The organism is Pseudomonas sp. R45(2017) (genome assembly GCF_002112305.1).
GTDB classification, from domain to species: Bacteria; Pseudomonadota; Gammaproteobacteria; order Pseudomonadales; family Pseudomonadaceae; genus Aquipseudomonas; species Aquipseudomonas paraglycinae.
This window is the reverse complement of the sequence record NZ_NEHH01000001.1, coordinates 1-112,943: the sequence shown is the minus strand read 5'-3', so window position 1 is coordinate 112,943 and position 112,943 is coordinate 1. Positions and strand designations below refer to the sequence as shown.

Genomic DNA, 112,943 nt, shown 5'->3' with positions numbered 1-112,943 from the left:
TCCAGGCGTGCCTGTTGTTCGTTTTTGCGCAGGTTTTCTTCGTACTGTTCGAACAGGCGGTTTTGTGGCTCAGGTTCTGGCTGCGGCTGGGCGGCTACCGGAGGCTTGCTCAGTTGTTGCACCGCTTCCGCCACTGGCTGCAACTGACGGCTGAAGAGTAGTGAGGCGAGCCAGCAAGTCAGTGCAATGGCCAGGAAACCCAGCCACAGACCCAGGGCAATGCTGCCGGTCAATTGCAGCGCGCTAAGCTGAACAGGCAAGGGGCGACGCGGGTTGGGACGATAGGGCATGGCTGCCTCCTGGCGGATGAATGCGGGCGAGTGGCGATTGTCGCACGAAGATTAATTGCCGTCGGCTCTTCTGCATGGAGACATTTATGCGGACAATCGGCGCTTTTGCCAACGGGAGCCTTGAATGCCGCAACCGAAAACCCGCTGGGACATTTTTTGTACGGTCGTCGACAACTACGGCGACATCGGCGTGACCTGGCGTCTGGCCCGGCAACTGGTCAGCGAGCAGGCAATGACGGTGCGGCTGTGGGTCGATGACCTGCGCGCCTTCGAGCGCATCTGCCCCGAAATCGACATCGGCCTCGATCAGCAATGGCAGCAGGGCGTCGAAGTCCGGCACTGGCCGACCGAATGGCAGGAAGCGGAGGCGGCCGAGGTGGTGATCGCCGCGTTTGCCTGCCAGTTGCCGAGCGTCTACATGGACGCCATGGCCGCTCGGGAAAAACCGCCGTTGTGGATGAACCTCGACTATCTCAGCGCCGAAGACTGGGTGGTCGGTTGCCACGGACTGCCGTCGGTGAAATACAAGTCGGTGCAGAAGTACTTTTTCTTTCCGGGATTCCAGCCGGGCACCGGCGGCCTGTTGCGTGAAAGCGGTTTGCTGGAGCGGCGTCAGCAGTTTCAGCAGGACCCCGAGGCGCAGCGACAATTCCTGCAAGGTCTGGGGATCATTCCTGCGCCCGGTGCGCAACTGATTTCGCTGTTTGCCTACGAGAATGCGGGACTCGCCAGTTGGCTGGATGTGCTCGCCGCTGACTCGATGCCCACTCATCTGCTGGTGCCGGAAGGACGGATTCTCGGCGATGTCGCCAGTTGGCTCGGGGTCGAGTCGCTGGCGGTCGGGGCGAAGCATGTTCGTCAAGCGCTGACCGTGCAGGTGCTGCCGTTCGTCCGGCAGGATCAATACGATCAATTGCTCTGGTGCTGCGATTTCAACGCGGTGCGCGGCGAGGACTCGTTTGTCCGGGCGCAATGGGCGGGGCGGCCGATGTTGTGGCACATCTATCAGCAGGACGAAGACATCCATCTCGACAAGCTCGACGCCTTCCTTGCGCTCTACACAAAAGGTCTTTCGCCCGTTGCCGCCGAGGCGATGAACGGTCTCTGGCGTGCCTGGAGTGCCGGGCAGCCTATCGGCGACCACTGGCTTGAGGCCCGCAAACACTGGCCCGAACTGCAGGAAAATGCCCGCGCGTGGTGTCTGGAACAGGCCTTGCAGGCGGATCTTGCGACGGCGCTGGTACAGTTTTACCGAAATTGGATATGATACGCGGCCTAGATTTTTGTAAATCCCATCCAAATTCGGATATTCGCAATGAAAACTGGTAAAGAACTCAAACCCGGTACCGTGATCCGTATCGACAACGATCCTTGGCTGGTTCAGAAAGCTGAATTCACCAAATCGGGCCGTAACAGCGCGATCATGAAGACCAAGCTGAAGAACCTGCTGACCGGTTACAAGACCGAAACCGTTTACGGTGCGGACGACAAACTGGACGACGTGATCCTGGATCGCAAAGAAGCGACCCTGTCCTTCATCAGCGGTGACTCCTACACGTTCATGGACACCACCGACTACACCATGTACGAGCTGAACGCCGAAGACATCGAAAGCGTTCTGCCATTCGTGGAAGAAGGCATGACCGACGTTTGCGAAGCCGTATTCTTCGAAGGCCGTCTGGTTTCCGTAGAGCTGCCGACCACCATCGTGCGTCAGGTTGACTACACCGAAGGTTCCGCTCGCGGCGACACTTCCGGCAAGGTGATGAAGCCTGCCAAACTGAAGAACGGTACCGAGCTGTCGGTTGCTGACTTCATCGAAATCGGCGACATGATCGAGATCGATACCCGCGAAGGCGGTTCCTACAAAGGCCGTGCCAAATAAGCACTGCTTTTTGCGGAAAGAAAAAGCCCGACCATTGAGTCGGGCTTTTTTGTGCCTGATGAAAATTACTTCTTCAGGTGCTGTTTCAGCTCCTCCGAGGCCTGCAGCATCGCCGAACGCACCGCCGGCACCTGGCTGACCACGTTGAGCAAACCGTAGTCGTGGATCATGCCGTTGTAGCGCACGGAGGTCACCGGCACGCCGGCTTCGTCGAGTTTGCGGGCGTAGGCTTCACCTTCGTCACGCAGCACGTCGGCTCCGGCGGTCTGCACCAGCGCTGGCGGCAGACCCTTCAATTGCGCGGTGGTGGCCCGCAGCGGCGAGGCGTAGATCTCGTTCCGCTGGTTGGCGTCGGTGGTGTAGTTGTCCCAGAACCACTTCATCATGTTGCGAGTGAGGAAGTGCCCCTCGGCGTACTGGTTATACGAACCGGTGTCGAAATTGGCATCGGTCACCGGCCACAGCAGCACTTGGAATTTGATTGCCGGAGTGCCTTTGTCTTTGGCCATCAGGGCGACGACTGCCGCCATGTTGCCGCCAACGCTGTTGCCCGCCACCGCCAGACGCTTGCCGTCGACGTTGATCTCTTTACCGTGTTCGGCCACCCATTTGGTCGCGGCGTAAGCCTGGTTGATCGCCACCGGGTAATGCGCTTCCGGCGAAGGGGTGTAGTTGACGAACACCGCCGCCGCACCCGAGCCGACCACCAGATCCCGCACCAGACGTTCGTGGGTCGGGAAATCCCCCAGTACCCAGCCGCCGCCGTGGAAGAACATGAACACCGGCAGCTCGCCCTTGACCCCGGCCGGCCGGACGATGGTCAGGCTCAACGGTTGGCCATCGACCTGGATGGTCTTCTCGCTGACGTCCGCTTTGGGCAGCGTCAGTTTGACCCCGGACTGCGCGCCCGTCAGCACGGCGCGGGCATCCTTGGGCGTCATCTGTTCCATCGGTTTGCCGGTGCCGGCATTCAGCACATCGAGAAACGCCTGGGTGTTGTGTTCAACCTCCCCGGCAAATGCGCTGTGGATGGACAGGGCGAGAAGGGTACCGGTCAAGACTTTGCTGAAAGTGTTCATGTTCATTTCCTGTACGGGCCTGAGTGTCAGTGATTACACGGTGACGTGCAGACGCACATCAACGTTGCCGCGAGTGGCGTTGGAGTACGGGCAGACCTGGTGGGCAGCGTCGACCAGGCTTTGTGCGTCTGCCTGTTCCAGGCCTGGCAGACTGATGTGCAGGTCGATGTCCAGACCGAAACCGCCAGGAATCTGGCCGATGCCGACGTGAGCGGTGATCGAGGCGTCGTCCGGAATTTTGCGTTTGGTCTGGCTGGCGACGAATTTCAGGGCACCGATGAAGCAGGCCGAGTAGCCGGCGGCGAACAGTTGCTCAGGGTTGGTAGCTGCGCCGCCGGCACCGCCGAGTTCTTTCGGGGTGGCGAGTTTGACGTCGAGGATGTTGTCGCTGGAGATCGCACGACCGTCACGGCCGCCAGTGGAGGTTGCGATTGCGGTGTAGAGAGTTTGCATAGTGTGAGCCTCATTGAGTGTGGTTCGTTGCGCTAATTGTTTGCGCGCTAACTAGGTGCGAAGTAAATGTACTTCGCTAATATTTAGCGCGCAAGATAAATTTTTTGAAGAACGCGCGAATGGTCACTTGGATCGGGTAGGGTCGTGATCCCAAGCTTTTGATATAGAAGGTTTTTTTAGTGTGAAACGAGAGGAAAAAAATTTTCGGGGATCAGCGGGGAAGGTGCGATTAGCCTGCAGGCGCAAGGCTGCGCCCACAGGAAAGGGGGAGTTTTAAGCGAGACTGTCCTGCAAATGACCACGCAAGGCCTGCAACTCGGCTTGCAGATTTTGCAGACGTTCCAGGGTGAAGCCGCTGGCCCCCAGAATGCACTGCGGAACGGTTCGGGCCTTGTCTTTCAAGGCGTGTCCCTGGGCAGTCAGTTCAACGATCACCACGCGCTCATCTTCCCGGCTGCGGGTTCGGCTGAGCAAGCCTTCACCTTCCAGACGTTTGAGCAGCGGGGTCAGCGAACCCGGATCGGTCAGCAGGCGCGTGCTGATTTCTCCGACGGTTAAACCATCCTTCTCCCACAGCACCATCATCGCCAGGTATTGCGGATACGTCAGGCCAAGCGCTTGCAGCAGCGGCTTGTAGACCTTGGTCATCATCAGCGAAGTGGAATGCAGGGCGAAGCAGGCCTGATTGTCGAGCAGCAGCTCTTCGCAGTGATCGGAGGTGTCGCGGTCGGTGGTCATGTCAGTGCCTTGAACGGTGATGCAGTTGAATCTAGCGCTCGAATCTTTAATGCGCCAGACAATTGTGCCCGGTGGCGAATCGGTCAGTGCCGGCCCAGTTCCCGCTGCAGGGCCAGATCCCACGGCGGCACGGGGCTGAACCGGGTCTTGAGGTATTCCAGCAGCAAGCGACTGCGGGAGCTGGCCTGTTGCTCCAGCCGCAGCGCGTAGATGCCGGTGCTCTCCGGTTTTGGCAGGCCGTTTTCACAGAACAGCGGCAGCAACTCGCCGCGCAGCAGGTATTCGCTGGCCAGCCAGGTCGGCAGATGCGCGATCCCGAGTCCCGCGAGCGCACCGCAAACCAGCGCCTCGGCGTTGTTGGCGCTCATGCGCACCCGCGCCGGACGATGCAATTGCATCTGCCCGTCCTGTTCGAAGCGCCAGGCGAAGGGCGGGGCAAGACCGTCCCAATCCAGACCGTCATGTTCACTCAATTGCGCTGGCTCGCTCGGCACGCCTCGGCGCTTGAGATAATCGGGGCTGGCGCAGGCGATGCGCACCATGCTCGCCAACGGTGTGGCGACCAGCCGGGTGTCGGCCATCTGCCCGGCGCGCAATACCAGATCGACCTTGCCCAGGTTCGAACCGTCCATGTCCACGAAGCTGTCGATCAGATGCAGCTGCACGTCGAGCCCCGGATACAGCACCAGAAAATCGGCAATCACTGGCGCCAGATGCCGGCGCCCGAATGCCGCCGGCGCATCCACCCGAATCAGACCCTCCGGCGCGCTGCTCAGGGACACCGCTTCCGCCCGGGCCAGTTGCAGCTCGGCAACGATCCGTCGCGCCCGTTCGGCAAACGCCAGACCCGCCGGCGTGGCGCGCACCGCGTGAGTGCTGCGGATGAACAACTGGCTGCCGACAGCGCTTTCCAGACTGTCGATACGCCGGGCAACGGCGGACGGCGTCAGCGGATGTCGGCGTGAGGCGGCGGAGAAACTGCCACTTTCCAGCACATCGAGAAACAGCCCGAGTTGTTCGGTCAATTGATTGGGATTCATGAATCAGTTCAGTGCCTATGCGGATTTGGCACAGCCATTGTGCGTTGCTGTGCGTTTCCGTGCCAGCGTCGACTGCGTAGGATGAGTCGCCTGACGTTTGAGGAATTCTGCTGTGATCGAGTTTTTGCTGTACCTGTTGTTTGGCGCCGCCCTCGGCACGCTGGGTGGGATCTTCGGCATCGGTGGTGGCTTGATCGCCATTCCGCTGCTGGGCGTGTGGTTCGGGCTCGATCAGCAGATCGCCCAAGGCACGGCGCTGGTGATGGTGGTGCCGAACGTGATGCTGGCGCTGTGGCGTTATCATCAGCGCAATCGCATTGAGCTCCGGCATGCATTGCCGTTGGCGGTGATGGGATTCTGTTTCGCGTGGATCGGCTCGATCTGGGCCGTGGGCATCGACGCGCAAACCATGCGCATCGGGTTTGTCGCGTTCCTCGTGGCGTTGTCGGCCTACAACCTGGTGCGCATGTTTGGCGCGCGTCCGGCAGCGACTTCCGAGATGCGTTATTCATGGCCGTGGCTGGGCGTGCTCGGCGCGGCGTCGGGCACCATGGGCGGCTTGTTCGGTGTCGGTGGGGCGGTGGTGGCGACGCCGGTGCTGACCAGTCTGTTCGGCACCACTCAGGTGGTCGCTCAAGGCCTGTCGCTGGCGCTGGCGTTGCCGAGCACCGGGGTCACGCTGGTGACGTACGCGGTGCACCACGAAGTGGACTGGATGATCGGCCTGCCGCTGGCCATTGGCGGTCTGGCCAGTATCAGTTGGGGGGTGAAAGTGGCCCACGCAATGCCGGAAAAACTCCTGCGCGGGCTGTTCTGCGGGTTCCTGGTGCTGTGCGCGGTGATGCTCGCCTTTAAAGTTTGAAGCCTTCGACGATGTGCTCGGCCAGGCATTCAGTGATCGGCGACGGATTGTTGAGGTTGCGGATCAGCATGATGCTGGCCTCGGGCAACAGCGGCAGATCTTCGGCGGCGCCGAGAATCCGCAGGTCCGGGGTGATCAGGCTTTCCAGTTGCGCGGTGATCGCCAGACCCGCGCTCACCACTGCCATCAACGCCGACAGGCTGGTGCTGTTGTAGGCGATCCGGTACTCGCGGCCCATCGCGTCCAGCGCATTGCACGCCCACAGGCGGCAGAAGCAATCACTGTTGAACATCGCCAGCGGCAACGGCGTCTGTTCGTGGGCGCTGAAATTCTGCGCCTCGGCCCAGACGAAACGCTCCTTGCGCAGCAACTGGCCAATCTCGTTGCCCGGCTCGCGGGTGACGATCGAAAGATCCAGATCCGTGCGCTGCAGCAATTGTTTGGTCGACTCGCAATGCACTTCGATCTGGATCAAAGGATAGAACTGGGCGAAGCGCGACAGGATCCCCGGCAGAAACCGCATCACGTAATCGTCCGGCGTACCGATCCGCACCGTGCCGACCATGTGCGGCTCGCGCAGGGTATTGAACACTTCGCTGTGCAGTTTCAGGATGCGCCGCGCGTAGCCAAGCAACACCTGACCTTCGGCGGTCAGGCGCACCTGACGCCCGTCGCGCTCGAACAGCTGGCGCTGCAACACGTCCTCTTCCAGACGCTTCATCTGCATGCTCACCGCCGATTGAGTGCGGTTGACCATTTCGCCGGCGCGGGTGAAACCGCCCTGATCGGCAATCGCGACAAAGGTGCGCAGGACATCGGTATCGATACTGGGATATGCCGACAATTGATGAATCTCCGTGATGCATGCCATCAGAAACATTCGTTGGATTGATCGTAGCCCCGGCGCGAGACTTGAGCCATCCCTAAAGGAGGGCAATACGATGAAAGGTCAAAAAGTCTATGTGAGTGATGACAGAGTGCCGGTCCATCTGATTACCGATTTGCTGCACAAGTTTAGTCGCTGGTACGAACTTCACCGCGAACGCGAGTTGCTTGCCAGTCTGAGCGACGAAGCGTTGAAGGACATCGGGGTCAGCCGTGCCGATGTCGAACATGAGTCGGTGCGGCCGTTCTGGGACGATCCGATGCATAAATGATGAGGCCATCGCTACACAAACCCCTTTGTAGTGAGGTAGGTTGCGAGCAGACATGGAGGTACACATGCCCGCGACTCTGTCTTTTTCCCTTAAACAGGCTCGACGTCTGGCACTGGCTGCCCAAGGGTTTCACGGGCGCCAGCCGCCGGCTGTCAAGGCGATGCACGTCAACCGGCTGATCGAACGCCTCGGCCTGTTGCAGATCGACTCCGTCAACGCCGTGGTGCGCTCGCACTACCTGCCGCTGTTCTCCCGTCTTGGTTCCTATTCTGCTGACTTGCTCGACCAGGCTGCCTGGAGTTCGGGGCGACGCCGTTCGCTGTTCGAATACTGGGGCCATGAGGCGTCGTTGCTGCCGCTGTCGATGTACCCGCTGATGGGCTGGCGCATGCAGCGGGCCAGACGTGGTGAAGACATCTATCAGCAACTGGCGCGATTCGGTCGCGAGCAGCAGGACACCATTCGCCGGGTGCTGGCGTCGGTCGAAGAGCAGGGCGCACTGGGCGCCGGCAGCCTGTCGACCCGCGAGGAAAAGGCCGGGCCGTGGTGGGACTGGAGCGCGGAAAAGCACGCCTTGGAATGGCTTTTTGCCGCTGGCGAAGTCACCGTCGCCGGACGCCGTGGTTTCGAGCGTTTGTATGACTTGCCCGAGCGGGTGATTCCGGCTTCCGTGCTGCAGCGGCCATTGCCCGATGAGGCCGAGGCGCAGCGCGGTTTGTTATTGCATGCAGCGCAGGCTCTGGGTGTCGGCACGGAAAAAGACCTGCGTGATTACTTCCGCCTGAATCCCTCTGATGCCCGCCCTCGTCTGGCCGAACTGGTCGAGGACGGGCAACTGCTGACCTGCGAAGTCGCCGGTTGGCGCCAGATTGCTTATTGTCTGCCCGAGCCGAAAATCCCGCGCAAGGTCGAGGCCAGTGCATTGCTGTCGCCGTTCGACTCACTGATCTGGGAGCGCAGCCGAACTGAGCGGCTATTCGATTTCCGCTATCGGCTGGAGATCTACACGCCGCAGGACAAGCGGGTCTACGGCTATTACGTGCTGCCGTTCCTGCACAATGAACGGATTGCCGCGCGGGTCGATCTGCGTGCTGAACGGGCGGCGGGGCGGTTGGCAGTGCATGCGGTGCACGAGGAAGAAACCGGACTGGATGACGCGGGGATGCTGGCGCTGGCGCTGAATTTGCGGCGCATGGCGGACTGGTTGGGGCTTGAGCACGTGCAGCTCAATTGTCAGCGGGAAAGTGCGGGGCGATTGCGGGTGGCGTTGGCTCAAGTCGAAAACGACCGAGCCAACGTCATCGCGATTTAGCGTTTGACCTGTTTCAGCGTCTCGGCAATCAAGAACGCCAGTTCCAGCGACTGATCGGCATTCATCCGTGGGTCGCAGTGAGTGTGATAGCGATCCGACAAGCCGTCTTCAGTGATTGGCCGCGCGCCACCGATGCACTCGGTAACGTTCTGCCCGGTCATTTCGATGTGGATACCGCCGGCGTAGCTGCCCTCCGCTTCGTGAACCTGGAAGAACTGCTTCACCTCGCCAAGAATCTGCGCGAAGTCGCGGGTCTTGTAGCCGCTGCTGGCCTTGATGGTGTTGCCGTGCATCGGGTCGGAACTCCACAGCACCTGCTTGCCTTCGCGCTGCACCGCGCGGATCAGCGCCGGCAGGTGATCGCCGACCTTGTTCGCACCCATCCGTGCGATCAGGTTGAGGCGGCCCGGATCGTTGTCCGGGTTGAGCACGTCGATCAGGCGGATCAGGTCGTCGGGGTTCATGCTCGGGCCGACTTTCACCCCGATCGGGTTGTTCACCCCGCGCAGGAATTCGACGTGGGCGCCGTCGAGCTGACGGGTGCGGTCGCCGATCCACAGCATGTGCGCCGAGCAATCGTAGTAATCGTTGGTCAGGCTGTCGCGGCGCACGAAGGCTTCTTCGTAGTTCAGCAGCAGCGCTTCGTGGGCGGTGAAGAAACTGGTTTCGCGCAATTGCGGCGAGCTGTCCATGCCGCAGGCACGCATGAACGCCAAGGTCTCATCGATGCGATCGGCGAGGTGGCTGTACTTCTCGGCCAGCGCCGAGTTGGCGATGAAATCGAGGTTCCACTTGTGCACCTGATGCAGGTCGGCAAAACCGCCCTGGGCGAAGGCGCGCAGCAGGTTGAGGGTGGCGGTGGACTGGTGATAGGACTGCAGCAGACGCTCCGGATCCGGTACGCGGCTGGCCGAGTCGAAACCGATGCCGTTGACGATGTCACCCCTGTAGGCCGGCAAGGTCACGCCGTCGATGGTCTCGTCGTTGGCCGAGCGCGGCTTGGCGAACTGGCCGGCCATGCGCCCGACCTTGACCACCGGGCAGCCGGCAGCGAAGGTCATGACGATTGCCATCTGCAGCAACACTTTAAAGGTGTCGCGGATCTTCGCGGCGGAGAACTCGGCGAAGCTTTCCGCGCAGTCGCCGCCCTGCAGCAGGAACGCCCGGCCCTGGGTGACTTCGGCAAACTGACGACGCAGCTCGCGCGCTTCGCCGGCAAACACCAGCGGCGGGTAGCTGGCCAGCGTCTGCTCGACCTGGCGCAGATGTGCGGCGTCGGGGTATTGGGGTTGTTGCTGGATCGGCAGGGCGCGCCAGCTGTCAGGGCTCCAGGGTTGGCTCATCACGGTCTCTAAGGTTCTACGCACGGACGGCCATGTTAGCAGCAATTAGTGCGTGACCTGCTCCCGCCGCTTCGCCGACAATCGCCGCTTTGCCACGGCGCCAGATCGGTGCCATCGCGTCACCGCGCCCGGTGACCACCAGGAGACGAAATGACTGAGGAGCGCGTCGAGCTGTTGCTCGCCGAGGTACAGGATGAGTTCGGCGTGATTCGCGTGCTGGAAGTGGCCGACTACCGCTTTCTGGAGTTCGGCGATGCGATCGAGCAAAGCTGCGTGTTTACCGCCGACCCGAGCTGGCTGGAGTACGACTACACCCGGGCGATGCTGATCGGCGCGCTGTGCCACGAGCAACCGGAGAGCGCGCTGTTTCTCGGTTTGGGCGCGGGAACGCTGACCCAGGCCTGCCTCAAGTTCCTGCCGCTGGAAGATGTCGAAGCCATCGAGCTGCGCCCGGACGTACCGCGTCTGGCCATCGAGTACCTCGGGCTGGATGACGATCCACGGCTGTACATCCGCGTCGGCGATGCCCTCGAACTGCTGCCGACGGCTGAGCCGGCGGATCTGATCTTCGTTGATCTGTACACCGATGTCGGCCCCGGCGCCGGGCACCTTGCGTGGAATTTCCTCGGTGACTGTCAGAAGCGTCTGAATCCTGGCGGCTGGCTGGTGATCAACCAATGGGCCACTGATGACGGCAAACCGTTGGGCGCGGCGCTGCTGCGTGGCCTCTATCACCGGCATTACTGGGAACTGCCGGTGAAGGAGGGCAACGTCATTCTGATCGTGCCGGCGGATCTTGATCAGGTGCTGGACATGCAGGCGCTGACCGCCCGGGCTGAAGCGCTGGCGCCGAAGCTGGGTTACTCGTTGCAGACGTTGATCAACTGCATCCGTCCGGCGACCTGATCTTCAAAGGCCTTTGAAAACGCCGGGCCTGCGCTCCACCAGCGAGCGCACACCTTCCTTGGCGTCTTCAGTGGCCAGCAACTTCTTCACCAGCGGCGGCAAGCTCTTAGCCGCCGCAGTTTCACCTTCATAGCGCGCCTGACGCGCCGACATCAGCGTCGCCTGCACGCCCAACGGCGCCTGTCGGGCGATTCGCTCGGCCAATTCGATGGCGCGTGGCAGCAAGTCTTCGCTGGCCATGACTTCCTGCACCAGACCCAGGCGCAACGCATCATGGGCATCAAACTCGTCGCCGGTCAGCAGCCAGCGCATCGCATTGCCCCAGCCGGCGACCTGATGAAAGCGTAACGTCGCGCCGCCGAACGGAAAGATCCCGCGCTGCACTTCCATCTGGGCGAACCGAGTGTTGCTCGCGCACAGGTTGATGTCGGCGGCGAGCATCAATTCGATGCCGATGGTCAGGCAATAACCCTGCGCCGCGACGATCACCGGTTTGCTGACCCGTGGCCCGACGAACACGCCCCATGGATCGCAACCACCGGGCGGCACCTGCCAGCCCTGGGCGAGGGCGGAACTGGCGTTGACCAGATCGAGCCCGGCGGTGAAATGCTCGCCATGCCCGAACAGCACCGCCACCCGTGCGTCGCTGTCGGCCTCGAATTCACCGTAGGCCAGGGCCAGGTCGTTGAGCAGGTCGAGGTCGAAGGCATTGCGCTTGGCGGCGCGGTCCAGGCCGATCAAATGCACGTGACCGTGGCGCGCACGGCTCACGCGGCCGGGGCAGGGCTGATTCATGGGTGTTTCCTCGCAGGGGAAGAAAAGGTGCAGCGACCAGATGCCGCACGTCGGTGAATCGTTTAAGCGCCATCGCCCGCAGGGCCGGGGTCTTTGAAAAATAGACCTTTGCCCGATTATCCGCAAAACCCCGTTACACAGCGGTGACAACTGTATTTCGCCGATAAAAAAAGCTCCCTTTTTGGGCAAATTCCGGTATAGTGCGCGCCGGCCTTTAACCGGGCCGCGTTTAGGTAGCGCAATTCCCCGAAGTCAGCTTCGGCTGCACGTCCGCACTGCGGGCTCTTCCTTGACGATTCTTTTTCATTCATTCGTTTTCGCAAATCCCCGCCGACAAAGCTGCCAGGGCGACTCTTGAGTCTCAACACGGCATGTGCAGCTTTGGAGCATGGGTCTTTGCGGATGCACTTAGAGGCAGACCCATGACCCAGGAAATCGGCGGCTTCGCCGCTCTTGAACTTCATCCCAATATTGTCGCTGCAGTAGTCGCTACCGGCTATGAAGAGCCTTCGGCCATTCAGCAGCAGTCGATCCCGATCATCCTCGCCGGTCACGATATGATTGGTCAGGCGCAAACCGGTACCGGTAAAACCGCTGCCTTTGCCCTGCCTATCCTGCACCGCATCGATCCGTCCAAGCGCGAGCCGCAAGCTCTGATCCTGGCCCCAACTCGTGAGTTGGCGCTACAAGTTGCAACCGCTTTCGAAACCTACGCCAAGCAAATGCCGGGCGTGACTGTTGTGGCTGTCTACGGCGGCGCGCCGATGGGCCCACAATTGAAAGCAATCCGTAATGGCGCACAGATCGTTGTCGCCACTCCGGGCCGTCTGTGCGACCACCTGCGTCGCGACGAAAAAGTACTGCAGACCGTGAACCACCTGGTTCTCGACGAAGCAGACGAAATGCTCAAACTGGGCTTCATGGACGACCTCGAAGTCATCTTCAAGGCCATGCCGGAAACCCGTCAGACCGTATTGTTCTCGGCGACCCTGCCGCAATCGATCCGTGCCATCGCCGAGCGTCACCTGCGCGATCCAAAGCACGTGAAGATCCAGAGCAAGACCCAGACCGTTACCGCGATCGAACAGGCTCACCTGTTGGTTCACGCTGACCAGAAGACTTCTGCCGTTCTCAGCTTGCTGGAAGTGGAAGATTTCGACGCTCTGATCATGTTCGTGCGCACCAAGCAAGCGACCCTGGATCTGGCCAGCGCCCTCGACGCCAAAGGCTACAAAGCCGCCGCGTTGAACGGCGACATCGCCCAGAACCAGCGTGAGCGCGTCATCGACTCGCTGAAAGATGGCCGTCTGGACATCGTTGTAGCGACCGACGTTGCCGCCCGTGGTCTGGACGTTCCGCGCATCACCCACGTTTTCAACGTGGACATGCCGTACGATCCGGAATCCTACGTGCACCGTATCGGCCGTACCGGCCGTGCCGGTCGCGAAGGCCGCGCGCTGCTGCTGGTGACTCCGCGTGAGCGCCGCATGCTGCAAGTGATCGAGCGTGTGACCGGTCAGAAAGTTGCCGAAGTGCGTCTGCCGGACGCCCAGGCCGTTCTCGATGCCCGCATCAAGAAACTGACCAACAGCCTGTCGCCGCTGGTGGCTGACGCCGAATCGACTCACGGTGATCTGCTGGATCGCCTGACCGCCGACATCGGTTGCACCCCGCGTGCCCTGGCTGCCGCTCTGCTGCGCAAGGCCACCAATGGTCAGGCGCTGAACCTGGCAGCGATCGAGAAGGAACGTCCACTGGTGCCGAACAGCGCACCGCGTGGCGACCGTCCTGAGCGTTCCGGTGATCGTCCGGAACGTGGTGACCGCGAGCGTCGTGCGCCAATGCCTTTGGGCGAAGGCCGTGCCCGTTGCCGTACCGCGCTGGGCGCGCGTGACGGTATCGCGGCGAAAAACCTGCTGGGCGCCATCCTCAACGAAGGTGGTCTGGCACGTGAAGCCATCGGTCGCATCCAGGTGCGTGACAGCTTCAGCCTCGTCGAGCTGCCGGAAGATGGTCTGGACAAGCTCCTGACCAAACTGAAGGACACTCGCGTTGCCGGCAAGCAGCTGAAACTGCGTCGCTACCGCGAAGATTGATCCGCCTCTGGGCTGATTGATCGAACATAAAAAATCCCCGACTGGTTCGGGGATTTTTTTTGCCTGCGATTTGGGCATCAGCCGAAGCGGTAGATGTCCATGCCCAGTGCGCCCATGGTGAAACCTTGATGGGCAATGCTGAAGTCGCCGCCAGCGCCGCGGGCAAAGTACAGCGGCAGCAGATGCTCGTCACTCGGATGGCTGCGCACGGCGTTCGGTGCCTGCTGGCGGTAATCGTGCAGGGCGGCTTCGTCGTTGGCGGCGAGCTTGTCGACAATCCAGTCGCGGAAATCCCGGGCCCATGGCTCGACGCTTTCCGGGCCGGCGTGCCAGTCCAGTTCCCGCAGGTTGTGGGTGATGCTGCCGGAGCCGATCAACAGAATGCCCTGTTCGCGCAGACTGGCCAGCGCTTGACCGACGCGGTTCTGCAACGCCGGGCCGCCACGGCTGGGCAGGGAAACCTGAACCACCGGGATGTCGGCTTGCGGGTACATCAGCGAGAGCGGCACCCACACGCCGTGATCGAACGGTCGTTGCGGGTCGAGACGCGCCGGCAGGTTGTTGGCGGTCAGCAGATCGGCAACCTCGCGGGCCATTTGCGGATTGCCCGGTGCCGGATACTGCACTTCATACAGCGCGCGGGGGAAACCGCCGAAGTCGTGCCAGGTTTCCGGTTGCGCGTGGCTGCTGACCAGCAGCTCATGGCTTTCCCAATGGGCGGAAACGATGACGATGGCTTTCGGGCGTGGCAGTTCGGCTGCCAGCCGCGCCAGGGCCGGGCCACTGGCACCGGGCTCCAGCGCCAGCATGGGCGAGCCGTGAGAGATAAACAGGCTGGGAAACATGGAAGGGTTCCTGAGCGTTAAGATGACCCATCTTCAGTCAGTTCATTGATCTAATTCCAATATAAGTTTTAACGTCTTTTGATCGAATTCTTAGGAGGATGCATGCAGCCGGAGTTTTGGCACAAGAAGTGGGAATCGAACCAGATCGGCTTTCACCAGCCTGAGGTGAACCCTTATTTGCAGCGGCACTGGCCTGATCTGGCCATCCCGTCGCAGGCGCGTGTGTTGGTGCCGTTGTGCGGTAAAAGCCTGGATCTGCTGTGGCTTGCCGGCCGTGGTCATCAGGTGCTCGGCGTCGAGCTGTCGGAAAAGGCCGTGGAAGACTTCTTTCTTGAGCAGCAATTGCAGGCGCAGGTGAGCGAGCAGGGCGACTTCAAGGTTTATCGCGCCGGGTCGATCGAGTTGTGGTGCGGGGATTTCTTCTCGCTGACGGCGGCTGACGTGGCGGGCTGCACCGCGTTGTACGACCGGGCGGCAGTGATTGCCTTGCCGCAAGCGATGCGCGAGCGTTATGCGGCGCACTTGCAGGGTCTTTTGCCGACATGCCGAGGGCTGTTGGTGACGCTGGATTATGACCAGTCGCAGATGCCCGGGCCGCCATTTTCCGTAGACGATGCCGAAGTGCAGCGTTTGCTGGGCAGTGTCTGGCGTGTCGAGATGCTGGAGGAGCAGGATGTGCTGGGTGAAAGCTGGAAGTTCGTGCAGGCCGGCGTAACTCGGCTGGAAGAGCGGGTCTACCGGATTTCCGGGGCGTAATCGACAGGCAAAAAAAGGCCCGCATCACTGCGGGCCTTTTCGTTGGTGCGCCGGTTTGATCAGCCGCGACGACGCAGGGCGTCGATACGCTCTTCCAGCGGCGGGTGGCTCATGAACATGCGGGCGAACCCTTGCTTGATGCCACCGTTGATGCCAAAGGCGTTCAGGGTGTCCGGCATGTGCACCGGCAGGCCTTGTTCGGCGCGCAGGCGTTGCAAGGCGTTGATCATCGCGCCGGTACCGGCCAGGCGGGCACCTGCATCGTCGGCACGGAACTCGCGTTTACGCGAGAACCACATCACGATGGCGCTGGCCAGAATGCCCAGCACCAGCTCGGCGAAGATGGTCGCGATGTAGTAGGCCATGCCTTGGCCTTCTTCGTTCTTGAAGATCACCTTGTCGACGAAGTTGCCGATGATTCGCGCGAAGAACATCACGAAGGTGTTCACCACGCCCTGGATCAGCGCCAGGGTGACCATGTCGCCATTGGCCACGTGACCGATCTCGTGAGCCAGCACGGCCCGCACTTCATCTTCCTTGAAACGCTCAAGCAAACCCTGGCTGACTGCGACCAGTGCGTCGTTCTTGTTCCAGCCGGTGGCGAAGGCGTTGGCTTCATAGGCCGGGAAAATCCCCACCTCGGGCATCTTGATCCCGGCTTCCCGGGACAGTTGCTCGACGGTTTGCAGCAGCCATTGTTCGTGGCGGGTGCGTGGCTGGGTGATGATCTGGGTGCTGGTGCTCATCTTCGCCATCCACTTGGAGATGAACAGCGAGAACAGGGACCCGGCGAAACCAAAGACTGCACAGAAAACCAGCAGCTGACTGAGGTTGAGATCAACCCCGTTGGCCGCCATGAACCCGTTGAAGCCGAAAAGGCTCAGGGTGATGCTGGCTATCAGCACGACCGCCAGGTTAGTGGCCAAAAACAGCAGGATGCGCATCATGGTTGTAGAAATCTCCTCAAGCTAAAGATGTAGCGTACTGCGGGGTATATAAGGTGCGGCACCTGGCGATTCAACCGAGTGACTATTTCAAACTGTGTCCTACACCGGATTTGTCGGGCATAGGATATTTCCCACTGCTGAATCCGGTATGGATGACAGGCACACGGCACCCGGTCTCATTGCGTCAGGCACGCATGATTCGTATGAGTCGCAAGTGTAGAAGGTGCTGGAGGAGGGGCGGAGCAGAAGTGTTGCTGAATCAGACAGTGCGCAACGTTCGGGCCGTTGCGCACTGAGCGCCGGTTACTGGCGGTAGGACTTGAGGAAGTTGCCGATACGACCGATGGCCATGTCCAGGTCATCGACCCGCGGCAGGGTGACCACGCGGAAGTGGTCAGGCCACGGCCAGTTGAATGCCGTACCTTGCACCACCAGCAGCTTCTCGGAGAGCAGCAGATCGAGCACGAATTTCTCGTCGTTGTGGATCGGGCAGACTTTCGGGTCGATCTTCGGGAACGCGTACAGTGCGCCCATCGGCTTCACGCAGCTCACGCCGGGAATGTCGTTGAGCAATTCCCAGGTACGGTTGCGCTGTTCCAGCAGGCGACCTTGTGGCAGCACCAGATCGTTGATGCTCTGGTAGCCGCCGAGTGCGGTCTGAATTGCATGCTGGCTCGGCACGTTGGCGCACAGACGCATGTTGGCCAGCATGTCGATGCCTTCGATGTAGCTGTGAGCGTTGTGTTTCGGCCCGGAAATGGCGATCCAGCCGGAACGGAAACCCGCCACGCGATACGACTTGGACAGACCGTTGAAGGTCAGGCACAGCAGGTCCGGGGCCAGCGAAGCGGTGCAGATGTGCACGGCGTCGTCGTAGAGGATCTTGTCGTAGATTTCGTCGGAGAACACCACCAGGTTGTGCTGGCGGGCCAGCTCGAGCATGCCCAGCAGCACTTCCTTCGAATACACCGCGCCGGTCGGGTTGTTCGGGTTGATGATCACCATCGCCTTGGTGTTCGGTGTGATCTTGGCCTTGATGTCGGCCAGGTCCGGGAACCAGTCGGCACCCTCGTCGCACAGGTAATGCACCGCGTTACCGCCGGCCAGACTCACGGCTGCGGTCCACAGCGGGTAGTCCGGCGCCGGCACCAGCACTTCGTCGCCGTTGTTGAGCAGCGCCTGCAGCGACATCACGATCAGCTCGGACACGCCGTTGCCCAGGTAGATATCTTCGATGCCGACACCTTCGACCTGCTTCTGCTGGTAGTACTGCATCACCGCCTTGCGCGCGCTGAACAGGCCTTTGGAATCGCTGTAGCCCTGGGCGGTCGGCAGGTTGCGGATCACATCCTGAAGAATTTCGTCCGGCGCTTCGAAACCAAAGGGCGCCGGGTTGCCGATGTTCAGCTTGAGGATGCGATGGCCTTCCTCTTCCAGGCGTTTGGCGTGCTTGAGCACCGGGCCGCGAATGTCGTAGCAGACGTTGGCGAGCTTGTTCGATTTGCTGAACTGCATGGCGATGTGATCCCGAAAATGAACGATCCAGGCGGCGGGTGGACAACCGTGCTGGGAATCCTGCGTCTTCACACAGGCAAGTGTCTCGAGCGGCGGTTTCCAATAATCCGTTTGAATGCGCAGGAACCCGCTGCCAGACTGGCGTGTGACGAGGCGCAATCATACGTGCCGCCCGATCCGTGGAAAAGGTACAGATCGGGCTTTTTCAGCCGCTGAGGTGTGATGATGGAAAAGATTGAAAAGACCCTGGAAGAATGGCGGGCGATGCTCGACCCCGAGCAATACAACGTGTGCCGTCTCAGTGCTACCGAGCGACCGTTCTCCGGTAAATACAACGCCACCAAGACTGACGGTGTCTATCACTGCGTCTGCTGCAACGAGCCATTGTTTGATTCCAAGACCAAATTCGATTCCGGTTGCGGCTGGCCAAGCTTCTACGCGCCGATCGGCGAGAGCGCCATGACCGAAATCCGTGACACCAGCCACGGCATGATCCGCACCGAAGTGAAATGCGCCAAGTGCGATGCGCACCTGGGCCACGTATTCCCTGACGGTCCGCCGCCGACCGGCCTGCGTTACTGCATCAACTCGGTGTGCCTGGACCTGGTGCCGCGCGAGTAACCGATACGGGCGATCCATGGGTCGCCTTTCGAATAATTAAATTGCACACAATTCAATTGCTCGCTATTTTTGCCGTCTACCCATTTTTCAAGAGTGCGCACCATGAGCGATAACCTGCTGAACATTCCGTGCACCACCATCAAAGGCGAGCAGAAGACCCTCGCCGATTTCGCCGGCAAGGCAGTGCTGGTGGTCAACACCGCCAGCAAATGCGGTTTCACGCCGCAGTACAAAGGCCTTGAAGAACTGTGGCAGACCTACAAGGATCAGGGCCTGGTGGTGCTGGGCTTCCCGTGCAATCAGTTCGGCAAGCAGGAGCCGGGCAACGAGGGCGCCATCAGCGAGTTCTGCGAGCTGAACTACGGTGTCAGCTTCCCGCTGTTCAAGAAGATCGAAGTCAATGGTAACGGCGCGCATCCACTGTTCGTGCAGTTGAAGAAACGCGCGCCAGGCGTGCTGGGCTCTCAGGGCATCAAGTGGAATTTCACCAAGTTCCTGATCGGCAAGGACGGCCAGTTGGTCAAGCGCTTCGCCCCGGCCACCAAGCCGCAGGATCTGAGCCGCGAGATCGAAGCCCTGCTCAAATGAACAGCCTGTCCGCCGATTCGCTGAAGCTCGACAGTCAGCTGTGCTTCAAGTTGTATGCCGCATCGCGGGCGGTGATCCGTGCCTACAAACCGATGCTCGATCAGCTTGGCCTGACCTACCCGCAATACCTGGCGATGCTGGTGTTGTGGGAGTGGCAGCAATCCGCGCCGGAGCAGCCGACGGTCAAGGCGCTGGGTGAACGTCTGGCACTGGATTCCGGCACGCTGACGCCGCTGCTCAAACGTCTGGAGCAACTGCAACTGGTCCAGCGTCAGCGCTCGGCCCGGGACGAACGCGAGGTTCATCTGAGCCTCACGCCGCAGGGGCAGGCGCTGCGTGAACAGGTCGGGCCGTTGAAGGCGCGGCTGTTGTGCGACAGCGGGGTGGATCTGGACCGGCTCAATGACTTGCGCGACGGTCTCGATCACTTGCTGGGGCAGATCAAAGCACTGTCGTAGTCGGAATCCACTGGTCCAGCAGCGCCGCCAGTTCTTCCCGACGGAACGGCTTGGCCAGATAGTCGCTCATGCCCGCTGCCCGGCAACGTTCGCGCTCCTCGGACATGGCGTTGGCGGTCAGGGCGACAATCGGCAGATGCGGCCAGCGCCCGCTCTGACGGATCTGGCGGCTGGCTTCGTAGCCGTCCATCACCGGCATGTTGCAGTCCATCAGCACCAGATCGAATTCGTCGTGTTCCAGCTGATCCAGCGCTTCCACGCCATGGGCGGCGACTACAACGTCGCAACCGAGTTTGCCCAGCATGCCCTTGGCCACCAACTGGTTGACCGGGTTGTCCTCCACCAGCAGCACCCGACCGCGCCGCTGCGACGGCACGCTTTCGAGGCGTGCGCGGTCGATGGTGGTGAGATCCGGCAACAGCGTCCGGCGCAGATTCTGATACAGCGCGTTGCGAGCCAGCGGTCGCGCCTGCTGCTGCAACGGGGCGAGGGCGGCGGCTTCTTCACCCGGCATGAAACTGCCGTAGGCAGTCACCAGCAGAATCGGTGCCGTCATCGCCGGGCGCAGGCCGAACAGGCATTCCGGGCAGTCGGTGATGATGACGTCGGGGGACAGACCGAGCAGCGGGTCGTCGAGGGTTCGCTGCTCGTAGGTCAGTCCCCAGACCGGCAGCAGACTTTCCAGCAGTTCCGCCAGCCCGCTGACCGCGTTGGTGATTGCCAGCACCTTGCCGTGCAACGGTGGCGGAATCACCGCTCGGGTGTGGCAGGGCAGTGGCAGTTCGGCGCAGAACTGACTACCGAAACCCACTTCGGAACTGATGGTCAGGCGCCCCTGCATGGCTTCGCACAGGTTGTAGGTCAGTGCCAGGCCCAACCCGGTGCCGCCGTACTGGCGGGTGATGCCGGCACCCGCCTGGGTGAACGGCTGGAAAATCTTCACCTGCGCTTCCTGGGCGATGCCGATACCGGTGTCGCAGACTTCGATCCGGACGCCGTCTTTCCAGGTGGACAAGCGCACATCGACCCGACCGAAGCGGGTGAATTTCAGGGCGTTGGACAACAGGTTGCTGACGATCTGCCTGACCCGGGTCGGATCGCCGAGCACCAGCGCCGGAAAGTACGGATCGATCAGGCAGGTCAGTTCGACACTCGGCGCCGCGTTCTGCGACAGCAGGTTGGCGGTGTCTTCGATCAGCGAGCCAAGATCGAATGGAATGTGTTCGAGCTCCAGTTGCCCGGCATCGAATTTCGACAGGTCGAGAATATCGTTGAGCAGCTCCACCAATACCTTGCCCGAGTCGTGGGCGATCGACAGTTGTTGCTGTTGTTCGGCGTTGAGCGGGCCGTCGAGCGACAGGGCGATCATCCCCAGCAGGCCGTTGAGCGGGGTGCGGATCTCGTGGCTCATGTTGGCGAGAAACGCCGAGCGTGCCTCGGCCATGTCCAGTGCCGTGCTGCGGGCCACTTCCAGTTCCTGGTTGGACTGGCTGAGCCGCGCGTTGATCGCCTTGAGCTCGGCGGTACGCGCCGACACGATGTCTTCGAGTTGCGCGAGGTAGTCGGTGAGGCGGTTTTCCGCATTGCGCCGCTGCTGGATTTCGGTGGCGATGTTTTCGAACTGCTGGTTGGCAACCTTGACCAGCACGCCGATCTCGTCGTTGGCGTGCCCGCCCGGACATTCCAGGGTCGTCGGCTCGGCGCTGCGCGGGTCGCGGCCGCTGAGTTCGCGGATCACCCGCACCAGCGGTTTGGTCAGCATCACGTAGAACAGCGCGAGCAGAATCCCGGTGAGAATCAGGCTGCGGGCAAACCCGTTGAGCAGCGTGACCTCGGCCCGGCGCAGGAAGCGGCTGCCGAACGCGTAGGTGTCGACTTCCAGTTTCAAGGTGCCGAGGGATTCGTTGGGCAGGTGATCGAGGTAGAGGCGGTCTTCGAACTGGCGTTTGGCGCCGAACAGGAAGTCGCTGATCATCCGGTAGCCGCTTTGCAGCTCCGGGCGTTTGACGTTGGCCAGCACCGTCTGATTGTTGTCGGTCAGTTGTGCGGAAATGATCGCCGGCGAGCGCAGCAGGCCCAGGGTCAGTTCCTGCGCCAGTTCGGCATCGATGTTATAGGCGATGCGCGAGGCCGGGTTGTGGCTGATTTCCAGCAAAGACAGGATTTCACGGTTGATGGACGCGTCTTCACTGGCATAATCGATGCCGATTTGCAGCAGGCTGAGCAGCGTGCCCAGAATGAACCCGACCAGCACGGTAAGCCGGGCCTGTTTGTACGACAGCCGGTGGGTGAATTTGATATCCATGGGGTGTTGAACCACTTCCGTTTCCCTTCGCTGCTCAAGCATAGTCGATCATGCATGGATTCCGGGGTTCCCGAAGCGCCTTGTAACAAGGGCCGGGACTGGTTTCGAACGCTGTGTGTCGTCGCTGCACCGCCATCATCACTGTGAACGAGCCCGAGGAGAAGACGTGGATTCCCGATTGAATGCTTTTCTTGAGCGCGCCGAGTCGGTTCTGGCGCGGATCGAACCACTGCTGCCGGCTCCACGCCCGGTCATCGACTGGGGCACCTGCCTCGCCGCACGCTGGCAGCGTGACGGTCGCAGCGGTTATCTGCTGCCGCTGGAAGTTAGCCTCGACATGCGCTTGTCGGACCTGATCGGCGTCGACCGCCAGCTGGAGCAACTGGGCCGCAACACTCAGCAATTTCTCGACGGCATGCCGGCCAACCACGCGCTGCTGTGGGGTTCGCGCGGTACCGGTAAATCGTCGCTGGTGCGGGCGCTGTTGGCTGAACACGCCAAGGCCGGTTTGCGTTTGATCGAAATCGAGCGCGATCACCTGGCGGACCTGCCACGGGTGGTGGAGCAGATCGCCAAGCTGCCGCAACGCTTTGTGCTGTTCTGCGACGACTTGTCGTTCGAGTCCGGTGAAGGCGACTACCGCGTGCTGAAAAGCGTGCTGGACGGCTCGCTCGAACAGGCACCTGACAACGTGTTGCTGTACGCCACTTCCAACCGTCGTCATCTGGTGCCGGAAAAGGAAAGCGACAACGAAAACTGGAAGCGCGTCGATGGCGAGCTGCATCCGAGCGAGGCGGTAGAAGACAAGATCGCGCTGTCGGATCGTTTCGGCCTGTGGCTGTCGTTCTATCCGTTTACCCAGGAACATTTCCTCAACGTCGTCGAGCACTGGATCGGCCAGTTGGCCGCCAAGGCCGGCCTGAGCTGGGAGCGCGACGAACAGCTGGACATTCTCGCCGTGCGCTGGGCAACCGGCCGTGGCAACCGCAACGGACGTTGCGCGTACCAATTCGCCCGTTACTGGGTGGGACTGAAATTGTTGGAGCACAAGGCATGATTGATTTGCAACAGAGCGGCCAGGGCCTCGAAGGCTATGGCATGTTGGCCGCGCAACTGGAATCGCTGCTGGCGGACGAGCGCGATTTCATCGCCAACGCCGCGCAGTTTTCGGCGTTTCTGTTCAACCAGCTCGATGACCTGAACTGGGCCGGTTTCTACCTCAATCGCAACGAAGAGCTGGTGCTCGGTCCGTTCCAGGGCCAGATCGCCTGCGTGCGCATTCCGTTCGGACGCGGTGTGTGCGGCGCGGCGGCTGCCAGCTTGCAAACGCAACGGGTTGAAGACGTTCACGCGTTCCCCGGCCATATCGCTTGCGACAGCGCATCGAACAGCGAGCTGGTCGTGCCATTGGTCAAGGACGGTCGCCTGATCGGCGTGCTCGACCTCGACAGTCCGAAGCTCGCGCGTTTCGGTGCCGACGATCAGGCCGGGATCGAACAACTGGCGGCGATCTTCCTGCGTCTGACCGACTGCTGATCACGCTGTAAGGCCTGCCTTGAACAGCACGGCCGCTGGGTCCACGGCATCGATCTGCCGTGGATCGAGAAACCGCGTGGCGTACTGCAAGTACACGCCATCGCGGATGAACAGCCCGAACAACTCCGCATCGATGTGCGCCTCGCGGCACATGGTGGCCATGATCCCCAGCGCTTCACTGAGGGACTTGGCCTTTTTGTACGGGCGGTCGGCGGCGGTCAGGGCTTCGAAAATATCGGCAATCGCCATCATGCGCGCCGGCAGGCTCATGTCTTCGCGTTTCAGGCGCTTGGGATAACCGGTGCCGTCCATCTTTTCGTGATGCCCGCCGGCGATTTCCGCCACGCTGTTCAGATGCCCGGGGAAGGGCAGGTGGCTGAGCATCAGGATCGTCTGCACCATGTGGTGGTTGATGATGTAGCGTTCTTCGCGGGTCAGGGTGCCCCGGGGGATGCTCAGGTTGTACAGCTCGCCGCGATTGTATTTGTACGGCGGGACGTCGAGCTTGAAGCCCCACGGATTGTCCTCTGGAATGAGCTCGCCCTCGGCGCGTTTCAGCAGATGTTCGGGCTTGTCTGCCAGCAACGGTTCGGTGGCCGGCAAGGTCGGTGCCGGGGTGCGTGACTGACGCCGGTTCTCTTCCCATGACAGGCCCAGCCGATCATCCAGCGTGCGCGTCCATGGGCGTTTCGCGATGCCTTGCAGGCGTTGCAGGTCGGCCTCGGCCATCGCTTCACTGCCCAGATTGCAGTGGGCGACGAATGCAAAATCATCATCCAGTGCTGTCAGGGTTGCGTCGCGCAGCTCGGCCAGTTGCCGCTCTTCGCCGCCCATGGCCAGGGCTTGCCAGTAGCTGACCCAGGCATCGCGCTTGAGCACTTCGAAGCGGGTGCGGATTTCATGCAGGCGATCGTTCAGGGTTTCCAGTTTGGTGGCTTTGTCGACCACGTATTCCGGGGTCGTGACCTTGCCGCAATCGTGCAGCCAGGCGGCGATGTGCAGGGCCTCCCATTCGTCTTCGTTCGGCTGGTAATCGCTGAATTCCGGTGCCTGACTGGCCGCGGCGGCGTGGGCGAGCATCAGGGTCAGCTCCGGCACACGCTGGCAATGCCCGCCGGTATAAGGGCTCTTGGCATCGATGGCGCCGGCCAGCAGTTGAATGAACGCATCCAGCAGTTGCTTCTGCCGGGCTTGCAGGCGCTGGCTTTCGATACTCACCGCCGCTGCCCCGGACACCGCTTGCAGGAAGGCAATGCGGTCGGGCCGCAGCTTTTCCAGATCACTCGCCGTGCCGCTGTCATTGATCAACAGCACCAGCAGGCCGACGGTCTCGTTGTGCCGGTTATGCAGGCGGATACCGATCAGGTGCACCCTTGGCGACTTCATGGCCAGCAGCACTTTCTGCAGATCGGTGGCCTGTTCGAAGCCCAGATTGCTCACCACCGTGTTGGCGTTCGCCAGTTGCCGGAACCATTCGGGGCTTTGAGTGGCGTCAAGATTGCGCCCCTGAATATCGAACGCGGCCAGAGCTTGGGACGCGCCATCGACCACCAGCCCGTAGGGCTCCATGCGATTGCCGTCGTTTTCGCGCAGATAAATCAGGCCCGCCTGAGCCTGGGCGATCTGCACGGTCTCGAACAGCGCCCGTTGCAGCAGCGGTTCGAAGCGGGTTTCAGCAGTCAGGCTGTCGGTGATCCGAAAGAAGCTGGCCAGGGTGTCCTTCATGCGGGCCATCGACAGACTCAGCTGGTCGACCTCCAGCACCGGTGATCGACGGGTCACGGGAAAATTGAAATCGAAGCTGCGGATCGCATCGGCTTCCTTGACCAGCGCATGCAGCGGCTTGACCAGAATTCGCGAGATCAGCCACCCGAGCGGCAGGCACAACAGCAGGGTGGCCAAGGTGATCAGCGCGCCTTGCCAGCGCATGCGATAGGCATCGACCAGCAACTCGTCCTCCGGCACCAGCAACGCCATCTGCAAACCTTTCGGCCCGCCTTCCTGCAACTGGCTGCGGGCGACAATCCATTGCCGGCCGTCGGCCTTGAGCCGGTTGCCCTGGTGACCGGACAACAAGGCATGCAGGGCGGGGCTCAAGTCGGCAGCCTTGGCCAGACGCGCCGTTCGGTCATCGACGATCAGCCGGCTGCTGTCGGGATAGGCCACGGCGTTGCCGTCGGCGTCGAACAGGACGATTTCCGTGGCCGGTGTCACCACGTGTTTGATCAGGGTTGCGGAGAGCGCGTCGAGGGTCAGGTCGGCGCCGATTACCGCGTCATCACCGCTGCGCCGGGCCAGCGTCGTGCCGACGTTGTGGGTGGAGAAAAAGACGTAGGGTTCGGTGGTGATCTGTTCGGTCTGCTGCCGTGCGTTGATGTACCACGCCCGGCTGCGGGGATCATAAGGATCGTCGGGATTGTCCTGCCGGCCGACCGGGGACAGGGCCTGGTCGAAGAACAGCGACTGCGAATGCGCCTGACCGCTGGCGTCGTGTTCGATGCTCCAGACCTGAAACGCCGCGGCGTCCGGTGCCTTGAGCAGGGTTTTCAGCGCTGGCGTGCGCAAAGGACGGACCATGAAAAAATCGCCGTTGCCATAACCCAGGTACAGCGAGGCCAGGTCCGGGTTGTCCGTCAGTGACTGGCTGAACGGCTTGAGCAGCGCCAGACGCGGTTCGAGGCCGGAAGAGCGGGCGGCGGAGGTGTCCGCCAGCAAGCTCAGCAGGTGTCGAATCGGTTCATAAGTGGCCTGCAGATCAAGGCGCACATCCTGTTCGATGCGGTTGAACAGTTTTTCGCTGCTTGACAGGATGATCTGCGTGGTCTGCCGATAGTTGAACAGACCCAGCACCACCCCGGTGAGCAACAGCAGAAAAGTGAACATGACGCTGATGTGCACATGCAGCGGAAACCGGCGTTGTTCCGGGCGCAGTGGGCTGGGCATTGCGGACTCTCCGTATAGGTAAGCACACTGCTCAGCGTCCAAGCATAGTTAAGCCCCGGTCACTTTGCTCTGGTGGATCCGGGCGAGTTGCTGTTCCAGTGCCTGCTCCAGTTCCAGGATGGCGAGACGGCTGGCCTGACAGCGACGCTCGATCTCATCCCCCGGCAGCGCTTGCAGGCACGCCTGCTCAAGCGCATCGCAGCTGTCGATCAGGCGCGAGGCCTGGGCAATTCGGGCTGCGCCCTTGATCTTGTGGGCGATGACGGCCAGCGCAGGGGGATCTCGAGTAAGGGACAGTGCCTGCAATTCCTGTCGGTCAACGCGGCTGCTGTTGAGCAGTTCTGCCAGCAGGCGGTGAGTCTGGGAAGGGTTGCCGCCGGTCAGCAGTGTGAGCCCCTGCAGGTTGAACGCCGGCGCGCGGAACAGCGGCTGAACGCTGTTGACCCATTGGCTCAGGCTGTTGAGGCTCAGGGGTTTGAACAGGCATTCGTTCATGCCTGCCTGCTTGCAGCGCAGGATCTCTTCGGGCTGGGCATTGGCGGTGAACCCCAACACGGTGCAAGCCGGGCGGTGGGTCAGCTTTTCGTGCTGACGAATCGCGCGGGTCAGCTCGTAGCCGTTCATGACGGGCATGTTGCAATCGGCGATGACCAGATCAAACTCACCGCTCTTCCATTCTTCCAGTCCGCGCAGGCCGTCTTCGGCGATACAGAAACGATGGCCGAGGTATTCCAGCTGCTGGCACATCAGCAACCGGTTGGCCGGATGGTCATCGACCACCAGAACCGTCAGCGGGGTGAGAGACGCGTGAATTTGCGGCTCGTCCTCAGCTTTTGTCACTCTCGCTGGAAAAATCGTCAGTGGCAGCGACAGACTGACCTGGGTGCCGACTCCGGGCAGGCTGCTCAACCGCAGTTTTCCACCCATCATCTCGCACAGGTTACGGCTGATGACCAATCCCAGTCCTGCACCGCTGACGGTTCTCTGTCCGCCATTACCGGCCTGGGCAAAGGGTTCGAACAGACGCGACTGATCCTGCGTCGTGATCCCGATGCCGCTGTCCTGTACGGTCAACTGCACCATCGAGCGTTCGGGATCATTCGTGGGTAGAACATCCAGCGTGATCCTGATGTGTCCTTCTTCGGTGAACTTGATGGCATTGCTGATCAGGTTCGACAGCACTTGCTTGAAGCGCAGGGGGTCGAGGTGCACATCGACATTCAATTCGGCAGGAGTGACGCTAACTTCCAGTGAGAGCTGTTTCTGTCGGGCGAGGCCTTCGAAGATCCTGACCACTGAGCCTATGGTATCAATCAGGTTGATTCGCTCGGGGTGCAGGCTCAATCGCCCGGATTCGATGCGGGCAATGTCCAGTATGTCGCCGATCAGGCCCAGCAGATCCTTGGCCGAATGGTAGGCCGTTTCGATTCCGGAGCGATCCGGGTGAGCCTGATCCATGCGCTTGAGCGTCAATTCGAGCATGCCGATCACTGCGTTCATCGGGGTGCGGATCTCGTGGCTCATGGTCGCCAGGAACGTACTTTTGGCGCGATTGGCATCGTCCGCCCGTTCCTTGGCCGAGCGCAGTTCGTCGAGCAGCTCGCGACGCTCACTGATGTCGATCCAGCCGCCGATGATCCCCCGCACTTCACCACTGGAGTCCCGGTACGGCAGGATCCAGTGATAGATCGTCAGGCGCCGGTTGCCGATCTGCAGCGGCCGGTCGAGCACCAGCGGCCTGCCCTCGGCCACCACCCGCTGGTAGTCGGCCTGAAAAGTCTGTGCCTCGAAAGCATTATTCAATGCACCCTGCATCACGCTTTTGCCGATGACGTCTTCACGCCGGGCATTGAACGCATGGAGATAGCTGTCATTGCAGCTTTGCAGAAGTCCCTGTCGGTCACGCACATAGATTGGATGGGGCGTGCCGTTGACCAGTGAACCCATGAACTCCAGCTGGTCGTTCAACGCCCGTTCGGCTGCCTTGCGTTGATTGATCTGGCGGCGCATGTAGGCATTCCAGAACAGCGACAGCAGCAACAGCAGGCAGGCCCCGCCGATCGCCTGATAGAAAAAGCGCTGGTATTGACGCCAGGTGCCTTGCGAAACACTTGAGTAACCCCGCCAGCGGCCATTGATGATGCCCAGTTCTTCGGGGGTGATGCTCATCAGGGTCTTGTCGATGATCGAGCCCAGTTCCGTGCTGTCCCTGGCAGTTGCCAGCGAGAACGCCGCCTGACGTGTGCCGATGGTGGTGGTGATCTGCAGTGGCTGTTCGAAAATGCGGGAGGAGATGAAGTAGTTGGCGATGACCAGCGAGTTCACTGCGCCCTCGACCTGGCCTTCGTCGAGCAACGCTACGGCGCTGAAGGTGTCCGGCGTTTCGATCAGCTGGATACGTGGAAATTCGGTGCGCAGGTATTCGATCATCGGATTGCCCTGCGCGATCGCCAGACGTTTGCGTTTGAGCTGGCCCAGGTGTGTCGGGCTGTCGGCCGCTTTTCGGGTCAACAGAACGTAGGAGTTTTCCAGGTAGGGACGGCTGAAGGTCAGGGTTTCCTCGCGCTGAGCGGTGGGTAGCAGGGCGGCAATCAGGTCGGCCTGGTGATTTTCAATCTGCCTGATCATCTCGGCATCGCTGCGACTGCGGCGTATCTCGAATCGCAGACCGGTGCGCAGGCGAATAAGCTCGAGCAGGTCGGCACTGATGCCGCGAAAGTTGCCATCACTGTCGAAGAACGTCAGCGGTGCGAAGGCCTCGTTGACGACGACACTTACCACCGGATTCCTTTTCAGCCATTGTTCTTCACGCTTGGTCAGTTGCAACTTCTGGTCGGTGAGCAGTGTGTCGCTGCCGACACTCCAGCGTTTGGCGATGTTTTCGCGCTCGCTGCCCGGAACCGCCTTGAGCACCGCGTCGATGATGCCGGTCAATTGCGTATTGTTGCGATGCACGGCGAAGCTGAAGCCGTGGGCTTCGTGCTTGCCGAAGTTGGCCATGCGGATGTTGTTCAGATAGCCCTTGCTGATCATGTAGTGAGTGGAGATGGTGTCGCCGAGAAACACGTCCGCCTGATCGAACGCGACGGCATTGATCGCGTTCTGGTAGGACGGATAGGAGGTGATGAGGGCTTTGGGATACATCGCCTTGACCTCCTCCAGCGGCAGGTAGTGATAGAGCATGCTCAGCCGCAGACTGGCCAGGCCTTCGGTCAGAGAGCGGGTTTCGCCTTCGCGTGTGACCAGGACCGGTTGATCGACTGCGTAGGGCCTGGACAGCATGATGTTGGCGTTCTCCGCTTCGAACCCGTTGGACGTACCGAGCATGTCGATGCTGCCCTCGATCAATGCGCGGATCGCGGCCTCGCGCGAGGCGAAGCGCCTGACCTTGACCGGTAGCCCCGTCGCCTGTCCCACCAGCCCGGCGTAGTCCGCTGTGAAACCTTCGTAGTCGTGTCCGCTGGTTGTCATGTCGAAAGGGGGGTAGTCCGGAGCGGATGCTCCCAGAATCAACTCATTGCGAGTGTGCAGCCACGCCTCTTGCGATGGCTCGAACAGGACCGGAATTGATCTGTCGGTCGAACGCGCGAGCAGGGCAAGGTCCTGGAAGGTTGACGATGCAACTGTGACAGGCGCGCTGAGACTCAGGCATGCACTCAATGCAATCAGAAAACTCTTTAAGCGACTGGGCATGTTGGCTCTCACACGAGTGCGTTACGTTTGGCCATTTCGATAAGTTCTACAAGGGACTTGGCTTTGAGTTTTTGCATCAGGCGTTTTTTATAAGTGCTGACGGTTTTATTGCTGAGAAACATGCCTTTGGCAATTTCCTTGTTGGTGCGGCCTTGGGCAAATAGTTGCAGGACCATGAGTTCCCGATCATTGACGGACTTGAAAAGTTCAAGTTCTACATAGCGCACATCATCGTGACGAACCGGATTCAAGGCCTGGCTGGGAAAGTAGTTATAACCGGACAGTACGGCTTTGATTGCACTGACCAGTTCACTCAGGTCTTCCTGTTTGCATACATACCCCGACGCACCTGACTGCATGCAGCGAATGCCGAACAGGGTCGGGCATTGTGCGGTCAGCACCAGGGTCTTGAACGGCGAACTCATGGAGTTGAAGCGGGCCAGGACCTCCAGACCGTCGAGTTTGGGAATGCTGATGTCGAGAATGATCAGGTCGGGCATGCATTCGCGAACCATCTGCATGGCATCGACACCGTTATCGGTTTCTCCGACGACTTTATAACCTTCATGCTCCAGCAGCATTCGAACGGCGAGGCGGATGACCGGGTGATCGTCGACAATAAAAACGGAGTTCATAATCAAATCCCATACGAGCGCGAATAAAGGGCGCACCTTAGCTCAGATGAATGAGCGGTCGCATGAACTGACGGAGTGTTAGCGGCAATCTAGGATAAGTCCTACAAATAAAGAGGAATCAGACTACGTGTTAACTAGGTTTGCCGTAGGTAGATGCGTGAGATGTCCAGTGACGGGGCTTGATATAAGTTTAAGTGCGCAGAGAAAGTTTATCGGGAAAAGACCTTCGATGATTGTTCTTTGTTTATTTAAGACATTATCTTCGGCCCTCCCGACCAATCCATTGCAGATCGGTCGGGAAGCAGGCGTCAATGGCTGGAACGTCCGGTCATTTCCAGTGCCATGTCACTGGCGTAGCTGTCGGTCATGCCGGCGATGAAGTCGATCATGCGCAGGAACGATGCATGCAGCGGGCCGTGCGGGTTCGGCGCATTATTGCCCAGCAGATCGAGAATCCGGCGGCTCTTGAACGACGGCGTGCGGCCGTTGTGCTGTTCCAGGGCAGCACCGCAGAAGGCGTTGAGCAGAATCTCCAGGGTCGTGTAGGCGCCGATCTCATGCAGGGTCTTGCGCTTGTCCTGGAATATTTTCTTGCGGGCGATGTCCTTGGCGTTCAACACACAGCGTTTGGCCGGTCCGTGCATGTGTTCCACCAGATCCCCCGGCAGCGTACCGGCCAGCAGCGCGTCCTGTTGTTCGACGAATGCCCGGGCAGCGGCGTTGGTCAGGTGCTCGATGGCCTTGCCGCGCAGGATCGCCAGTTTGCGCCGGCGCGAATCCTGGGGACCGAGCTGGCGATAGGTTTCCGGCAGATCATCGCCGACCAGGCCGAGCAGCAGCGACTCGACTTCGGCGTATTCCAGCAGCTCCATTTCCAGGCCATCTTCCAGATCGATCAAGGCGTAGCAGATATCGTCCGCCGCCTCCATCAGATACACCAGCGGATGGCGCGCCCAACGCTGCTCTTCCAGTTGCGGCAGACCCAGCTTGTGGGCGATCTGCTCCAGCAACGGCAACTCGCTTTGGTAGCAACCGAACTTGTGCTTTTTGTAGCCGAGGGAGTCGGCGTGACGGGCGGTCCACGGGTACTTCAGGTAAGTGCCGAGGGTGGCGTAGGTCAGCCGGGTGCCGCCGTCGAACTGGTGATACTCCAGTTGCGTGAGGACCCGGAAGCCCTGCGCATTGCCTTCGAAGTTCAGGAAGTCACCGCGCTCGGCGTCGCTCATCGCATCCAGCCAGCCACGCCCGGCAGCCTGCTGGAACCAGTGACGGATCGCGTCTTCGCCGGAATGGCCGAACGGCGGGTTGCCGATGTCGTGCGCCAGGCAGGCCGACTGGACCACCATGCCCAGATCGCTCGGCTCGCACCATTCAGGCAGGGCGCGGCGCAGGGTCTCGCCGACACGCATGCCCAGCGAGCGGCCGACGCAACTGACTTCCAGCGAGTGGGTCAGGCGCGTATGAATATGGTCGTTGCTCGACACCGGATGCACCTGGGTCTTGCGCCCCAGGCGGCGGAAGGCGCCGGAGAAGATGATGCGGTCATGGTCTTTATGGAACGGGCTGCGGCCAAGTTCCTGCGGGCTGTGCAATGGTTTGCCGAGACGTTCGCGGTTGAGCAGGGTATGCCAATCCAAGGCTGATTCTCTCCGTCTGGTGACTGATTCCCTAGCTTCCCGGTTCAGGCTGGCATCTGCAAGCGCAACTACAAGCCCGCCGCATCGATGTCGATCAGCAACAGACGCTCGCCGTTATCGAAAAACTGTCCGGCGGTCAGGCAATACTGGTTGCTGGTGGCGTCGCGATAGGTGTTGGAAAGGGTCAGGCGCCGTTCTTCCCAGCCTTCGGCCAGGAGGTGATAGAAGTACGGGCGCCACGACCAGTTGTGGCCCAGGTAGCGGTTGTCGGCCACCCAGCCGCTTTGTCGCCACTCCAGGTTCGGCGTCAGCTGGGTGCCGTGACGGTCGCATTGGTAAAAGCGCAGCAGCCAGGGGAACGCGTCGAGCTGTGGCAGTGCACTGAGCGGCGCGCGGGCCTGGGCCCAGGTTTGCAGGATGGTCATGAGTTCGCTGAGCTGCTGGCGCATGAACATCAGCTTGCTGCGCTCGGCCAGCTTCTGACGCACGTAAGACTGGCGCAGCTCGGCAAAGCGCTCCACGAAGTCATTCGTACCGAAAAGCGCCTCCTGCGCCCGGGCGAACAGAAATCCCTGCACGTAACGCGATCCGCACTCCAGCGCAAAATTCAGTTGCGCTGCGGTTTCCACGCCTTCGGCGATGATCCAGCAGCCGGTCTTTTCGGCCATTTGCGCGAGGGCCTTAACCACGTCACTGCTCGGTCCGCCAAGTGCGGCGGCCTGGAACAGGCGCATGTCGAGTTTGAGAATGTCCGGTTGCAGCGCCAGCACGCGATCAAGCTGTGAATACCCCGCGCCGAAATCATCGATGGCAATCCGGGCGCCGGCATCGCGATAGCGCGCCACGACTTCGGTCAGGCGCTGGCTGTTACCGCCCAGTTCAGTGATCTCGAAAACAATCCGTTGCGGGTCGATACCGTGCCGCGCGAGTTGCTTCAGGCTGGGCAGTGCTTGGTCGGCACGCAAGCGGCTGATCCAGCGCGGTGACATGTTCAGGCTGAGAAACCAGTCCGGCGGCGCCTCGTGCAGTCGACTCAGCGCGTTGTCGCGGATCTGCCGGTCCATTCGGCGCAGCGCGATGGCCGGGGTGCGCGGGTCGGCGAACAGCGGTCCGACCGATGCCAGTTGGCCATCGGCCTGGCGCAGACGACCCAGTGCCTCGACGCCTGCAATGCGTCCGGTGGCGGTATCGATGAAAGGTTGAAAGCAGGCGAGCGGTTGCCCGTCGATCACGGGGCCTCCTTGTCGTTCTTGTTCTGGTCAGATTTTGCCGGCCGGATAGGCAAGCGGGATTGAATCTCCGGATAAGAGATTCAATCCCGCCGGTGTTGCAAGAATGCAGCCAGATGCGTGGGGATCAGCGCTTGCTTGAACTCTGCATGACCAGCTTGATCAGCGGAGCGAGGCTGGTGCCCAGGCGGATCAGTCGGGTCAAGCCGCCGACGCCACCGCTTTTGGCCCCTTTACCCGTGATGAAACCCAGCAGCGTCACAGCCGCCACGCCCCACAACGGCGCGTGCTTGATGCCGAAACCGCCCTGCAGGTTCTGCGTCATGCCACGCATACGATGCAGAGGTTGCAAGACCTGGCCGGTTTCATGGCGGATCTCCTGTCGATGCATTTCCATGCGCAGGCGGATCAGTGCCTTGCGCATTTCCCGGCGTGAGCTGTTGTGCGGAAGTTCAGGCAGGCTCATGGCAGCAGGCGCTCCCGATCATTGGCCAGTTCTTCCAGCGTGCCGTGGAAGGGCGAGGATTCATCGAAGATCGCGGCTTTGAGACGCAGCGCGCAAAAGATTGCCGCCAAGGTGTAGAACACGCACAGACCAATAATTGCGGCCAGGCGATACGTGTCCCAGAACACGATCAGGACAAGCGTCGACAGGCCGACCAGCAACAGCAGCGCAAACACCAGCGCCAGACCGGCGAACAGCAACAGGCTGACGGTGCGTGATTTCTGTTCCTGCAGTTCGATGCCGAACAGTTCGACGTGGCTGTGCAGCAGACCGAGAACGGCAGCCCCCAGGCGACGCGTGGAAGAGGCGGTGCCCGCATTCGGGCCGGATTCACCGATCGACATGATCAGCGCCGCGTGGCCAGCAGGCCGATCAGAAAGCCGACGCCGGCGGCGATGCCCACCGATTGCCAAGGGTTGGCCGACACATAATCCTCGGTGGCGGTGACCGCCGCCTGACCGCGCTCGCGTAGGGTTTCTTCGGTCAGCTTCAGGGTTTCCCGCGCGCGAAGCAGGCTTTCGTGGATCTGTTCGCGCAGCTCGTCAGCCTGATCACCGGCCAGCGTGGCGGTGTGTTCCAGCAACCGCTCAGTGTCGCTGACCAGAGTCTGGAAGTCGTTCATCAGGATTTCTTGAGCAGTCTTTGCCTTGATGCTGGCCATGGGGGATCTCCGTAAGTGGCGTTCTGAAGCGGTGTTCTGAAGCGTTCGAGTATGAGCCAAGTGTGAAGGTTCAGTGCAAATGGCTGGTACAACTTTTGCTGTGTCGTGGTGCGTCGATCGGTGACAGTGCGCTGTTGCCGGGCGTGAAGCCGGGCAGAGCAAGGCCCGGATGATGAAGGTTCATGTCAGCCCATCGACCTTGTGCGCCAAAGCGGTTCACCGGACCACCGGATGAGTGATCGTGCAGTCGCAACTTGGTGCATGAAATGCGCGCATGAACCGCTTTGGTGCCTTTTTCTGCCTTGGGTCTGCCTCCTCATGGAAAATCTGCAAAGCGCTGTGGACACGCTGGTTCACAGTTCCAACACGTTGTTCATTCTGATCGGTGCGGTCATGGTACTGGCCATGCACGCCGGTTTCGCGTTTCTGGAGGTCGGAACGGTTCGCCAGAAAAACCAGGTCAACGCCCTGTCGAAAATTCTCAGCGATTTTGCGGTCTCGACCCTGGCCTATTTCTTTATAGGCTACTGGCTTTCGTATGGAGTGACATTCCTGCAACCGGCGGCGGTGCTCAGTGCCGATCATGGTTATGGGCTGGTGAAGTTTTTCTTCCTGCTGACCTTTGCGGCGGCGATCCCGGCAATCATCTCCGGCGGTATCGCGGAACGGGCGCGATTTGTGCCGCAACTGTGCGCCACGGCGCTGATCGTAGCGTTCATCTACCCGTTTTTCGAAGGCATGATCTGGAACGGCAACTACGGTCTGCAAGCCTGGCTGACCGCGCAGTTCGGTGCCCCTTTCCATGACTTCGCGGGTTCGGTGGTAGTGCATGCCATGGGCGGCTGGCTGGCGCTGGCGGCGGTGTTGCTGCTCGGGCCGCGTAACGGGCGCTATCGCGATGGCAGGCTGGTGGCGTTCGCGCCGTCGAGCATTCCTTTTCTGGCGTTGGGTTCGTGGATCCTGATCGTCGGCTGGTTTGGCTTCAACGTAATGAGCGCGCAGACCCTGCAAGGGGTCAGCGGACTGGTGGCAGTCAACTCGCTGATGGCCATGGTCGGCGGCACGGTAGCGGCGTTGATCGTCGGGCGCAACGACCCGGGTTTTCTGCACAATGGCCCGCTTGCCGGGCTGGTGGCGGTGTGTGCCGGTTCCGACCTGATGCATCCGGTCGGCGCTCTGGTGACCGGCGCGATTGCCGGCGCCCTGTTTGTCTGGTGCTTCACGGCGGCGCAGGTCAAATGGCGCATCGACGATGTGCTGGGTGTCTGGCCGTTGCACGGTCTGTGTGGTGTGTGGGGCGGCATTGCCTGCGGGATCTTCGGCTCGACCGCGTTGGGCGGACTCGGCGGCGTCAGCCTGATCAGTCAGTTGATTGGCACCGCCCTCGGTGTGGCGGTGGCGCTGATCGGCGGTTTCGCTGTCTATGGTTCGATCAAGGCGCTGCATGGTCTGCGCCTGAGCCAGGAACAGGAGTACTACGGCGCTGACCTGTCGCTGCACAAGATCGGCGCGGTGAGCCAGGACTAGGTCTCTTCATCGTCGGTTCCGGGGTAAAAGCCGTGAAGCAGGCGATAGCGATCGATGCGCACCTGATCGACTTTCTCCTGCACCCGGTGCGCAGGAAACCCCAGCAGGATCAGAGCATGGGAACCGAGCATCAGGCTCGACTCCAGCAGTTCCGGCACCACTTCGCTGGCGCCGGCTGCCTTCAGCTCTGCCGACTGGCTGTCGTCCCGGGTGCGCACCAGAATCGGCACCGTCGGGTTGAGACGTCTGGCCTCCTTGAGAACCCGCAAGGCCACATCGGCCTGATCCACGGCAATCACCAGCAACCTGGCGCGCAGCAAACCGACGGCGGTGAGCAGATCCCCGCGGGTTGAATCGCCGTAGTGGACGTCGCGTTCGGCGGTGGCGGCTTCCTGAATCCGCACCGGATCGTTGTCCAGCGCGACGTAGGATTGCCCGGCATTGCGCATGAAGCGTCCGATCGACTGACCGACACGGCCGTAGCCACAGATCACCACATGCCCGTCGAACCCGGCATTGAGGGCGCTGATTTCCTCGATCTGCGCTTCCTGATTGGGTTTGCGGTGCAGGGCGGCGGCGATTCGCGGTGCGGCGCGTAACAGCAGGGGCGTCAGCAGCATCGAGCAGAAGGTGGCGGCGAGCAGCAGGGCGCCGATCTCGGCGGGGAGCAACCGGCTCTGCTGCATCTGCGCCATCAGGGCGAAGCAGAATTCACCGCCCTGGGCGAGGGCGAGACCGCTGCGCCAGGCCGTTTCACTGTCGCTGCCGCGCCATTTCACCAGCAGCGCCACCACCAGCCCTTTGATCACCAATAAACCCAGGGTCATGCCGATAATCAGCAGGCTGTGGCTGGCGAACAACTGCAGGTCAATCAGCATGCCGATGCTGACGAAAAACAGCCCCAGCAGAATGTCGCGAAACGGCCGGATGTCGGCCTCGATCTGATGCCGGTAATGGCTCTCGCCCAGCAGCATGCCCGCGAGGAACGCGCCGAGGGCCGGAGACAGACCCAGCAGGTGGGTCAGCCAGGCCGTCAGTAACACGATCACCAACGCCAGCAGCACGAACAACTCTGCGGAACGGGATGCCGCGACTTCTTGAAACAGGCGGGGCAGCAGCCAGCGGCTGGCCAGCAACAAACCGAAAAACAGCAATACGGTCTTCAACAAGGTCAGGGGCAACGTCCAGTACCAGGCCTGATCACTGCTGCCGGCGAACACCGGCACCAGCGTTAGCAGCAACACGGCCACCACGTCCTGGAACAACAGGACACCCACCGCGTTCTGGCCATGGCTGCTGAAGATTTCGCCGAGACTGCCCAGCTCTTTGGTTACGATTGCAGTGGATGACAACGACAGGCCAGCGCCCAGCAGCAAGGCCGGTGTAGCAGGCATGCCCAACAGCATCAGCACGCCTCCCAGCAGGAATGTGGTGATCAGCACCTGCTGGCTGCCCAGTCGGAAAACCACCTGGCGCAGGGCAATCATTTTCGACAGGGAGAACTCCAGCCCCAGGGAAAACAGCAGAAACACCACGCCCAGTTCGGCAAGATCCGGCAGATGTTCGCTTTCATTGATCCAGTCGAATGCCTTCGGCCCGACCATCAAGCCCACGCACAGGTAGCCCAGCACAGGCGGCAGGCGCAGGCGACGGAACAGGGCAATCATCACCAGGGACGACGCCAGAATGATCAGCAGATTGGCAAACACAAGGCACTCCGGGACAGGTCAGGCTCTTCAAGCGTAGAGGTAAAAAACACCGGAGCATCGCGTAAATGGCGATTTTGTGGGCTGATTTACATCAGGGTTTTACAAGGGACGGGATCGAACCCGGTGGGTGGGTCGACGGGCTTTGCGGGCAGGCCTAGAATGATCACTCGATTTTTGGGGTTGAGCGCACATGCTTCCTGAATGCCAGTTGTTCGGCACCCTGGGGTGCCATTTGTGTGAAGTCGCGGAGGCCGAACTGATGCCTTTTGTCGAGCATGGTCTGCTGGTGGAGCTGGTGGATATTGCTGACGATGAATCATGGTTCGAGGCTTACAGCCTGCGGATCCCGGTCTTGCGCAGGGTCGATACCGGCGCGGAACTGGGGTGGCCGTTCAGCGCCGATCAGGTGGTGGCATTCCTGCGTTAATGACTTTTTCTCGTTTGCGTTGATGGCGTTCGTCACCTTCGCTAATCACGGCTTGGCACTTTTCGGGTTATTCGGTTACTGTATGCGCATACAGTAATTGGGTTGGCCTGCCTTGCCGTTTTCGGGCATTTGTCAGGGCAAACTGGATGTCAGAGGGAGCCACCGTGGTCAATGTCGAACAGTTGAAAAGCAGCGTGAACGGGATGTCGGTTGACGTGGTGCGCGAGGCCGTCCACGAATTGCGCCTGGACGGTCTGGTCACGGAAGGCAAGACTCCCTTCAACAAGCTGCATTTCAATACCTGCTTTGCCGAGATCGAGGCGTTGTTCCAGCGCGCCGGCTATCACAAGCAACTGGATGTGGTCGGTTATCAGGGGCTTTTGTACGCCTTGTATGACCCAGGTCGCTGGGAAGCCGTTGATGTACTTCGCTGGCTGAAGGAATTCACCGAGGCAGCAGCGCTCAAATCGATCCCCGCCTGATTCCGCGCTAGGTCTGCTGCGCCCGGTGTTGGATAATGCCGCTCTGCTTTGAAGGTTAGAGTTTTCGTATGTCCAGCACATCAACGTTTTCCGCCGCACAGAATCTGGCCAGCACGCTGTATCTACCCCCCGGTAGCTGGCGGACAGTGCTCGACTGCCTGTGTGAGCATTTCAATGCCATCGGGCGCGATCAATGGCTGGATCGGATCGCCCGGGGCCGGGTGCTCGACGGTCAGGGTCAGCCGATTGCGTTGGACTTGCCCTACAAGGAAGGGCTGCGCATTCACTATTTCCGTGAAGTGCCGGATGAAAAGCCGATCCCGGTAGTCGAGTCGATCCTGTATGCGGACGACCATCTGGTGGTGGCGGACAAACCGCATTTCCTTCCGGTGACCCCGGCCGGCGAGTACGTCGAACAGACGCTGCTTCGCCGATTGATCCGGCGCCTGGACAATCCCCATCTGGTGCCGTTGCACCGGATTGATCGGCACACGGCCGGACTGGTGATTTTCTCTGCCAACCCACAGACGCGGTCGGCGTATCAGTCATTGTTCCCGACACGGCAGATCGAGAAACGCTATGAAGCCATTGCGGCCGCGCTGCCCGGGCTGGATTTTCCGTTGGTGCACAAGAGTCGCATGATCGACGGCGAACCGTTTTTCCGCATGCAGGAAGGGCCGGGTGTGAGTAACACCGAAACGGCGGTGGAGGTTCGTGAAAAGAACGGCGAACTATGGCGCTACGGCCTTTATCCAGTGACCGGCAAGAAGCATCAGCTACGAGTGCACATGACGGCGCTGGGGGCGAGCATCTGCAATGATCCGTTCTACCCTGAAGTGCTCAAGGACGTTGAAGATGACTACGCCAATCCGCTCAAACTGCTGGCGCAGGGATTGCGATTCATCGATCCGGTCACGGGGCAGGTGCGCGAATTTGAAAGCCGGATCACGCTGGACTGGTGATTCCGGGTATCGACCCTTTTCTGCCAGACACGAAAAAGCCCGCATATTGCGGGCTTTTCTGTATCCGCTGTCTCGTCCTGAATAAGGTTTACACCTTCTGGCTTCTTATCAGGAGTGTGCAATGGATTCGGGCTCAAAACGCAGTCAACGCGATTACACGCTGACTTTTAAATTGTCGGTTGTCGACCAAGTCGAAAAAGGCGAGTTGAGTTATAAATAGGCTCAACGGCGCTACGGAATTCAGGGTCGGTCGACGGTGTTGGTTTGGTTACGCAAGCATGGTCGGCAGGACTGGAGCCAAGGCGCCTCCATTCGTTCCCAAAGGAACCGACCGATGGACGAGCCCACTTTGCCCTTAACTCCCGAGCAGAGAATCAAAGAGCTTGAGGAGCAGTTGGCGCTGGCGAATCAGAAAGCCAAGTTTTTTGAAGACGTGGTGGATGTACTGAAGAACGACTACGGCGTCTCTGTCGTAAAAAAGCGGCCCGGCAAGTCGTTGCGCAGACCCAAACCCTGAGTGTTAGCAGGGCTTGCCAGTTTATGGGGATCAGTCGCCAAGCCTTTTACAAACGTAATCGCGTCTATCGGGCTCGCATCGAGCAAGATCAGAAACTCATCCAGTTTGTGCAGACAATCCGAGTACGCCAACCCTGCATTGGCGCCCGCAAATTGCACTCGTTGATGCACGCGGAGCGTGAGAAACAGGAGCTGCATGTCGGCCGCGATCGGTTATTGGCTGTCTTGCGTGATCACCGCCAACTGGTCCGCAGGAAGCGGGCTTATCACAAAACGACCGACAGTCATCATCACTTCCGCTGCCATCCCAATTTGCTCAAACCAGGCCCATCGCAAGTTGTCGCTACCGGTCCGGAACAGGTTTGGGTAGCCGATATCACTTATCTGTCCACCAAGCGTGACGATCCGGTCTATTTGAGTCTGGTGACGGATGCCTTCTCGAGAAAAATAGTCGGCTATCACGTGCATGGCAGCTTACATGCCGACTCGGTGGCTCAAGCCTTGCGCATGGCTTTGAAGACGCGTCGAACACGCCAGAAACTGGTTCATCACTCGGATCGAGGTGTGCAGTACTGCTCGGCGCTATATCAAAAGCTCCATGCCAAACATGGCATCACGTGCTCAATGACTGATGGCTACGACTGCTACCAAAACGCCTTGGCAGAGCGGGTCAATGGCATCTTGAAGACAGAGCTTTTGCTCCATCGGCCAACAGACCTGGCGCAAGCGGAGCAAATGGTGCGGGAGGCGATCTTGATCTACAACCAGGAGCGCCCGCACCTGTCCTTAAAATACAAAACGCCCGATGCGGTGCATCGGGCGTTAGGGTGAAACAGGTGTAAACCTATTTCAGGACTAGACACGCTGTCGAACTGAAGACTTACAGCTCTTTGACTGTGCGGACCTGGTCCTTGTTGATGCGAGTGTGCTTGCCGTCCAGTTGTTCGAACTCGTAGAAGCCCGAATCTTCATCATACTTAGGGGCGTCGACAGCCTGGATTTCGCGACCGTCATTCAAGGTGATCACTGTTGGCGAAGCGCAACCGGCGAGGGTGGCGAGGCCCAGTGCGAGCATGAAAGTGGCGAGGGTCCGTTGAGTCATGAGTGTGTCTCCGAAGGGAAATTCTTTTGGTTACTGAGCTTGAGACGTATACAAGGCGTGCAAGTTCCTTGAATGCTGTCAGTCTGACACAGTGTTGTGCGAACTCAACAGTTCAGGGGTGTTGAGATTGGCCAGGCGTGGATCGTTGTCAGGGCAAACCAGGGCCTGGGCATCAAGATTGCGCATCACTCGGCCGGGGCTGCGTTCTCCTGCGCTCCAGGCGTTTTCGAATGCCGGCAGGAGTGCCACCGGGATCACGCAAAGTAGCGGTTCCCAGTGATCGTCATGGCGCAACATTAAAGGTTTTTCAGAATTCAGACTGGCCGCCTCGCGCATGCTGTGCAGAAGCGCAATATCGATGCGCGGAACATCACAGGGCAGAACCAGCAGGTGGGTGTGGCGCGCGGCTTTCAAGCCGGCGCGTATACCGGCCAATGGTCCGGGAAAGTCCTCCTCGTCATCGCTTACCAATTGGTCGGCGAACGGCGCATAGCGTTCACGATTGCGGTTGCAGGAGATGATCAGGTCATCCGTCAACGGCCGAACCTTGCGATGCAGATGTGCGATCAGTGGTTCACCGTGCCATTCCACAAGTCCCTTGTCCTGGCCGCCCATCCGCTGGCCGCGTCCACCTGCCAGCAACAGAATGGAGCAGGGTGGTAGTGGCGAGTTCGAAGTCATGGCAGCTCTCTGCAGGGGCGGCGAAAAAAGGGGGCGCTGTGATATAACACCGGGCTGTTTCTCCTACAACTGGACGAGCCTATGAAAGCCAAGGCTGATGTACCTTTCGTGCCGCTTAATATCGCGGTGTTGACGGTCAGCGATACCCGAACCCTGGAAACCGATACCTCCGGCCAGGTCTTCGTCGACCGGCTGACGGCCGCCGGCCATTATCTGGCGCAGCGAGTGCTGCTCAAAGATGACCTGTACAAGATCCGTGCGCAAGTCGCCCACTGGATTGCCGAAGACGTCGTGCAAGTCGTGCTGATCACCGGAGGCACCGGTTTTACTGGCCGTGACAGCACCCCGGAAGCGGTCGCTTGCCTGCTGGACAAGCAGGTCGATGGTTTTGGTGAGCTGTTCCGCCAGATCTCGGTCGCCGACATCGGCACCTCCACCGTGCAATCCCGAGCTTTGGCGGGACTGGCCAATGGCACGCTGGTCTGCTGCCTGCCAGGCTCGACCAACGCAGTGCGCACCGGTTGGGATGGCATCCTCGCCGAGCAACTGGACTCACGCCACCGCCCGTGCAATTTCGTCACTCATTTGAAACAGGCGGCGCCTTGTGAATCCCGTGGGTAAGCCGGGCAAGACCGGCAGCCTGATGCCCGTCGAAGAGGCATTCGCGCGATTGCTGGAAATGGCCGAGAGCTCGCGGATTGTCGAGAGTGAGTTTTTGCCACTGGCGCATGTTCAGGGGCGGGTGCTGGCGCAGAATCTGATTTCGACACTGGATCTGCCGCCGTGGCCGAACAGCGCCATGGACGGTTACGCGTTGAATCTGGCCGACTGGACCGGCGAACCGTTGCCGGTCAGTCAGAAGATCTTCGCCGGACAGGCGCCCAAGCCTTTGGAACCAGGCACCTGTGCGCGGATCTTTACCGGCGCGCCGGTGCCTGCCGGTGCCGACTGTGTCGAGATGCAGGAAAACGCCGAGATTCATGCCGACGAACGTGTGAGTTTCATCGAGACGATGGTGACCGGGCAAAACATTCGCCCGCGAGGCCAGGAAACGACTGTTGGCGAGCTGGTCTTGCCTGCCGGAACCCGGCTCGGTCCGATCGAGCAGGGGTTGGCCGCGTCACTGGGTTGCGCTGGGCTCGAGGTGACTCGCCAGGTCCGTGTGGCGGTGCTGTCCACGGGGGACGAGTTGGTCGAGCCGGGCACGACACTGGGGCCGGGACAGATCTACAACAGTAACCGGGTGTTGTTGTGCAGCTGGTTGCAGCGCCTGGGATGTGAAGTGGTGGATGCCGGTATTCTTCCTGATGACTTGCACACCACCCGTGCGCGACTTGGGGAGCTCCAGGATGTAGACCTGATCCTGTCGACCGGTGGCGTATCGGTAGGGGAAGCGGATTTCCTCGGAATCGCATTGAGGGAAGAGGGCGAACTGACACTCTGGAAGCTGGCGATCAAACCCGGCAAGCCGCTGACGGTCGGGCATTTTCGCGGTGTCCCGGTGATTGGGTTACCGGGTAATCCGGCCTCGACACTGGTGACCTTTGCTTTGTTGACCCGACCTTATCTGTTGCGTCGCCAGGGCGTGCAGGATGTCGAGCCGCTGAAGTTTTCGGTGCCCGCAGGATTTGTCTGGCCTCAGGCCGGTAACCGCCGTGAATTTCTGCGCGGACGTCTGGAGCAGGGGCAAGCGATTATCTACCGCAACCAGAGTTCGGGCGTTCTGCGCAGCGCTGCCTGGGCCGAGGGTCTGGTGGAGGTGCAGGAAGGCCGAGTCCTGGCCAAGGGTGACCAGGTGCCATTCATTCCACTCAGCGAGCTTCTCGGTTGATTGCAGGCATTTGAAAGGCAGGCATCGTCGCAAAACGATGCGTGCCTTTCAGCCGTTCAACGGCTGAGCAGTGTGACGAGCTGATCGAACCGGCTGTTGGCAATCCAGCCCAACAGTCCGAGCACCATCGCTGTCGCGCCTGCCGAATAGGCAAGACGATGTTTGATGGCTTTGACGTCTCCTCTGACTTCGTCCATGTCACGTCGAATGTACTTGAGGTGAGTTTCCAGCTCGGTGACGCGCGGTTCCATTTCGTTTTCTCCAGTACTTCTGGCGCTGCATTTGAATTCGTCTTTAAGACTGGCGCGACTTTCGGAGAGAGAGGCAACCGGACTCACGGATAATCTTGCTTCATGGCTTTGCATGGAAACACCCGCCTGATGCGATGGGGTTCTGTCGGCAAATGCCGGAATGCAAATTTTCGTAAGTCCTGAAACTGTATGCACTCATTACATGCACATCCTTGTGTAATTGAATTGAAGATTGCTGACGCCGACACACGTTGTACCAAGGACCGGGCTGGGTCAATTGAGCCGATTCCTTACGTTCTGTACGAAAATGTACCGGCATGTAGGACGATCAGTGTGAGCCTCAGGAATTAATCAGAAGGCGTGTGACTTTTTTACCTGCGTTGGTGGTCAAGATGTCCCGTACTGATTCAATTCCGGGAGTAACAGCAATGAGTGAACGCAAGGCATTGTTGATTCTGCATGGCAAGCAGGCACTCAACGAGGCGGTTCGTGCCGCTGTCGAGAACAAACGCAAGCAGGGCTGGGAACTGGCTGTGCGCCTGACCTGGGAGGCCGGCGATGCCCAGCGACTGGTGGAGGAGGCGCTGGCGGCGGGATACAGTCAGATCATTGCCGGTGGCGGAGATGGCACCCTGCGCGATATCGCCGAAGCAATGGCGGCGCAGCCGGGCAAGGCCAGCCTAGTGCTGTTGCCGCTGGGAACCGCCAACGATTTTTCCCGCGCGGCGGCCATTCCGCTGGAGCCGGCCGAGGCGCTCGAATTGCTTGAGGCACCCGCCCATGACATTGATCTGGGCGAGGTCGGCGGGCAGATTTTCCTGAACATGGCCACCGGCGGATTCGGCAGCCAAGTAACCGCCAACACTTCGGAAGATCTGAAAAAAGTGCTGGGCGGCGCGGCCTATCTGTTCACCGGTTTATCGCGGTTCAGTGAGCTGCATGCCGCTTACGGCGAATTGCAGGGGCCGGATTTTCACTGGCAGGGCGAGTTGCTGGCGCTGGGGATCGGCAACGGTCGTCAGGCCGGCGGCGGGCATGTGTTGTGCCCGGAAGCGTTGGTGGACGACGGTCTTCTGGATATCAGCATTCTGCCAGCGCCACAGGAGCTGGTCGGCACGCTGAAAAATCTGCTCAGCGACGGATTTGGCATCGATAACATGTTCGTGCGTACCCGTTTGCCGTGGGTTGAAATCAAGGTTGCCGAAGGGCTTTGCATCAATCTCGACGGTGAGCCACTGGAGGGCGACAGCCTGCGGTTTGCGGCGCGCCCGGGGGCGTTGCGTTTGCATTTGCCCAAGGACTCGCCGCTGTTGGGCGCAACGCCCCGGGTCAGTCGTCCAGACTGATGATCTGTTCGCGCACGGCGAACAGCACCAGGCCCGCCACATCGTAGATTTGCAGGCGTTTCATGATCTGCGACCGGTGGGTTTCGACCGTCTTGATGCTCAAGCCCAGGCCATTGGCGATTTCTCGCGTGGACTTGCCGCGCACGATCAAACGCAGGATTTCCAGCTGGCGTGCCGTGAGGTTGTGCGACTCGGCGACTTCCGGCTGCTGCTTCAGATTGCGGGTCAGCGCCTGATTGATCACGGTATGGGCGATGGCAGGACTCAGGTAGCGCTCGTTGTTGCGCAGCGCTTCCAGTGCATGTTCGAGCTCGGTGGCCGTGGTGTCCTTGAGCAGGTAACCGTGCGCACCGGACTCCAGCGCCTGCATGATGAGCGCGGGGTCGGTGTGCATCGACAGGATCAGCACTTTGGCGTGCGGGCGTACCCGTCTGAGCCGCTGCAAGGCTTCCAGGCCGCCGGTTTCCTTCATGGAAATGTCCAGCAATACGATATCGGGAGACAGCAGCTCGACCATCTCGAGCAGCTGCGAGCCATCATTGGCCTCGCCGATGACCGCATAACCGGGAATATCCAGCACCAGGGCGCGCACGCCGGCCCTGATCAGCGAGTGGTCATCCACCAGAAGTAAGTTACAAGTCAACGCATAACCTTATTCGTACTGGCCCGCTCGAGTGCACGGGGCGCCCAGGGGAATAGTGCTTCGATTTGAGTACCTTTGCCCGGCTCGCTGGTCACGCTCAGTGTGCCGCCCAGTTGCTCGATCCGTTCGGCCATCCCGGCCATGCCCCGCTGTCCTTCGCGACCCGGATTCGCTGCCGGGGAAAAGCCCAGGCCATCATCGCTGATCAGCAGGGTCAAGCCCTGCGGCAGGCGTTGCACGCGGATCAACAGGTTTTTGGCCTGCGCATGGCGAAGGATGTTGGTCACCGCTTCCTGAGTGATACGAAAGGCGGCCACGGCCATTTCTTCGGGGATTCCGTTCAGGCGCTGCTGGCAGTCCAGACTCCAGTGCACCGAAGTATTGGCCAGTACCTTGAGCAGGTGCGCACGCAAGCTCGCTTCCAGACCAAGGCTGGTCAGTTGCCGCGGGTTGAGAATGGCCGAAACGTCGCGAACCTTGTTAAGGGTTTCTTCGAGCGTCTCGCAAAGTACTGAACAGTGTTCCTGCATGTCCGCGGGCAAGCGACGCTTGAGCCATTCGCTTTGCAGCTTGGCGGCGGTCAGCAGTTGGCCGATATCGTCATGTAGTTCACGGCTCAGGCGATGGCGCTCGTTTTCTTGGACTTCCAGCAAACGGTCGGCGAGTTCCTGAGGCTGGAACTTGATGGATTTGCGCGACAGACGATGTTGGGTCCAGACGCAACCGGCAGCCGCCACGTTGATCAGCAGCAGGCCGAGCGACAACGGCGCAGAGATGCCATAGCTCAACAGACTGCCCAAGGCCGAAGCCGTGCACAGCAGGAGTGTGAACCTGCGGGCATTTTCTCGGGAGGGAGGCCATGTGGTGATTGACTTGAGGCTGGCGTACATAGCGGATGGAGCCAATGGATGTTCGCTGCGGGCAGACCGGTCAGAAGGGCTGGCGGTCTCTGTCTGGAAAACTGTCATTCAGGTTGTTGATTTCAAAACGGTTCAGTGATCGATAATTGAGCGCCAACTTCGGTGGAGACTGCTCATAGAAGTCACAATGCCATTAACTGAAACAACTAACGCGCGGCATAATACCACTTAACATACCGTTGGTCGCGTTTGCGCTATATGTCCAAAGAGTCAGGAAACAGGCCATGTTGGACGAGGGTTCCATAATGGAAAAGTTGAAGTACCCGACTCGATAATTATCGATGCACCACAAGTTTTCTTTTACACAGGAAAACCCTGACATCCGCAGAGGATAGTCTGCATTCATCGCACGTAATTATTTATTGGGAGGTGTCGCAGGCAGGCATGAACTATTCAATTGCGACATTCGACGGCGAGAACTGACGGGCCCGAACAGCCCACTGTATGCTCGGTTACGCTTGGCGCTCCGTCCAGGAGACGAGGGACATCGGCTTGCCATTGAGCGGCATTTGAAAGTGAGTCTGTCCGACCTGGCAGGCAAAGGCTTCAATCAGCGACGCCTGCTCGCTTTCATCGAGGCCCAATTGGCCGGTGCTTGGGTCAACCAGCTCCAGTTGCCAGGCCATCAGGGTGAAGCAGTCTTTCAGTGCTTCCAGGGCCTGCGCATGCAAATCCACGTGATCCTGAACCTGGGTGAGCAGGCCATGCAGGTGCAGGGAGAATTCGGACACCGCCCCCAGCGCCAGGGCATCGGCCTTGTTCGCCAGCTTGAGGAGGGTGCTGAGCATGCAGTCGATGGCGTCCTTGTCATTGCTGATCAGCTGCAAGTGGCTGAGGCATTCTTCAGACTTGGCCAGGAGCGTTTCAGCCTCGACAAGAAATTCGGGGAACCGCTGCGCCCAGTCACTACGGTCGTTCGGCATGCTTATCTCCACCACGTCATGTCTGATGAGGGAATGCCGTGTGTGTCGACGATCATGAACCGTCGCGAGACCGCGCCCCGGTGTGCATTGGCACGGACCTGGGGTTTCAAGAGGATGTGTTTCCACTGAATTGCGATCGCACACAATAGCCTGACTCCGTTCATGCAATGAGAATGGCGTCACATTAATGGCTATTGGATATCGCGAATATCAGGTTGGGCCTGATTGTTACTAGGGGATTCCCTTAGGCACGGGAACCTGTCGCGCAAATCGAGGTCGCGCCGAAGAGAATGTAGCAGATGATTTCACCGGGCCAGTAAAGCATGATGTTAATGTGACATCAATGCCTGCTCATGGCATTTTGTTGGTGATTTGTGACGGGATCAAGATCCGTCAGATTCAGCCGATAACCCCCAATAGTGAATTCATCAGAACAAGCCCAGGAGTCATTGATGGCCGGCATTCTCGACACGGTAGACCAACGCACGCAACTGGTGGGTGAGAATCGCCTGGAAATTCTCATGTTTCGACTGGCCGGACGCCAATTGTTCGCGATCAACGTGTTCAAGGTTCAGGAAGTCCTGCAGTTGCCGAAACTGACCCTGATGCCCCAGCGTCACCCGTTTGTCTGCGGTGTGGTCAACCTGCGTGGGCAGACGCTGCCGGTGATCGACCTGTCCCAAGCGATCGGCATGCGGCCATTGGTGCCTGGCCCGAACAGCACGATCATCGTCACTGAATACAATCGTTCGGTGCAGGCGTTTCTCGTCGGTGGCGTGGACCGCATCGTCAACATGAACTGGGAAGCCATCCTGCCGCCGCCGACCAGCGCCGGTCGTCAGCATTACCTGACCGCCATCAGCAAGGTCGACGATCAACTGGTGGAAATCATCGACGTCGAGAAAGTCCTCGCCGAAATCGTGCCGTACAACGCCAAGGTTTCGCGCGACAAACTGGACGATCCGGTGCTCGAACGCGCCCGTGGCCGTGAAGTGTTGCTGGTGGACGACTCCAACGTGGCGCTCTCGCAATTGCGCGACACTCTCGGCCAGTTGGGCGTGAAGATGCACATCGCCAGCGACGGCCTGAAAGCCCTGAACATGCTCAAGGCCTGGGCGGACACCGGGGTGAACATGACCGACAAGCTGCTGATGATCTTTACCGACGCTGAAATGCCGGAAATGGATGGCTACCGGCTGACCACCGAAATCCGCAACGACCCGCGCCTGCGTGGCCTGTATGTGGTGCTGCACACCTCGCTGTCCGGCAGTTTCAACGACTCGATGGTGAAGAAGGTCGGCTGCGACAACTTCCTCTCCAAGTTCCAGCCGGACAAGCTGGTCGATGTGGTGCGCCAGCGTCTGATGCTCGACGAAGTGCCGGCCTGATCAACGTGTCGAGGCTGACCCTGCGTCAGCCTTTGATTCGCTGACAAAGCTCGTATAGGGTGGCGTTTTTGACCCACCAGGGAGCTGGCCATGCTGCGTCTGAGCGCGCTTTATCGTTACCCGTTGAAATCCGCCAAGGGCGAGGTCCTGCAAGGGATCGGCCTGGACAAACTGGGGCTTGAGGGCGACCGACGCTGGATGCTGGTGGACGAGGCCAGCGGGCGATTCCTGACCCAGCGTGCCGAAGCGAAGATGAGCCAGTTGTCGGCATTGTGGAATGCCAGCGGCGGTCTGACGCTCAGCGCGCCGGGGCATTCGGCAATCGATGTCGCCTTGCCCGGCAGCGACGACGACCTGCGCGGCGTAACCATCTGGCGTGACACCCTGCGTGTGCCGGATGCCGGTGAAGAGGCGGCCCGCTGGGTCAGCGATTTCATCGGCAAGCCGACCCGCCTGGTGCAAGTGCCGCTGGATCGTGCCCGGACGACCCAGGCCGGGTACGGCAACGATGACGATCAAGTGGCATTCGCCGATGGTTTCCCGCTGCTGCTGATTGGTGAGGCCTCGCTGCAACACCTGTCGCAGGAAGTCGGGCGTCCGCTGGAAATGCTGCGGTTCCGGCCGAATCTGGTGATCGAAGGCAGTGATGCTTACGCCGAGGATGGCTGGAAGCGGATTCGAATCGGCGATGTCGAGTTCCGCGTGGTCAAGTCCTGCTCGCGGTGCATTCTCACCACGATCGATCCGCAGACAGGTGAGCGCAGCGCTGACCGTGAACCGCTGGCGACCTTGCAGAAGACTCGCGCCCAGGCCGACGGCGCGATGTTTGGCCAGAACCTGGTCAACGACGGCAACGGCCGGCTTGAAGTCGGCATGCCGGTGGAAATTCTCGAATAACCCGCTCTGAAACGAAAAAATGCCCGTGTCCTTGGACACGGGCATTTTTTATTGCCGTAGGAAACCGGGGTTTCAGCCGCGGTATTCGCACAGGTAAGCGGTGTCGACGGCCACTTTCAGCTGGAACTTGCTGTTGGCTGGCACGTTGAACTGGCTGCCGGCGGCGAAGGTTTCCCAGTCGCTGCTGTCCGGCAGTTTGACGGTCAGTGCGCCCGAAACCACGTGCATGATTTCACGCTGGCTGGTGCCGAATTCGTATTCGCCCGGGGCCATGACGCCGATGGTCGCAGGGCCTTCAGCGGTGCCAAAAGCGATCGACTTGACGGTGCCGTCGAAGTACTCGTTGACTTTAAACATGGGCGATTCCTCTCGAAAAGGGCTTAAAAGGGTCAAAAAGGGTCGGCCAGTATGCACAAGGCTCATGGCGCCGTCACCTGCCCTAGAGCGGCAGCACCAACGGCAATAATCGGGCGGTATTGCGCGCATCTTCCAGCGCCCGGTGTTGTTGACCGGTGAATTGCATGCCCGCCAGTTGCAACGCGCCATTGAGGCCCAGTGGCCGTTCGAGGCGTCGGGCCTTGGCAAAGCGCTGTTTGAGGTTCATGTGCGGCACCCGGCTCAGCGCGCTGTCGAGTTGCAGGCGCTGCCATTCCTGAAGCAACTGTTTGCGGTCGTAATCGCCCCAGCTCGCCCAGCCTTCAAGGCGTGTCTGGTGCTGACCGAGCCAGCGCTCGAACGCAGGCCACACTTCACTCAACGGCTGCGCCGCGTCGATGTTGGCCTGGGTGATGTGCGTGAGTTCGCGGCAAAACGGCGTCAGCAAGGGGCGCCGCGTCGGTTTGACGAAGCGCTGGAAGTGATCCTGCTCGCGACCGGCGCGATCAACCAGGGTCGCGCCGATCTCGATGATCTCCATTTCCGTAACCGGCCAGCCACCCTCATCGGTGGTGGCTTCCAGATCTATGACCAGCCAATGGGGCATCGCAGGGTTCCTGATTTCCGCGTCCTGATTATTCAGAGCGTAGTCAAACCTTGCGGATGCGCGCGGCGACTACTCGACCTGCAACAGAACCTGACGATTTTTTACCTGATCGCCGATCTTGACCTGCACCCGCTTGAGCACGCCGTCGATGCCGGCCTTGAGCGGGTGCTCCATTTTCATCGCTTCCAGCACCACCAGCAGCTGGCCCTTGCTGACCGGGCTGCCTTCGCTGACAAGCACATCGATGATGGCGCCATCCATCGGGGCTTTCAACGTGCCGGAACTGACGCTGGTCTGACTGTCGATCACCGCGTGAGTTCGATCCACCAGGTGCAGGCTGCCGGGGTGGGTGAACAGCCAGAGCTGGTCGTCGCGCAGCCGATAGGCATGGCGCTGACGCAGGCCATCGATCTCCAGCGTCACAGCCCCGTCGGTGTGCTCGACCCGTTTGACTTCGATCACGCGCTCCGCGACCTGCACTGCAAACGTGTTGTCCGGACTGGCGCGCAGTTGCACGTTCCAGTCGCGGGCGTCGAGGCCGATGCGATAAAGCAACGGCGCACCGGCATTGTTGCGCCATCCGGACAACGGGGCGCGGTGTCGCTGTGCGACAGATTGGTAAAACAGCACCGCCGCCACGGCCAGCTCTTCGGCACTGGGCGAATAGGCGCGAAGGCAGTCGTGATCGGCGAAGAACTGCGGGATGAAGCCAGTGCCGAATTCTCCGCTGATGAACTGCGGATGCTGCAACAGGCTGGCGAGCAATCGCTGATTGCTATGCACGCCCAGCAACACGCTGTCCTGAACCGCACACAGCAGTTTGCGCCGGGCCTCTTCACGGGTCGCGCCGTGGGCGATCAGTTTGCCGAGCATCGGGTCGTAGAACGGTGAGACCGACTGGCCTTCGATCAACCCGTGATCGATCCGTGCACCGCGATCCAGTGCCGGCGCCCAGGCTTCGATACGCCCGGTCTGCGGAAGAAAACCCTGGGCTGGATCTTCGGCGTAGAGGCGTACTTCCATCGCGTGGCCATCGAGTTTGACCTGCGCTTGCGACAGCGGCAGAGGCTGGCCCTCGGCAACTAAAAGCTGCCACGCCACCAGATCCAGCCCAGTGATCAGTTCAGTCACCGGGTGCTCGACCTGCAACCGGGTGTTCATTTCCAGAAAGTAGAACCGGCCATCGGCATCTAGCAAAAACTCCACGGTGCCGGCGCCGACATAGTTCACCGCACGCCCGGCCTTGAGCGCCGCTTCGCCCATTGCCTGGCGCAGTTCTTCGGTTATCACCGGGCAGGGTGCTTCTTCGATGACTTTCTGGTGCCGACGCTGAATCGAACAGTCGCGTTCCCCGAGGTAGATCAGGTTGCCGTGATGATCGCCGAACAGCTGCACTTCGACATGGCGCGGTTCGATCAGCGCCTGTTCGAGGATCAGTTCATCGCTGCCGAAACCGTTCAAGGCTTCGGAGCGCGCCGTGCGCAATTGCGCTGGCAATTCCTCGACGCTGTGCACCAGACGCATGCCGCGCCCGCCACCGCCGGCGCTGGCCTTGATCATCAACGGGTAACCGATGCGCTCGGCTTCGCGGGTCAGCGTCACGTCGTCCTGCTCGGCGCCTTGATAGCCGGCGATGCACGGGACGCCGGCGGCGAGCATGGCGATTTTCGACTGTCGTTTGCTGCCCATCAGTTCGATGGCTTCGACGCTGGGGCCGATGAAGGTCAGGCCGGCCTGTTCGCAGCCGCGGGCGAATTCGGCATTTTCCGAGAGAAAGCCGTAGCCGGGATGGATCGCGTCGGCACCGCTGCGCCGGGCGGCGTCGAGGATCGCCGTGATGTTCAGGTAGGACTGCTGCACCGGCGCCGGGCCGATGTTCACCGCTTGATCGGCCATTTGCACGTGCAGTGCGTCGGCGTCGGCGTCGCTGAACACCGCGACCGTGCGATAGCCAAGCGCCTGGGCGGTGCGCTGGATGCGGCAGGCGATTTCACCGCGGTTGGCGATCAGGATTTTGTGGAGGGCGGGCATGGTGGTTTTCCTGAATGTTGGCGGTGGATTGAAGGGCCTCATCGCGGGCAAGCCCGCTCCCACAGGGTCAGGTGCTCCATCCGGGTTTGCGCTTTTGCACAAACGCCATCGTGCCTTCGATGCCTTCGGCACCGGTCACCGCTGCGCTGAACCACTGCGCGGCTTCGTCCAGCAATTCACTCGACGGCTGGCCGGCGCTGGCCAGCAGCAGTTTCTTCGTCATGGCATTCGCTTCCGGGGCGCAACACAAGACGTGGTCGAGCACTTCATCCAGTCGCTCGGCGAGCGCCTGTGGATCCTGCTCGACAAAATGCACCAGTCCCATGCGTCGGGCCTGATGGCCGTCGAAGCGGGCGGCGGTCAGGGCCAGGCGTCGGGTCTCGGTGAGGCCGATGCGCTGCACCACAAACGGCGCGATCTGTGCCGGCAGCAGGCCGAGGCTTGTTTCCGGCAAACCGAATTGCGCCTGATGATCGGCGATGGCGATATCGCTGACACAGGCCAGCCCGAAGCCGCCCCCGAGCACCGCGCCCTGCAACACGGTGATCAGCACTTGCGGGGTGTGCTGCGCTTCTTCCAGCAACGACCCGAAGGCACGGTTCAGATCGCGATAGGCATCGCTGCCCTGAGCGCGGGCGTTGGCCATGTCCTTGATGTCGCCGCCGGCGCAGAAATGCCCGCCGGCACCGCTGAGCACCAGCGCGCGAACGCTGCGGTCATCGCGCACCTCTGCCAGCACGGCGCGCAACTCGGCGACCATTTGCAGGCTCATGGCGTTGCGGCTTTCCGGGCGATTGAGGGTGATGTGCAACACGCCGTTGTGCCGTTCCAGCAGCAGCGTCTGGCAATCGGGCAGGGCGCTCATTTCTTTTTCCCCGGCAGGATGCCCATCAGTTTGCAGATGATCCCCAGCATGATTTCGTCGGCGCCGCCGCCAATCGACACCAGCCGCACGTCGCGGTAGGCGCGGGCCACCGGGTTGTCCCACATGAAGCCCATGCCGCCCCAGTATTGCAGGCAACTATCGCTGACTTCGCGGCCAAGACGTCCGGCCTTGAGCTTGGCCATCGAAGCCAGTCGGGTGACGTCCTGGCCTTTCACGTATTGCTCGGTGGCCTGATAGACCAGCGCCCGCAGGCATTCGATTTCGGTCTGCAATTCGGCGAGGCGGAAGTGGATCACCTGGTTGTCGATCAGCGCATTGCCGAAAGTCTTGCGTTCCTTGCAGTACTCGATGGTGCTGTCGACGCAGTATTCCAGGCCTTTGATCATGTTCGCCGCGCCGAACAGGCGTTCCTCCTGGAACTGCAGCATCTGCATCATGAACCCGGCGCCTTCGTGGCCGATGCGATTGCGCTGGGGCACGCGCACGTTGTCGAAAAACACCTGGGCGGTTTCCGAGCTGCGCATGCCGAGCTTGTCCAGGTGCGAACTGAGGCTGATGCCCGGCGTGTTCATCGGCACCATGATCAGCGACTTGTTGACGTGCGGTTTGTCATCCGAAGTGTTGGCCAGCAGACAGATGAAATCAGCACTCGGCGAGTTGGTGATCCACATCTTGCTGCCGTTGATCACATAGTCGTCGCCGTCCTTGCGTGCGGTGGTCTTGAGCCCGGCGACATCGGAGCCAGCGCCGACTTCCGAGACGCCGATGCAACCGACCTGCTCGCCAGTGATGGCCGGGCGCAGGAATTCTTCGCGCAATTCATCGGAGCCGAAGCGGGCGAGGGCCGGGGTGCACATGTCGGTCTGCACGCCGATCGACATCGGAATGCCGCCGCAATGAATGGTGCCGAACTCTTCGGCGGCGACGATCGAATAGCTGTAATCCAGGCCCATGCCGCCGAATTTTTCCGGCTTGGAAATCCCCAGCAGACCGAGGTCGCCGGCCTTGCGGAATATCTCGTGGATCGGAAAGCGCCCGGTCTTTTCCCACTCATCGACGTGGGGGTTGATCTCGTGCTCGACGAACTGGCGGACGGTACGGCGCAGTGCTTCGTGTTCCGGGGTGAAGATCATTTTTATTGTTCTCCTTTAATCCGTGGCGATCAGAACCGGCTGACGCCGAAGCTGTTGGGTTGCAACGTGCGGATGTCGGCTTCGTGGCAGATGTCCAGCAGGTAACCGAGCAGGGTGCGGGTGTCGCGCGGATCGATCAGCCCGTCGTCCCACAGGTTGGCGCTGCCGTAGAGCGCGGTGGACTGGCTGTCGAGTTTCTGCGCGGTGACCTGCTCCAGCGTGTCGAGCATTTTCGGGTCGGGCACCAGGCCGTCCTTGAGCTGTTTGGCTTCGGTGACGATGCGCAACACCTTGCCTGCCTGGGCGCCACCCATCACGGCGGTGCGGCTGTTGGGCCAGGCGAAGATGAAGCGCGGATCGAGCCCGCGCCCGCACATCGCATAGTTGCCCGCGCCATAGGAGCCGCCGACCACAATCGTCAGTTTCGGCACCCGCGTATTGGCCACGGCCTGGATCAGTTTCGAGCCGTGCTTGATCACGCCGTGCTGTTCCGATTCGGTGCCGACCATGAACCCGGTGGTGTTGTGGAAAAACAGCAGCGGTGTCTGGCTCTGATCGCAGAGTTGAATGAATTGCGCCGCTTTGCTCGCGCCGTTGGGCGTGATCGGGCCGTTGTTGCCGATGAAACCGCAGGCGCGCCCCTGGATTTTCAGGTGCCCGCAAACGGTCTGCTGATCGAACTCGCCCTTGAACTCCAGGAAGCGCGATTCGTCGGCGATCCGAGCGATGATTTCGCGCACGTCGTAGGGCTTTTTCGGGTCGTCCGGGATCAGGCCGAGCAGTTCGTCGATGGGGTACAGCGGCTCTTTGAATTGCGGCTCGGGCAGCCACGGTATTTGCTCGTTCCAGTTCAGCAGGCTGACGATTTCCCGCACCTGACGCACGCCGTCGGCATCGTTTTCGGCCAGGTATTCTGCGGTGCCGGCGACTTGCGCGTGCATCTCGGCGCCGCCCAGTTCTTCGTCGGTGGCGACTTCACCGGTCGCTGCTTTAAGCAACGGCGGGCCGGCAAGAAACAGCTTGGCCTTGCCGCGCACCACCACCACGTAATCCGACAGCCCCGGCTGATACGCGCCACCGGCGGTGGCCGAACCGTGCACCACGGTGATCTGCGGCAGCCCCATGGCCGACATCCGCGCCTGATTGGCAAAGCTGCGTGCGCCTTCGACGAAAATCTCCGCCGCGTAATTGAGGTTGGCGCCGCCGCTTTCGGCGAGGGTGATGACCGGCAGTTTGTTTTCCTGGGCGATCTGTTGCAGGCGCAGGGATTTTTTCAGACCCGACGGGGAAATCGTCCCGCCCTTGATCGCGCTGTTGTTCGCCACGATCAAGGCGCGCACGCCGGACACGTAACCGATGCCGGCGATCAAGCCGCCACCGGCCGAGCTGCCGTCCTTGTCGTCGTGGAGTTTGTAGCCGGCCAGGCTCGCCAGTTCGAGGAACGGCGCGCCGGGGTCGAGCAACAGATTCAGACGTTCACGGGGCAACAGTTGTCCACGTTTGTCGAATTTCGGCTTAGCCTCGGCCGCCTTGTTCAGCAGGTTCTGTTCGAGCTGCTGGACTTGCTCGATGGCGGCGAGCATGGCTGCGCGGTTGCGGGCGAAGGCTTCGCTGTGCGGGTCGAGTTGGGACTGGATCTGCGGCATGGCTTACTCCTTGTCCTTCAAAACGTCCGGCATATAGGCCCGGTGAAAACCGTTGAAGGATTCGCTGTGGGTCGCCTTGTGCAGCGGCCAGGCGCGACTGCCCAGGCTGGCCGCGCCGTCTATGCGCAAGGTGCTGCCGCTGATGAACGCGGCAGCCGGGCTGAGCAGAAACACGATCGCTGCGCTGACCTCCGATTCGGTGCCGATGCGCTTGAGCGGCACGTGTTCGCGCAAGGTCGGGATCACGGCCTTGAACGCGCCTTCGTAAGTGTCCATGCCGCTGGACGCGATCCAGCCCGGCGCCACCGCATTCACCCGAACGCCGGCATAACCCCATTCGAACGCCGCCGTTTTGGTGAAGTTGTCCATGCCCGAACGCGCAGCGCCGGAGTGGCCCATGCCGGGCATGCCGCCCCACATGTCGGCGAGCATGTTGACGATGTTGCCGCCGTGTTTGCTCATCGATTGATTGAACACTTCCCGGGCCATCAGGAAGCCGCCGACCAGATTGGTCCGCAGTACGGTTTCGAAACCTTTCTGATTGATCGAGGCCAGGGGCGACGGGTACTGGCCGCCGGCATTGTTGACCAGCCCGTGGATCGGCCCGTGTTCGCGGATCAGTTCGCTGACCAGCGCCTTCACCGCCTCTTCGTCACGGATATCGCAGGCCCTCCAGCTCGCCCGACCGCCGTCCTCGGCAATTTCGGCGGCGACGCTTTGCAGCTTTTCCGGCTTGCGCCCGACCAGCACCACGTTGGCCCCGAGCGCCGCCAGTTCATGGGCGGTGCAACGCCCGATGCCACTGCCGCCCCCGGTGACGATGACGGTCTGGCCGCTGAACAGATCAGCCCGGAAAATCGATTCGAACGCCATGGTGCCAATCCTCTAGTCGAACTGTTCGGCGATGCTCTGCGGCACCGGGATCTGGATTTCCAGCAATTGCTGGGCGAAGGCCTTGCCTTGCGGGTCGATGCGCAGGCTCGCCACGCCGCCGCCACCAAGGGCGTTTTCCAGCAGGAAGTTGAGGCTGTGGGTGCCCGGCAGATACCAGCGCTCGACCCGGCCGTGAATCGGGTCGAGGACATGGCTCATCCAGTCGACAATCACGGCCGGGGTCAGCGCTTCGGCGATCCACGGCAGGTATTCGGGACGGCGCGGCAGGACGCCGATGTTGCTGTGATTGCCCTTGTCGCCGGAGCGCGCCACGGCCAGTTTCACCAATGGCACGCTCGCGTCGGCGCGGCCCTGGGGTTTGGGCGTTTCGTGGGGCAGGGGCAGATCCTGACTGTCGAGTGTTGCAGGGGCGGGCAGGGTGAACGGGTGAGATTCGCCGGCGATGTCGATCTGCAATGTGCAGGCGCTTTTGTCGATCAGGAACGAGAACAGCCGGATCAACGGATATACCGTCGGCCGTCCGCCAACGATCCCGGTCAGCCCTGGCGCCATGCCGGTGGCGGCCTGGGCGATCTCCCGGGAGAACAGGATCAACGCTTGTTTGTTCGGGTGGCGTACGGCGAGTTTGATCACCACTTCGCGGCTGTCCCGGCGCTGGCCGTGAGGGCCGTAGGTGGCTTCGCTGCCGAGCAGTTCGACGTGGGTTTCGGTGTAGAGCCCGAGACCTTTCTGGTCGAGCATCTCCGAGGTTTTGTCGAGAATCGCCTGGCTGACGCGCCGGGCTTTCTCCACGGCATCGATGCCGGCGATCAGGCAACTGGCGGTGCAACGGAAACCGTCCGGATACGTTGCGCTGACCTTGTATTGGTCGCTGGGCGGCAAGCCTTTGGCGCCGTGGACCCGGACCGCGTTTTTGCCTTGTTGCTGGAGTTTGACCTGGCTGAAATCGCAGACCACATCGGGCAACAGATAGGCCTGCGGATCACCGATTTCGTAGAGCATCTGCTCGCCGACGGTCAGTGGCGTAACCAGTCCGCCGGAGCCTTCGGGTTTGCTGACGATGAACTGGCCGTCGGCGCTGACTTCGACGATCGGGAAACCGATGTGTTCGTAGTCCGGCACGTCGCGCCAGTCGGTGAAGTTGCCGCCGGTGCACTGCGCGCCGCATTCGATGATGTGCCCGGCCAAGGCGCCTTGCGCGAGTTTGTCGTAGTCGTGCCACGACCAGCTGAATTCGTGCACCAGCGCGGCACTGACCACTGCGCTGTCGACCACCCGGCCGGTGATCACGATGTCGGCGCCAAGGCGCAGGGCTTCGACGATGCCCGGCGCGCCGAGGTAGGCGTTGGTCGACACGCACATCGGCGGCAGCGGGGCGCCGCTGAACATTTCCGTGATGCCTTGGGTGGCCAGTTGTTTGAACTGGGGTTGCAGGTCATCGCCCGACAGCACGGCGATCTTCAGCGCCACGCCAGCCTTGTCGCAGGCCGCTTGCAGCGCGGCGGCGCAGGCCTTGGGATTGACCCCGCCGGCATTGCTGATGACGCGAATGTTCTGTTCGGCCAGTTGCGGCAACAGAGGCGCGAGGACTTCGATGAAATCGCCGGCGAACCCGGCCTGCGGATCCTTCATGCGTGCGCCGGCCATGATCGACATGGTGATTTCGGCGAGGTAGTCGAAGACCAGATAATCCAGCTGTCCTGCGGCCACAAGCTGCGCGGCGGCGGTCGAGGTGTCTCCCCAGAATGCGCTGGCGCATCCGATGCGAACCGTGGTGGGCATTTTGATCTCCGACTCAGCAACCTGTGACAGAAGTGCATCGAGACTACCAAGCAAGCGCTTGGTTTGTAAACGCCTGGAATTATCTTCTGCCCAAGCGCTTGCTTGGTCACCGCCGGCGGCTTAAATTGCCCGCGCAACCCCGCCGTTTCTGCGGCGTACGGCGCATTTGACTGATCGACTGTAGGAGAGAACGGGTGGACGAGCAAAAAGCCCTGAGGGTCATGCGTGAACTGGTCGATGCCGGCCAGTTGACCGATCCGGACAGCGCTCGCGGCAAACTGCTGCAAGTGGCGGCCCACCTGTTCCGCAACAAAGGCTACGAGCGCACCACGGTTCGCGATCTGGCCGGTGCCGTGGGGATTCAGTCGGGCAGCATCTTTCATCACTTCAAGAGCAAGGATGAAATCCTGCGGGCGGTGATGGAAGAAACCATCCGCTACAACACCGCGCTGATGCGTGCGGCCCTTGCCGATGCCGCCGATGTGCGCGAGCGGGTGCTGGCGCTGATCCGCTGCGAATTGCAGTCGATCATGGGCGGCAGCGGCGAGGCGATGGCGGTGCTGGTGTATGAATGGCGCTCGCTGTCCGAAGACGGCCAGGCCAAAGTGCTGGCGCTGCGCGACATCTACGAAGACCTCTGGCTGCAAGTGCTGGGCGAGGCCAAGGAGGCGGGGTTCATCCGTGGCGACGTGTTCATTACCCGACGTTTTCTCACGGGCGCGTTGTCCTGGACCACCACCTGGTTCCGTGCCGGCGGCAGTCTGAGCCTGGATCAACTGGCCGAAGAAGCGCTGATTCTGGTGCTCGAAGAGCGCTAGGCGCTTTCTATCAGGTCGGGAAACTGGCTAACTGGGCGAAACCGCCTAGCTTGAATGCAATGATCGATACTTTTTCGGGGAGTGGGGTGTTTTGAAGTCTTCGCCAATTCGGACGGCCGCCGGGCTGATGCTCGCAGCGCTGGCTGCATTATGGGTATTGCCTGCTTCGGCGGCGCAAGTGGTTCGGGTGGGCGCGGCGCATTTTCCGCCCTACACCATTCGCCCGGAAAATGGCGCCGACACCGGCCTGCTGCCCGAGTTGGTCGCGGCTTTGAACAGCGCTCAGAGCGACTATCGCTTCGAACTGGTGCCCACCTCGATTCCTCGCCGGTTCGGCGATTTCAAGGACAGCCGCACTGACATGGCGATCTTCGAAAACCCTGAGTGGGGCTGGAAAGACATTCCCCACATCACCGTCGACATGGGGCTTGAGGACGCAGAGATTTTCGTCGCGCAGAACAAGCCCGGTCGCCAACAGAACTACTTCGCGGATCTCAAGGGCAAAAGGCTGGCGCTGTACAGCGGCTATCACTACGAATTCGCCAACTTCAACGCCGATCCCAAGTACCTCGCCGAAACCTACAACGCCACGCTGACCTATTCCCACGACAGCAACCTGCTGATGGTCTTGCGCGGGCGCGCGGACATTGCGTTGGTGACTCGCTCGTACCTGTTCGATTACCTGCTGCGCAACGAAAAAGTGCGCGACGAGTTGCTGGTGTCCCAGCGCATCGACCAGATCTACCACCACTACGCGATTCTCAGTCCGAAGGCGCCGATCACCGGTGAAGCGTTCGGCAAGCTGCTGCAGGGCCTGCGCGACAACGGGCAGATGCTGAAGATCTTCGATCCGTACAAGATTGCGGTGGTGCCGGTACCGCATCAATGACCGGCGGTTTTTGCCGAACGGCTTAAATTTCCCGCCCCGGCTCACGTCCCATCGTTGAACTGTCGACGATTATCGTGAGCCCGACCCATGTCCAATCTGAATGACCTGACTGCCCTGGCCCTGCCTTCGGGCAGCCAACTGGTAGCCGATGCCACCGAAAGCCGTCTGAGCCTGAGCCTGGACGGGCAACCGCTGATTCGCCTGCGTCTTGATCGTGAAGGCCAGGGGCCGATCCAGATCGATGAGCGCTATGCACTGCCGCCGGGCCAGGCGCTGTGGGCGGCCTGTTATTGGCTGTTTGCCCGGGATCCGGCGCGTCAGCAATTGATCTGGCAACTCGATCAGGCGCCGACCGAAGCCTTGCTCAGCGGTTTGCTGGTGGGCACTGAAGTGGCGGGTGAATACCGCTGCGAGCGCACGCTGTTCTGGCAACTGCCGCAACCGTGGCTCGGCACATCGCTGACCTGCAGCTATCCGCAGCAGATGGTCATCAGCAACGGCAAGCGTCATCCGCTGCGCCCGGTGAAACCGCGTGGGGAAGTCTATCGGCGTTTCGATGCGCGTCTCGGTGCCTGGATTTCCCTGCGAACGGTGGAGATCGAGCAGGATCTGGCGCGTTTCAATCGCTGGCAGAACAGCCCTCGAGTCGCCAGTTTCTGGCAGGAAGAGGGCAGCCTCGAACAGCACCGCGAGTACCTGAGCAAACTCGACGCCGATCCGCACACGCTGACCCTGATCGGTTGTTTCGATGATCAGCCGTTTGCCTATTTCGAAGCCTATTGGGCCAAGGAAGATCGTATCGCGCCGTTCTACGATGCCGACAATTACGATCGCGGCATTCACATGCTGGTCGGAGAAGAAGATCATCGCGGTCCGCACAAGGTGGCGAGTTGGCTGTCGGCGCTGGTGCACTACCTGTTTCTGGATGATCCGCGCACGCAGCGCGTCGTTGCCGAACCGCGTGCCGACAATGCGAAGATGATCGGCCACATGCACAACCAGTGCTTCCACTGCGAGAAAGAATTCGATTTCCCGCACAAGCGCGCGGCGCTGATGATTCTCGGGCGCGAGCGGTTCTTCGACCGGTGCACGCTGGTGTGATATTTCGCTGAAAACAAAAAAGATCGCAGCCCTTCAACGAAGGCTGCGATCTTTTTTTTGGCTCTGTTTCAGGTCAGCGACGGTTCGCGGACACCGCATCGGCGCGGCTGCCGGATACCTTGCGGCAGTGCACCAGCGCATCGCGAATCATGAAGTTGACCAGCGTTGGCGAAACGCCGAGTTCCTTGGCAATGTCCTTCTGCGGCACGCCGTGCAGACGGTACATCTCGAACGCATAGCGGGTGCGGACCGGCAGCTCGGTCAACGCGTCGGCGATGTGTTCAAGGGTCGAGAAGTTGATGTGCGAGGTTTCCGGCGAAGCGCCCTGAATGACCACGTTCAACCCTTCCTCCTCGGGGCCGGCGTACTTCTGCTCCAGCGCCTGTTTGCGGTAGTGATCGATCGCCAGGTTGCGCACGATCTGGAACAGATAACTCAGCTGGGCCTTGATCGACGACGTGATCGGCGGCGCCGACTGCAGTCGGAAGAACGCATCCTGGACCACATCTTCGGCGCGTGACCGGCAGCCGGTAATGCGGGCTGCAATCTTGACCAGAATCAGTCGATTGTCGACGAATGCCTGAAGTAGCGGTGAATCGCACCTGCTTGTGGATACTTGTTCCGTCATGGAAATCACCTTGCTGCCAATAGGTTAGTGGGACGCCTGGGGGACGGGGCCGTCCTACACATCGAGCGACAAATTATGTTGAATGATAATGATTGTCAATTGAGAAAGAGAACTAATGATCCATAACAGTGCGATCTGAGAACTGCGACACGCCGCCGCACTCGCCCAAGCGCCCAGCCCCGTTGGCGATCCAGCCTGCCGACTAATTATTTCAAGACGTCATCCGTTCTCATTGGTGAATGGATCCGGGTACGCAGCCCCGGACCTACCGCATTCCAATGCCTTGCACGGTCGGCAAAGACCGTGTCCCGCATGCCTTGCACGGGCATGCCGCAGCCAACCCGATTCCACCAGCAAGCCGAATTCAGGCAGGAAACCTCATGACCGACGCGTTCGAACTCCCCAGCACCCTGGTTCAAGCCCTCCAGCGCCGCGCGGCCATGACGCCGGATCGGCTGGCCTTGCGCTTTCTCGCTGAAACCGAGGCGCAGGCTGTGGTGCTCAGTTATCGCGAACTCGATCAGCGTGCGCGCACCATCGCCGCGGCGTTGCAGGCCGAGGCCGGATTCGGTGATCGCGCGGTATTACTGTTCCCGAGCGGCCCGGATTACGTCGCGGCGTTCTTCGGTTGCCTGTACGCGGGCGTGATCGCGGTGCCGGCTTATCCGCCGGAATCGGCCAAGCGTCATCATCAGGAGCGCCTGCTGTCGATCATTGCCGACGCCGAGCCGCGTCTGCTGCTGACCAGCGCCGACCTGCGCGACGCCCTGCAGCAAATCGAAGGCGCGCCGCCGCTGCTGTGCGTCGACACCCTCGACGCTGCGCTGGCCGAGCGCTGGGTCGAACCGACCTTGCCGCAAGACCACATCGCTTTCCTGCAATACACCTCCGGTTCCACCGCGCTGCCCAAGGGGGTGCAGGTCAGCCACGGCAACCTGGTGGCCAACGAACTGCTGATCCGCCACGGCTTCGGCATCGACGTGAACCCGGACGACGTGATCGTCAGCTGGCTGCCGCTGTATCACGACATGGGCCTGATCGGCGGTCTGCTGCAACCGATCTTCAGCGGTGTGCCGTGCATCCTGATGTCGCCGGCGTACTTCCTCGGCCGGCCGTTGCGCTGGCTTGAAGCGATCAGCCAGTACGGCGGCACCATCAGCGGTGGGCCTGACTTCGCCTACCGACTGTGCAGCGAGCGGGTCAGCGAATCGGCGCTGGAACGTCTCGACCTGAGCCGCTGGCGTGTGGCCTATTCCGGCTCCGAACCGATCCGTCTCGACACCCTTGAGCGTTTCGCCGAGAAGTTCACTGCGTGTGGTTTCAGCGAAAACAGCTTCATGGCGTCCTACGGTCTGGCGGAAGCGACCCTGTTCGTCGCCGGCACACCGCGGGGCACAGGGATTCCGGCGTTGCGCGTCGACGATCAAGCCTTGGCACAAAACCGCGCCGAGCCGGGCGAGGGCAGCCCGATCATGAGCTGCGGCATCAGTCAGCCCGATCATGCGGTGCTGATCGTCGAACCGAACACCCTTGAAGAGCTGGCCGACAATGCCGTCGGTGAAGTCTGGGCCGCCGGCCCGAGCATTGCCCTCGGCTACTGGCGCAACGCCGAGGCCAGCGCCAAGACTTTCGTCCAGCACGCCGGCCAGACCTGGCTGCGCACCGGAGACCTGGGTTTCATCCGCGAAGGTGAACTGTTCATCACCGGCCGCCTGAAAGACATGCTGATCGTGCGCGGCCACAACCTCTACCCGCAGGATCTCGAGAAAACGGTAGAGAACGAAGTCGAGGTGGTGCGCAAGGGTCGCGTCGCCGCGTTCGCGGTCAATCAGAATGGCGAAGAAGGCATCGGCATTGCGGCGGAAATCAGCCGCAGCGTGCAGAAAATCCTCCCGCCTGAAGCACTGATCAAAGCCATCCGTCAGGCCGTGGCCGAGGCGTATCAGGAAGCACCGAGCGTGGTGGTGCTGCTCAATCCGGGCGCGTTGCCGAAAACTTCCAGCGGCAAGTTGCAGCGTTCGGCCTGCCGCAATCGTCTGGCCGACGGCAGCCTCGACAGCTACGCGGTGTTCCCGTCGGCCACCGCTGAAACCGCTCATGAGTCGACCGCGTCCGCCTCCGAACTGGAAGCCCTGATCGGCAAGATCTGGGCCGAGCAACTCAACGTCAAACAGGTCAACGCCGACGATCACTTCTTCCTGCTCGGCGGCAACTCGATCGCCGCCGCCCAAGTGATTGCCAAGGTTCGCGAAGAGCTGAGCCTGGAGCTGAACCTGCGCCTGCTGTTCGAAGCCCCGACCCTGTCCGCATTCGCCGCCGCCGTGGCGCAACAGCAGCAGGACGGCGGCAGCGCCCAAGGCGAAATCACCGCACTGTCGCGCAACGAAGCGCTGCCGCAATCGCTGGCGCAAAACCGACTGTGGATCACCTGGCAGCTCAACCCGCAGAGCAGCGCCTACAACATTCCCGGCGCCCTGCGCTTGCGTGGCGAACTGGACGAGGACGCTCTGCGCATCAGTTTCCAGCATCTGATCGAACGCCACGAATCCCTGCGTACGCGCTTCTTCGAGCGCGATGGCGTGGCCCTGCAACAGGTCGAAGCGGCGGGCGAATTCAATCTGCAACTGATCGACATCAGCGACCTGCCGGCCAGCGAACGTGAAGCCCGCGCACAACGGATCCGCGAAGACGAAGCCCGCACCCAGTTCGATCTGGAGAAAGGTCCGCTACTGTGGGTCACGCTGGTTCGCCTTGACGACGAAGATCACCAACTGCTGGTGACCCTGCACCACATCATCGCCGACGGCTGGTCGCTGAACGTGTTGATCGACGAGTTCTCGCGCCTGTACGCCGGCGCTTCCCAAGGCCAGCGCGCCGAACTCGCGCCGCTGCCAACCCAATACGCCGACTACGGCAGCTGGCAGCGCCAATGGCTGGCGCAAGGCGAGGGCGAACGGCAACTGGCGTACTGGAAGGCGCAGTTGGGCGACGAGCATCCGACCCTGGAACTGGCGACTGACCATCCGCGTTCTGCCAAACAAATTCACAGCGCCGCACGCCACAGCGTTCGTCTGGGGATCAGCCTTAGCGACGCGATCCGCCAGACGGCACAGGCTTATCAATCCACGCCGTTCATGCTGCTGCTCTCGGCGTTCCAGAGCCTGCTGCATCGTTACAGCGGCCAGCGCGACATCCGCATCGGCGTACCCAACGCCAACCGTCCGCGCCTGGAAACCCAGGGCCTGATCGGCTTCTTCATCAACACCCAGGTGCTGCGCGCCGACGTCGATTCGCGTCTGCCGTTCACCGAATTGCTGGCGCAAACCCGACAAGCTGCACTCGGCGCCCAGACGAATCAGGATCTGCCATTCGAACAACTGCTGGAAGCCTTCCCACAGGCGCGCGAGCAGGGCCTGTTTCAGGTCATGTTCAACCACCAGCAGCGCGACCTGAGTGCGCTAAAACGTCTGCCGGGCCTGCTGGCCGAAGAACTGCCGTGGCACAGCCGTGAGGCCAAGTTCGATCTGCAACTGCACAGTGAAGAAGACCGCAACGGTCGCCTGACGCTGTCCTTCGACTACGCCGATGAGTTGTTCGACGCCGCGACTATCGAGCGCCTCGCCGAGCATTTCAGCAACCTGCTGCGAGCAGTTTGCGAACGTCCGGAACAAACTATCGGCGATCTGCAATTGCTGACCGCCGCCGAACATACTCAGCAAAGCGAATGGAGCATCGCCCCGTGCACCCCGGCGCAACAATGGCTGCCGGAACTGCTCAACGAACAAGCCCGGCAAACCCCTGATCGCACCGCCCTGATATGGGACGGCGGCAGCCTCGATTTCGCCGAACTGCACGCCCAGGCCAACCGACTCGCCCACTACCTGCGCGACAAAGGCGTCGGCCCGGACGTGTGCGTGGCCATCGCCGCCGAGCGTTCGCCGCAACTGCTGATCGGCCTGCTGGCGATCATCAAAGCCGGTGGCGCCTACGTGCCGCTGGACCCGGATTACCCGGCCGATCGTCTGGCCTACATGCTCAGCGACAGCGGCGTCGAACTGCTGCTGACCCAGACGTCATTGCTCGACCGCTTGCCGGCCAGCGAAGGTGTCAGCGTGATCGCCATGGACACCCTGCACCTGGAAAACTGGCCGAGCCAGGCACCGGGTCTGCACCTGCACGGCGACAACCTCGCCTACGTGATTTACACCTCCGGCTCCACCGGCCAGCCGAAAGGCGTGGGCAACACTCACGCGGCGTTGGCCGAACGTCTGCAGTGGATGCAAAACACTTATCGCCTGAACGACACCGACGTGCTGATGCAAAAGGCGCCGATCAGTTTCGACGTGTCGGTGTGGGAGTGCTTCTGGCCGCTGATCACTGGCGCGCGCCTGCTGATCGCCGGCCCCGGTGAACACCGCGATCCGCATCGCATCGCGCAACTGGTTCAGCAATACGGCGTGACCACGCTGCACTTCGTGCCGCCGCTGCTTTCGCTGTTCATCGACGAACCGTTGAGTGCCGAATGCACCAGCCTGCGCCGCGTGTTCTCCGGCGGTGAAGCGCTGCCGGCAGAGCTGCGCAACCGCGTGCTGGCGCAACTGCCGGCGGTGCAACTGCACAACCGTTATGGCCCGACCGAAACCGCGATCAACGTCACTCACTGGCATTGCACCGTGGCGGATGGCGAGCGTTCGCCGATTGGCCGCCCGCTGGGCAACGTGGTCTGCCGGGTACTCGACAGCGATCTCAATCCAGTGCCGGCGGGTGTGCCGGGTGAACTGTGCATCAGCGGCATCGGCCTGGCCCGTGGTTACCTCGGCCGTCCGGCGCTGACCGCCGAACGTTTCGTGGTCGATCCGCTGGGCGAGCAGGGCGCGCGTCTGTACCGCACCGGTGACCGCGCACGCTGGACAAATGATGGCGTGATCGAATACCTCGGCCGTCTCGATCAGCAGGTCAAACTGCGTGGCTTCCGCGTCGAACCGGAAGAAATCGAAGCGCGTCTGCTGGCTCAGGACGGCGTGGCGCAGGCCGCCGTGCTGGTGCGTGAAACCGTCGCCGGCCCGCAACTGATCGGCTACTTCACCGCCACCGACACCAGTGAAAATCAGGATGGGCAAATCGCTCGCCTGAAAACCGCACTGGCTGCCGAGCTGCCGGAATACATGGTCCCGGCGCAACTGATGCGCCTGGACGCAATGCCCCTGAGCCCGAGCGGCAAACTCGACCGCCGCGCCTTGCCCGAGCCGCAATGGCAGGTGCGCGAACACGTCGAGCCGGTCACCGAGCTGGAACAGCAGATCGCTGCGATCTGGCGCGAAGTGCTGGGCCTGAAACAGATCGGCCTGCGCGACGACTTCTTCGCCCTCGGCGGTCACTCGCTGCTGGCCACGCAAATCATCTCCCGCACCCGCCAGGCCTGCGACGTCGAGCTGCCGCTGCGTGCCTTGTTCGAGCACAGCGAACTGGGTGATTTCGCCGAGCAGATCCGCCAGATCCAGGCCAGCGGCCGCACCAACAAACAGCCGCCGATCGACAAGGTTGATCGCAGCAAACCGGTGCCGCTGTCCTATTCCCAGCAGCGCATGTGGTTCCTCTGGCAGATGGAACCGGACAGCCCGGCGTACAACGTCGGCGGCATGGCGCGCCTGCGTGGCGTGCTGGATGTCGGGCGTTTCGAGGCCGCGCTGCAAGCGCTGATCCTGCGTCACGAAACCCTGCGCACCACGTTCCCGAGCATCGACGGCGTGGCCCGTCAGCAGGTGCATGACGAAACCGGCGTGCGCATGGACTGGAAGGATTTCTCGAAACTCGCCGCCGATGTGCGCGAGCAGAAAGTTCAGCAACTGGCCGACGATGAAGCGCACCTGCCGTTCGATCTGGAAACCGGCCCGCTGCTGCGCGCCTGTCTGGTCAAGACCGCCGAGCAGGAGCATTACTTCGTTCTGACCCTGCACCACATCGTCACCGAAGGCTGGGCGATGGACATCTTCGCCCGTGAGCTCAGCGCACTGTACGAAGCGTTCGTCGATGACCGCGAATCGCCGCTGCAACCGCTGCCGGTGCAGTATCTCGACTTCAGCGTGTGGCAGCGCCACTGGCTGGAGTCCGGCGAGCGGCAGCGTCAGCTCGACTACTGGACCGCGCAACTGGGCCGCGAACACCCGCTGTTGGAACTGCCGGGCGACCGGCCGCGTCCGCCGGTGCAAAGTCATCAGGGTGAGCTGTTCCGTTTCGACCTCAGCGATGATCTCGCCGCACGGGTTCGGGCGTTCAACGCGCAGAACGGTCTGACCCTGTTCATGACCATGACCGCCGCCCTTGCGACCTTGCTTTACCGCTACAGCGGCCAGACCGATCTGCGGATCGGCGCGCCGGTGGCCAACCGTATCCGCCCGGAAAGCGAAGGCCTGATCGGTGCGTTCCTCAACACCCAGGTGCTGCGTTGCCAGCTCGACGGCCAGATGTCGGTCGGCGAGTTGTTCGAGCAAGTGCGCCACACCGTGATCGAAGGTCAATCCCATCAGGATCTGCCGTTCGATCATCTGGTTGAAGCGCTGCAACCACCGCGCAGTGCCGCCTACAACCCGTTGTTCCAGGTGATGTGCAACGTGCAGCGCTGGGAATTCCAGCAGAGCCGCATGCTCGCCGGCATGACCGTCGAGTACCTGGCCAACGATGCGCGGGCGACCAAGTTCGACCTCAACCTGGAAGTCACCGACCTCGACCACCGCCTCGGTTGCTGCCTGACTTACAGCACTGATTTGTTCGACGAGCCGACCATCGCGCGCATGGCCAGACATTGGCGCAATCTGCTGGAAGCGTTGATCGCCAACCCGCAGCAACGTCTCAGCGAATTGCCGCTGCTTGATGCGCCTGAGCAGCAGCAATTGCTCGACAGCCTAGGTGTCGAGCCGGGCGAGCGTCGTCTCGATCAGTGCATTCATCACCTGTTCGCCGAGCAGGCGCTGGCGCGCAAAGATGCGCCGGCCCTGACCTTTGCCGGGCAGACCCTGAGCTACGCCGAACTCGACGCCCGCGCCAACCGTCTGGCCTGGGCTCTGCGTGAACGCGGTGTCGGCCCGCAAGTGCGGGTCGGCCTGGCGCTGGAGCGTTCGCTGGAAATGGTCGTCGGCCTGCTGGCGATCCTCAAGGCCGGCGGCGCCTATGTGCCGCTGGACCCGGAATACCCGCTCGACCGCCTGCATTACATGATCGAAGACAGCGGCGTCGGCCTGCTGCTCAGCGACCGCGCGATGTTCAAGGCCCTCGGCGAACTGCCGTCGAACGTGGCGCGCTGGTGCCTGGAAGACGACAGCGCCGCGCTGGCCGATTACCCGGCTACCGAGCTGCCATTTATCAGCCTGCCGCAGCATCAGGCGTACCTGATCTACACCTCGGGTTCCACCGGCAAGCCGAAAGGCGTGGTGGTGTCCCACGGTGAAATCGCCATGCATTGCCAGGCGGTGATCGAGCGTTTCGGCATGCGTCCGGACGACTGCGAACTGCACTTCTATTCGATCAACTTCGACGCTGCCACCGAGCGACTGCTGGTGCCGCTGCTCAGCGGTGCGCAGGTGGTGTTGCGTGCGCAAGGCCAGTGGGACGCGGAAGAAATCTGCGGCCTGATCCGCGAACATCGGATCAATATTCTCGGTTTCACCCCGAGCTACGGCAGTCAGTTGGCGCAGTTCCTCGCGACGCAAAACGAGGTTTTGCCGGTGCGGATGATCATCACCGGTGGCGAAGCGCTGACCGGCGAACACCTGCAACGAATTCGCGCGGCGTTCAAACCGAGCCTGTTCTTCAACGCCTACGGCCCGACCGAAACCGTGGTCATGCCGCTGGCCAGTCTTGCGCCGGAAGTGCTGGAAGAGGGCGCCGGCAGTGTGCCGATCGGCAGCGTGATCGGTGATCGCGTGGCCTACATTCTCGACGCTGATCTGGCGCTGGTGCCGCAAGGCGCGACCGGTGAATTGTTCGTCGGTGGCGCCGGTCTGGCGGTGGGGTATCACGAGCGTGCGGGCATCACTGCCGAACGTTTCGTCGCTGACCCGTTTGCCGTCGATGGCGGGCGCATGTACCGCACCGGCGACCTGGTGCGCCAGCGCGCCGATGGCTTGGTGGAATACCTGGGGCGGATCGACCATCAGGTGAAGATCCGTGGTTTCCGCATCGAGCTGGGCGAGATCGAAACCCGCCTGCTCGATCACGATTCGATCCGCGAAGCGGTGGTGCTGGCGCTGGATGCGCCGAGCGGCAAGCAACTGGTCGGCTATCTCGTGACCGAGGTGGCTTCGCGAAGCGAAGCCGAGCAGGCCGATCTGCGCGACGCGCTGAAGGCGCACCTGAAGACGCAACTGCCGGACTACATGGTGCCGACGCATCTGATTCTGCTGGCGAGCATGCCGCTGACCGCCAACGGCAAGCTCGATCGCCGCGCATTGCCGGCACCGGATCCGGAGCTCAATCGTCAGGATTACGTGGCGCCGAGCAACGAGCTGGAGCAGACCCTGGCGCAGATCTGGTGCGAGGTGCTCAACGTCGAGCAGGTGGGTCTGAACGACAACTTCTTCGAACTGGGCGGCGACTCGATCCTGTCGATTCAAGTGGTCAGCCGCGCGCGCCAGCAGGGCATTCACTTCAGCCCGCGCGACCTGTTCCAGCATCAGACCGTGCAGACTCTGGCCGCTGTTGCCAGCCGCAGTGAAACCGTGACCGCTGAGCAAGGTCTGGTAACGGGTGAATCGCGTCTGACACCGATCCAGCACTGGTTCTTCGACACCGAGATTCCCGAGCGTCAGCACTGGAACCAGGCGCTTCTGCTGGAACCGACGGTTGCGCTGGAACAGCACCGTCTGGAGCAAGCGCTGTTGGCGGTGATCGAGCAGCACGATGCCCTGCGTCTGCGCTTCACCGGGGTCAACGGCGCATGGCAAGCGACCCATCAACCGGTCACCGATGCCGCCGTGCTGTGGCAGGTTCGCGTGCCGTCGATGGACAAGTGCGCTGCACTGTTCGCCGACGCCCAGCGCAGTCTCGACCTTGCCCAGGGTCCGCTACTGCGCGCCGTGCTGGTCGATGGGCCGGAAGGTCAGCAACGGCTGTTCGTTGCGATCCATCACTTGGTGGTCGACGGTGTGTCGTGGCGGGTTCTGCTCGACGATCTGCAAACCGTGTATCGCCAGCTCGACGCCGATCAGTCGGTGAAACTGCCGGCGAAAACCAGCGCCTTCAAGGACTGGGCGGCGCGTTTGCAGGCTTACGCCGGCAGCGAATCCCTGCGTGAAGAACTGAGCTGGTGGCAAGCGCAACTGGCTGGCCCGAGCGCCGACTTGCCGTGCGAACGTCCTGAGGGCGGTCGCGAGAATCGTTACGCGCAAACCGTCAGCGTGCGACTGGATGCCGAGCGCACCAGGCAACTGCTGCAACAGGCACCGAGCGCCTATCGCACTCAGGTCAACGACCTGTTGCTGACCGCGCTGGCCCGCGTGCTGTGCCGCTGGAGCGGTCAGCCGTCAGCGCTGATTCAACTGGAAGGCCACGGCCGGGAAACCCTGTTCGACGAGATCGACCTGACCCGCACCGTTGGCTGGTTTACCAGCGCCTATCCGCTGCGCCTGACCCCGCACAATATCGAAGAAGCCGCGGGGCAGGGCGCTTCGATCAAGGCGATCAAGGAGCAACTGCGCGCCGTGCCGCACAAAGGCCTCGGTTATGGCGTGCTGCGTTATCTGGCCGATGACGTCAGCCGTCAGAGCATGGCGGCGTTGCCGAATGCTCCGATCACGTTTAACTACCTCGGCCAGTTCGACCAGAGCTTCGGCAGCGACGCGCTGTTCCGTCCGCTGGATGAATCGGTCGGCGCCGCCCACGATCCGCACGCACCGTTGCCGAACGAGTTGAGTGTCGACAGTCAGGTGTATGGCGGGGAACTGCTGCTGCGCTGGACCTTCAGCGCCGAACGCTACGACGCGCAGACCATCAACGAGCTGGCCGATGCCTACGTCGGCGAGTTGCAGAGCCTGATCGAGCATTGCCTGCAGGACGAGGCCGGTGGCCTGACGCCGTCGGACTTCCCGCTGGCAAAACTGACCCAGGCCCAGCTCGACGCACTGCCGGTGCCGGCGGCGCACATTGAGGACGTGTACCCGCTGACGCCGATGCAGGAAGGCATGCTGTTGCACACATTGCTCGAGCCGGGCACCGGTCTGTATTACATGCAGGATCGCTACCGCATCAACAGCGAACTCGACCCCGAGCGTTTCGCCCGGGCGTGGCAAGCGGTGGTCGCCCGTCACGAAGCGCTGCGTGCCTCGTTCTGCTGGAACGTCGGCGAAGACATGCTGCAAGTGATTCATACGCCGGGGCGCACGCCGATCGAGTACCTGGACTGGAGCGCCATCGCCGACGCCGAGCAGGAGCCGAAACTGCAAGCGCTGCTCAAGACCGAACGCGAGGCCGGGTTCGATCTGCTCAATCAGGCACCGTTTCATCTGCGCCTGATCAAGGTCGGCGCGGCGCGTTACTGGTTCATGATGAGCAACCACCACATCCTCATCGATGCCTGGTGCCGCTCGCTGCTGATGAACGATTTCTTCGAGATCTACACCGCCCTCGGCGAAGGTCGCGAAGCACAATTGGCGGTGCCGCCGCGCTACCGCGATTACATCGGCTGGCTGCAGCGCCAGAGCCTGGCCGAAGCGCGCCAGTGGTGGCAGCAGAACCTGCAAGGGTTCGAGCGCACCACGCCGATCCCGAGCGACCGTCCGTTCCTGCGTGAACACGCCGGCGAAAGCGGCGGCATGATCGTCGGTGACCGCTACACCCGACTGAATGTCGAGGACGGCGCTCGTCTGCGCGAACTAGCCCAGGCCCATCAACTGACCATCAACACCTTCGCCCAGGCGGCGTGGGCACTGGTGCTGCGCCGCATGAGCGGTGATCGCGACGTGCTGTTCGGCGTGACCGTGGCCGGGCGCCCGGTGGAGATGCCGGAGATGCAGCGCACCGTCGGCCTGTTCATCAACAGCATCGCGCTGCGGGTGCAGATCCCGGCGGACGATCAGCGCGCCAGCGTGCGTCAGTGGCTGAGCGGTCTGCTCGACAGCAACATGCAACTGCGCGAGTACGAATACCTGCCGCTGGTGAACATTCAGGAACAAAGCGAACTGCCGAAAGGCCAGCCGCTGTTCGACAGCCTGTTCGTGTTCGAAAACGCCCCGGTGGAAGTCTCGGTGCTGAACCGTGCGCAGAGCCTCAACGCGACCTCGGACTCGGGCCGTACCCACACCAACTTCCCGCTGACGGCGGTTTGCTATCCGGGCGACGACCTCGGTCTGCACCTGTCTTACGATCAGCGCTACTTCGACGAGTCGACCATCGAGCGCATGCTCGGCGAGTTCAAGCGTCTGTTGCTGGCGCTGGTCGACGGCTTCCATGGCGACATGGCGGACCTGCCGCTGCTGGGCCATGAGGAACAGGACTTCCTGCTCCACGGCTGCAACCAGAGTGGGCAGGACTATCCGCTGGAACAGAGCTACGTCGAGCTGTTCGAAGCCCAGGTCGCGCAACATCCGCAACGCATTGCCGCCAGTTGCCTCGACCAGCAGTTGAGCTACACAGAGCTGAACCAGAACGCCAACCGTCTCGGCCATGCACTGGTCGCGGCCGGGGTGCAGATGGATCAGCCGGTGGCGCTGCTGGGCGAACGCAATCTGGATCTGCTGGGCATGATCATCGGCAGCTTCAAGGCCGGTGCCGGTTACCTGCCACTGGATCCGGGCCTGCCGAGCCAGCGTCTGCAACGGATCATCGAGCTCAGCCGCACGCCGGTTTTGGTGTGCACCGAGGCTTGCCGTGAACAGGCGACGACCTTGCTGGATGAATTCAGCTGCGCCAACCGTCCACGCTTGCTGGTGTGGGAAGAGGTTCAGGCCGGCACGGTGTCGTCGGCGAATCCGGGCATCTTCAGCGGCCCGGACAATCTGGCCTACGTGATCTACACCTCGGGCTCCACCGGGTTGCCGAAAGGCGTGATGGTCGAGCAGCGCGGCATGCTCAACAACCAGTTGAGCAAGGTGCCGTACCTGAACCTGAGCGACGCCGATGTGATCGCCCAGACCGCTTCGCAAAGCTTCGACATTTCGGTCTGGCAGTTCCTCGCCGCGCCGCTGTTCGGTGCGCGGGTGGACATCGTGCCGAACACCATCGCCCACGATCCGCAAGGCTTGCTGGTGCATGTGCAGCAGCAGGGCATCACCGTGCTGGAGAGCGTGCCGTCGCTGATTCAGGGCATGCTCGCTTCGGATCGCCTGAGCCTCGACGGTCTGCGCTGGATGTTGCCGACCGGTGAAGCGATGCCACCGGAACTGGCGCACCAATGGCTGCTGCGTTACCCAGAGATCGGTCTGGTCAACGCCTATGGCCCGGCGGAGTGCTCGGACGACGTGGCGTTCTTCCGCGTCGACCTGGCCTCGACTCGCGGCAGTTACCTGCCGATCGGTACGCCGACCGACAACAACTTGCTCTACCTGCTCGATGGCGCGCTGGATCTGGTGCCGTTGGGTGCGGTGGGTGAGTTGTGCGTCGCTGGCACCGGTGTCGGTCGCGGTTATGTCAGCGATCCGCTGCGCACCGCGCCAGTGTTTGTGCCGAATCCGTTCGGTGCGCCGGGCGAGCGGCTGTATCGCACCGGTGACCTGGCGCGCCGTCGCAGTGACGGTGTGCTGGAATACGTTGGCCGGGTCGACCATCAGGTGAAGATTCGCGGTTACCGGATCGAGTTGGGTGAAATCGAGGCGCGTCTGCATGAGCAACCGGAAGTTCGCGATGGCGCGGTCGGCGTGCAGGAAGGCGTCAACGGCAAGCATCTGGTGGGCTACCTGGTGGCCGCAGATTCCGCACTGAATCAGAGCGAACGGCTGGAGCGGATCAAGCAGCGCCTGCGCGCCGAACTGCCGGAATACATGGTGCCGCTGCACTGGTTGTGGCTCGACCGGTTGCCGCTCAACGCCAACGGCAAACTGGACCGCAAGGCTTTGCCGGTGCTGGAGATCGGCCAGTTGCAAAGCCAGGATTACCTGGCGCCGCGCAGCGAGCTGGAACAGACCCTGGCCGATATCTGGGCCGAGGTGCTGAAGGTCGAGAAGGTCGGGGTACGCGACAACTTCTTCGAACTCGGCGGCCATTCGCTGCTCGCCACGCAGATCGCCTCGCGGGTGCAGAAAGCCCTGCAACGGGACGTTCCGCTGCGGGCGATGTTCGAATGCAGCACGGTGGAGGAACTGGCCGGGTACATCGAAGGGCTGGCGGCCAGCGACATTACCGAGGAGAAGGTTGATCGGCTCAATGACCTGATGGCAGAGCTGGAAGGCTTGTAGTCTTCAGAGTCAGTGAACTCAACATTTATCAACCGGTACATGGATGTACGTTTGTATAGTTGACGATCCCGAACCGGCAGCCCAGTCTGCCGGTTCTCTTTTTTGTCGCGGGGGTGATCGATGGCTTTCTTCGAAGTTGACGGACAGGCGCTTCACTACATTGATCAAGGCACAGGCCCGGCGGTGTTGCTGGCTGGCAGCTACCTGTGGGATCAGGCCATGTGGGCACCGCAGATCGCAGCGCTATCGGCGCACTATCGGGTGATTGCACTGGATCTGTGGGGGCACGGCGAATCCGGTCGCTTGCCTGAAGGCACCGCTTCGCTGGACGACATCGCCCGTCAGGCACTGGCCTTGCTCGATCATCTGGACATCGATCGGGTGACACTGGTCGGGCTGTCGGTCGGCGGCATGTGGGGCGTGCGTCTGGCGTTGTCGGCGCCGCAGCGGCTCAACGGTCTGGTGCTGATGGACACTTACGTAGGCGTCGAGCCGGAGCCGACTCGCCAGTACTATTTCTCGCTGTTCAAACAGATCGAGGAAAGCGGCGGGATCTCCGAGCAACTGCTGGATATCGTGGTGCCGATCTTTTTCCGCCCGGACATTGATCGAGAGTCGGCGCTGTATCAGGATTTCCGCGCCAAACTCGCCGGCTATTCCGCCGAACGCCTGCGCGAGAGCATCGTGCCGATGGGGCGCATCACTTTTGGCCGTGACGATCTGTTGCCGCGTCTGGGCGAGCTGAATGCGGCCACCACGCTGGTGGTCTGTGGCGATCAGGACAAGCCACGCCCGCCGTCGGAAGCACGGGAAATGGCTGAGCTGATTGGCTGTCCGTGTGTGCTGGTGCCGGAGGCGGGGCATATCTCCAATCTGGAGAATCCGTCGTTCGTGACCGACACGCTGCTGAAGTTTCTGGCAGAGCTGAAGTAACGAAAACGCCCACGCATTGCGTGGGCGTTTTTTTATTTCGGGCCGAGAATCTTCGCCAGTTTGTCCGGCGTCGGCGCGCCTTGCTGTTGTTGCAGCTCGCCCTTGTCGTCCATGTAGAAGATCGCCGGGGTGGCCTGCAAGTCCAGGTCTTCCATCAACTGCATGTTCGCCGCGAGTTTGGTCTGCACGGTAACCGGAATGTCCTTCAAAGCCTTGAGGGTGCTGGCCTTGCCGGCCTTCTCGTGATCTTCCAGGGCTTTGCTCGGGTCTTTGGCGGCGAGCAGGGCGGCGGATTTGGCCGGGCTGTCTTCGCGGATGATGCCGACCATGATGTGCCGCAACTGCACCTTGCCGGCCTTGACCCATGGACGGGCCTGTTCCCAGAACATGTTGCAGTACGGGCAGTTCGGGTCGCTGAACAGGTACACCGTGCGCGGCGCATCCTTGTTGCCGTCCTGAATCCAGTTGCTTGCTTCGAACTTGGCCCAGACTTCCTTGGCCATCGGCGCGTAGACCAGTTTTTGCAGCGGCGCGCTGCTCAGGTCATTGCCGTCGGCGTCGTACAGATTGCCCAGCAGCACATGCTTGCCGTCCGGCGTCAGGTACAGCGCCATGCCGCGGTTCTGGTATTGCGCGGCGTAACCGCGCAAGCCGTCCGGCGCGTCGAACTGGCCGACGATTTTCGCGCCCTTGGCTTCGATCTTCTTGATCGCTTCAGGCAATTCTTCGGCGGCCTGGACCGACGGCAAGTGCAGCAGGGCTGCGCTCATGGTCAGTGTCAGCAGGTGGCGGAGGCGGGGCATGGCAGTTTCCTTGAAGAAGAGGTGGCCGGGTTCGGACTGGAAGCCGGGGTATCGAAGTTTTCCAGGGCGCGGGCCAGGCTGGCGTTCGACAACTCGCCCAGATGGCTGCCCAGCAGGCGACCGTCCGGGCTATAGAACAGCGTAGTCGGCAGAGCCATGGAGCCCACGGCCTGGCCGAGGCGTCCGCTGCGGTCGAACAGCACGTTGTTCAGGCTCAGGCCCTGGGTTTCGAGAAAAGTCGCAACGCTTTGCATGCTTTCGGCCTGGTTGACGAACAGGAACGTCAGGTCCGGACGTTGTTGCTGGGCGTTCTCCAGCACCGGCATTTCCCGGCGGCACGGCGGGCACCAGGTGGCCCACAGGTTGATCACCAGCGGTCCGCCCTGATAGTCGGTGAGTTTCACGGTTTCCCCGGCGGCGTTGCGCAGGGTGATGTCCGGCAGGCGCGTGCCTTGTTCATAGATGTTCAGCGACAGGGTCGCCAAAACCCAAAACGCCACGCCGCTGACCACGCCAAAACCCAGCGGCCGACGCAAACCCGGCCGGCGCCAGCCGCGATACAGTGCCGCGAGAAGCAGCACGATCACCCCCGGCCAGGCGAGAAAACCGCCGTCGCGCAGGTCGATGATCTGCCAGGGATCGTTGCGATAGTGGCCCCAGTACACGGCGACAAACGCGATGCGCGCCGCGAGCATGCCCAACAGGAACAGGCTGAACAGCGCCGACTCGGGGTTATCGCCACCGCGCTTGGCCACCCGCCAGCCGACGAAGGTCGCCAGCGCCAGCGCGCTGATCAGCAGCAGGTGATTGAGTGCAATGGCAAAGGTGCCGAGGGTGAAGGTCAGCATTAACGGGCGTCTCGGGTGGTGGTCCAGCGTTGCAGGAAAGTATCGGCATCGACCTCGCCGGTGATGCGCTGGCTGCGGCGCTCTTCGCCGTCGGCGCCGATCCACACGAAACTCGGTGGCCCCGGCACTTTATAACGGCCGAGCAGTTCGCGGCTGGCGGCATTGTCGGCGGTGACGTCGAGTCGGAGCAAGCGCACATCGCTCAGGGCCTGCATCACCCGCGCCTGGCCGAACACCTGTTTCTCCATGACTTTGCACGACGTGCACCAGTCGGCGTAGTAATCGAGCAGCACCCACTGGCCCTGCGCTTTGGCGGTGTCGAGCTCGCGTTGCAGGGCAGCGGGATCCTTGATCGTCGTGAAGGCTTCGTGGCCGCTGGGCGCCGCAGATCCGACACGGCCGGCGCTGTACACCTGCAACGGCTGATACGGATCGTCACTGCCACCCGCCGCACCGACCACCAGCAGACTGCCCCACAGACCCAGCAACAGCGAACCGGCACCGAACAACTGCGCCACGCGACCGAAGCCTTCTGACTGTTTCCAGGCACTGTAAGCGGCGATCAACAGCAGCGCGCCGCACAGACCCAGCCACAGCGACGGATCCAGCACCGGACGCAGCATCAGCAGCGCGGTGGCGAGGAACAGGAAACCGAACACGCCCTTGAGCAGGTTCATCCACGCGCCGGGTTTGGGCAGGAAGCGATTGCCGACGGTTACCAGCAACAATAGCGGTACGCCGATGCCGATCCCGAGGGCAAACAGAATCAGACCGCCGTGCAGCGCGTTGCCACTTTGCGCGATGTAAAGCAGGGCGCCCGCCAGCGGTGCGGTCATGCACGGGCCGACCAGTAAACCGGACAGCGCGCCCAGTACGCCCGCGCCAACCAGACTGCCACCGCGCTGACTGCGCGAGGCATGTTCCAGTCGATCCCGCAGGGCCACCGGCAATTGCAGCTCGAAGAAGCCGAACATCGGCAGCGCCAGAACCACAAATACGGCCGCAAAAGTCCCGAGCAACCAAGGGTTCTGCAACCACGCCTGCAGGTTGGCCCCCAGCAGCGCGGCGATGACGCCCATCGCCGCATACACCAGCGCCATGCAAACCACATAACTGCCGGCCAGCGCGAAACCGCGACGTGGCGTGGCGCCGCTGCCCACCACCATGCCCGCCAGAATCGGCAACATCGGCAACGAACACGGCGCGAACGCCAGCAGCAGACCGAGGCCGAAGAACACCAGCAGACTCCAGCCCAGCGAGTGCTGTTGCAGACCGCTGGCCAGCGCCTGATCCGGCGCTTCATCTGTCGTTGCTGCGGCTTTGCCGCCGAGGTCGATCACTCGGGTTTGTGGCGGATAGCAAAGGCCGGCGTCGGCGCAGCCCTGATAGCTGACCTTTATCTGCCCCGTGGCGGCTGCGGGAATCTTCAGTTCCAGACCCTGACGATAAACCGGCTGTTCGCCGAAATACTCGTCGCTGTGGGACTCGCCCTCCGGCAGGGCCGGGACGTTTTGTGTCGCCAGCCCATCGAACTTCAGACGCTTCTGATACAGGTAATAACCGTCGGCAATTTGCCAGAACAGTTGGGTCTCACCGGAATCCAGACGTTCCGAGGTCAGCACGAATGCCTTGTCGACCGGCAGGAACTCCGGTTTTGAGGCAAAAGGATCATTCCCTGCCTGGGCCAGACTCGAAATCAACAGTGCAAACAATAGAAAAAAATGACGCATGGAGGAGCCTTGTCCCTGTGCAATTGAGGGGCACAATGGGCGGCGGCGATTAACCGGTGATTAACCGGGTATATCCATGCGTCAAACCTGCGAGACGCTGCAGTATTGCAAACGAATGATGGAGTCAGAGACCCCGTGTCAGCCCGGCGAATGTACCGCTCACGTTGTGCACACCACCCTCGACTCGGCCTTTCTGCATGTTGTAAACCACGAACTGGTCATTGGTCAGGAAGATATACCAGAGGTTGTCGCTAAAGGTCGGATCAATCTGAGCCGCGGTAACAAGGCGATCTTTATAAAGTTCAAGTCCGGGCAGTACTGCTGTTGGATGGTGATTTACTTTTCGCGTTACAGTATCCAGCGTCAAGTGGGTCCCGTCATTCAACAAGAAGCGAAACAGATTTTTGTATCCGATGGCTTCCAGCCAAGTACCGGCAACGATTCTGTCGAAGTAGGGCAGGATCGGCGTCCACAGGGAGTTGGAAAGATTGTAAAAGGCATCAGCCTTTCCGGTGTCCTGGTTATAGGCACAAACCATTGGGCGATCACCATTGTAAAAGAATAACCAGACAATATCCTTGTCGCCCGCCTGGGTCTGGGTGAAGCCGAACCGCAGGTGCTTGGCATAGGCATCGAACCCTTCCCAGTGCCCCTTGATCGGTTTTGGATATTCGCCGGGTACTTCTTCGTCGCCATTGTTGTAGCAGGAAAAGGTTTCAGTATCTTTGAAGAAAAAGTAAATCCGGTCAGGGCCGGAGCGCCAGTCAATAGCAACAAAGTTGTTGAGTTTGGACATTTGATAGTTCCTTGGAATAAATAATGGTTGTTTGGTTTTGTAGTGAGTGTGGTGTTTGTATGTTCTGCAGTTGAAGGTTATCGCTATAAATAACTTTTGCGCACTGATTTTGTGATTACCATTTGTGTCGCTTTGAACTTGATAAATTATTGTCTGTTGGTTTTTTAGTTGTCATTGCAATAGTCGCTATTGAGAAAACCACTGCCCGCAGTCGTATACATCGGGATCATGCTTTTCCTTGGCGCGGGCAGTGTCCATAATTGCCGCTTAATCCTCTCCTGCTTGAATCGCTTTTTTTCTCATGGAGCTCCCATGCACGTACTGGTTTGCGAAGACGATGAGTTGATCGCCAGCGGGATCGTCGCCGGGCTGACGGCGCAAGGCCTGACGGTCGAGCACGTCAACACCGCCTCCAAGGCGCGGGCGATTCTCAAGGTTGCCGAGTTCGACGTGATGGTGCTCGATCTCGGCCTGCCGGACGAAGATGGCCTCAAACTGCTGCAACAACTGCGTCAGCAAGGGCTGGAAATTCCGGTGCTGATCCTCACCGCGCGGGATTCGGTCACCGACCGTGTCGACGGTTTGCAGTCCGGTGCCGACGACTATCTGCTTAAGCCTTTCGATCTGCGCGAATTGTTCGCGCGTCTGCAAACCCTGCTGCGCCGGGTAGCCGGGCGCAGTGTCAACCTGATCGAACACGGTGCGCTGACCTACGACCCGAGCAGCCGTGAAACCACGCTGGCGGGCCGTCCGGTGGACCTGTCCCGTCGTGAACAATCCCTGCTGCAAGCCTTGCTGCACAACCGTGGCCGGGTGCTGTCCACCGAGCAATTGAAGGACAGCGTCTACGGTTTCAACGATGAGCTGGAGAGCAACGCGCTCAACGTGCACATCCATCACCTGCGCAGCAAACTTGGCAAGGGCATCGTCGAAACCGTGCGCGGTCTGGGTTATCGCCTGGGCCCGGCCGATGGCGGAGAAACTGACAAGTGATGAGTCTGCGCCTGCGTCTGAGCCTGACCCTCGGCGCCGCGTTCGCGCTGATCTGGGCACTGGCGGCCGCCTGGATGCTCAGCGACCTGCGTAACCAGATGATGTTTTCCCTCGACCAGCGCCTGGTGGCGTCGGCGCGGATGGTCGCCGGATTGCTGGAACAATTGCCGGCCATCCCGAGCAAAGGCGAAGGCACTCACTTCAGCGCCGAGCAACTGAACATTCCCGGCGGCATGGCCTGTCAGGTCAGCTCGTTGCGCGGGGAAATTCTTGCCCGCAGCCACAACAATCCGGAACAGGCGCTGGAAGCGCAGAAAATGGGTTTTCACGATCAGATGATCGATGGCGCGCCTTGGCGCAGCTTCACCCTGGCTCGGGGCGATGTGCGAATTACCACTGCCGACCGGGTCATCGAGCGCGAAGCCCTGAACATGTCGATCCTGCTGGCGGCCTCGGTGCCGGTGGGCGTGGCGCTGCTCGGCTGCCTGTGCCTGTTGTGGCTGGGGATCGGTCAGGGCCTGGCGCCGCTCAATCGCTTGCGTGAAGCCTTGATGCGTCGCAACGCGGATTCGCTCGAACCTTTGCAGTTGCAGTCATTCCCCAGCGAATTGAAACCGCTGCTCGAAACCCAGAATCAGTTGTTCCAGCGCATCGGCAAGACCATCGAACGCGAACGTCGCCTGACCGGCGATGCCGCCCATGAACTGCGCAGCCCGCTGACGGCGATCAAGACCCACCTGCAAGTGGCGCGCATGACCGAAGGCAGTGCCCGCGATCAGTCCCTGGCCCGGGCCGAGGAGGGCGCCGACCGCCTGCACCGGACCCTTGAGCAATTGCTGTTGCTGGCGCGGGTCGAGGGCAGTCTGTCGTTCGACGACGGTGTGCAGTGCAGCGCCGAACAGGTGGCGAAACTGGCGATTCAGGATTCGGCCAGTGACCAGCGCCAGCGCATCAAGCTGCACCTGCCTGAGCGATTGTCCGATGCGCCCCTGCAAATGCCGGCGGTGCTGTCGATCGCGGCTCTGCGTAATCTGTTGGACAACGCCCTGCGCCACACGCCGACCGACGGCGCGGTGGAGTTGAGCCTGGAAACCATCGCCAATCGTGTGCGTTTCGTGGTGCGCGATCATGGGCCGGGGATTGCCCCGGACGATCTGCAACACTTGACCCAGCGCTTCTGGCGCAACGGCCAGAGCACCGGCTGCGGACTGGGGCTGGCGATTGTCCAGGCCATCGTTCAGCGCTGCGCCTGCACCTTGCATTTCGACAGCCGCCCGGATGGTTTGCGGGTCGAGCTGACCATGCCGCTGCAACCGGTCTGAAAGGTTGCCAGGCACATCAAATGTAACCTCTCTCCATTAGTCATCCGCCGGCCGCGACGTTATTGTCGCCCCAGCCTTTGACTCAATGGATTGAGGGAAACAGCGCCATGGAAGCACCCATCCACATCTGTCCCGCCACACCCGCCGACGCCGGCATCATCAGCCGGATTCTCGAGCGCTCTATTCGTGTCGGTTGCGCGCTCGATCATCGCAACGATCCCCAACTGGTCGACCGCTGGGTTCGCCGACAATCGGCGGAACACATCAGCGGCTGGCTCGCCGATCCGCATCTCTATCTGAATATCGCGCTTCTTCACGATAAGCCGGTCGGGGTCGGCATGGCCGCCGCCAATGGCGAGATCACGTTTTGTCATGTGCAGCCGGAGTGGTTTCGTCGGGGCGCGGGCCGCGCGCTGGTGGGCGATCTCGAGGGTTGGCTGAGGATTCGCGGCCGGCCTTGCGTCACGCTCGCCAGCACGCGAACCGGCGAGGCGTTCTACCGGCGCCTGGGGTATCGCGAAGCGGCGTCTGCCTTCACGCATCACGGCGTTTTGAGCCTGCCGATGCACAAGCCGCTGGCATTGTCGGCCTGACATTCGATCAAGGGTGTAAATCCTCGACACGCTGGTGCGTTTCCAGAACAGGAAAACCTGCATGTGCGCCCCGCGACCGGAACGCGCACCTGCCCGGTGTGCAGTTTTGGTCACTATCCATAGCGTATTGAGGGGTCGAGAGATGTCAGTCGCCACCAGTCTTATTGAAGAGTCGTCGGCCCGGATCGCCTCCGCGCCGGCTGAAACGCTGTATCAGTTCAATGAATCACCGTTGCTGGCCCGGCAGAGCCAGCAGGAATCCAATGCCCGCAGCTACCCGCGCCGAATTCCGCTGGCACTGAAGCGCGCCAAGGGCCTGTACGTCGAAGACGTCGAAGGCCGTACCTTCATCGATTGCCTGGCCGGTGCCGGCACTCTGGCGCTGGGGCATAACCACCCGGTGGTGATCGAGGCGATCCAGCAGGTGCTGGCCGATGAGCTGCCGCTGCACACCCTGGACCTGACCACGCCGGTGAAAGACCAATTCGTTCAGGACCTGTTCGGCCTGCTGCCTCCAGCATTGGCCAAGGAAGCGAAAATCCAGTTCTGCGGCCCGACCGGCACCGACGCCGTGGAAGCTGCGCTGAAACTGGTGCGCACCGCCACCGGGCGCAGCACCGTACTGTCGTTTTCCGGCGGTTATCACGGCATGAGCCAGGGCGCCTTGAGTCTGATGGGCAGCCTCGGTCCGAAGAAACCGTTGGGCGCATTGCTCAGCACCGGCGTGCAATTCATGCCGTTCCCGTACGACTACCGCTGCCCGTTCGGCCTCGGTGGCGCGGCGGGTGTGAAGGCCAACCTGAGTTACCTGGAAAACCTGCTCAATGATCCCGAGGCCGGCGTGCAATTGCCGGCCGCAGTCATCGTTGAAGCGGTGCAGGGCGAGGGCGGTGTGATCCCGGCTGACATCGAGTGGCTGCGCGGTCTGCGCCGCATCACCGAGAAGGCCGGCGTCGCATTGATCATCGACGAAATCCAGAGCGGTTTCGCCCGTACCGGCAAGATGTTTGCCTTCGAGCACGCCGGCATCACCCCGGACGTGGTGGTGCTGTCCAAAGCCATCGGCGGCAGCCTGCCGCTGGCCGTGGTGGTTTATCGCGACTGGCTCGACACCTGGCAGCCGGGCGCCCACGCCGGTACGTTCCGTGGCAATCAGATGGCGATGGCCGCCGGCTCTGCCGTGATGCGTTACCTGGTCGAGCACAAGGTCTGCGAACACGCCGCCGCCATGGGCGAACGCCTGAGCGAGCATCTGCACATCCTGCAGCGTGACTTCCCGCAGCTGGGCGACATTCGCGGTCGTGGCCTGATGCTCGGTGTCGAACTGGTCGATCCGAACGGCACGCCGGACGCACTGGGCCATCCACCGGCGTTTGCGCGTCTGGCGCCGCTGGTTCAGCGCGAATGCCTCAAGCGCGGGCTGATTCTGGAGCTGGGCGGTCGGCATGGTGCGGTGGTGCGATTCCTGCCGCCGCTGGTGATCACCGCCGCGGAAATCGACCGCGTCGCCGAGATCTTCGGCCGTGCGTTGAGCGCCGCGACCGCCGGCCTGTAAATTTTTCGCCGCGTCGAACGTTCTTTCTACATACCCGGCTGCACCCGTCGTGCAGCCCACCCTTACAGCGATGGAGACACAGCATGACGTCAGTATTCGACCGCGAGGACATCCTCTTTCAAGTCGTGGTCAACCACGAAGAGCAGTATTCGATCTGGCCGGACTACAAGGCCGTGCCGGAAGGCTGGCGCACCGTCGGCAAGAGTGGCCTGAAAAAGGAATGCCTGGCCTACATCGAAGAAGTCTGGACCGACATGCGTCCGCTGAGCCTGCGCCAGAAGATGGAAGCGCAAGCGGCTGCACAGTAAGTCTTCAGGCAAAAAGAAACCCGCTGAACCGGGAACGGTCAGCGGGTTTTTTCATGTCGATCGTTCCCACCCAGACGGTGATCGTTCCCACGCTCTGCGTGGGAATGCCTCATTGGACGCTCCGCGTCCGCTTCGCAAGGGACGCGGAGCGTCCCGGGCTGCATTCCCACGCGGAGCGTGGGAACGATCAACGGGGGGCAACTGGCCTTAGGCGCCGCTCAGGCCCTTGAGCAGGACATCCACATTGCCTTCCAGCTCTGCCACCGGATCCGCTGCATCGGTGCTCAGCACCAGCAGATGACTGCCCGATTCGGCAATCGCCGCTTTCACCGCGTCCGACGGCTGCCGATGGTGCAGCACCACTGCCACGTCATTGTCTTTCAGGGTGGCGGTGAGTTTTTTCAGATCCTCCGGCGTCCATTCGGCATCCGCGCGGGCATCCTGTCCGATCAATTCCAGATTGAGGCTGCCGATCAGGTAACCGAAGTGATCGCTCAGGCTCATCACGCTCAGGTTGTCGGCACTGGCCAGACGCGCCTCGCTGTCGGCACTAAGTTTCAGCAGGCGCTGTTTCAGTGCCGCCAGATTGGCCTCGATCTTCGGTTTGTCCTTCGGTGCCAGGCGCACCAAGTCTGCCGCCATCACGTCGGCCATGCGACCCATGTTGTTGCTCGCCAGCCACGGCTGGCTGTTCAAACCGTCGACCTTGAGCCCCGGTTGTACGGCAATGCCGGGCAGGGCGCCGTCCACAGGGCGGGCGGCGTCGACTTCGACGATGCGGATGTTGCTGCGGCGGGCGATCGGATACAGCGGATCATCGGCCCACAGCGAGCGCACGCCGATCACGGCATCGGCGCCAGTGGCCAGTTTGCTCAGCGCCGGGGCGCCGCGACCGGTGAAATAGGCGGTCTGGCGGCTGCCCGGCAGATTCGCTGGCGCCGCACGTTCGAGGCTGATGTCGGTGCCCTTGAGCAGGACTTCACCCAGACCATAAGTGATGGGCAACGAGGCCAGCACACGCAACGGTTTCTCGGCAGCCAGCAGAGGGCTGGAAACCGCGCCACTGAAGGCGATGGCCAGAGTCAGTTTTCGTAATGAAAAAGCCATTTATCCAAGGTTCCCTTTCAGACTGGGGACGACGCCCCGGGCAATCGCGGCGAGGGCGAAGGCGATACCGGCGACCAGGATGATCGCGGCGCCGGACGGAATCGGCAGGTCGAACACGATCGGCGCGAGAATCCCGCACAGCGTGCTGATCGTGGCAATCAGCACCGAACACCAGAAAAAGCCTTTGAGCGACTGGCTGAGCAGACGTGCTGCCGCCGCCGGAATCACCAGCAGCGCACCGACCAGAATCGCACCGATGACTTTCACTGCGGCGACGGTGATAAGCGTCACCAGAATCACGAACAGGTAATCCAGGGTCTTCACCGCGACGCCGCGCACCGCCGCCAGTTGCGGATTGAAGCTGGCGAGCATGATCCGGTTGTACAGCGGCAGGGCCAGCGCCATCACCAGCGAGCCGACAATCGCCAGCACCAGCAGGTCGTTGCCGTTGACGGTCAGCACCGAGCCGAACAGCACGTTTTCCAGAATGTGCACGTTGATCTTGCCCGCCAGAATCAGCAGCAGGCTGGCGCCCAAAGCGAGGGACACCGACAGGAACACGCCAATCAATGTGTCGGGTGCCAGACCGGTGCGGTTGCGCAGGTAGTTGAGCAAAATGCCGAACAGCAGGCAGTAACCGAACAGGCTGCCGTACGGCCCGGTGTAGGGCTCGCCGAGCAGAATGCCGATGGCCACGCCGGTCAACGCCGCGTGACCGACTGCTTCGGAGAAAAACGCGAAGCGCTTGACCACCACCAGCGTGCCGAGGCCACCGAGCACCGGGCCGATCAGCAGACCGGCAAGCAAGGCGTTGACCACAAACCCATAGGCCAGGGCTTCCGGCAGGTAACCGGAAGAGGCCCAGCCTTGAACCATCAAACGAAAGGCTTCGTAACTCATCAGGCAGCGCTCCGTGGATGGGTCGAGAACAGGGTCAGCAGGCGTTCCGGGGTCAGGGCCTGTTGTGGCGTGGCGTCGAACAGCACGCGGCGGTTGAGGCCGGTGACGCGATTGGCCAGACGCCCGACCGCTTCCAGATCGTGCTCGATCCACAGCACCGTGATGGCTGCCGCACGCCAGTCGCCGAGCAATCGCTCGAAGACCTGAATCCCGGCTTCGTCGAGGGCCGACATCGGTTCGTCCAGCACCAGCAATTGCGGGGCCGGAATCAGGCCTTGAGCGAGCAGAACCCGCTGGCGTTCACCACCGGATAGTGCGCCCATCCGGCGCTTGCGCTTGTCCTGCATGCCGACTCGCTCCAGCGCATCACCGATAGCGCCGGCGTAGCGTTTGCTCAAGCCGAGGAAGGCCGGGCGACGCTGACACATGGCGGCCATAAAATCATCGACGGTCATCGGCAGACCCCGATCGAATTCCAGCGCCTGCGGCACGTAACCGATGGTGCCGGGTTCGCCGGGCCATTGCAGACTGAGCCGGCCCTGATGCGGCATCTGCCCGAGCAGGGTCTTGATCAGCGAACTCTTGCCGCCGCCGTTGGGGCCGACCAGCGCATGCACGCTGCCGGGCTGCACCTGGAAGGTGACCTTGTCCAGAATCGTCGTGCGGCCGAGGGTCAGGCTGACGTCGGCGAAATCCAGGGTCGGACCGCTATGTCTGATTGAAAGGTTTTCCTGAGCCGTCATGCGCCGGACTCCTGAATCGCCCGCACCACGGTGTTGAGGTTGCCGGTCATTTCCTTTTCGTACTTGTCGGCGGTGTATTCGCCATAGGAAATGTGCGACAGCGGGTACAGCTTCACACCGGATTCACGCTGGATGGTTTCGACGTAGGTGGACGGGAAATCCATCTCGGAGAAGATCACTTTCACGTCCAGCTCGCGCAGTTGGTCGATGGTTTTCTTCAACTGGCTCGGACTCGGCTCGATGCCGTGGGCCGGCTCGACCACGGCGGTGACTTCAAGGCCGAACTCGCGCAGCAGGTAGTCGTAAGCGGCGTGCACCGTGGCTACGCGCAGTTCAGCGTTCGGCGCCTGGGTCAGCTTGGCCAGGGCGTCGGCGCGCATCTGCCGCAGGCGTTTGCCGTAGGCGCGGGCGTTCTGGGTGTAGGTCTTGGCATTGTCCGGGTCGAGCTTGCCCAATTCCCGGGCGATGTTGTTGACCTGGGCAATCGAGGCACTGATCGACAGGAACGTGTGCGGGTTCACCACTTTGCCGGCGCCGCGCGCAGCAACCCCGGTGGCGGCCAGCAACGGCACGTTTTCGTTGGCTTCGATGGTCTTGATGTTCGGCGTTTCGCTGGCGGCGATCATGCGGTCGGCGAAGTCGTCATGGCCTACGCCGTTGAGCACGATCACGTCCAGCCCGCTGATGCGCTTGATGTCTTCGGCGCGCGGCTCGTAGGCGTGCGGGTTGAAGCCGGCGGGAATCAGCGGCACGACTTCGGCCTTGTTACCGACGATGTTCGCCACGTAGCTGTAATACGGGTGCAGGGTGATGCCGATGCGCAGGCGCTTGGCCTGATCGGCGCTGGCCAGCGGGCTCAGCAGGCAGGCGCACAGACCGATCAGCAGCAGGCGCAGGAAAGGACGGCGTTGAGATGAACTAGGCATGGGCAAGCGGTCTTCTCTCGAATGAAGGCGAGGGTTCAATGACGATGTTCGCGGGTCACCCCGGCATCGAATTGCGCGACGATCTGTTTCCAGCCGGCGGCGGACAGCGCTGCGTCGGACAGGTCTGCTGGCGCTTGCAGGTCGGTGGCGCGGTTGAGCCAGATGTCCGGCGCAGCGTCGTCGGCTACGTTGAGGCGCATCAGAAACGAACCGGCCACGGCTGGTGCCTGGCTGTGGCCGAAGTAGGCGCGGTCGGCCAGCAACTGCCAGGCATGACCACCACGACTGACCGAACTGGCGTCCTGGGCAAACGGGGCGAAACCTTCGTCCGCCAGGTTCTGCGGGGTCGGCAGTGTTTGCTGTTCTTCGCGCAACAGGTGGATCTCGTCGAGGGTCACCCGCAGATCCGCATAGATGCCTTGCTCGCTGGCGCCTAGGTCGCGGCGGGCGTCCAGTTGATGGCTGGAAACCGGCTCCGGTTCGTGGGAGACGCCGCGCCATGCGACTACCGATCCGGCGACGGTGAGGATCAACAGACACATCAGCAGCACATTGAGGGTTTCGTGCCCGGCACCGGCCGGGCGTACAACCTGGGTGGTCGGCGTGGTCATGGGGCTTCGATATCCGCTTGGTCGATTTCGACCACGTGACCGGGGCCGGCGTCAAACAGCACGTAGAACTCGGCGCCGGGTTTTTTGAAGGTCAGGGTCGAATCGGCGCCAAGCTTGCCCGGGACCAGGATGGTTTCGTCATAGCCGATCACATCGAGGGTCACCCCCGGCGCGCCGCTACCGTCGGAGAAGCCGCCGGTGCATTTGATCTGCTCGGCGTCGATGGCCTTGCACTCGCACATCGGGTTGTGGGCCAGGGCGCCTGTGCTGAAACCGGCAGACAGCGCCAGCAATGCGGCGCTCAGGTGCAGGCGAAAGAGGCGTTGTACATGACTCATGGTTTGGCTCCTTGTTTGTTCAGCCAGGCGAGGGTGGCGGGCGAGGCCTGGCTTAGCGGAATCGAGGCCTGGTGCATGCTGCCGTCCCAGCCTTCCATGGTGATCCACAGTTCGGCGTCGGCAGCGGTCTTTTCCGGCACCGGCAACTGGGTGCCCATGCGGTACGGCGTGCCGAAGAAAATCACCCCGGCCGCGCGCAGGCTGCGAGGTTTGCCGATGCGTAGGTACGTCGCCTTGACGTGGTCGACACAGGCGTCGCAGAGGGCGGCGCTGAAATCTTTCATGTAGCCGGCGGGGCCGGTCAGGATCGGGGCCTGATTGCGCAGTTCGGCCAGTCGCAGGCTCCAGGGGCCGACCTGGATTTCGCCGATCTCCCGTTCACCCAGTCCGCTGTCACCACGAAACAGCGAAGCATCGGCGAAGTATTTGGGCATGAAACCGAGCGGGATCAGCAGCAACAGGACGTTGAGGTGGAAACGCCATTTGTGCCAGAACCGGTTCAGGCGCGACGGTGGTGTTATTCCAATGTGGCTCACGGACGCACCTCCGAAGGTTCATGTCGGGACGTCGATCGCGGCGCGACCTTGCGGTTTCTCTTGTCTTCGCGTTTGAGTGCGTTGAGCGTGGCCAGGGCGGTGCGCTTGGTCCAGATCAGCAGGCCGCTGAGAACCATCATGCTCAGCAGCAGGCCGAAGAAGAACCAGATCAGCTTGATCCAGATTCCGCCGAAATCGCCGGTGTGCAGCGGACGCATCGATTCGGTGACGAACTCCAGGGCGGAGCGGTCGGACAGCAGGCGCGAGGCGGCAATGTCACCGTTGTAAGGATTGAGCGTGGCGGTCTGGAACATCAGCGGATACCAGCCACGACCACCGACACTCATGTGGCTGTAGGCGTTGCCGGGCAGGCTGACGAAACTGGCTTCCAGCCCCGGGATCTTTTGTTGAGCGATCTCGATGGCCGAGTCGAGACTGATCCGCGGTGGCGGTGTGCCGTCGGCGGAGATCGGCACACTTTCCCTGGACATCGCCGGGATGATCGGTTCGCTGGAAATGGAAATCTGGAAGTCGAACAGCAGGGCGCGGATCAGGAACCACACGCCGGTAATGGAAATCACCGCGATGAACCAGATCGACCAGATGCCGCTGAGGCGGTGAAAGTCGCCCCAGAAAATCCGCGCACCGTGGCGAATGCGCAGGGTCGGGCGGAAAAAGCCTTTCCAGAAGCGCTTGTACACCACCAGCCCGGTCACCAGCGAAGCGAGCATCGGCAGGCCGAGGAACGACACCAGATACCAGCCCCAGCTGAAGCCGTTGGTGAACGGCACCAGCCACCAGCCATGCAGTGCGCGGGTGAACGCCTTGAAGTTGAAGGTTGGCGCGGGGCCCTGGATGACCCCGGTGTACGGGTTGACGTAGACCGTCAGCGAACGCCCGTCGGGGTAGCTGACCTCGACGTCGAGGGCAAAGTGCGATTCGTCCGGACGACTGATGCTTTGCACCACGGTCTGCGGTTCGGCCTTCTTGATCGCGGCCAGGACCTGATCGTAGCTGAGCAATGGTGCGTCGTCCGAAGGGGCGCTGGCGCGCATCTGCGGATTGGCCAGCCAGACGATTTCCTGGCTGACCACTGCCAGGGTGCCGGTGACGCAGACGATCAGAACGAAAAACCAGATCGGCAACGCCAGCCAGCTGTGTACCAGGAACCACAGTTTCGAGCGGGATTTCTTCGACATGATGACGGGTCTTGATTCAGTGAGAGGGAGCGGTACTACGGGCTTCGCAGCACGGGAGTCCCCTGAAAGGCCGGTCGTGGCTTTTGCCTACGCGACCAGCCCGCATTTCTATAAGACGGATGACCGAAGCAAATCCCGATAAACGATATGAAAGTAAATGTTTCGCGATTGCAGGTGGCTGTCGCGTGGGCGGATTTTTGCGGGGGAGGCGAAGCAGTCCGGCAGCGCATGCCGCCGGATTGAAGGAGGGGAATCAGCGGAGAAAGTCGAGTGCTTCGGCCAGCAACAATTCGGGCACTTCTTCGGCGAGGTAATGCCCGGCTGGCAGCGCGTTGCCCCGTACGTCGGTGGCAACCTGTTGCCATTCCTTGAGCGGATCGAAGCAGCGACCGACGGTGCCCCCGGCGCCCCACAGCACGAGTAACGGCAGGTTCAGATGACGGCCGACAGCAAGGTCGGCGCGGTCATGTTCCAGGTCGATGCCGGCACTGGCGCGGTAATCCTCGCAGATCCCCCGAGCACTGCCGGGACGTTCCAGGCAACGCCGGTATTCGCTGAATGCCTCGTCGGTAAAGGGTGCAAGCCCGGCGCTGCGGCTGCCCATGACACTGCGCAGATAACCTTCGGGATCGGCTTCGATCAAAGTTTCCGGCAACGGCGCCGGGCGGATCAGGAAGAACCAGTGCCAGTAGGCCCGGGCAAAGGCTTCGTTGGTCTGGCTGTACATTGCCAGGGTCGGCGCGATGTCGAGCAGGACCATGCGCTGTACAACCTCGGGATGATCGAGCGCCAGGCGATGGGCAACCCGCGCACCACGGTCATGGGCAAGGATCGAGAACTGCTCGAAGCCCAACGCCTTCATCAATTCCACGCCGTCGCGAGCCATCTCGCGTTTGGAATAGTTGAGGTGAGCCTCATCGGCCGGCGGGCGACTGCTGTCGCCATAACCGCGCAGGTCGGCGGCGATCACCGTGAAGTGCTCCGCCAGTTGCCCGGCGATCTTGTGCCAGATGACGTGGGTCTGCGGGTGCCCGTGCAACAGCAGCAGGCCCGGGCCGCTGCCTTTGAGGCGGTAGCTGATGTCCACACCGTTGACGTGGCGCTGGTCTTTGACGAATCCGGCAAACATCGGGTGATCCTTTATTCAGGCGAGTGGCCTGCATCCTGAAATCGCCGGGCGTTCATGACAAGACGTGAAGCGTGGTTCGACGGTTCATGAATCGTGTTCGCCCATCCCCGCGCGCTGCGCGGGAATGGACAACCTGGCTTTGCTAACCCTGCTGGAACATCTCCTTCGCCCGCTGCTCGATTTGCGCCTGGGTCAGGTCTTCCTTGCGCGTGGCCAGGAACCACAGATGCCCGTACGGATCTTTCAACGTCCCGCTGCGGTCGCCGTAGAACTGATCCTTGACCTCGGACACCGAGGTCGCGCCGGCCTCCAGCGCACGCTGAAAGGATTTGTCGACATCGGTCACGTACAGATGCAGACCGACCGACACCGCTGTGTCCGGATTGCTCAACGGACCTTGATCGCATGGCGAGCCGAGCATGATCGCGCTGTCGCCGATGCGCAGTTCGGCGTGGCCGATGCCGCCGTCGGGCATGCTCAGGCGCATGACTTCGGTGGCACCGAACGCCTTTTTATAGAAGTCGATGGCTTCGGCAGCTTTGTGAATGCCGAGGTACGGGGTAATGCTGTGGTACCCCTCGGGAATGGGTTTGACGCTCATGGCGGTACTCCCTGTTATTTGTTGCCTGGTTTTTATTAGAGGTTGAAGGTGTGCCTTCGCCGGGGTTGCCGGTCGCTCAACTATAGATCCGTGCCGCCGTCGTGACCGAGTAGCCGACGAGCAGGCCTCGCACTGTTCAGCCATCGACAGCGAAGCAACAGAATGCGCAAGTTTTCATCGCCAAACGCCCTGAAGTTCCGTTGCAGCCCTCGTAAAACAAGGCCTTTTCGTCAGGCACAGAAGCTGCAATGACCCGGTACAACACCGATACCGAGAGTCATCCATGTCTGAATCTGCCGTTTATCCGATCAACCCGCCGGCCGCCCACCGGATCGCCGACGACGCCGAAGCCTTGCGCGTGGCTGCACAGGTCGCCGCCGTCTTGCAGGAACACGCCGCCGAGCGTGACCGCAACCGCGAAGTGCCCGCCGAGATCGTCGATCTGTATTCCAACAGTGGCCTGTGGGGCATCACCGTGCCGAAGGAATACGGCGGCGCGCAGGTGTCCTGTGCGGTGCTGGCGCAGGTGATCGCGATCATTTCCGCCGCCGATCCGTCCCTCGGGCAGATCCCGCAAAACCATTACTGCCTGCTCGAAGACATCCGCCTGCAAGGCACCCTGGCGCAGCAGGCGCATTTCTTTGAGCTGGCGCTGCAAGGTCATCGTTTCGCCAACGCGTTGTCGGAAACCGGCGGCAAGAATGTGCAGGATATTCAGGCGACCCTCCGTCGTTATGGCGACGGCTTCGTGATCAACGGCCGCAAGGGCTACTGCACCGGTTCGCTCTACGCCCACTGGCTGGCGGTGCTGGCGCTGGATGAAGAACAGAAGGGCCAGTTGGCCTTCGTCGAGCGCGGCACGAAAGGGCTGGTGATCGTCGATGACTGGGACAGCATCGGCCAGCGCACTACCTCCAGCGGCACGGTGCTGGCGGAAAATCTGCAAGTGGCGCCATTCAATCTGTTTCCGACGTACCGTTCCTACGAGAACCCGACCCTGGCCGGGCCGTTCGCCCAGTTGACCACCGCTGCCATCGACGCCGGCATTGCCCGTGCGGCGCTGCGCGATACGGTCGAATTTGTCCGCCAGTTCGCCCGGCCATGGATCGATGCGGGTGTGGACAAGGCCAGCGAAGATCCGCTGACCATCATTCAGATCGGCGCACTGGAAATCCGTCTGGAAGCCGCCGAGGCGTTGCTGGAACGCGCCGGTTGGGCGCTCGACGCCGCACGTCCGGCACCCGATGAAGACAACGTCGCACTGGCGTCACTCGCGGTAGCCAGGGCCAAAGTGCTGACCACCGAAATCGCCATCGAGGCCAGCAACAAGTTGTTCGAACTCGGCGGCACCCGTTCGACCCTGAAGAAGCACAACTTCGACCGCCACTGGCGCAACGCCCGGGTTCACACGCTGCATGATCCGGTGCGCTGGAAGTACCACGTGGTCGGCAACTGGCTGCTCAACGGCGTCAAACCGCCGCGCCACGACTGGTCCTGATCATGGCCGAGTGGTTCAAACACATTTACTGGGCCGACATCGCCCAGGCCTGTCTCGACACCCTGAGCATGCTCGGCGCGGCGCTGCTGTTCACGGTGTTGTTGGGCTTGCCGCTGGGGCTGCTGTTGTTTCTCACCGGCAAGCGCCAGTTGCATGAAATGGTCGGCCTGTACCGGGTGCTGTCGGTGATCGTGAACATGCTGCGTTCGCTGCCTTTCATCATTTTGCTGATCGTGCTGATTCCACTCACCACGCTGCTGGTGGGTACGTCGCTGGGCGTGCCCGGGACCATTCCGCCGCTGGTGGTCGGCTGCACGCCGTTCTTTGCGCGGCTGGTGGAAACCGCGTTGCGCGAAGTCGATCGCGGCGTGGTCGAGGCGACCCAGGCGATGGGCGCCAACACCTGGCAAATCATTCGCCACACCTTGCTGCCGGAAGCCCGCGGCGGGTTGCTGGCGGCGGTGACGGTCACCGCCATCGTGCTGGTGGATTACACGGCGATGGCCGGCGTGATCGGTGGCGGCGGGCTCGGCGATCTGGCGATCCGTTACGGATATCAGCGCTTTCAGACTGACGTGATGGTAGTCACCGTGGTGTTGCTGCTGATTCTGGTGCAGGCCCTGCAAATGACCGGCGACCGCCTGGTGGCGCACTACAGCCGACGCTGAAAAAACAAGTTCACCCATAAAGGCCCCACGTTCACCCCACGACGGCCACTTAAATCTGCCTTGGAGCACAGCATGAAAAAGACCCTGGCCGTACTGGCTGCCGTTCTGTCGTTTGGCGCCCATGCCAACGAAAAACTGATCGTCGGTGCCACCCCGGTGCCGCACGCGGAAATCCTCGAATTCGTCAAACCGACCCTGGCCAAGGAAGGCGTGGATCTGGACATCAAGGTCTTCACCGACTTCATCCAGCCCAACCAGCAACTGGCGCTGAAAAACCTTGACGCCAACTACTACCAGTACCGGCCGTTTCTCGATGATTTCAACAAGACTCGCCACACCGATCTGGTGCCGGTGGTCGGCGTGCACATCGAACCGTTCGGTGCTTACTCGACCAAGATCAAGAACATCTCGGAGCTGAAGGACGGCGCCAGCGTGTCGATCCCCAATGACCCGGTAAACACCGGTCGCGCCTTGGTGCTGCTGCACGAGGCGGGGCTGATCAGGCTCAAGGATCCGAGCAACACCCTGGCCACCCAGCGCGACATCGTCGAAAACCCCAAGCACCTGAAAATCCGTGAGCTGGAAGGCGCGTTGCTGGCGCGTTCGGTGAGTCAGGTGGACCTGGCGTTCGTGTTCGCCAACTACGCGCTGGAAGCCGGGATCGACACCAACAGCGCGCTGATCGTCGAGAAAGGCAAGAGCCTGTACATCGAGTTTCTGGTCGCGCGTCCCGACAACATCAACGACCCGGGCCTGCAGAAACTGGCCAAGGCGTTGAATTCCGATGAAGTGCGTCAGTTCATTCTGACCCGCTACAAAGGGCAGATTGCGCCGGGCTTCTGATGGATCGAATTGAGGGTTCCCACGGCATGGGAACCCTCACTTGGGTACGTCGAGAAAGTGCGCCCCCGGCCCTTGCTCGCCCAGCACATCGCCCTGATTGCGCAGTGGGCAGGCTTCCATCGACAGGCATCCGCAACCGATGCAACCGGTCAGCCGGTCCCGCAACAGCATCAACTGATTGATCCGCTCGTCCAGCTCCCGCCGCCACTGCTCCGACAACACTTTCCAGTCCGCCGCCGTCGGTGCGCGGTTGTCCGGTAGCTGTTTTAACGCCTCGCCGATTTCCGCCAGCGGAATGCCCAGGCGTTGCGCCACTTTGATCAACGCGACCCGCCGCAGCACTTCCCGTGGATAACGCCGCTGGTTGCCGGCGTTGCGCTGACTTTTGATCAAGCCTATCGATTCATAGAAATGTAGGGCGGTGACCGCCACGCCGCTGCGGGCCGCGACTTCGCCGACGGTCAGTTGTTTGTGCACATTTTCCGCAGTGATCATTTGCAAAATGCCCCTTGACCTCTAGTTAACTCGAGGTTTTACCCTGCAGGCCTTCGAATCGCAAGATTCGTCTGACAGAGTGGGGATGTCATGCAAGCACCAGCGAAAAACCGCAGCTTTACCCAATTGATCGAATTTGAAATCGAACCCGGCCAGCAACCGGCGCTGGTCTCGGCGCTGGCGGTGCAGACCGAACGTCTGGCCCAGCGTTACGCCGGCTTCGTCAGCGCCAGCGTCCAGGCCAGCGACGATGGCCGGCGAGTGTTGAGCTTTCTGCAATGGCAGTCCCGCGAGGCGGGGGAGGCGGCGTTCCAGAGTTTCGAATCCGGCGAGCAGGATTTCTGGCAACTGATTCGTACCCATCAGGCGCGCACCGTGACCTTCGGTTCATTCCAGGTGCTGAGCAGCATCGCCCGCAGTCACGACGACGGTTTGCACTGCCAACTGGTCGGCTAGATCGACAGCTGGATCAAGCGCTCGCCTTGCAGGTTTTCCGTGGGCCGCCGCTTGTTCACCGCCAGTTCGCCGATCTTGATCAGCCGCGTGCGGGTGACGTTGCGGCTCAGGCCGAGCAGGGACGCGGTGTGCACCTGGTTGTAATGGCAGAAGCGATAAGCTGCGCGCAGCAACGCGTCTTCGACCTTCTCATGCAGGGCGCCGGCCTGTTGTTCGAAGAGTTTCTGGAAGGCGCGTTCCAGCAGCGCTTCCGGTGAGTCGTCGGCAGTCGTGTGCTGATCGTCGGGACGATCAATGCGCAGGTTCGACAGGCGCAGATCATCGCGTTCGATCACGCCGTTACGGCAGATCAACAGCGTGTGATGGATGACGTTTTCCAGTTCGCGGATGTTGCCCGGCCAACTGTAGCCGCGCAGTTTGTGTTCGGCGCCGGGGCTGATGGTGATGCGTCCGTAGCCCAGGCGCTGACTGTAGGCCTCGATGAAATGCCGGGTCAGCGGCAGGATGTCGCCGGGCCGCTCGCGCAACGGGCTCAGTTCCAGATTGACCACGTTCAGCCGGTAATACAGATCCTCGCGGAAATGCCCGGCGTTGATGGCTTTCTCCAGTTGCACGTTGGTTGCCGCCAGCACCCGCACATCGATGGGGATGCTCTTGCGCGAACCCAGGCGCACCACTTCACGCTCCTGCAAGACCCGCAGCAACTTGACCTGAATCGCCATCGGCAGATCGCCGATTTCATCGAGGAACAAAGTGCCGCCATCCGCCTCTTCGAACCAACCGGCCTTGGCGCTGAGGGCGCCGGTGAAGGCGCCTTTTTCGTGGCCGAACAGTTCGGCTTCCACCAGCGATTCGGAAAATGCCCCGCAGTTCACCGCAATGAACGGCCGATTGCGCCGGTTGCTCAGGTTGTGGATGTGCCGCGCTACCAACTCCTTGCCGGTGCCGGTTTCGCCGATGATCAGCACACTGGCTTCGCTCGGTGCGACCTGTTGCAGATGCGCGAGCAGGGCCTGGGATTTCGGGTCTTCGAACACCTGGGCGGTGGCGCGGATTGAGGTGGCCAGGGCGGGTGAAGGCGGCAGGGTCAGCAGTTGCATGGGTCTCGCTCCACGAAAGGAAATCAGGAATAGAACGTCGGCACCGGCAGGGACTGGTTCAGCGCCCAGTCGCCCAGCTCGTGGAGTTTGTAATCCAGCGGGTCGTGCAGGGTTTGCGTGCGCAGGTTGCGCCAGTGTCGGTCGAGGCGCAGCGAGGCGTGGGTCGAACGGGCGCCGGTGACTTCGAACAATCGGCCGCAAATCTCCAGGCCCTGGCGGCTGGCGGCGACCTTCGCTGTGGCAATCGCCGTGGCCAGATGGCCGCGTTCTTCGGCGCTCAGGTTCGGGCCTTTGGCCCAGGCCTCGTCGAGCAACGCAGCGGCGCGTTCCACCAGCAATCGGATGCCTTCGAGGGCGACCCAAAACTCGCCGTAATGGGCCAGCACATAAGGATCCTCACGTACCTCGCGCACCGAGGATTTGTGCCAGACACGGGTTTCGCTGAGGGTGTATTGCCGCGCTTCTTCAAAAGCCCCTTCGGCAATGCCGAGAAACATGTGGGTGAACGTCAGTTGCGCGATCAACGGGCGCAAGCAGGCGAACGGTGTGCTCAGCGGCCCCGGATCCAGCAGCAGTTCCGATTCTTCGACCCGCACCCGTTCGAACGTGGCGCTGCCGCTGTCGGTCTGGCGCTGGCCGATGTTGTTCCAGTCGTTGTGCAGGGTGATGCCGCTGCGCCCGCTGGGGATCGCCGCGATCAACAGTTTGCCGCCGTTGCTTTCGTCCACCGCCGAGGCGATCAGCATCTGCGAATCGCTGGCGCCGGAGCAGAAGCTCTTCTTGCCGGAAAACTCGCGCCAGCCACCGAGGTCCTTGACCACGGTGCGGGTGTCCAGCGGATTGAGCGCGTTGCCCCAGAACCAGTTCTGCCGCGCGGTCTGTTCGAACCACGGCTGCCATTGTTCCGGGCGAGAAAACAGCCGCACGGTGGCGAGCATCAAATGATGAAAACCGAAGACGTGGGCGATCGAGCTGTCGACCTTGGCGAACTCGCGCACCACTTCCAGCGTTTCGCTCCAGCGCGCGCCGAGGCCGCCGTAACGGGTGGGAATGCTCAGGGCCAGCAGACCGCTGTCGCGCAGGGCATCACGTTCGGCTTTCGGGGTGCCGCCACGCTCGTCGCGCTCGACGGCGGTCAGAGCAAATTCGGCGGCCAGTTGGCGGGCGGTCTGCAACGGGGAGAGCAGGGTGCTTTGCGGTTTGGCAGTCACTCGGTCTTCCTCAGGCGTTGGCTTTGGCGGGCAAAACATCGTTGGCGATCATTTCGCCAAACGGCCCGGTGAGGTTGGTCACGCCGCGTCCGGCCAGGCTTGCATACGGCTCGGGCAACAACGGGAACACCAGCTCGGCAAAGCGGTAGGCCTCTTCGAGATGCGGGTAGCCGGAGAAGATGAAGCTCTCGATGCCCAGATCCGCGTATTCCTTGATTCGCGCCGCCACCTGCTGCGGATCGCCGACCAATGCAGTACCGGCACCGCCGCGCACCAGGCCGACGCCGGCCCACAGGTTGGGGGCGATTTCCAGGTTGTCGCGGCGCCCGTCGTGCAGGGCGGCCATGCGCCGCTGGCCTTCGGAGTCGAAGCGCGAAAAGGATTTCTGCGCGGCCTCGATGGTTTCGTCGCTGATGTGCTCGATCAGTTTGTCGGCGGCTTTCCAGGCTTCTTCGGCGGTCTCGCGCACGATCACGTGCAGGCGGATGCCGAACTTCACTTTGCGCCCGTGACGCGCGGCGCGTTCGCGTACATCGGCGAGTTTTTCGGCGACGGCGGCCGGTGGTTCGCCCCAGGTCAGGTACACGTCAACCTGCTCGGCGGCCAGATCGTGGGCCGCGTCGGAGGAACCGCCGAAATACAGCGGTGGATAGGGTTTCTGCACCGGCGGATACAGGGCTTTGGCGTTCTGCACCTTCAGGTGTTTGCCTTCGAAATCCACCGCTTCGCCTTGCAACACCCGGCGCCAGATTTTCAGGAATTCGTCGGTAACTTCGTAGCGTTCGCTGTGGCTGAGGAAACTGCCGTCGCCACGGTTTTCGTCGGGGTCACCGCCGGTCACAACGTTGATCAGCACGCGGCCATTGGACAGTCGATCCAGGGTCGCGGCCATGCGCGCCGAGACGGTCGGCGAGATGATTCCCGGACGGATCGCCACCAGATAACGCAGGCGTTCGGTGAGCGGCACCAGCGCTGAGGCGATCACCCACGAGTCTTCGCAGGAACGCCCTGTGGGAATCAGCACGCCGTGGTAACCGAGGCTGTCGGCGGCTTGCGCCACCTGTTTCAGGTAATTGAGGGTGACCGGGCGCGCGCCTTGGGTGGTGCCCAGATAGTGACCGTCGCCGTGGGTCGGCAGGAACCAGAAAACATCCATGAGCTGCTCCTTAAGCGATCTTCAGCAACGGTTTGAGGTGAGTGCCGAACAGCGGCGCGGCGCGTTCGGCTGCCAGGCGGATGCGCGCTTTTAGCGGTTCGCTGGTGATCTGGTAGTCGGCGAAATCGGCTTCGGTGGCGTACACACCGATCGGCAGGGTCACAGCCTGGAAGAAGCTGAACAGCGGGCGCAACTGGTGATCGAGCACCAGCGCATGGCGTTCGCTGCCACCGGTGGCGGCGAGCAGCACTGGTGTGTCGATCAGCGCATTCAGGTCGATCAGGTCGAACAAATGCTTGAGCAGTCCCGGATAGGAGCCGCGATACACCGGCGCGGCGACGATCAGCAGATCAGCCTGTTCGATGGCCTGCAGCTCGGCTTCGATCTCGACCGGCAGTTCTTGACGGGACAGCGCGGCGCCCAGCGGGCGGGCGATGTCACCGAGTTCGATCAGATGACTCTCGACCGGCAGGTGCCCGGACAATTCGGTCAGCAGGGCTTGGGTCAGCACCAGGGTGCGGGACGGACGCCAGGTTCCGCCGGACAGGGCGACGACTTTCAGTGGACGCGACATGGTCAGTTCCTTTTTCAACAGTTGCTCGGCGAGCAGTGAGTAGTCACTGGAGCAGAGCAAGCGCTGTACCAATTCCTGTAAGGCCCGTATTCCGGGGCTTTGAGCGTTTTCGGTGGCTGTGCTCATGTGACTTTTAGGCCGGTTTGTTGAACCACTGTTGCCTGGGAAACAGTTGCTGGAGCAACAGTGCCGAACGCGATGAGGGATTTATAAAGGCTGACTGTTATTCCGTAAAAGACTGTTAATTGATATTGATAGGTCTTTTTAGAATATAAAGGGGGGATACTGTTCGAATTCTGATAGCCACTATTGAGAGCGTTGATTTCTGCCAAAGCGTGCCCGGGCGTAGCCTTTCTCCATCGACCCACACTGCTCGCCAGGACGCTCCCATGAATCGTTTACTGACTGTTTCGCTGATGCTCGCTGTCTCCGTTCTCGCCGGTTGCGCGAGCCATGTTTCCCCGGAACTGCGCCCTTACACGGCGGAAGAAACCCGCGAACTGGCCCTTGAAACCTTGAACCGTCGCGGTCTTTCCTTCGAGGAATATCATGCGAAAAAAGCCGAATTGCTCGGCCAGCCACAGAAGACTTTCGGGTTTGATAGCAAAGGTGAGATGAGCGCCGAGCGGGCCGTACAGCTGCACGGTCGTCCAAGCTGATTCATAACTGTACTGCTTGAAGTTTTACCCAACTGTCCGTGGGTTTGCTCGGCGCCGTGGGATAGGGTCAACTCCTGAATGACCCTGACGGACTGCCTGCCATGACCCTCTCGCTCGACCTGCTGCTGGGCTTCGCCCTGTTTGCCCTTGTCACCTCGATCACACCGGGGCCGAACAACACCATGTTGCTGGCATCGGGCGTGAATTTCGGCTTTAACCGCACCATCCCCCATATGCTCGGCATTACCTGCGGTTTCTTCGTGCTGGTGGTGGCGGTGGGTTTTGGCCTGGGCGCGGTGTTCCAGACTTATCCGCTGCTTTATACGGTTCTGCGTTACGTCGGCGCGGCGTACTTGCTGTACCTGGCGTGGAAAATCGCTCACTCCGGCCCGGTCGGCGACAGCGAGCAGGGCGAGGCGAAACCGATCAGCTACCTCGGCGCGGCAGCCTTCCAGTGGGTCAATCCCAAGGCGTGGATCATGGCCATTGGCGCCATCAGCACCTACGCGCCGATGCAGGGGTATTTCACCAACGTGATCGTGATTGCGGCGGTGTTCGCCATCATCAACCTGCCGAGCGTCGGCGTCTGGGCTGCGTGCGGGACCTTGCTGCGCAACGTGCTCAAGGATCGCCGCTGGTTGCGGGTGTTCAACTGGGGCATGGCGGCGCTGCTGGTGATTTCGCTGTATCCGTTACTCCTTGAAAGCTTTAGCTGACGCAGTGCTACAACCGCCGGCCCGATGCCTGTTAAAGTCGCGTTCAGGAGCGTTCCTACGCACTTTTAAATGAAGTTGTTCTTCTTTAACGGCATCCGATCAGGTATTGATGACGCTCTCGAACCCGGACGCAGCTCACAAGGCTGCGTCGTGCCGTTTGTAGACACGAGCTTCCTGATCCCGGAACACGCTCTGCGAGTCTTTTTATGAACACACGTCCGCTGTATTTCGATTACGCCGCCACCACCCCGGTGGACGAGCGGGTCATCCAGGTGATGATCGAGTGTCTGGGTTTCAACGGTAACTTCGGCAACCCGGCCTCCAGTTCCCACGCCTTCGGCCAGCAGGCCCGGCAAACGGTCGAGAACGCTCGCCGGCAAGTCGCCGAACTGGTCGGCGCCCAGGCGCAGCAGATCGTCTGGACCTCCGGCGCTACAGAATCCAACAACCTCGCCCTTAAAGGCGTGGCTCAGGCTCGTGGTGTGTCCGGCGGGCACATCATCACCAGTCAGATTGAACACAAGGCCATCCTCGACACCGCCCGGCAATTGCAGGACGCCGGTGTCGCCGTGACCTATCTGGTACCGGACGCCGAAGGCCTGATTACCCCGCAAGCGGTCAGCGAAGCGATGCGCGATGACACCTTTCTGGTGTCGCTGATGCTGGTGAACAACGAACTCGGCACCGTCAACGACATCCCGGCCATCGGCGAAGTGGTGCGTGGGCGTGGAGCGTTGTTCCACGTCGATGCGGCCCAGGGCGCCGGCAAGGTCGCGATCGATCTGGCGCAATGGCCGGTGGACCTGATGTCGTTTTCGGCGCACAAACTCTACGGCCCCAAAGGCATCGGCGCGCTGTACGTCGGTCCGCGTGCGCAGCAGCGGTTGCAGGCGCAGATTCACGGTGGTGGCCACGAGGGCGGCTTGCGTTCCGGTACCCTGGCGACTCACCAGATTGCTGCCATGGGCTCGGCTTTTGCCCTGGCCGCCGAGGCGTTTGATGACGAGAAGAAAACCATCGTCGCGCTGCGCGAGCGACTGCTCGAACAACTGTTGAGCCTGCCCGGCGTACGCCTCAACGGCAGTTCCACCCAACGTATCCCGCACACCTTGAGCCTGACCTTCAGCGAAGGCGAGTTCAATCCGGCGGCGCTGAGCCATTCGATCGCGTTTTCCGCGACCTCGGCCTGCAATTCCGCCAGCAACACACCGTCCCACGTCTTGCTGGCACTGGGGCATGACGCCCACCTGGCGGGACGCACGATTCGTCTGAGCCTCGGTCGTTTCACCACCGCCGAGGACATCGACAAGGCTGTAGATCTGATCAAGACCGCCTGCGCCAGTGCTCCGGCATTCTGGGCGACAGGGCTTTAACGAGCCGGCTTCGAACGGCACCGAACAATAACGATGAAGTGATTGGCAGGAGACATGATGAGTACCCAGACTTTGACCGAAGGAACGGTTCCCCAGCGCCTCGCGCACACCCGTGAACTGATGCGTCGCGAAGGTATCCACGCGTTGCTGGTGCCGTCCGCCGATCCGCACCTGTCGGAATATCTGCCGGGTTACTGGCAGGGCCGGCAATGGCTGTCGGGTTTCCATGGCTCGGTCGGCACGTTGATTGTCACCACCGATTTCGCCGGGGTCTGGGCCGACAGTCGCTACTGGGAACAGGCGACCAAGGAACTCAAGGGCAGCGGTATCGAACTGGTGAAACTGCAACCGGGTCAGCCGAGCCCGCTGGACTGGCTGGCCGAGCAGACGCCGGAAGGTGGCGTGGTCGCGGTCGACGGCGCAGTGATGGCCGTCGCGTCGGCGCGTACGCTGGGCAGCAAGCTCGAAGCGCGGGGCGCCAGTCTGCGTACCGACATCGACTTGTTGAAAGAAGTCTGGAGTGATCGCCCGGCGTTGCCGAATGCGCCGATCTATCAGCACCTGCCACCGCAGGCGACTGTCAGCCGTGGCGAGAAACTCGCCAAGCTGCGCGAAACCCTGCAGGAGCGCGGTGCTGACTGGCACTTCATCGCCACCCTCGACGATATCGCCTGGCTGTTCAACCTGCGCGGCGGCGATGTGTCGTTCAATCCGGTATTCGTTTCCTTCGCGCTGATCAGCCAGCAACAAGCCACGCTGTTTGTGGCACTGAGCAAGGTCGATGCTGAGCTGCGTGCCGTGCTGGAAAAAGACGGCGTGACCCTGCGTGACTACAGCGAAGTCGCTGACGCCTTGCGTGCTATTCCGAGTGGCGCGAGCCTGCTGGTGGATCCGGCGCGGGTCACCAGCGGTCTGCTGGATAACCTCGACACTGGCGTGAAGCTGGTCGAAGGCCTGAACCCGACCACCCTGGCCAAGTCGCAGAAGAGTCTTGCGGACGCCGGGCACATTCGTCAGGCGATGGAGCAGGATGGCGCGGCGCTGTGCGAGTTTTTCACCTGGCTGGAATCGGCCTGGGGTCGCGAGCGCATTACCGAGCTGACCATTGACGAGAAACTCACTGCTGCTCGTGAGCGTCGTCCGGATTATGTGTCGCTGAGTTTCAACACCATCGCCGCATTCAACGCCAACGGCGCGATGCCGCATTACCACGCCACCCCGGAGGAGCACGCGGTGATCGAGGGTGATGGATTGTTGCTGATCGATTCCGGTGGTCAATACCTGGGCGGCACTACCGACATCACGCGCATGGTGGCTGTTGGTACGCCAACCGAAGAGCAGAAGCGCGATTGCACTCGTGTGCTGAAAGGCGTGATTGCCTTGTCCCGCGCACATTTCCCGAAAGGCATTCTGTCGCCGCTGCTGGATGCGATTGCCCGCGCACCGATCTGGGCAGAGAACGTCGACTATGGTCATGGCACCGGCCACGGCGTGGGTTATTTCCTCAACGTTCACGAAGGTCCGCAGGTGATCGCCTATCAGGCAGCGCCGGCGCCACAAACCGCCATGCAACCGGGAATGATCACCTCCATCGAACCGGGCACTTATCGTCCGGGCCGCTGGGGTGTGCGGATCGAGAACCTGGCGATGAACGTTGAAGCGGGAAGCAGCGAGTTCGGCGAGTTCCTCAAGTTCGAAACCCTGACCCTGTGCCCGATCGACACTCGCTGCCTGGAGCCGTCGTTGCTGACGCAGGAAGAGAAACAGTGGTTTAACGCCTATCACGCCGAAGTGCGCGAGCGCCTGAGTCCGCTGCTTGAAGGCGCGGCACTGGAATGGTTGAACACGCGTACTGCTGCTATTTAACAGGTTGAAGCTCGGGCGCTGCAGCCAGCGCCTGGGTCATGAAATCGACAAACGCGTTGACCCTGGCGGACTGGCGACGGTTCGCCGGGGACACGGCGTGAATCGGCAATGATCGGGTCTGATAGTCCTGCAACAGGGCGACCACTCGACCGGCCTTCAAGTACTCGCTGAACAACCAGACCGGTGACAGCGAGATCCCCAGTCCTCCCAAGACCATTTCGCGGATCGCTTCGGAGTTGTTGCTCTGGGCGTTGCCCTGGATGCGTACGTCGTGGTGTTGGCCATCCTTCTCGTAAGTCCACAGATTCTGAGTGCTGAGCAGGTTGAATTGCAGGCAGTTGTGCTGCGTAAGATCCTGAGGTGATTGTGGGTGACCGTGGCGTTGCAGGTAATCGGGCGTCGCCACCGTGAGCCGGTGGGTGGTGCCGATGCGTCGGGCGATCATGCCGCTGTCGTTCAGCTCACCGATGCGCAGGCTGACGTCCAGGCCTTCGCTGACCAGATCCAGATTCTGATCGCTCAGTTGCAGGTCGATCTGCACCTGCGGATAGCGCTGCAGAAATTCCGCCAGTCGCGAGGCGATCTGCAAACGGCCGAAACTGACGGAGGAGCCAATCCGTAAAGGACCGGCCACGGTTTCCCTGCCGGACTGGAAACTGTGCTCGGCGGCATCCACGGCGGCGAGGATATTTCGGCATTCGTTGTAGTACCGCTGACCTTCATCGGTCAGTGACAGCTTGCGTGTACTGCGGGCAATCAGCTTGCCGCCCAATTCATTCTCAAGGGCGCGCAGGACTTTGCTGATGGTCGGCTGGGTGGTGTGCAGTTCCCGGGCAACGGTGGAGAAACTGCCGCGTTCGACCACCCGGACGAAGATGGCCATTGCGTTGAGCTTGTCCATGAAGCGCCTCATTCATGCCGATTCGGCATGCTCACTATAGTCATTTGACGTCTTATCGGCATGGGGCTGCTGCGGGAGCATGGCTTCACTTTCTCCCACAGGAATGACCGAAATGACTGACTCACTCAACATGAAAGCCCTGATAGTGGACACCGCGAACGGGCCGTTACGCTTGGTTTCCCTTGAGCGCCCCGTGGCAGAGGCCGGGCAGGTACTGGTGCGGATCAAGGCCAGCGGTGTGAATCCGCTGGATCTGAAAATCCGTGCGGGGCAGGCCGCCCATGCCCGGCAACCGTTGCCGGCGGTATTGGGGCTGGATCTGGCGGGTGTGGTCGAAGCGGTGGGTGAGGGCGTGCAGAATTGGGCGTCGGGCGACGAGGTGTATGCGTTGGCCACAGGCATTGGTGGCGCGCAAGGTTCGTTGGCCGAGTTTGCAGTGGTGGACGCACGACTGCTGGCGCGTAAGCCTTTGAACTTGAGCCCGCGCGAGGCCGCGAGCCTGCCATTGATATTGGTCACGGCGTGGGAAGGCCTGGTGGATCGGGCTCGGATGAGTGCGGGGCATAAAGTATTGATTCACGGTGGAGCGGGCGGCGTCGGGCATGTGGCCGTTCAACTGGCCCGAGCATTCGGTGCAGATGTTTATGCAACAGGTTCTGTGAGGCAGCGCTCGATCATCGAGGGTTACGGTGCGACGTTCATCGATTATCTAGAGAGCTCGGTGGAGAACTATGTCGCCGAGTTCACGGCGGGGGAGGGGTTCGACATTGTTTATGACACGGTCGGCGGCGAGACGCTGGACGCCTCGTTCAAAGCCGCACGGATCTACAGCGGACATGTGCTGAGTTGTCTGGGCTGGGGGCAGCACAGCCTTGCGCCGTTGTCGTTTCGTGGGGCGACGTATTCGGGCGTGTTCACCTTGTTGCCGTTACTGACCGGCAGGGGCTGTGAGCATCATGGCGAGATTTTGCGACAGGCTGCCGCGCTGATTGAGTCCGGTCAGCTGCGACCTCTGCTTGATCCGCATCAGTTCACGCTGGAAACCGCCGGAGAAGCCCATGAGCTGCTGGCAGCGAAAGCAGCTCAGGGGCGTGTGGTCGTGGAGATTTAGCGAAGGGCTTCCACAACGAAGTCGAGCCGGTCCTGACCGAAGAACAACTGGTTGTCGATGAACATGCTCGGCGCACCGAAGACGCCACGCTTCACGGCGGTTTCGGTGTTGTCTTTGAGCGCAGCCTTGACTGCTTCATCGTTGGTCAATACCAGTACTTCTTCAGGATTGAAGCCATGTTCGGTCAGCACGGCGGCAACTGTTGCCGGCTCATCGAGGGCGCGGCCTTCAACCCACAGCGCTTTGAACAGGCAATCGATGAATGCCAGGAAGCGATCAGGATGACGCAGTTGAATGCCGGTGACCGCGCGCATCAACATCAGGGTATTGATCGGGAAATGCGGGTTGAATTTCAGGGGCACGCCGTAGCGTTTGGCGTAACGGTCCAGGTCCTGAAACATGTAACGACCCTTGGCCGGGATCATTGCCGGCGACGCGTTGCCGGTGGCTTTGAAGACGCCGCCCAGCAACATCGGAATGTAGATCAACTGGCTGCCGGTTTCAGCGCAGATTTTCGGCAGTTGGGTATACGCCAGGTAGGTGGCGGGGCTGCCGAGATCGAAATAGAACTCCACGGTTTTGCTCATGTTCGCTGCACTCTGTTTTTGTTATTGGGGGGATTACCAGCGCTCGTTCCACGGACGCAGATCCAGTTCGAACGTCCAGGCGTCCCGTGGCTGGCTATGCAGATACCAGTAGTTCTCGGCGATGTGGTCGGGATTGAGAATACCGTCCTGATCCTTGGTGGCATATTTGTCAGGGAAATTGTCGCGGATGAAGTCGGTATCGATAGCGCCGTCGACCACGACGTGGGCGACATGGATGTTCATCGGGCCAAGCTCTCTGGCCATGCTCTGTGCCAGAGCCCGGATACCGTGCTTGGCTCCGGCGAATGCGGCGAAGCCTGAGGCGCCGCGTAATCCGGCAGTTGCGCCGGTGAACAGGATAGTGCCGCGGCTACGGGTCACCATCCGTTTGGCGACTTCCCGGGCATTAAGAAATCCGGAGAAACAGGCCATTTCCCAGATCTTGAAATACTTGCGTGCGGTTTCTTCGAGGATGCTGCAGGGTACGTTGGCGCCGATGTTGAAGACGAATGCTTCAATCGGGCCCAAGCGGGTTTCGATGTCTTCGATCAGCGCAATTACGTCTTCTTCCTTGCGCGCGTCGCAGGCAAACCCGTGGGCTTCGCCACCGTTCGCTTGAATGGTTTCCACCAAGGGCTGCAATTTGTCGGCGCTGCGCCGCGTGACGCACGCGACGAAACCTTCCTTGGCGAACCGCTTGGCGATGGCGCCGCCCGTGGCATCACCTGCACCGACAACCAATACGACCTTCTTGTTATTCATGGGCGGATCCCTTTAGTAAACGATCGTTAAGTGAACGAACGTTATGCTAGGATTTGCTCAGCGTCAAGGCACTCAATGTGAGGACAAATACATGCGGTATTCCGCCGGTCACAAGCTGGAAACCAAAGAAAAGCTCCTGCAAAGCAGCTCGCTGTCTGCGAAAAAGACCGGGTTTTCATCAATGGGCGTCGATGGCCTGATGAAGGCGATCGGCTTGAGCGGGGCGGCGTTCTACAGCCATTTCTCGTCCAAGGACGCCCTGTTCGCGGCTATCGTCGAGCGCGAGTTGTGCCAGAGTCTTGAACGCTTGGGCGGGCAGGGTACGCAGGATCGCGAACGGCTGGAGCGGTGCCTGAAACTGTATCTGAACATGGCCCATGTCGAGCAGCCTGAGCTGGGCTGCGCATTGCCTGCACTGGGCGCCGAGATAGCGCGGTCGGATATTGTTGTGCGGGAGCAGGCCGAGCTGTGGATTTGTAAGCTTCAGGAAAGTTGGGCGCAGATTCTGGAAAGCGACAGCCTGGCCTGGGCGATTCTGTCGCAATGTGTCGGGGCACTGGTGGTGGCGCGTATGTTGGCGTCACCGAAGATTCAGCAACGGATGCTGAAGTCCTGTCATGAGGAGATCGGACACCAGCTCGCCGCTTCGCGAACGCACTAGTGGCGATGGTTTATTTGCAGATGACGATCATGCTGCGGCTGGTATAGCCGGCGGGGTTGAGGCCGAAGGGGTAATCACCCGGTTCTTCCACGGTATCGCCTGATTTGGCGATTACCTTGTAGCCCTTCGGCGCGCAAGAGTTTGCAGCGCTGGCGTAGCACTTGTCCCAAGAAGAGGACAACCCCGAACAGTTGATGTGCAGCCCTTTCTTGCCATGCTTGACCTGGGTCTTCGACGTCGCCGCGCAGCCCGCAACGGCGAGTATGGCGATCAGTATCAAAATTCGTTTCATTACCGTCCTTATGGCGGCCTCGAGTCTGGCGCTCGGGTCTGCCTGTATGCGCTCTCGCTTGACGCGTTCCGATGTCCCTATCCGAAAAAATCCATGTCTGGCATTGGGTTGCGAGGCTAAACATGGCCTAAATGAGCGCCAAATGCCAGACCTTCGTTCAATCCCCTTTTAATCCGCGGCGATGGCGGGTTTGGCAGTGCTGCCCATGGTCATGGTTGCACCGACGGAGGCCAGAATAATGCACAGGATCGCCATCCATTGTGACAAAGAAAGGTATTCCTGAAGGAATAGCAGGCCCGACAGCGCGCCAAAGGCCGGTTCGATGCTCATCAGCGTGCCGAAAGTGCGGGCGGGCATGCGGGTGAGGGCGACCATTTCCAGTGTGTAGGGGAGGGCGGTAGACAGGATCGCGACGCCGATAGCGATCGGGATCAATGCCGGAGTCAGCAGTGCGCTGCCGGCATGGACGATGCCGATGGGGGCGACGAACAGGGCTGCGATCATCACGCCAAGCGCTGCGGTGGTCACGCCGTTATCTGCGCCGGCCTTTTGGCCGAACAGAATGTATAGCGCCCAGCAAACGCCGGCTCCCAGTGCATAACCTGCACCGACCAGATCGATGCCCGCGGACGTAGCGCCAGTCGGTATCAATAGCAACAAGCCGATTGCAGCCAGGGCAATCCAAACAAAGTCGATTGCGCGACGTGAGGCATAGATGGCGACCGCCAGCGGGCCGGTAAACTCCAAGGCAACTGCGATGCCGAGCGGAACGGTGCGTAGCGACATATAGAAGAGGAAGTTCATCCCCCCCAGCGCCATCCCGTAGACAATCACTGTGCGCAGCGACTTGGCTGTCAGCTTCGCCCTCCAGGGTTTGAGCAGTAACAGCATGATCACGCTGGCGAAAATCAAACGCAGCGTCGTTGTGCCTTGGGCGCCCACGATGGGGAACATGCTTTTAGCCAGCGAAGCGCCGGACTGGATTGATGCCATAGCTATTAATAAAAGGCCAACCGGGAACAGGGTTGAGGCAAGGCTGCGAGGTTGGTCGTTCATTGCGTGGCATCATCCGAGGAAGTAGCTGGTGTGTTGGGCAATATAGTGCGCACTCACTGCGTTCGCGTCTATATAGGAGCAGCCTTTTTCCCTCTCTTGATAGAAAACGCAAATTAGGGGTTGACGGCAGATTCTGAGTCTCTATAATTCGCCCCACTTCCGGCGCAGTCGAAACGGAAAACTCCTTGAGATTCAATGAGTTAAGTAGGTTTCGAAGGCGGGTCGCTTCAGTTCATCGAAGTCTGGAAGGAGTTGGAAATGCCGGTTCTTTTGGTGCTTTCAACGGTTCGATCTTCTCGGTCGAAAGCGGAGAAAAAGAGGTGTTGACAGCAGCGTGTAACGCTGTAGAATTCGCCTCCCGCTAACGAGAGATCGGAAGC

The 112,943-nt window shown here is 61.3% G+C and carries 102 protein-coding genes and 1 pseudogene (1 of these 103 running past the window's edge); 43 read left to right on the top strand and 60 right to left on the bottom strand.

Translation table 11 applies throughout. The features are described from left to right. Positions 1-290, bottom strand: the 5' portion of a protein-coding gene (locus tag CAF74_RS00520) for a hypothetical protein (protein ID WP_039770468.1). Its footprint begins 118 nt before the window's first position; 290 of the gene's 408 nt are visible here — the first part of the coding sequence; it begins with the start codon at positions 288-290; the stop codon falls past the left edge of the window. A gap of 124 nt (positions 291-414) precedes the next feature. Between CAF74_RS00520 and earP the strand changes: the two genes are divergently transcribed. Both earP and CAF74_RS00510 read left to right on the top strand, forming a co-directional pair. Next, the gene (gene earP, locus CAF74_RS00515) at positions 415-1,557 is read left to right on the top strand and encodes an elongation factor P maturation arginine rhamnosyltransferase EarP (RefSeq protein WP_085744973.1); all 1,143 of its coding nucleotides are present in this window, start codon (positions 415-417) and stop codon (positions 1,555-1,557) included. Positions 1,558-1,605: 48 nt separating this feature from the next. Next, complete coding sequence (locus tag CAF74_RS00510; RefSeq protein WP_007955690.1) at positions 1,606-2,175, top strand: elongation factor P; 570 nt, start codon at positions 1,606-1,608, stop codon at positions 2,173-2,175. Positions 2,176-2,240: 65 nt separating this feature from the next. On the opposite strand, the gene CAF74_RS00505 is transcribed toward CAF74_RS00510, so the two are convergent. From CAF74_RS00505 to CAF74_RS00490, 4 genes are all read right to left on the bottom strand, one after another. Continuing rightward, positions 2,241-3,254, bottom strand: a complete 1,014-nt coding sequence (locus CAF74_RS00505) for an alpha/beta hydrolase (protein WP_085647565.1) — start codon at positions 3,252-3,254, stop codon at positions 2,241-2,243. A gap of 33 nt (positions 3,255-3,287) precedes the next feature. Further along, a complete protein-coding gene (locus tag CAF74_RS00500; RefSeq protein ID WP_034155242.1) occupies positions 3,288-3,707 on the bottom strand; it encodes an organic hydroperoxide resistance protein in 420 nt (139 codons plus the stop codon). 273 nt (positions 3,708-3,980) lie between these two features. Further along, positions 3,981-4,445, bottom strand: a complete 465-nt coding sequence (locus CAF74_RS00495; protein ID WP_085744972.1) for a MarR family winged helix-turn-helix transcriptional regulator — start codon at positions 4,443-4,445, stop codon at positions 3,981-3,983. A gap of 83 nt (positions 4,446-4,528) precedes the next feature. Further along, positions 4,529-5,485 carry a LysR family transcriptional regulator gene (locus CAF74_RS00490; protein ID WP_011335300.1) on the bottom strand — a complete coding sequence of 319 codons (957 nt, stop codon included), beginning with the start codon at positions 5,483-5,485 and terminating at the stop codon, positions 4,529-4,531. A gap of 112 nt (positions 5,486-5,597) precedes the next feature. Here CAF74_RS00490 and CAF74_RS00485 point away from each other — a divergent pair, with 112 nt between their 5' ends. Further along, the gene (locus CAF74_RS00485) at positions 5,598-6,347 is read left to right on the top strand and encodes a sulfite exporter TauE/SafE family protein (RefSeq protein ID WP_085744971.1); all 750 of its coding nucleotides are present in this window, start codon (positions 5,598-5,600) and stop codon (positions 6,345-6,347) included. Here the strand turns inward: CAF74_RS00485 and CAF74_RS00480 are convergent. Then, positions 6,337-7,191, bottom strand: a complete 855-nt coding sequence (locus CAF74_RS00480) for a LysR substrate-binding domain-containing protein (protein ID WP_007955701.1) — start codon at positions 7,189-7,191, stop codon at positions 6,337-6,339. The two genes, CAF74_RS00485 and CAF74_RS00480, sit on opposite strands and share 11 nt — an antisense overlap. Positions 7,192-7,288: 97 nt before the next feature. On the opposite strand from CAF74_RS00480, the gene CAF74_RS00475 reads away from it, so the two are divergent. Both CAF74_RS00475 and CAF74_RS00470 read left to right on the top strand, forming a co-directional pair. Then, a complete protein-coding gene (locus CAF74_RS00475) occupies positions 7,289-7,504 on the top strand; it encodes a DUF1127 domain-containing protein (RefSeq protein WP_085744970.1) in 216 nt (71 codons plus the stop codon). 64 nt (positions 7,505-7,568) lie between these two features. Further along, positions 7,569-8,816 carry a winged helix-turn-helix domain-containing protein gene (locus CAF74_RS00470; protein WP_085744969.1) on the top strand — a complete coding sequence of 416 codons (1,248 nt, stop codon included), beginning with the start codon at positions 7,569-7,571 and terminating at the stop codon, positions 8,814-8,816. Here the strand turns inward: CAF74_RS00470 and CAF74_RS00465 are convergent. Beyond that, positions 8,813-10,159: a class II 3-deoxy-7-phosphoheptulonate synthase gene (locus tag CAF74_RS00465; protein ID WP_007955704.1), complete on the bottom strand. Its 1,347-nt coding sequence runs from the start codon at positions 10,157-10,159 to the stop codon at positions 8,813-8,815. The genes CAF74_RS00470 and CAF74_RS00465 overlap by 4 nt on opposite strands. A 150-nt stretch (positions 10,160-10,309) precedes the next feature. On the opposite strand from CAF74_RS00465, the gene CAF74_RS00460 reads away from it, so the two are divergent. Beyond that, the gene (locus CAF74_RS00460) at positions 10,310-11,065 is read left to right on the top strand and encodes a spermidine synthase (protein WP_007955705.1); all 756 of its coding nucleotides are present in this window, start codon (positions 10,310-10,312) and stop codon (positions 11,063-11,065) included. 3 nt (positions 11,066-11,068) lie between these two features. Here the strand turns inward: CAF74_RS00460 and CAF74_RS00455 are convergent, their stop codons facing one another. After that, positions 11,069-11,860 carry a crotonase/enoyl-CoA hydratase family protein gene (locus tag CAF74_RS00455; protein WP_085744968.1) on the bottom strand — a complete coding sequence of 264 codons (792 nt, stop codon included), beginning with the start codon at positions 11,858-11,860 and terminating at the stop codon, positions 11,069-11,071. Between the two features lie 422 nt (positions 11,861-12,282). Here CAF74_RS00455 and CAF74_RS00445 point away from each other — a divergent pair, with 422 nt between their 5' ends. Then, positions 12,283-13,956 carry a DEAD/DEAH box helicase gene (locus CAF74_RS00445; protein WP_085744967.1) on the top strand — a complete coding sequence of 558 codons (1,674 nt, stop codon included), beginning with the start codon at positions 12,283-12,285 and terminating at the stop codon, positions 13,954-13,956. Between the two features lie 77 nt (positions 13,957-14,033). Here the strand turns inward: CAF74_RS00445 and CAF74_RS00440 are convergent, their stop codons facing one another. Next, on the bottom strand, positions 14,034-14,801 hold the full coding sequence (locus tag CAF74_RS00440; RefSeq protein ID WP_085744966.1) for a class III extradiol ring-cleavage dioxygenase: 768 nt from the start codon (positions 14,799-14,801) through the stop codon (positions 14,034-14,036). 102 nt (positions 14,802-14,903) lie between these two features. Between CAF74_RS00440 and CAF74_RS00435 the strand changes: the two genes are divergently transcribed. After that, the gene (locus tag CAF74_RS00435) at positions 14,904-15,557 is read left to right on the top strand and encodes a thiopurine S-methyltransferase (RefSeq protein WP_085744965.1); all 654 of its coding nucleotides are present in this window, start codon (positions 14,904-14,906) and stop codon (positions 15,555-15,557) included. Positions 15,558-15,616: 59 nt separating this feature from the next. On the opposite strand, the gene htpX is transcribed toward CAF74_RS00435, so the two are convergent. After that, on the bottom strand, positions 15,617-16,504 hold the full coding sequence (gene htpX, locus CAF74_RS00430) for a protease HtpX (RefSeq protein ID WP_007955710.1): 888 nt from the start codon (positions 16,502-16,504) through the stop codon (positions 15,617-15,619). Between the two features lie 303 nt (positions 16,505-16,807). Continuing rightward, complete coding sequence (locus tag CAF74_RS00425; RefSeq protein ID WP_007955711.1) at positions 16,808-18,019, bottom strand: pyridoxal phosphate-dependent aminotransferase; 1,212 nt, start codon at positions 18,017-18,019, stop codon at positions 16,808-16,810. Positions 18,020-18,244: 225 nt separating this feature from the next. On the opposite strand from CAF74_RS00425, the gene msrB reads away from it, so the two are divergent. The 3 genes from msrB (at position 18,245) to CAF74_RS00410 (ending at position 19,686) form a co-directional block, all read left to right on the top strand. Continuing rightward, positions 18,245-18,640, top strand: a complete 396-nt coding sequence (gene msrB / locus CAF74_RS00420; protein ID WP_064383288.1) for a peptide-methionine (R)-S-oxide reductase MsrB — start codon at positions 18,245-18,247, stop codon at positions 18,638-18,640. A 102-nt stretch (positions 18,641-18,742) separates the two neighbouring features. Then, entirely contained in the window at positions 18,743-19,228 is a 486-nt protein-coding gene (locus CAF74_RS00415; protein WP_085607138.1) for a glutathione peroxidase, read from the top strand. Then, complete coding sequence (locus CAF74_RS00410; protein WP_085744964.1) at positions 19,225-19,686, top strand: MarR family winged helix-turn-helix transcriptional regulator; 462 nt, start codon at positions 19,225-19,227, stop codon at positions 19,684-19,686. Before CAF74_RS00415 ends, CAF74_RS00410 begins: the two co-directional genes overlap by 4 nt. Here the strand turns inward: CAF74_RS00410 and CAF74_RS00405 are convergent. Then, positions 19,670-22,033, bottom strand: a complete 2,364-nt coding sequence (locus CAF74_RS00405) for a response regulator (RefSeq protein ID WP_371857315.1) — start codon at positions 22,031-22,033, stop codon at positions 19,670-19,672. The two genes, CAF74_RS00410 and CAF74_RS00405, sit on opposite strands and share 17 nt — an antisense overlap. A 124-nt stretch (positions 22,034-22,157) precedes the next feature. Between CAF74_RS00405 and CAF74_RS00400 the strand changes: the two genes are divergently transcribed. Together CAF74_RS00400 and CAF74_RS00395 are read left to right on the top strand one after the other, a co-directional pair. Next, positions 22,158-23,048, top strand: a complete 891-nt coding sequence (locus CAF74_RS00400) for an ATP-binding protein (RefSeq protein WP_007955716.1) — start codon at positions 22,158-22,160, stop codon at positions 23,046-23,048. After that, the gene (locus CAF74_RS00395; protein WP_011335287.1) at positions 23,045-23,527 is read left to right on the top strand and encodes a GAF domain-containing protein; all 483 of its coding nucleotides are present in this window, start codon (positions 23,045-23,047) and stop codon (positions 23,525-23,527) included. The genes CAF74_RS00400 and CAF74_RS00395 overlap by 4 nt, the downstream gene beginning before the upstream one ends. Here the strand turns inward: CAF74_RS00395 and CAF74_RS00390 are convergent, their stop codons facing one another. The 8 genes from CAF74_RS00390 to CAF74_RS00355 all read right to left on the bottom strand — a co-directional run bounded on the left by CAF74_RS00390 (position 23,528) and on the right by CAF74_RS00355 (position 34,830). After that, positions 23,528-26,470 carry an HD domain-containing phosphohydrolase gene (locus CAF74_RS00390; protein WP_085744962.1) on the bottom strand — a complete coding sequence of 981 codons (2,943 nt, stop codon included), beginning with the start codon at positions 26,468-26,470 and terminating at the stop codon, positions 23,528-23,530. It lies immediately after the preceding gene. Positions 26,471-26,518: 48 nt separating this feature from the next. Then, complete coding sequence (locus tag CAF74_RS00385; RefSeq protein WP_085744961.1) at positions 26,519-30,163, bottom strand: transporter substrate-binding domain-containing protein; 3,645 nt, start codon at positions 30,161-30,163, stop codon at positions 26,519-26,521. A gap of 8 nt (positions 30,164-30,171) precedes the next feature. Further along, entirely contained in the window at positions 30,172-30,798 is a 627-nt protein-coding gene (locus tag CAF74_RS00380; RefSeq protein ID WP_007955724.1) for a response regulator transcription factor, read from the bottom strand. A 308-nt stretch (positions 30,799-31,106) separates the two neighbouring features. Beyond that, the gene (locus CAF74_RS00375; RefSeq protein ID WP_085744960.1) at positions 31,107-32,435 is read right to left on the bottom strand and encodes a deoxyguanosinetriphosphate triphosphohydrolase; all 1,329 of its coding nucleotides are present in this window, start codon (positions 32,433-32,435) and stop codon (positions 31,107-31,109) included. A 68-nt stretch (positions 32,436-32,503) separates the two neighbouring features. Next, positions 32,504-33,667 carry an EAL domain-containing protein gene (locus tag CAF74_RS00370; protein ID WP_085744959.1) on the bottom strand — a complete coding sequence of 388 codons (1,164 nt, stop codon included), beginning with the start codon at positions 33,665-33,667 and terminating at the stop codon, positions 32,504-32,506. A gap of 124 nt (positions 33,668-33,791) precedes the next feature. Continuing rightward, positions 33,792-34,130, bottom strand: a complete 339-nt coding sequence (locus CAF74_RS00365; protein WP_085744958.1) for a hypothetical protein — start codon at positions 34,128-34,130, stop codon at positions 33,792-33,794. Then, positions 34,127-34,513, bottom strand: a complete 387-nt coding sequence (locus tag CAF74_RS00360) for a phage holin family protein (RefSeq protein WP_085744957.1) — start codon at positions 34,511-34,513, stop codon at positions 34,127-34,129. The genes CAF74_RS00365 and CAF74_RS00360 overlap by 4 nt, the downstream gene beginning before the upstream one ends. Before the next feature lie 2 nt (positions 34,514-34,515). Further along, positions 34,516-34,830, bottom strand: coding sequence for a YqjD family protein (locus CAF74_RS00355; RefSeq protein WP_085744956.1), 315 nt, complete (start codon positions 34,828-34,830; stop codon positions 34,516-34,518). A gap of 318 nt (positions 34,831-35,148) precedes the next feature. On the opposite strand from CAF74_RS00355, the gene CAF74_RS00350 reads away from it, so the two are divergent. Continuing rightward, positions 35,149-36,357, top strand: coding sequence for an ammonium transporter (locus tag CAF74_RS00350; protein WP_085744955.1), 1,209 nt, complete (start codon positions 35,149-35,151; stop codon positions 36,355-36,357). Here the strand turns inward: CAF74_RS00350 and CAF74_RS00345 are convergent. Then, positions 36,354-38,066 (bottom strand): monovalent cation:proton antiporter-2 (CPA2) family protein, encoded by a 1,713-nt coding sequence (locus CAF74_RS00345; RefSeq protein WP_085744954.1) that lies wholly within the window; start codon positions 38,064-38,066, stop codon positions 36,354-36,356. The two genes, CAF74_RS00350 and CAF74_RS00345, sit on opposite strands and share 4 nt — an antisense overlap. 190 nt (positions 38,067-38,256) lie before the next feature. Between CAF74_RS00345 and CAF74_RS00340 the strand changes: the two genes are divergently transcribed. The 4 genes and pseudogenes from CAF74_RS00340 to CAF74_RS00325 all read left to right on the top strand — a co-directional run bounded on the left by CAF74_RS00340 (position 38,257) and on the right by CAF74_RS00325 (position 41,284). After that, a complete protein-coding gene (locus CAF74_RS00340) occupies positions 38,257-38,493 on the top strand; it encodes a glutaredoxin family protein (RefSeq protein WP_007955734.1) in 237 nt (78 codons plus the stop codon). A 164-nt stretch (positions 38,494-38,657) separates the two neighbouring features. Then, positions 38,658-38,975, top strand: coding sequence for a hypothetical protein (locus CAF74_RS00335; protein ID WP_064598282.1), 318 nt, complete (start codon positions 38,658-38,660; stop codon positions 38,973-38,975). A gap of 68 nt (positions 38,976-39,043) precedes the next feature. Continuing rightward, positions 39,044-39,937, top strand: coding sequence for a pseudouridine synthase (locus tag CAF74_RS00330; RefSeq protein ID WP_085744953.1), 894 nt, complete (start codon positions 39,044-39,046; stop codon positions 39,935-39,937). Positions 39,938-40,058: 121 nt separating this feature from the next. Continuing rightward, positions 40,059-41,284: pseudogene (locus CAF74_RS00325) on the top strand (IS3 family transposase). Between the two features lie 49 nt (positions 41,285-41,333). Here the strand turns inward: CAF74_RS00325 and CAF74_RS00320 are convergent. After that, complete coding sequence (locus tag CAF74_RS00320; protein WP_039770418.1) at positions 41,334-41,555, bottom strand: YgdI/YgdR family lipoprotein; 222 nt, start codon at positions 41,553-41,555, stop codon at positions 41,334-41,336. 78 nt (positions 41,556-41,633) lie between these two features. Continuing rightward, a complete protein-coding gene (gene mobA / locus CAF74_RS00315; protein ID WP_085744952.1) occupies positions 41,634-42,236 on the bottom strand; it encodes a molybdenum cofactor guanylyltransferase MobA in 603 nt (200 codons plus the stop codon). Between the two features lie 81 nt (positions 42,237-42,317). On the opposite strand from mobA, the gene moaB reads away from it, so the two are divergent. Then, the gene (gene moaB, locus CAF74_RS00310) at positions 42,318-42,857 is read left to right on the top strand and encodes a molybdenum cofactor biosynthesis protein B (RefSeq protein ID WP_085744951.1); all 540 of its coding nucleotides are present in this window, start codon (positions 42,318-42,320) and stop codon (positions 42,855-42,857) included. Continuing rightward, on the top strand, positions 42,841-44,067 hold the full coding sequence (gene glp / locus CAF74_RS00305) for a gephyrin-like molybdotransferase Glp (protein WP_085744950.1): 1,227 nt from the start codon (positions 42,841-42,843) through the stop codon (positions 44,065-44,067). Before moaB ends, glp begins: the two co-directional genes overlap by 17 nt. A 56-nt stretch (positions 44,068-44,123) precedes the next feature. On the opposite strand, the gene CAF74_RS29175 is transcribed toward glp, so the two are convergent. Then, positions 44,124-44,432, bottom strand: a complete 309-nt coding sequence (locus tag CAF74_RS29175) for a hypothetical protein (protein ID WP_173892738.1) — start codon at positions 44,430-44,432, stop codon at positions 44,124-44,126. Between the two features lie 314 nt (positions 44,433-44,746). Between CAF74_RS29175 and yegS the strand changes: the two genes are divergently transcribed. After that, positions 44,747-45,664, top strand: a complete 918-nt coding sequence (gene yegS, locus CAF74_RS00295; protein ID WP_085744949.1) for a lipid kinase YegS — start codon at positions 44,747-44,749, stop codon at positions 45,662-45,664. Here the strand turns inward: yegS and CAF74_RS00290 are convergent. The 3 genes from CAF74_RS00290 to CAF74_RS00280 all read right to left on the bottom strand — a co-directional run bounded on the left by CAF74_RS00290 (position 45,648) and on the right by CAF74_RS00280 (position 48,150). Continuing rightward, complete coding sequence (locus tag CAF74_RS00290; protein ID WP_007955750.1) at positions 45,648-46,307, bottom strand: response regulator transcription factor; 660 nt, start codon at positions 46,305-46,307, stop codon at positions 45,648-45,650. The two genes, yegS and CAF74_RS00290, sit on opposite strands and share 17 nt — an antisense overlap. Next, positions 46,304-47,197 (bottom strand): sensor histidine kinase, encoded by an 894-nt coding sequence (locus CAF74_RS00285; protein ID WP_085744948.1) that lies wholly within the window; start codon positions 47,195-47,197, stop codon positions 46,304-46,306. The genes CAF74_RS00290 and CAF74_RS00285 overlap by 4 nt, the downstream gene beginning before the upstream one ends. Positions 47,198-47,679: 482 nt before the next feature. Beyond that, a complete protein-coding gene (locus CAF74_RS00280) occupies positions 47,680-48,150 on the bottom strand; it encodes a hypothetical protein (protein ID WP_085744947.1) in 471 nt (156 codons plus the stop codon). A gap of 452 nt (positions 48,151-48,602) precedes the next feature. On the opposite strand from CAF74_RS00280, the gene CAF74_RS00275 reads away from it, so the two are divergent. Then, positions 48,603-49,538, top strand: coding sequence for a chemotaxis protein CheV (locus CAF74_RS00275; RefSeq protein ID WP_034155209.1), 936 nt, complete (start codon positions 48,603-48,605; stop codon positions 49,536-49,538). A 90-nt stretch (positions 49,539-49,628) separates the two neighbouring features. After that, positions 49,629-50,435 carry an MOSC domain-containing protein gene (locus tag CAF74_RS00270; RefSeq protein ID WP_085744946.1) on the top strand — a complete coding sequence of 269 codons (807 nt, stop codon included), beginning with the start codon at positions 49,629-49,631 and terminating at the stop codon, positions 50,433-50,435. Between the two features lie 72 nt (positions 50,436-50,507). On the opposite strand, the gene CAF74_RS00265 is transcribed toward CAF74_RS00270, so the two are convergent. The 8 genes from CAF74_RS00265 to CAF74_RS00230 form a co-directional block, all read right to left on the bottom strand. Then, positions 50,508-50,792, bottom strand: coding sequence for a pyrimidine/purine nucleoside phosphorylase (locus tag CAF74_RS00265; protein ID WP_007940055.1), 285 nt, complete (start codon positions 50,790-50,792; stop codon positions 50,508-50,510). 82 nt (positions 50,793-50,874) lie between these two features. Next, complete coding sequence (locus CAF74_RS00260) at positions 50,875-51,417, bottom strand: exonuclease domain-containing protein (RefSeq protein ID WP_011335265.1); 543 nt, start codon at positions 51,415-51,417, stop codon at positions 50,875-50,877. 69 nt (positions 51,418-51,486) lie between these two features. Beyond that, a complete protein-coding gene (locus CAF74_RS00255) occupies positions 51,487-53,448 on the bottom strand; it encodes an acetyl/propionyl/methylcrotonyl-CoA carboxylase subunit alpha (protein WP_085744945.1) in 1,962 nt (653 codons plus the stop codon). A gap of 67 nt (positions 53,449-53,515) precedes the next feature. After that, entirely contained in the window at positions 53,516-54,313 is a 798-nt protein-coding gene (locus CAF74_RS00250) for an enoyl-CoA hydratase/isomerase family protein (RefSeq protein ID WP_085744944.1), read from the bottom strand. After that, a complete protein-coding gene (gene atuD, locus CAF74_RS00245) occupies positions 54,310-55,467 on the bottom strand; it encodes a citronellyl-CoA dehydrogenase (RefSeq protein WP_085744943.1) in 1,158 nt (385 codons plus the stop codon). The genes CAF74_RS00250 and atuD overlap by 4 nt, the downstream gene beginning before the upstream one ends. Before the next feature lie 29 nt (positions 55,468-55,496). Continuing rightward, a complete protein-coding gene (gene atuC / locus CAF74_RS00240; protein WP_085744942.1) occupies positions 55,497-57,113 on the bottom strand; it encodes a geranyl-CoA carboxylase subunit beta in 1,617 nt (538 codons plus the stop codon). Positions 57,114-57,116: 3 nt separating this feature from the next. After that, on the bottom strand, positions 57,117-57,986 hold the full coding sequence (locus CAF74_RS00235) for an SDR family oxidoreductase (RefSeq protein WP_085744941.1): 870 nt from the start codon (positions 57,984-57,986) through the stop codon (positions 57,117-57,119). Between the two features lie 12 nt (positions 57,987-57,998). After that, positions 57,999-59,789 carry an acyclic terpene utilization AtuA family protein gene (locus CAF74_RS00230; RefSeq protein ID WP_085744940.1) on the bottom strand — a complete coding sequence of 597 codons (1,791 nt, stop codon included), beginning with the start codon at positions 59,787-59,789 and terminating at the stop codon, positions 57,999-58,001. A 194-nt stretch (positions 59,790-59,983) separates the two neighbouring features. On the opposite strand from CAF74_RS00230, the gene CAF74_RS00225 reads away from it, so the two are divergent. From CAF74_RS00225 to CAF74_RS00215, 3 genes are all read left to right on the top strand, one after another. After that, entirely contained in the window at positions 59,984-60,607 is a 624-nt protein-coding gene (locus CAF74_RS00225) for a TetR/AcrR family transcriptional regulator (protein WP_007955773.1), read from the top strand. A gap of 91 nt (positions 60,608-60,698) precedes the next feature. Further along, positions 60,699-61,496, top strand: a complete 798-nt coding sequence (locus CAF74_RS00220; protein ID WP_085744939.1) for an ABC transporter substrate-binding protein — start codon at positions 60,699-60,701, stop codon at positions 61,494-61,496. A gap of 87 nt (positions 61,497-61,583) precedes the next feature. After that, complete coding sequence (locus CAF74_RS00215) at positions 61,584-62,597, top strand: GNAT family N-acetyltransferase (protein ID WP_085744938.1); 1,014 nt, start codon at positions 61,584-61,586, stop codon at positions 62,595-62,597. Positions 62,598-62,670: 73 nt separating this feature from the next. On the opposite strand, the gene CAF74_RS00210 is transcribed toward CAF74_RS00215, so the two are convergent. After that, complete coding sequence (locus CAF74_RS00210) at positions 62,671-63,225, bottom strand: RNA polymerase factor sigma-70 (RefSeq protein WP_007955779.1); 555 nt, start codon at positions 63,223-63,225, stop codon at positions 62,671-62,673. A 380-nt stretch (positions 63,226-63,605) separates the two neighbouring features. On the opposite strand from CAF74_RS00210, the gene CAF74_RS00205 reads away from it, so the two are divergent. Both CAF74_RS00205 and CAF74_RS00200 read left to right on the top strand, forming a co-directional pair. Continuing rightward, positions 63,606-76,607, top strand: a complete 13,002-nt coding sequence (locus CAF74_RS00205; RefSeq protein WP_085744937.1) for a non-ribosomal peptide synthetase — start codon at positions 63,606-63,608, stop codon at positions 76,605-76,607. Positions 76,608-76,727: 120 nt separating this feature from the next. After that, a complete protein-coding gene (locus CAF74_RS00200) occupies positions 76,728-77,540 on the top strand; it encodes an alpha/beta fold hydrolase (protein ID WP_085744936.1) in 813 nt (270 codons plus the stop codon). 32 nt (positions 77,541-77,572) lie between these two features. Here the strand turns inward: CAF74_RS00200 and dsbG are convergent, their stop codons facing one another. From dsbG to CAF74_RS00180, 4 genes are all read right to left on the bottom strand, one after another. Next, positions 77,573-78,343: a thiol:disulfide interchange protein DsbG gene (dsbG, locus tag CAF74_RS00195; protein ID WP_085744935.1), complete on the bottom strand. Its 771-nt coding sequence runs from the start codon at positions 78,341-78,343 to the stop codon at positions 77,573-77,575. Next, a complete protein-coding gene (locus CAF74_RS00190) occupies positions 78,319-79,191 on the bottom strand; it encodes a TlpA disulfide reductase family protein (RefSeq protein WP_085744934.1) in 873 nt (290 codons plus the stop codon). Before CAF74_RS00190 ends, dsbG begins: the two co-directional genes overlap by 25 nt. Continuing rightward, positions 79,191-80,921 (bottom strand): protein-disulfide reductase DsbD, encoded by a 1,731-nt coding sequence (gene dsbD / locus CAF74_RS00185; protein WP_085744933.1) that lies wholly within the window; start codon positions 80,919-80,921, stop codon positions 79,191-79,193. The genes CAF74_RS00190 and dsbD overlap by 1 nt, the downstream gene beginning before the upstream one ends. Positions 80,922-81,045: 124 nt before the next feature. Continuing rightward, positions 81,046-81,717, bottom strand: a complete 672-nt coding sequence (locus tag CAF74_RS00180; RefSeq protein ID WP_085744932.1) for a hypothetical protein — start codon at positions 81,715-81,717, stop codon at positions 81,046-81,048. 312 nt (positions 81,718-82,029) lie between these two features. Between CAF74_RS00180 and CAF74_RS00175 the strand changes: the two genes are divergently transcribed. From CAF74_RS00175 to CAF74_RS00155, 5 genes are all read left to right on the top strand, one after another. Next, positions 82,030-82,710, top strand: a complete 681-nt coding sequence (locus tag CAF74_RS00175) for a response regulator (RefSeq protein ID WP_064378569.1) — start codon at positions 82,030-82,032, stop codon at positions 82,708-82,710. Continuing rightward, positions 82,710-84,032 (top strand): ATP-binding protein, encoded by a 1,323-nt coding sequence (locus tag CAF74_RS00170; protein WP_085744931.1) that lies wholly within the window; start codon positions 82,710-82,712, stop codon positions 84,030-84,032. The genes CAF74_RS00175 and CAF74_RS00170 overlap by 1 nt, the downstream gene beginning before the upstream one ends. 107 nt (positions 84,033-84,139) lie before the next feature. Further along, entirely contained in the window at positions 84,140-84,625 is a 486-nt protein-coding gene (locus CAF74_RS00165; protein WP_085744930.1) for a GNAT family N-acetyltransferase, read from the top strand. Positions 84,626-84,767: 142 nt separating this feature from the next. Beyond that, positions 84,768-86,180, top strand: a complete 1,413-nt coding sequence (locus CAF74_RS00160; RefSeq protein WP_085744929.1) for an aspartate aminotransferase family protein — start codon at positions 84,768-84,770, stop codon at positions 86,178-86,180. 83 nt (positions 86,181-86,263) lie between these two features. Further along, positions 86,264-86,488: an MbtH family protein gene (locus CAF74_RS00155; protein WP_007917715.1), complete on the top strand. Its 225-nt coding sequence runs from the start codon at positions 86,264-86,266 to the stop codon at positions 86,486-86,488. Positions 86,489-86,695: 207 nt separating this feature from the next. Here CAF74_RS00155 and CAF74_RS00150 read toward each other — a convergent pair whose 3' ends face one another. The 10 genes from CAF74_RS00150 to CAF74_RS00105 all read right to left on the bottom strand — a co-directional run bounded on the left by CAF74_RS00150 (position 86,696) and on the right by CAF74_RS00105 (position 94,578). Beyond that, on the bottom strand, positions 86,696-87,595 hold the full coding sequence (locus tag CAF74_RS00150) for a metal ABC transporter solute-binding protein, Zn/Mn family (protein WP_085744928.1): 900 nt from the start codon (positions 87,593-87,595) through the stop codon (positions 86,696-86,698). Next, on the bottom strand, positions 87,596-88,495 hold the full coding sequence (locus tag CAF74_RS00145) for a metal ABC transporter permease (protein WP_033059198.1): 900 nt from the start codon (positions 88,493-88,495) through the stop codon (positions 87,596-87,598). Then, on the bottom strand, positions 88,495-89,238 hold the full coding sequence (locus CAF74_RS00140) for a metal ABC transporter ATP-binding protein (protein ID WP_085744927.1): 744 nt from the start codon (positions 89,236-89,238) through the stop codon (positions 88,495-88,497). The genes CAF74_RS00145 and CAF74_RS00140 overlap by 1 nt, the downstream gene beginning before the upstream one ends. Beyond that, positions 89,235-90,164 (bottom strand): metal ABC transporter substrate-binding protein, encoded by a 930-nt coding sequence (locus tag CAF74_RS00135; protein ID WP_085744926.1) that lies wholly within the window; start codon positions 90,162-90,164, stop codon positions 89,235-89,237. The genes CAF74_RS00140 and CAF74_RS00135 overlap by 4 nt, the downstream gene beginning before the upstream one ends. 35 nt (positions 90,165-90,199) lie before the next feature. After that, the gene (locus CAF74_RS00130) at positions 90,200-90,775 is read right to left on the bottom strand and encodes a DUF6162 family protein (protein ID WP_085744925.1); all 576 of its coding nucleotides are present in this window, start codon (positions 90,773-90,775) and stop codon (positions 90,200-90,202) included. After that, positions 90,772-91,113: a hypothetical protein gene (locus CAF74_RS00125; RefSeq protein WP_085744924.1), complete on the bottom strand. Its 342-nt coding sequence runs from the start codon at positions 91,111-91,113 to the stop codon at positions 90,772-90,774. The genes CAF74_RS00130 and CAF74_RS00125 overlap by 4 nt, the downstream gene beginning before the upstream one ends. Further along, a complete protein-coding gene (locus CAF74_RS00120) occupies positions 91,110-91,649 on the bottom strand; it encodes a thiamine pyrophosphate-binding protein (RefSeq protein WP_085744923.1) in 540 nt (179 codons plus the stop codon). The genes CAF74_RS00125 and CAF74_RS00120 overlap by 4 nt, the downstream gene beginning before the upstream one ends. Then, positions 91,646-92,848: a PepSY domain-containing protein gene (locus CAF74_RS00115; protein ID WP_085744922.1), complete on the bottom strand. Its 1,203-nt coding sequence runs from the start codon at positions 92,846-92,848 to the stop codon at positions 91,646-91,648. Before CAF74_RS00115 ends, CAF74_RS00120 begins: the two co-directional genes overlap by 4 nt. A gap of 253 nt (positions 92,849-93,101) precedes the next feature. Beyond that, positions 93,102-93,977 (bottom strand): alpha/beta fold hydrolase, encoded by an 876-nt coding sequence (locus tag CAF74_RS00110; protein WP_085744921.1) that lies wholly within the window; start codon positions 93,975-93,977, stop codon positions 93,102-93,104. 142 nt (positions 93,978-94,119) lie between these two features. Then, the gene (locus CAF74_RS00105; RefSeq protein ID WP_085744920.1) at positions 94,120-94,578 is read right to left on the bottom strand and encodes a VOC family protein; all 459 of its coding nucleotides are present in this window, start codon (positions 94,576-94,578) and stop codon (positions 94,120-94,122) included. Between the two features lie 283 nt (positions 94,579-94,861). On the opposite strand from CAF74_RS00105, the gene CAF74_RS00100 reads away from it, so the two are divergent. The 3 genes from CAF74_RS00100 to CAF74_RS00090 all read left to right on the top strand — a co-directional run bounded on the left by CAF74_RS00100 (position 94,862) and on the right by CAF74_RS00090 (position 97,587). Then, positions 94,862-96,076 (top strand): SfnB family sulfur acquisition oxidoreductase, encoded by a 1,215-nt coding sequence (locus tag CAF74_RS00100; protein ID WP_085744919.1) that lies wholly within the window; start codon positions 94,862-94,864, stop codon positions 96,074-96,076. Positions 96,077-96,078: 2 nt separating this feature from the next. Then, a complete protein-coding gene (locus CAF74_RS00095; RefSeq protein WP_085744918.1) occupies positions 96,079-96,744 on the top strand; it encodes a methionine ABC transporter permease in 666 nt (221 codons plus the stop codon). A 72-nt stretch (positions 96,745-96,816) separates the two neighbouring features. After that, a complete protein-coding gene (locus tag CAF74_RS00090; RefSeq protein ID WP_085744917.1) occupies positions 96,817-97,587 on the top strand; it encodes a MetQ/NlpA family ABC transporter substrate-binding protein in 771 nt (256 codons plus the stop codon). Between the two features lie 36 nt (positions 97,588-97,623). Here the strand turns inward: CAF74_RS00090 and soxR are convergent, their stop codons facing one another. Then, complete coding sequence (gene soxR / locus CAF74_RS00085; protein WP_085744916.1) at positions 97,624-98,082, bottom strand: redox-sensitive transcriptional activator SoxR; 459 nt, start codon at positions 98,080-98,082, stop codon at positions 97,624-97,626. A gap of 90 nt (positions 98,083-98,172) precedes the next feature. Between soxR and CAF74_RS00080 the strand changes: the two genes are divergently transcribed. Further along, on the top strand, positions 98,173-98,538 hold the full coding sequence (locus CAF74_RS00080) for an antibiotic biosynthesis monooxygenase (protein WP_085744915.1): 366 nt from the start codon (positions 98,173-98,175) through the stop codon (positions 98,536-98,538). Here the strand turns inward: CAF74_RS00080 and CAF74_RS00075 are convergent. The 4 genes from CAF74_RS00075 to msuE are packed head-to-tail and all read right to left on the bottom strand — an operon-like array spanning position 98,535 to position 102,579. Then, the gene (locus tag CAF74_RS00075; RefSeq protein WP_085744914.1) at positions 98,535-99,638 is read right to left on the bottom strand and encodes a sigma-54-dependent Fis family transcriptional regulator; all 1,104 of its coding nucleotides are present in this window, start codon (positions 99,636-99,638) and stop codon (positions 98,535-98,537) included. The two genes, CAF74_RS00080 and CAF74_RS00075, sit on opposite strands and share 4 nt — an antisense overlap. 23 nt (positions 99,639-99,661) lie before the next feature. Then, positions 99,662-100,849 carry an acyl-CoA dehydrogenase family protein gene (locus CAF74_RS00070; protein WP_085744913.1) on the bottom strand — a complete coding sequence of 396 codons (1,188 nt, stop codon included), beginning with the start codon at positions 100,847-100,849 and terminating at the stop codon, positions 99,662-99,664. Positions 100,850-100,859: 10 nt separating this feature from the next. Then, on the bottom strand, positions 100,860-102,005 hold the full coding sequence (gene ssuD / locus CAF74_RS00065; RefSeq protein ID WP_085744912.1) for an FMNH2-dependent alkanesulfonate monooxygenase: 1,146 nt from the start codon (positions 102,003-102,005) through the stop codon (positions 100,860-100,862). Positions 102,006-102,015: 10 nt separating this feature from the next. Then, entirely contained in the window at positions 102,016-102,579 is a 564-nt protein-coding gene (gene msuE / locus CAF74_RS00060; protein WP_085745418.1) for an FMN reductase, read from the bottom strand. 389 nt (positions 102,580-102,968) lie between these two features. On the opposite strand from msuE, the gene CAF74_RS00055 reads away from it, so the two are divergent. The 4 genes from CAF74_RS00055 to CAF74_RS00040 all read left to right on the top strand — a co-directional run bounded on the left by CAF74_RS00055 (position 102,969) and on the right by CAF74_RS00040 (position 107,193). Continuing rightward, the gene (locus tag CAF74_RS00055) at positions 102,969-103,238 is read left to right on the top strand and encodes a hypothetical protein (protein ID WP_085744911.1); all 270 of its coding nucleotides are present in this window, start codon (positions 102,969-102,971) and stop codon (positions 103,236-103,238) included. A gap of 101 nt (positions 103,239-103,339) precedes the next feature. Then, on the top strand, positions 103,340-103,954 hold the full coding sequence (locus CAF74_RS00050) for a LysE family translocator (RefSeq protein ID WP_085744910.1): 615 nt from the start codon (positions 103,340-103,342) through the stop codon (positions 103,952-103,954). Positions 103,955-104,160: 206 nt separating this feature from the next. Next, entirely contained in the window at positions 104,161-105,327 is a 1,167-nt protein-coding gene (locus CAF74_RS00045; RefSeq protein ID WP_085744909.1) for an aminotransferase class V-fold PLP-dependent enzyme, read from the top strand. 57 nt (positions 105,328-105,384) lie between these two features. Continuing rightward, a complete protein-coding gene (locus tag CAF74_RS00040) occupies positions 105,385-107,193 on the top strand; it encodes an aminopeptidase P family protein (protein WP_085744908.1) in 1,809 nt (602 codons plus the stop codon). Here the strand turns inward: CAF74_RS00040 and CAF74_RS00035 are convergent. Then, the gene (locus CAF74_RS00035; protein WP_085744907.1) at positions 107,186-108,094 is read right to left on the bottom strand and encodes a LysR family transcriptional regulator; all 909 of its coding nucleotides are present in this window, start codon (positions 108,092-108,094) and stop codon (positions 107,186-107,188) included. The genes CAF74_RS00040 and CAF74_RS00035 overlap by 8 nt on opposite strands. A 112-nt stretch (positions 108,095-108,206) precedes the next feature. Between CAF74_RS00035 and CAF74_RS00030 the strand changes: the two genes are divergently transcribed. Further along, the gene (locus tag CAF74_RS00030; protein ID WP_085744906.1) at positions 108,207-109,205 is read left to right on the top strand and encodes a zinc-dependent alcohol dehydrogenase family protein; all 999 of its coding nucleotides are present in this window, start codon (positions 108,207-108,209) and stop codon (positions 109,203-109,205) included. On the opposite strand, the gene CAF74_RS00025 is transcribed toward CAF74_RS00030, so the two are convergent. Both CAF74_RS00025 and CAF74_RS00020 read right to left on the bottom strand, forming a co-directional pair. Further along, positions 109,202-109,792 (bottom strand): 2-hydroxychromene-2-carboxylate isomerase, encoded by a 591-nt coding sequence (locus tag CAF74_RS00025; RefSeq protein ID WP_085744905.1) that lies wholly within the window; start codon positions 109,790-109,792, stop codon positions 109,202-109,204. The two genes, CAF74_RS00030 and CAF74_RS00025, sit on opposite strands and share 4 nt — an antisense overlap. Before the next feature lie 33 nt (positions 109,793-109,825). After that, entirely contained in the window at positions 109,826-110,554 is a 729-nt protein-coding gene (locus CAF74_RS00020) for an SDR family oxidoreductase (RefSeq protein WP_085744904.1), read from the bottom strand. 91 nt (positions 110,555-110,645) lie between these two features. Here CAF74_RS00020 and CAF74_RS00015 point away from each other — a divergent pair, with 91 nt between their 5' ends. Continuing rightward, the gene (locus CAF74_RS00015; RefSeq protein WP_085744903.1) at positions 110,646-111,215 is read left to right on the top strand and encodes a TetR/AcrR family transcriptional regulator; all 570 of its coding nucleotides are present in this window, start codon (positions 110,646-110,648) and stop codon (positions 111,213-111,215) included. 10 nt (positions 111,216-111,225) lie between these two features. Here the strand turns inward: CAF74_RS00015 and CAF74_RS00010 are convergent, their stop codons facing one another. Together CAF74_RS00010 and rhtA are read right to left on the bottom strand one after the other, a co-directional pair. Next, positions 111,226-111,507, bottom strand: a complete 282-nt coding sequence (locus tag CAF74_RS00010; RefSeq protein WP_007955851.1) for a hypothetical protein — start codon at positions 111,505-111,507, stop codon at positions 111,226-111,228. 168 nt (positions 111,508-111,675) lie between these two features. Continuing rightward, positions 111,676-112,563: a threonine/homoserine exporter RhtA gene (rhtA, locus tag CAF74_RS00005; RefSeq protein WP_085744902.1), complete on the bottom strand. Its 888-nt coding sequence runs from the start codon at positions 112,561-112,563 to the stop codon at positions 111,676-111,678. Positions 112,564-112,943: the final 380 nt, after the last annotated feature.

What these genes read in the sequence shown, in the direction of transcription:
- earP (WP_085744973.1), top strand. Translation starts at nt 415, where the DNA reads ATGCCGCAACCGAAAACCCGCTGGGACATTTTTTGTACGGTCGTCGAC.
- CAF74_RS00510 (WP_007955690.1), top strand. Translation starts at nt 1,606, where the DNA reads ATGAAAACTGGTAAAGAACTCAAACCCGGTACCGTGATCCGTATCGAC.
- CAF74_RS00505 (WP_085647565.1), bottom strand. Translation starts at nt 3,254, where the DNA reads ATGAACACTTTCAGCAAAGTCTTGACCGGTACCCTTCTCGCCCTGTCC.
- CAF74_RS00500 (WP_034155242.1), bottom strand. Translation starts at nt 3,707, where the DNA reads ATGCAAACTCTCTACACCGCAATCGCAACCTCCACTGGCGGCCGTGAC.
- CAF74_RS00495 (WP_085744972.1), bottom strand. Translation starts at nt 4,445, where the DNA reads ATGACCACCGACCGCGACACCTCCGATCACTGCGAAGAGCTGCTGCTC.
- CAF74_RS00490 (WP_011335300.1), bottom strand. Translation starts at nt 5,485, where the DNA reads ATGAATCCCAATCAATTGACCGAACAACTCGGGCTGTTTCTCGATGTG.
- CAF74_RS00475 (WP_085744970.1), top strand. Translation starts at nt 7,289, where the DNA reads ATGAAAGGTCAAAAAGTCTATGTGAGTGATGACAGAGTGCCGGTCCAT.
- CAF74_RS00470 (WP_085744969.1), top strand. Translation starts at nt 7,569, where the DNA reads ATGCCCGCGACTCTGTCTTTTTCCCTTAAACAGGCTCGACGTCTGGCA.
- CAF74_RS00465 (WP_007955704.1), bottom strand. Translation starts at nt 10,159, where the DNA reads ATGAGCCAACCCTGGAGCCCTGACAGCTGGCGCGCCCTGCCGATCCAG.
- CAF74_RS00460 (WP_007955705.1), top strand. Translation starts at nt 10,310, where the DNA reads ATGACTGAGGAGCGCGTCGAGCTGTTGCTCGCCGAGGTACAGGATGAG.
- CAF74_RS00455 (WP_085744968.1), bottom strand. Translation starts at nt 11,860, where the DNA reads ATGAATCAGCCCTGCCCCGGCCGCGTGAGCCGTGCGCGCCACGGTCAC.
- CAF74_RS00445 (WP_085744967.1), top strand. Translation starts at nt 12,283, where the DNA reads ATGACCCAGGAAATCGGCGGCTTCGCCGCTCTTGAACTTCATCCCAAT.
- CAF74_RS00440 (WP_085744966.1), bottom strand. Translation starts at nt 14,801, where the DNA reads ATGTTTCCCAGCCTGTTTATCTCTCACGGCTCGCCCATGCTGGCGCTG.
- CAF74_RS00435 (WP_085744965.1), top strand. Translation starts at nt 14,904, where the DNA reads ATGCAGCCGGAGTTTTGGCACAAGAAGTGGGAATCGAACCAGATCGGC.
- htpX (WP_007955710.1), bottom strand. Translation starts at nt 16,504, where the DNA reads ATGATGCGCATCCTGCTGTTTTTGGCCACTAACCTGGCGGTCGTGCTG.
- CAF74_RS00425 (WP_007955711.1), bottom strand. Translation starts at nt 18,019, where the DNA reads ATGCAGTTCAGCAAATCGAACAAGCTCGCCAACGTCTGCTACGACATT.
- msrB (WP_064383288.1), top strand. Translation starts at nt 18,245, where the DNA reads ATGGAAAAGATTGAAAAGACCCTGGAAGAATGGCGGGCGATGCTCGAC.
- CAF74_RS00415 (WP_085607138.1), top strand. Translation starts at nt 18,743, where the DNA reads ATGAGCGATAACCTGCTGAACATTCCGTGCACCACCATCAAAGGCGAG.
- CAF74_RS00410 (WP_085744964.1), top strand. Translation starts at nt 19,225, where the DNA reads ATGAACAGCCTGTCCGCCGATTCGCTGAAGCTCGACAGTCAGCTGTGC.
- CAF74_RS00405 (WP_371857315.1), bottom strand. Translation starts at nt 22,033, where the DNA reads ATGCTTGAGCAGCGAAGGGAAACGGAAGTGGTTCAACACCCCATGGAT.
- CAF74_RS00395 (WP_011335287.1), top strand. Translation starts at nt 23,045, where the DNA reads ATGATTGATTTGCAACAGAGCGGCCAGGGCCTCGAAGGCTATGGCATG.
- CAF74_RS00390 (WP_085744962.1), bottom strand. Translation starts at nt 26,470, where the DNA reads ATGCCCAGCCCACTGCGCCCGGAACAACGCCGGTTTCCGCTGCATGTG.
- CAF74_RS00385 (WP_085744961.1), bottom strand. Translation starts at nt 30,163, where the DNA reads ATGCCCAGTCGCTTAAAGAGTTTTCTGATTGCATTGAGTGCATGCCTG.
- CAF74_RS00380 (WP_007955724.1), bottom strand. Translation starts at nt 30,798, where the DNA reads ATGAACTCCGTTTTTATTGTCGACGATCACCCGGTCATCCGCCTCGCC.
- CAF74_RS00365 (WP_085744958.1), bottom strand. Translation starts at nt 34,130, where the DNA reads ATGAGCCTGCCTGAACTTCCGCACAACAGCTCACGCCGGGAAATGCGC.
- CAF74_RS00360 (WP_085744957.1), bottom strand. Translation starts at nt 34,513, where the DNA reads ATGTCGATCGGTGAATCCGGCCCGAATGCGGGCACCGCCTCTTCCACG.
- CAF74_RS00355 (WP_085744956.1), bottom strand. Translation starts at nt 34,830, where the DNA reads ATGGCCAGCATCAAGGCAAAGACTGCTCAAGAAATCCTGATGAACGAC.
- CAF74_RS00350 (WP_085744955.1), top strand. Translation starts at nt 35,149, where the DNA reads ATGGAAAATCTGCAAAGCGCTGTGGACACGCTGGTTCACAGTTCCAAC.
- CAF74_RS00340 (WP_007955734.1), top strand. Translation starts at nt 38,257, where the DNA reads ATGCTTCCTGAATGCCAGTTGTTCGGCACCCTGGGGTGCCATTTGTGT.
- CAF74_RS00330 (WP_085744953.1), top strand. Translation starts at nt 39,044, where the DNA reads ATGTCCAGCACATCAACGTTTTCCGCCGCACAGAATCTGGCCAGCACG.
- CAF74_RS00320 (WP_039770418.1), bottom strand. Translation starts at nt 41,555, where the DNA reads ATGACTCAACGGACCCTCGCCACTTTCATGCTCGCACTGGGCCTCGCC.
- mobA (WP_085744952.1), bottom strand. Translation starts at nt 42,236, where the DNA reads ATGACTTCGAACTCGCCACTACCACCCTGCTCCATTCTGTTGCTGGCA.
- moaB (WP_085744951.1), top strand. Translation starts at nt 42,318, where the DNA reads ATGAAAGCCAAGGCTGATGTACCTTTCGTGCCGCTTAATATCGCGGTG.
- CAF74_RS29175 (WP_173892738.1), bottom strand. Translation starts at nt 44,432, where the DNA reads ATGCAAAGCCATGAAGCAAGATTATCCGTGAGTCCGGTTGCCTCTCTC.
- yegS (WP_085744949.1), top strand. Translation starts at nt 44,747, where the DNA reads ATGAGTGAACGCAAGGCATTGTTGATTCTGCATGGCAAGCAGGCACTC.
- CAF74_RS00285 (WP_085744948.1), bottom strand. Translation starts at nt 47,197, where the DNA reads ATGTACGCCAGCCTCAAGTCAATCACCACATGGCCTCCCTCCCGAGAA.
- CAF74_RS00280 (WP_085744947.1), bottom strand. Translation starts at nt 48,150, where the DNA reads ATGCCGAACGACCGTAGTGACTGGGCGCAGCGGTTCCCCGAATTTCTT.
- CAF74_RS00275 (WP_034155209.1), top strand. Translation starts at nt 48,603, where the DNA reads ATGGCCGGCATTCTCGACACGGTAGACCAACGCACGCAACTGGTGGGT.
- CAF74_RS00270 (WP_085744946.1), top strand. Translation starts at nt 49,629, where the DNA reads ATGCTGCGTCTGAGCGCGCTTTATCGTTACCCGTTGAAATCCGCCAAG.
- CAF74_RS00265 (WP_007940055.1), bottom strand. Translation starts at nt 50,792, where the DNA reads ATGTTTAAAGTCAACGAGTACTTCGACGGCACCGTCAAGTCGATCGCT.
- CAF74_RS00260 (WP_011335265.1), bottom strand. Translation starts at nt 51,417, where the DNA reads ATGCCCCATTGGCTGGTCATAGATCTGGAAGCCACCACCGATGAGGGT.
- CAF74_RS00255 (WP_085744945.1), bottom strand. Translation starts at nt 53,448, where the DNA reads ATGCCCGCCCTCCACAAAATCCTGATCGCCAACCGCGGTGAAATCGCC.
- CAF74_RS00250 (WP_085744944.1), bottom strand. Translation starts at nt 54,313, where the DNA reads ATGAGCGCCCTGCCCGATTGCCAGACGCTGCTGCTGGAACGGCACAAC.
- atuD (WP_085744943.1), bottom strand. Translation starts at nt 55,467, where the DNA reads ATGATCTTCACCCCGGAACACGAAGCACTGCGCCGTACCGTCCGCCAG.
- atuC (WP_085744942.1), bottom strand. Translation starts at nt 57,113, where the DNA reads ATGCCGCAGATCCAGTCCCAACTCGACCCGCACAGCGAAGCCTTCGCC.
- CAF74_RS00235 (WP_085744941.1), bottom strand. Translation starts at nt 57,986, where the DNA reads ATGGCGTTCGAATCGATTTTCCGGGCTGATCTGTTCAGCGGCCAGACC.
- CAF74_RS00230 (WP_085744940.1), bottom strand. Translation starts at nt 59,789, where the DNA reads ATGCCCACCACGGTTCGCATCGGATGCGCCAGCGCATTCTGGGGAGAC.
- CAF74_RS00215 (WP_085744938.1), top strand. Translation starts at nt 61,584, where the DNA reads ATGTCCAATCTGAATGACCTGACTGCCCTGGCCCTGCCTTCGGGCAGC.
- CAF74_RS00210 (WP_007955779.1), bottom strand. Translation starts at nt 63,225, where the DNA reads ATGACGGAACAAGTATCCACAAGCAGGTGCGATTCACCGCTACTTCAG.
- CAF74_RS00205 (WP_085744937.1), top strand. Translation starts at nt 63,606, where the DNA reads ATGACCGACGCGTTCGAACTCCCCAGCACCCTGGTTCAAGCCCTCCAG.
- CAF74_RS00200 (WP_085744936.1), top strand. Translation starts at nt 76,728, where the DNA reads ATGGCTTTCTTCGAAGTTGACGGACAGGCGCTTCACTACATTGATCAA.
- dsbG (WP_085744935.1), bottom strand. Translation starts at nt 78,343, where the DNA reads ATGCCCCGCCTCCGCCACCTGCTGACACTGACCATGAGCGCAGCCCTG.
- CAF74_RS00190 (WP_085744934.1), bottom strand. Translation starts at nt 79,191, where the DNA reads ATGCTGACCTTCACCCTCGGCACCTTTGCCATTGCACTCAATCACCTG.
- dsbD (WP_085744933.1), bottom strand. Translation starts at nt 80,921, where the DNA reads ATGCGTCATTTTTTTCTATTGTTTGCACTGTTGATTTCGAGTCTGGCC.
- CAF74_RS00180 (WP_085744932.1), bottom strand. Translation starts at nt 81,717, where the DNA reads ATGTCCAAACTCAACAACTTTGTTGCTATTGACTGGCGCTCCGGCCCT.
- CAF74_RS00175 (WP_064378569.1), top strand. Translation starts at nt 82,030, where the DNA reads ATGCACGTACTGGTTTGCGAAGACGATGAGTTGATCGCCAGCGGGATC.
- CAF74_RS00170 (WP_085744931.1), top strand. Translation starts at nt 82,710, where the DNA reads ATGAGTCTGCGCCTGCGTCTGAGCCTGACCCTCGGCGCCGCGTTCGCG.
- CAF74_RS00165 (WP_085744930.1), top strand. Translation starts at nt 84,140, where the DNA reads ATGGAAGCACCCATCCACATCTGTCCCGCCACACCCGCCGACGCCGGC.
- CAF74_RS00160 (WP_085744929.1), top strand. Translation starts at nt 84,768, where the DNA reads ATGTCAGTCGCCACCAGTCTTATTGAAGAGTCGTCGGCCCGGATCGCC.
- CAF74_RS00155 (WP_007917715.1), top strand. Translation starts at nt 86,264, where the DNA reads ATGACGTCAGTATTCGACCGCGAGGACATCCTCTTTCAAGTCGTGGTC.
- CAF74_RS00150 (WP_085744928.1), bottom strand. Translation starts at nt 87,595, where the DNA reads ATGGCTTTTTCATTACGAAAACTGACTCTGGCCATCGCCTTCAGTGGC.
- CAF74_RS00145 (WP_033059198.1), bottom strand. Translation starts at nt 88,495, where the DNA reads ATGAGTTACGAAGCCTTTCGTTTGATGGTTCAAGGCTGGGCCTCTTCC.
- CAF74_RS00140 (WP_085744927.1), bottom strand. Translation starts at nt 89,238, where the DNA reads ATGACGGCTCAGGAAAACCTTTCAATCAGACATAGCGGTCCGACCCTG.
- CAF74_RS00135 (WP_085744926.1), bottom strand. Translation starts at nt 90,164, where the DNA reads ATGCCTAGTTCATCTCAACGCCGTCCTTTCCTGCGCCTGCTGCTGATC.
- CAF74_RS00130 (WP_085744925.1), bottom strand. Translation starts at nt 90,775, where the DNA reads ATGACCACGCCGACCACCCAGGTTGTACGCCCGGCCGGTGCCGGGCAC.
- CAF74_RS00125 (WP_085744924.1), bottom strand. Translation starts at nt 91,113, where the DNA reads ATGAGTCATGTACAACGCCTCTTTCGCCTGCACCTGAGCGCCGCATTG.
- CAF74_RS00115 (WP_085744922.1), bottom strand. Translation starts at nt 92,848, where the DNA reads ATGTCGAAGAAATCCCGCTCGAAACTGTGGTTCCTGGTACACAGCTGG.
- CAF74_RS00110 (WP_085744921.1), bottom strand. Translation starts at nt 93,977, where the DNA reads ATGTTTGCCGGATTCGTCAAAGACCAGCGCCACGTCAACGGTGTGGAC.
- CAF74_RS00105 (WP_085744920.1), bottom strand. Translation starts at nt 94,578, where the DNA reads ATGAGCGTCAAACCCATTCCCGAGGGGTACCACAGCATTACCCCGTAC.
- CAF74_RS00100 (WP_085744919.1), top strand. Translation starts at nt 94,862, where the DNA reads ATGTCTGAATCTGCCGTTTATCCGATCAACCCGCCGGCCGCCCACCGG.
- CAF74_RS00095 (WP_085744918.1), top strand. Translation starts at nt 96,079, where the DNA reads ATGGCCGAGTGGTTCAAACACATTTACTGGGCCGACATCGCCCAGGCC.
- CAF74_RS00090 (WP_085744917.1), top strand. Translation starts at nt 96,817, where the DNA reads ATGAAAAAGACCCTGGCCGTACTGGCTGCCGTTCTGTCGTTTGGCGCC.
- soxR (WP_085744916.1), bottom strand. Translation starts at nt 98,082, where the DNA reads ATGATCACTGCGGAAAATGTGCACAAACAACTGACCGTCGGCGAAGTC.
- CAF74_RS00080 (WP_085744915.1), top strand. Translation starts at nt 98,173, where the DNA reads ATGCAAGCACCAGCGAAAAACCGCAGCTTTACCCAATTGATCGAATTT.
- CAF74_RS00075 (WP_085744914.1), bottom strand. Translation starts at nt 99,638, where the DNA reads ATGCAACTGCTGACCCTGCCGCCTTCACCCGCCCTGGCCACCTCAATC.
- ssuD (WP_085744912.1), bottom strand. Translation starts at nt 102,005, where the DNA reads ATGGATGTTTTCTGGTTCCTGCCGACCCACGGCGACGGTCACTATCTG.
- msuE (WP_085745418.1), bottom strand. Translation starts at nt 102,579, where the DNA reads ATGTCGCGTCCACTGAAAGTCGTCGCCCTGTCCGGCGGAACCTGGCGT.
- CAF74_RS00055 (WP_085744911.1), top strand. Translation starts at nt 102,969, where the DNA reads ATGAATCGTTTACTGACTGTTTCGCTGATGCTCGCTGTCTCCGTTCTC.
- CAF74_RS00050 (WP_085744910.1), top strand. Translation starts at nt 103,340, where the DNA reads ATGACCCTCTCGCTCGACCTGCTGCTGGGCTTCGCCCTGTTTGCCCTT.
- CAF74_RS00045 (WP_085744909.1), top strand. Translation starts at nt 104,161, where the DNA reads ATGAACACACGTCCGCTGTATTTCGATTACGCCGCCACCACCCCGGTG.
- CAF74_RS00040 (WP_085744908.1), top strand. Translation starts at nt 105,385, where the DNA reads ATGAGTACCCAGACTTTGACCGAAGGAACGGTTCCCCAGCGCCTCGCG.
- CAF74_RS00035 (WP_085744907.1), bottom strand. Translation starts at nt 108,094, where the DNA reads ATGGACAAGCTCAACGCAATGGCCATCTTCGTCCGGGTGGTCGAACGC.
- CAF74_RS00030 (WP_085744906.1), top strand. Translation starts at nt 108,207, where the DNA reads ATGACTGACTCACTCAACATGAAAGCCCTGATAGTGGACACCGCGAAC.
- CAF74_RS00025 (WP_085744905.1), bottom strand. Translation starts at nt 109,792, where the DNA reads ATGAGCAAAACCGTGGAGTTCTATTTCGATCTCGGCAGCCCCGCCACC.
- CAF74_RS00020 (WP_085744904.1), bottom strand. Translation starts at nt 110,554, where the DNA reads ATGAATAACAAGAAGGTCGTATTGGTTGTCGGTGCAGGTGATGCCACG.
- CAF74_RS00015 (WP_085744903.1), top strand. Translation starts at nt 110,646, where the DNA reads ATGCGGTATTCCGCCGGTCACAAGCTGGAAACCAAAGAAAAGCTCCTG.
- CAF74_RS00010 (WP_007955851.1), bottom strand. Translation starts at nt 111,507, where the DNA reads ATGAAACGAATTTTGATACTGATCGCCATACTCGCCGTTGCGGGCTGC.
- rhtA (WP_085744902.1), bottom strand. Translation starts at nt 112,563, where the DNA reads ATGAACGACCAACCTCGCAGCCTTGCCTCAACCCTGTTCCCGGTTGGC.